General features: G+C 31.7%; 103 protein-coding genes (2 of these 103 cut by a window edge). 34 read left to right on the forward strand and 69 right to left on the reverse strand.

Annotation, left to right across the window (positions count from 1 at the left end; all coding sequences use genetic code 11):
• Together H574_RS0107685 and H574_RS0107690 are read left to right on the forward strand one after the other, a co-directional pair.
• Nucleotides 1-508: the final stretch of a putative type IX sorting system protein PorV2 gene (locus tag H574_RS0107685; protein ID WP_081653192.1), read on the forward strand. It extends 563 nt beyond the left edge of the window; 508 of the gene's 1,071 nt are visible here — the last part of the coding sequence; its start codon lies off the left edge, out of view; the stop codon is at nt 506-508.
• Between the two features lie 9 nt (nt 509-517).
• A complete protein-coding gene (locus H574_RS0107690) occupies nt 518-1,669 on the forward strand; it encodes a lipoprotein N-acyltransferase Lnb domain-containing protein (RefSeq protein WP_027880023.1) in 1,152 nt (383 codons plus the stop codon).
• A 72-nt stretch (nt 1,670-1,741) separates the two neighbouring features.
• Here the strand turns inward: H574_RS0107690 and H574_RS0107695 are convergent, their stop codons facing one another.
• The 35 genes from H574_RS0107695 to H574_RS0107870 all read right to left on the reverse strand — a co-directional run bounded on the left by H574_RS0107695 (nt 1,742) and on the right by H574_RS0107870 (nt 38,173).
• Nucleotides 1,742-3,136, reverse strand: a complete 1,395-nt coding sequence (locus H574_RS0107695) for a sugar transferase (protein ID WP_027880024.1) — start codon at nt 3,134-3,136, stop codon at nt 1,742-1,744.
• Nucleotides 3,137-3,214: 78 nt separating this feature from the next.
• Nucleotides 3,215-4,222 (reverse strand): glycosyltransferase family 4 protein, encoded by a 1,008-nt coding sequence (locus H574_RS0107700; protein ID WP_027880025.1) that lies wholly within the window; start codon nt 4,220-4,222, stop codon nt 3,215-3,217.
• Complete coding sequence (locus H574_RS0107705) at nt 4,182-5,531, reverse strand: O-antigen ligase family protein (RefSeq protein ID WP_027880026.1); 1,350 nt, start codon at nt 5,529-5,531, stop codon at nt 4,182-4,184. Before H574_RS0107705 ends, H574_RS0107700 begins: the two co-directional genes overlap by 41 nt.
• Nucleotides 5,531-6,610, reverse strand: coding sequence for a glycosyltransferase (locus tag H574_RS0107710; RefSeq protein WP_027880027.1), 1,080 nt, complete (start codon nt 6,608-6,610; stop codon nt 5,531-5,533). The genes H574_RS0107705 and H574_RS0107710 overlap by 1 nt, the downstream gene beginning before the upstream one ends.
• A 159-nt stretch (nt 6,611-6,769) precedes the next feature.
• Nucleotides 6,770-7,897 (reverse strand): glycosyltransferase, encoded by a 1,128-nt coding sequence (locus H574_RS0107715; protein WP_027880028.1) that lies wholly within the window; start codon nt 7,895-7,897, stop codon nt 6,770-6,772.
• A complete protein-coding gene (locus tag H574_RS0107720; protein WP_027880029.1) occupies nt 7,894-8,889 on the reverse strand; it encodes a glycosyltransferase family 2 protein in 996 nt (331 codons plus the stop codon). The genes H574_RS0107715 and H574_RS0107720 overlap by 4 nt, the downstream gene beginning before the upstream one ends.
• The gene (locus tag H574_RS14380; RefSeq protein ID WP_081653193.1) at nt 8,886-9,917 is read right to left on the reverse strand and encodes an exostosin domain-containing protein; all 1,032 of its coding nucleotides are present in this window, start codon (nt 9,915-9,917) and stop codon (nt 8,886-8,888) included. Before H574_RS14380 ends, H574_RS0107720 begins: the two co-directional genes overlap by 4 nt.
• Complete coding sequence (locus H574_RS0107730; protein WP_027880031.1) at nt 9,910-11,454, reverse strand: glycosyltransferase family 2 protein; 1,545 nt, start codon at nt 11,452-11,454, stop codon at nt 9,910-9,912. The genes H574_RS14380 and H574_RS0107730 overlap by 8 nt, the downstream gene beginning before the upstream one ends.
• Nucleotides 11,451-12,398, reverse strand: coding sequence for an O-fucosyltransferase family protein (locus H574_RS0107735; RefSeq protein ID WP_036227350.1), 948 nt, complete (start codon nt 12,396-12,398; stop codon nt 11,451-11,453). The genes H574_RS0107730 and H574_RS0107735 overlap by 4 nt, the downstream gene beginning before the upstream one ends.
• Nucleotides 12,399-12,403: 5 nt before the next feature.
• On the reverse strand, nt 12,404-13,552 hold the full coding sequence (locus tag H574_RS0107740) for a glycosyltransferase family 4 protein (RefSeq protein WP_027880033.1): 1,149 nt from the start codon (nt 13,550-13,552) through the stop codon (nt 12,404-12,406).
• A 3-nt stretch (nt 13,553-13,555) separates the two neighbouring features.
• Nucleotides 13,556-14,221 (reverse strand): FkbM family methyltransferase, encoded by a 666-nt coding sequence (locus H574_RS0107745; protein ID WP_027880034.1) that lies wholly within the window; start codon nt 14,219-14,221, stop codon nt 13,556-13,558.
• A gap of 9 nt (nt 14,222-14,230) precedes the next feature.
• Complete coding sequence (locus H574_RS0107750) at nt 14,231-14,851, reverse strand: sulfotransferase family protein (protein ID WP_036227352.1); 621 nt, start codon at nt 14,849-14,851, stop codon at nt 14,231-14,233.
• Between the two features lies 1 nt (nt 14,852).
• Nucleotides 14,853-16,256, reverse strand: coding sequence for a glycosyltransferase family protein (locus H574_RS0107755; RefSeq protein WP_027880036.1), 1,404 nt, complete (start codon nt 16,254-16,256; stop codon nt 14,853-14,855).
• Nucleotides 16,257-16,522: 266 nt separating this feature from the next.
• On the reverse strand, nt 16,523-17,398 hold the full coding sequence (locus H574_RS0107765; RefSeq protein ID WP_027880037.1) for an N-acetylneuraminate synthase family protein: 876 nt from the start codon (nt 17,396-17,398) through the stop codon (nt 16,523-16,525).
• A 10-nt stretch (nt 17,399-17,408) separates the two neighbouring features.
• A complete protein-coding gene (locus tag H574_RS0107770) occupies nt 17,409-18,563 on the reverse strand; it encodes an acylneuraminate cytidylyltransferase (RefSeq protein WP_027880038.1) in 1,155 nt (384 codons plus the stop codon).
• Nucleotides 18,564-18,657: 94 nt separating this feature from the next.
• Nucleotides 18,658-19,527: a hypothetical protein gene (locus H574_RS0107775; protein WP_155912616.1), complete on the reverse strand. Its 870-nt coding sequence runs from the start codon at nt 19,525-19,527 to the stop codon at nt 18,658-18,660.
• 33 nt (nt 19,528-19,560) lie between these two features.
• Complete coding sequence (locus H574_RS0107780; protein ID WP_027880040.1) at nt 19,561-21,000, reverse strand: MBOAT family O-acyltransferase; 1,440 nt, start codon at nt 20,998-21,000, stop codon at nt 19,561-19,563.
• Entirely contained in the window at nt 21,000-21,881 is an 882-nt protein-coding gene (locus H574_RS0107785) for a glycosyltransferase family 2 protein (RefSeq protein ID WP_027880041.1), read from the reverse strand. Before H574_RS0107785 ends, H574_RS0107780 begins: the two co-directional genes overlap by 1 nt.
• The gene (locus H574_RS0107790) at nt 21,882-23,030 is read right to left on the reverse strand and encodes a glycosyltransferase (protein WP_027880042.1); all 1,149 of its coding nucleotides are present in this window, start codon (nt 23,028-23,030) and stop codon (nt 21,882-21,884) included.
• 3 nt (nt 23,031-23,033) lie between these two features.
• Complete coding sequence (locus H574_RS14385) at nt 23,034-23,981, reverse strand: glycosyltransferase family 2 protein (RefSeq protein WP_027880043.1); 948 nt, start codon at nt 23,979-23,981, stop codon at nt 23,034-23,036.
• A complete protein-coding gene (locus H574_RS0107800; protein WP_155912618.1) occupies nt 23,978-25,180 on the reverse strand; it encodes a TDP-N-acetylfucosamine:lipid II N-acetylfucosaminyltransferase family protein in 1,203 nt (400 codons plus the stop codon). Before H574_RS0107800 ends, H574_RS14385 begins: the two co-directional genes overlap by 4 nt.
• A gap of 13 nt (nt 25,181-25,193) precedes the next feature.
• The gene (locus tag H574_RS0107805; RefSeq protein WP_027880045.1) at nt 25,194-26,261 is read right to left on the reverse strand and encodes a glycosyltransferase family 4 protein; all 1,068 of its coding nucleotides are present in this window, start codon (nt 26,259-26,261) and stop codon (nt 25,194-25,196) included.
• A 104-nt stretch (nt 26,262-26,365) separates the two neighbouring features.
• Nucleotides 26,366-27,163, reverse strand: a complete 798-nt coding sequence (locus H574_RS0107810; RefSeq protein ID WP_027880046.1) for a glycosyltransferase family 32 protein — start codon at nt 27,161-27,163, stop codon at nt 26,366-26,368.
• Between the two features lie 6 nt (nt 27,164-27,169).
• The gene (locus tag H574_RS14390) at nt 27,170-28,150 is read right to left on the reverse strand and encodes a glycosyltransferase family 2 protein (protein ID WP_051169852.1); all 981 of its coding nucleotides are present in this window, start codon (nt 28,148-28,150) and stop codon (nt 27,170-27,172) included.
• Between the two features lie 5 nt (nt 28,151-28,155).
• The gene (locus H574_RS0107820; RefSeq protein ID WP_027880047.1) at nt 28,156-29,091 is read right to left on the reverse strand and encodes a glycosyltransferase family 2 protein; all 936 of its coding nucleotides are present in this window, start codon (nt 29,089-29,091) and stop codon (nt 28,156-28,158) included.
• Nucleotides 29,088-30,002, reverse strand: a complete 915-nt coding sequence (locus tag H574_RS14395; protein WP_051169853.1) for a glycosyltransferase — start codon at nt 30,000-30,002, stop codon at nt 29,088-29,090. Before H574_RS14395 ends, H574_RS0107820 begins: the two co-directional genes overlap by 4 nt.
• A 142-nt stretch (nt 30,003-30,144) precedes the next feature.
• A complete protein-coding gene (locus tag H574_RS0107830) occupies nt 30,145-31,068 on the reverse strand; it encodes a GDP-L-fucose synthase family protein (protein WP_027880048.1) in 924 nt (307 codons plus the stop codon).
• Nucleotide 31,069: 1 nt separating this feature from the next.
• Nucleotides 31,070-32,185 carry a GDP-mannose 4,6-dehydratase gene (gmd, locus tag H574_RS0107835; RefSeq protein ID WP_027880049.1) on the reverse strand — a complete coding sequence of 372 codons (1,116 nt, stop codon included), beginning with the start codon at nt 32,183-32,185 and terminating at the stop codon, nt 31,070-31,072.
• 192 nt (nt 32,186-32,377) lie between these two features.
• Entirely contained in the window at nt 32,378-33,019 is a 642-nt protein-coding gene (locus tag H574_RS0107840) for a NeuD/PglB/VioB family sugar acetyltransferase (RefSeq protein ID WP_027880050.1), read from the reverse strand.
• A complete protein-coding gene (locus H574_RS0107845) occupies nt 33,016-34,095 on the reverse strand; it encodes a DegT/DnrJ/EryC1/StrS family aminotransferase (protein ID WP_027880051.1) in 1,080 nt (359 codons plus the stop codon). The genes H574_RS0107840 and H574_RS0107845 overlap by 4 nt, the downstream gene beginning before the upstream one ends.
• Before the next feature lie 3 nt (nt 34,096-34,098).
• Nucleotides 34,099-34,746 carry a sulfotransferase gene (locus tag H574_RS14065; RefSeq protein ID WP_051169854.1) on the reverse strand — a complete coding sequence of 216 codons (648 nt, stop codon included), beginning with the start codon at nt 34,744-34,746 and terminating at the stop codon, nt 34,099-34,101.
• Nucleotides 34,747-35,538 (reverse strand): sulfotransferase domain-containing protein, encoded by a 792-nt coding sequence (locus H574_RS0107855; protein WP_162138985.1) that lies wholly within the window; start codon nt 35,536-35,538, stop codon nt 34,747-34,749.
• A 43-nt stretch (nt 35,539-35,581) separates the two neighbouring features.
• Complete coding sequence (locus tag H574_RS0107860) at nt 35,582-36,814, reverse strand: ABC transporter ATP-binding protein (protein WP_027880053.1); 1,233 nt, start codon at nt 36,812-36,814, stop codon at nt 35,582-35,584.
• Between the two features lie 126 nt (nt 36,815-36,940).
• Nucleotides 36,941-37,783, reverse strand: coding sequence for an ABC transporter permease (locus H574_RS0107865; RefSeq protein ID WP_162138986.1), 843 nt, complete (start codon nt 37,781-37,783; stop codon nt 36,941-36,943).
• Between the two features lie 180 nt (nt 37,784-37,963).
• Nucleotides 37,964-38,173, reverse strand: a complete 210-nt coding sequence (locus tag H574_RS0107870) for a hypothetical protein (RefSeq protein ID WP_027880055.1) — start codon at nt 38,171-38,173, stop codon at nt 37,964-37,966.
• A gap of 838 nt (nt 38,174-39,011) precedes the next feature.
• On the opposite strand from H574_RS0107870, the gene H574_RS0107880 reads away from it, so the two are divergent.
• On the forward strand, nt 39,012-39,761 hold the full coding sequence (locus H574_RS0107880; protein ID WP_027880056.1) for a hypothetical protein: 750 nt from the start codon (nt 39,012-39,014) through the stop codon (nt 39,759-39,761).
• Nucleotides 39,762-40,223: 462 nt separating this feature from the next.
• Here the strand turns inward: H574_RS0107880 and H574_RS0107885 are convergent, their stop codons facing one another.
• Complete coding sequence (locus H574_RS0107885) at nt 40,224-42,674, reverse strand: exopolysaccharide transport family protein (protein WP_027880057.1); 2,451 nt, start codon at nt 42,672-42,674, stop codon at nt 40,224-40,226.
• A gap of 1 nt (nt 42,675) precedes the next feature.
• Complete coding sequence (locus H574_RS0107890) at nt 42,676-43,476, reverse strand: polysaccharide biosynthesis/export family protein (RefSeq protein WP_027880058.1); 801 nt, start codon at nt 43,474-43,476, stop codon at nt 42,676-42,678.
• A 510-nt stretch (nt 43,477-43,986) separates the two neighbouring features.
• On the opposite strand from H574_RS0107890, the gene H574_RS0107895 reads away from it, so the two are divergent.
• From H574_RS0107895 to H574_RS0107925, 7 genes are all read left to right on the forward strand, one after another.
• Nucleotides 43,987-45,849, forward strand: coding sequence for an ABC-F family ATP-binding cassette domain-containing protein (locus tag H574_RS0107895; protein WP_027880059.1), 1,863 nt, complete (start codon nt 43,987-43,989; stop codon nt 45,847-45,849).
• 277 nt (nt 45,850-46,126) lie between these two features.
• Nucleotides 46,127-46,900 carry an O-methyltransferase gene (locus tag H574_RS0107900; RefSeq protein ID WP_027880060.1) on the forward strand — a complete coding sequence of 258 codons (774 nt, stop codon included), beginning with the start codon at nt 46,127-46,129 and terminating at the stop codon, nt 46,898-46,900.
• Nucleotides 46,901-47,030: 130 nt separating this feature from the next.
• Nucleotides 47,031-47,606, forward strand: coding sequence for a cob(I)yrinic acid a,c-diamide adenosyltransferase (locus H574_RS0107905; RefSeq protein ID WP_027880061.1), 576 nt, complete (start codon nt 47,031-47,033; stop codon nt 47,604-47,606).
• A gap of 159 nt (nt 47,607-47,765) precedes the next feature.
• The gene (locus H574_RS0107910; RefSeq protein WP_006989959.1) at nt 47,766-47,987 is read left to right on the forward strand and encodes a DUF2795 domain-containing protein; all 222 of its coding nucleotides are present in this window, start codon (nt 47,766-47,768) and stop codon (nt 47,985-47,987) included.
• Between the two features lie 222 nt (nt 47,988-48,209).
• Complete coding sequence (gene secA, locus H574_RS0107915) at nt 48,210-51,566, forward strand: preprotein translocase subunit SecA (RefSeq protein WP_027880062.1); 3,357 nt, start codon at nt 48,210-48,212, stop codon at nt 51,564-51,566.
• Between the two features lie 90 nt (nt 51,567-51,656).
• Nucleotides 51,657-52,082, forward strand: coding sequence for a hypothetical protein (locus H574_RS0107920; protein ID WP_027880063.1), 426 nt, complete (start codon nt 51,657-51,659; stop codon nt 52,080-52,082).
• Between the two features lie 4 nt (nt 52,083-52,086).
• On the forward strand, nt 52,087-52,497 hold the full coding sequence (locus H574_RS0107925) for a hypothetical protein (RefSeq protein WP_027880064.1): 411 nt from the start codon (nt 52,087-52,089) through the stop codon (nt 52,495-52,497).
• Here H574_RS0107925 and H574_RS0107930 read toward each other — a convergent pair.
• Nucleotides 52,494-53,177 (reverse strand): peptidoglycan DD-metalloendopeptidase family protein, encoded by a 684-nt coding sequence (locus H574_RS0107930; RefSeq protein ID WP_051169855.1) that lies wholly within the window; start codon nt 53,175-53,177, stop codon nt 52,494-52,496. The two genes, H574_RS0107925 and H574_RS0107930, sit on opposite strands and share 4 nt — an antisense overlap.
• 111 nt (nt 53,178-53,288) lie before the next feature.
• Between H574_RS0107930 and H574_RS0107935 the strand changes: the two genes are divergently transcribed.
• Both H574_RS0107935 and meaB read left to right on the forward strand, forming a co-directional pair.
• The gene (locus H574_RS0107935; RefSeq protein WP_027880066.1) at nt 53,289-53,849 is read left to right on the forward strand and encodes a DUF2911 domain-containing protein; all 561 of its coding nucleotides are present in this window, start codon (nt 53,289-53,291) and stop codon (nt 53,847-53,849) included.
• Nucleotides 53,850-53,872: 23 nt separating this feature from the next.
• Complete coding sequence (gene meaB, locus H574_RS0107940) at nt 53,873-54,955, forward strand: methylmalonyl Co-A mutase-associated GTPase MeaB (RefSeq protein WP_027880067.1); 1,083 nt, start codon at nt 53,873-53,875, stop codon at nt 54,953-54,955.
• Here the strand turns inward: meaB and H574_RS0107945 are convergent.
• Nucleotides 54,952-55,890 carry an NAD-dependent epimerase/dehydratase family protein gene (locus H574_RS0107945; RefSeq protein ID WP_027880068.1) on the reverse strand — a complete coding sequence of 313 codons (939 nt, stop codon included), beginning with the start codon at nt 55,888-55,890 and terminating at the stop codon, nt 54,952-54,954. The genes meaB and H574_RS0107945 overlap by 4 nt on opposite strands.
• 98 nt (nt 55,891-55,988) lie before the next feature.
• On the opposite strand from H574_RS0107945, the gene H574_RS0107950 reads away from it, so the two are divergent.
• Genes H574_RS0107950 through H574_RS0107960 form a run of 3 tightly spaced genes read left to right on the forward strand, consistent with a single transcriptional unit; the run spans nt 55,989 to nt 58,953 of the window.
• Nucleotides 55,989-56,702, forward strand: coding sequence for a glycosyltransferase family 2 protein (locus H574_RS0107950; RefSeq protein ID WP_027880069.1), 714 nt, complete (start codon nt 55,989-55,991; stop codon nt 56,700-56,702).
• Nucleotides 56,703-57,326, forward strand: a complete 624-nt coding sequence (locus H574_RS0107955) for a lipid-A-disaccharide synthase N-terminal domain-containing protein (RefSeq protein ID WP_027880070.1) — start codon at nt 56,703-56,705, stop codon at nt 57,324-57,326.
• Nucleotides 57,319-58,953 (forward strand): ArnT family glycosyltransferase, encoded by a 1,635-nt coding sequence (locus H574_RS0107960; protein ID WP_027880071.1) that lies wholly within the window; start codon nt 57,319-57,321, stop codon nt 58,951-58,953. Before H574_RS0107955 ends, H574_RS0107960 begins: the two co-directional genes overlap by 8 nt.
• A gap of 3 nt (nt 58,954-58,956) precedes the next feature.
• On the opposite strand, the gene H574_RS0107965 is transcribed toward H574_RS0107960, so the two are convergent.
• The 6 genes from H574_RS0107965 to mnmA all read right to left on the reverse strand — a co-directional run bounded on the left by H574_RS0107965 (nt 58,957) and on the right by mnmA (nt 65,086).
• Entirely contained in the window at nt 58,957-59,529 is a 573-nt protein-coding gene (locus H574_RS0107965) for a phosphatase PAP2 family protein (RefSeq protein WP_027880072.1), read from the reverse strand.
• Nucleotides 59,530-59,533: 4 nt separating this feature from the next.
• On the reverse strand, nt 59,534-59,761 hold the full coding sequence (locus H574_RS0107970) for a hypothetical protein (RefSeq protein ID WP_027880073.1): 228 nt from the start codon (nt 59,759-59,761) through the stop codon (nt 59,534-59,536).
• Between the two features lie 18 nt (nt 59,762-59,779).
• A complete protein-coding gene (locus H574_RS0107975) occupies nt 59,780-61,162 on the reverse strand; it encodes an MATE family efflux transporter (protein WP_027880074.1) in 1,383 nt (460 codons plus the stop codon).
• A 56-nt stretch (nt 61,163-61,218) separates the two neighbouring features.
• A complete protein-coding gene (locus tag H574_RS0107980) occupies nt 61,219-62,160 on the reverse strand; it encodes an NAD(P)H-dependent flavin oxidoreductase (RefSeq protein WP_027880075.1) in 942 nt (313 codons plus the stop codon).
• 96 nt (nt 62,161-62,256) lie between these two features.
• On the reverse strand, nt 62,257-63,867 hold the full coding sequence (locus H574_RS0107985; protein WP_027880076.1) for a S8 family serine peptidase: 1,611 nt from the start codon (nt 63,865-63,867) through the stop codon (nt 62,257-62,259).
• 28 nt (nt 63,868-63,895) lie between these two features.
• A complete protein-coding gene (gene mnmA, locus H574_RS0107990) occupies nt 63,896-65,086 on the reverse strand; it encodes a tRNA 2-thiouridine(34) synthase MnmA (RefSeq protein ID WP_027880077.1) in 1,191 nt (396 codons plus the stop codon).
• 190 nt (nt 65,087-65,276) lie between these two features.
• Between mnmA and H574_RS0107995 the strand changes: the two genes are divergently transcribed.
• Nucleotides 65,277-66,677 carry a fasciclin domain-containing protein gene (locus H574_RS0107995; RefSeq protein ID WP_036227362.1) on the forward strand — a complete coding sequence of 467 codons (1,401 nt, stop codon included), beginning with the start codon at nt 65,277-65,279 and terminating at the stop codon, nt 66,675-66,677.
• 74 nt (nt 66,678-66,751) lie between these two features.
• Here the strand turns inward: H574_RS0107995 and H574_RS0108000 are convergent, their stop codons facing one another.
• The 9 genes from H574_RS0108000 to bshC all read right to left on the reverse strand — a co-directional run bounded on the left by H574_RS0108000 (nt 66,752) and on the right by bshC (nt 78,808).
• Nucleotides 66,752-67,468 carry a toxin-antitoxin system YwqK family antitoxin gene (locus H574_RS0108000; RefSeq protein ID WP_036227369.1) on the reverse strand — a complete coding sequence of 239 codons (717 nt, stop codon included), beginning with the start codon at nt 67,466-67,468 and terminating at the stop codon, nt 66,752-66,754.
• Between the two features lie 140 nt (nt 67,469-67,608).
• The gene (gene yidC / locus H574_RS0108005; RefSeq protein WP_027880080.1) at nt 67,609-69,516 is read right to left on the reverse strand and encodes a membrane protein insertase YidC; all 1,908 of its coding nucleotides are present in this window, start codon (nt 69,514-69,516) and stop codon (nt 67,609-67,611) included.
• A gap of 101 nt (nt 69,517-69,617) precedes the next feature.
• A complete protein-coding gene (locus H574_RS0108010; RefSeq protein ID WP_027880081.1) occupies nt 69,618-71,234 on the reverse strand; it encodes a CTP synthase in 1,617 nt (538 codons plus the stop codon).
• Nucleotides 71,235-71,297: 63 nt separating this feature from the next.
• Nucleotides 71,298-71,528, reverse strand: coding sequence for a DUF3820 family protein (locus tag H574_RS0108015; protein ID WP_027880082.1), 231 nt, complete (start codon nt 71,526-71,528; stop codon nt 71,298-71,300).
• The gene (locus H574_RS0108020) at nt 71,528-72,070 is read right to left on the reverse strand and encodes a DUF922 domain-containing protein (protein ID WP_036227374.1); all 543 of its coding nucleotides are present in this window, start codon (nt 72,068-72,070) and stop codon (nt 71,528-71,530) included. The genes H574_RS0108015 and H574_RS0108020 overlap by 1 nt, the downstream gene beginning before the upstream one ends.
• A 29-nt stretch (nt 72,071-72,099) precedes the next feature.
• Nucleotides 72,100-74,046, reverse strand: a complete 1,947-nt coding sequence (locus H574_RS0108025; RefSeq protein ID WP_027880084.1) for a PBP1 and LysM peptidoglycan-binding domain-containing protein — start codon at nt 74,044-74,046, stop codon at nt 72,100-72,102.
• A gap of 167 nt (nt 74,047-74,213) precedes the next feature.
• Nucleotides 74,214-75,749 (reverse strand): glutamine-hydrolyzing GMP synthase, encoded by a 1,536-nt coding sequence (gene guaA, locus H574_RS0108030; protein WP_027880085.1) that lies wholly within the window; start codon nt 75,747-75,749, stop codon nt 74,214-74,216.
• A gap of 79 nt (nt 75,750-75,828) precedes the next feature.
• On the reverse strand, nt 75,829-77,202 hold the full coding sequence (locus H574_RS0108035; protein WP_027880086.1) for a pyridoxal phosphate-dependent decarboxylase family protein: 1,374 nt from the start codon (nt 77,200-77,202) through the stop codon (nt 75,829-75,831).
• On the reverse strand, nt 77,195-78,808 hold the full coding sequence (gene bshC, locus H574_RS0108040; protein WP_027880087.1) for a bacillithiol biosynthesis cysteine-adding enzyme BshC: 1,614 nt from the start codon (nt 78,806-78,808) through the stop codon (nt 77,195-77,197). Before bshC ends, H574_RS0108035 begins: the two co-directional genes overlap by 8 nt.
• Before the next feature lie 128 nt (nt 78,809-78,936).
• Between bshC and H574_RS0108045 the strand changes: the two genes are divergently transcribed.
• Nucleotides 78,937-80,193, forward strand: a complete 1,257-nt coding sequence (locus H574_RS0108045; RefSeq protein ID WP_027880088.1) for a carboxypeptidase-like regulatory domain-containing protein — start codon at nt 78,937-78,939, stop codon at nt 80,191-80,193.
• Nucleotide 80,194: 1 nt separating this feature from the next.
• On the opposite strand, the gene rimO is transcribed toward H574_RS0108045, so the two are convergent.
• A complete protein-coding gene (gene rimO, locus H574_RS0108050; RefSeq protein ID WP_027880089.1) occupies nt 80,195-81,499 on the reverse strand; it encodes a 30S ribosomal protein S12 methylthiotransferase RimO in 1,305 nt (434 codons plus the stop codon).
• A 123-nt stretch (nt 81,500-81,622) separates the two neighbouring features.
• Here rimO and H574_RS0108055 point away from each other — a divergent pair, with 123 nt between their 5' ends.
• Nucleotides 81,623-82,708 carry a serine hydrolase domain-containing protein gene (locus H574_RS0108055; protein WP_027880090.1) on the forward strand — a complete coding sequence of 362 codons (1,086 nt, stop codon included), beginning with the start codon at nt 81,623-81,625 and terminating at the stop codon, nt 82,706-82,708.
• On the opposite strand, the gene H574_RS0108060 is transcribed toward H574_RS0108055, so the two are convergent.
• The 9 genes from H574_RS0108060 to H574_RS0108100 form a co-directional block, all read right to left on the reverse strand.
• Nucleotides 82,701-84,353 carry an amidase family protein gene (locus H574_RS0108060; protein ID WP_027880091.1) on the reverse strand — a complete coding sequence of 551 codons (1,653 nt, stop codon included), beginning with the start codon at nt 84,351-84,353 and terminating at the stop codon, nt 82,701-82,703. The genes H574_RS0108055 and H574_RS0108060 overlap by 8 nt on opposite strands.
• An 80-nt stretch (nt 84,354-84,433) precedes the next feature.
• Entirely contained in the window at nt 84,434-85,408 is a 975-nt protein-coding gene (gene ftsY / locus H574_RS0108065) for a signal recognition particle-docking protein FtsY (RefSeq protein WP_027880092.1), read from the reverse strand.
• A gap of 164 nt (nt 85,409-85,572) precedes the next feature.
• The gene (locus H574_RS14565) at nt 85,573-85,722 is read right to left on the reverse strand and encodes a DUF4295 domain-containing protein (protein WP_081653195.1); all 150 of its coding nucleotides are present in this window, start codon (nt 85,720-85,722) and stop codon (nt 85,573-85,575) included.
• A 36-nt stretch (nt 85,723-85,758) separates the two neighbouring features.
• Nucleotides 85,759-85,941, reverse strand: a complete 183-nt coding sequence (gene rpmG, locus H574_RS0108075; RefSeq protein ID WP_027880093.1) for a 50S ribosomal protein L33 — start codon at nt 85,939-85,941, stop codon at nt 85,759-85,761.
• A 30-nt stretch (nt 85,942-85,971) separates the two neighbouring features.
• A complete protein-coding gene (gene rpmB / locus H574_RS0108080; protein ID WP_027880094.1) occupies nt 85,972-86,208 on the reverse strand; it encodes a 50S ribosomal protein L28 in 237 nt (78 codons plus the stop codon).
• A gap of 80 nt (nt 86,209-86,288) precedes the next feature.
• Complete coding sequence (locus tag H574_RS0108085) at nt 86,289-87,539, reverse strand: competence/damage-inducible protein A (RefSeq protein WP_027880095.1); 1,251 nt, start codon at nt 87,537-87,539, stop codon at nt 86,289-86,291.
• Complete coding sequence (locus tag H574_RS0108090) at nt 87,539-87,880, reverse strand: hypothetical protein (RefSeq protein WP_027880096.1); 342 nt, start codon at nt 87,878-87,880, stop codon at nt 87,539-87,541. Before H574_RS0108090 ends, H574_RS0108085 begins: the two co-directional genes overlap by 1 nt.
• Complete coding sequence (locus H574_RS0108095; RefSeq protein ID WP_027880097.1) at nt 87,881-88,492, reverse strand: fumarylacetoacetate hydrolase family protein; 612 nt, start codon at nt 88,490-88,492, stop codon at nt 87,881-87,883. It lies immediately after the preceding gene.
• 165 nt (nt 88,493-88,657) lie between these two features.
• Entirely contained in the window at nt 88,658-89,434 is a 777-nt protein-coding gene (locus tag H574_RS0108100) for a 3'-5' exonuclease (RefSeq protein ID WP_027880098.1), read from the reverse strand.
• A gap of 69 nt (nt 89,435-89,503) precedes the next feature.
• Between H574_RS0108100 and H574_RS0108105 the strand changes: the two genes are divergently transcribed.
• Together H574_RS0108105 and H574_RS14400 are read left to right on the forward strand one after the other, a co-directional pair.
• Nucleotides 89,504-90,142, forward strand: coding sequence for a glutaredoxin family protein (locus H574_RS0108105; protein ID WP_027880099.1), 639 nt, complete (start codon nt 89,504-89,506; stop codon nt 90,140-90,142).
• Nucleotides 90,143-90,231: 89 nt separating this feature from the next.
• Nucleotides 90,232-91,143, forward strand: a complete 912-nt coding sequence (locus H574_RS14400; protein WP_051169857.1) for a T9SS type A sorting domain-containing protein — start codon at nt 90,232-90,234, stop codon at nt 91,141-91,143.
• A 225-nt stretch (nt 91,144-91,368) separates the two neighbouring features.
• On the opposite strand, the gene H574_RS0108120 is transcribed toward H574_RS14400, so the two are convergent.
• The 3 genes from H574_RS0108120 to recR all read right to left on the reverse strand — a co-directional run bounded on the left by H574_RS0108120 (nt 91,369) and on the right by recR (nt 94,497).
• Entirely contained in the window at nt 91,369-92,682 is a 1,314-nt protein-coding gene (locus tag H574_RS0108120) for a dihydrolipoamide acetyltransferase family protein (RefSeq protein ID WP_027880100.1), read from the reverse strand.
• Between the two features lie 92 nt (nt 92,683-92,774).
• Complete coding sequence (locus H574_RS0108125) at nt 92,775-93,872, reverse strand: glycosyltransferase family 2 protein (RefSeq protein WP_027880101.1); 1,098 nt, start codon at nt 93,870-93,872, stop codon at nt 92,775-92,777.
• 7 nt (nt 93,873-93,879) lie between these two features.
• On the reverse strand, nt 93,880-94,497 hold the full coding sequence (gene recR / locus H574_RS0108130; RefSeq protein WP_027880102.1) for a recombination mediator RecR: 618 nt from the start codon (nt 94,495-94,497) through the stop codon (nt 93,880-93,882).
• 191 nt (nt 94,498-94,688) lie between these two features.
• Here recR and H574_RS0108135 point away from each other — a divergent pair, with 191 nt between their 5' ends.
• Nucleotides 94,689-96,134, forward strand: a complete 1,446-nt coding sequence (locus H574_RS0108135; protein WP_027880103.1) for a sodium:solute symporter — start codon at nt 94,689-94,691, stop codon at nt 96,132-96,134.
• 96 nt (nt 96,135-96,230) lie between these two features.
• Nucleotides 96,231-99,494 (forward strand): VCBS repeat-containing protein, encoded by a 3,264-nt coding sequence (locus tag H574_RS0108140; protein WP_027880104.1) that lies wholly within the window; start codon nt 96,231-96,233, stop codon nt 99,492-99,494.
• 2 nt (nt 99,495-99,496) lie between these two features.
• Here H574_RS0108140 and H574_RS0108145 read toward each other — a convergent pair whose 3' ends face one another.
• Nucleotides 99,497-99,859 carry a CoA-binding protein gene (locus H574_RS0108145; RefSeq protein WP_027880105.1) on the reverse strand — a complete coding sequence of 121 codons (363 nt, stop codon included), beginning with the start codon at nt 99,857-99,859 and terminating at the stop codon, nt 99,497-99,499.
• A 107-nt stretch (nt 99,860-99,966) separates the two neighbouring features.
• On the opposite strand from H574_RS0108145, the gene H574_RS0108150 reads away from it, so the two are divergent.
• Nucleotides 99,967-102,441, forward strand: a complete 2,475-nt coding sequence (locus tag H574_RS0108150) for a TonB-dependent receptor (protein ID WP_027880106.1) — start codon at nt 99,967-99,969, stop codon at nt 102,439-102,441.
• A 356-nt stretch (nt 102,442-102,797) separates the two neighbouring features.
• On the opposite strand, the gene H574_RS0108155 is transcribed toward H574_RS0108150, so the two are convergent.
• Nucleotides 102,798-103,808, reverse strand: a complete 1,011-nt coding sequence (locus H574_RS0108155; RefSeq protein WP_027880107.1) for a 3-oxoacyl-ACP synthase III family protein — start codon at nt 103,806-103,808, stop codon at nt 102,798-102,800.
• Nucleotides 103,809-103,976: 168 nt separating this feature from the next.
• Here H574_RS0108155 and H574_RS0108160 point away from each other — a divergent pair, with 168 nt between their 5' ends.
• The 11 genes from H574_RS0108160 to H574_RS0108215 form a co-directional block, all read left to right on the forward strand.
• Nucleotides 103,977-106,379 (forward strand): alpha/beta hydrolase family protein, encoded by a 2,403-nt coding sequence (locus H574_RS0108160; RefSeq protein WP_027880108.1) that lies wholly within the window; start codon nt 103,977-103,979, stop codon nt 106,377-106,379.
• 160 nt (nt 106,380-106,539) lie between these two features.
• On the forward strand, nt 106,540-108,426 hold the full coding sequence (htpG, locus tag H574_RS0108165) for a molecular chaperone HtpG (protein ID WP_027880109.1): 1,887 nt from the start codon (nt 106,540-106,542) through the stop codon (nt 108,424-108,426).
• Nucleotides 108,427-108,527: 101 nt separating this feature from the next.
• Complete coding sequence (locus H574_RS0108175; RefSeq protein ID WP_027880110.1) at nt 108,528-108,881, forward strand: helix-turn-helix transcriptional regulator; 354 nt, start codon at nt 108,528-108,530, stop codon at nt 108,879-108,881.
• Nucleotides 108,878-109,309: a hypothetical protein gene (locus H574_RS0108180; protein ID WP_027880111.1), complete on the forward strand. Its 432-nt coding sequence runs from the start codon at nt 108,878-108,880 to the stop codon at nt 109,307-109,309. The genes H574_RS0108175 and H574_RS0108180 overlap by 4 nt, the downstream gene beginning before the upstream one ends.
• Before the next feature lie 24 nt (nt 109,310-109,333).
• Complete coding sequence (locus H574_RS14755) at nt 109,334-109,507, forward strand: hypothetical protein (RefSeq protein WP_169558271.1); 174 nt, start codon at nt 109,334-109,336, stop codon at nt 109,505-109,507.
• Nucleotides 109,508-109,607: 100 nt separating this feature from the next.
• Nucleotides 109,608-110,906, forward strand: coding sequence for an MFS transporter (locus tag H574_RS0108190; protein ID WP_027880112.1), 1,299 nt, complete (start codon nt 109,608-109,610; stop codon nt 110,904-110,906).
• Nucleotides 110,907-111,019: 113 nt separating this feature from the next.
• A complete protein-coding gene (locus H574_RS0108195) occupies nt 111,020-111,679 on the forward strand; it encodes a carboxypeptidase-like regulatory domain-containing protein (RefSeq protein ID WP_027880113.1) in 660 nt (219 codons plus the stop codon).
• Nucleotides 111,680-111,684: 5 nt separating this feature from the next.
• Nucleotides 111,685-112,686 carry a transglutaminase domain-containing protein gene (locus tag H574_RS0108200; RefSeq protein ID WP_027880114.1) on the forward strand — a complete coding sequence of 334 codons (1,002 nt, stop codon included), beginning with the start codon at nt 111,685-111,687 and terminating at the stop codon, nt 112,684-112,686.
• 42 nt (nt 112,687-112,728) lie between these two features.
• Nucleotides 112,729-113,967, forward strand: a complete 1,239-nt coding sequence (locus H574_RS0108205) for a DEAD/DEAH box helicase (RefSeq protein WP_027880115.1) — start codon at nt 112,729-112,731, stop codon at nt 113,965-113,967.
• 17 nt (nt 113,968-113,984) lie between these two features.
• A complete protein-coding gene (locus H574_RS0108210; protein ID WP_036227382.1) occupies nt 113,985-114,962 on the forward strand; it encodes a carboxypeptidase-like regulatory domain-containing protein in 978 nt (325 codons plus the stop codon).
• 129 nt (nt 114,963-115,091) lie between these two features.
• On the forward strand, nt 115,092-115,343 hold the beginning of the coding sequence (locus H574_RS0108215; protein WP_027880117.1) for a RelA/SpoT family protein. Its footprint extends 1,962 nt past the window's final position; 252 of the gene's 2,214 nt are visible here — the first part of the coding sequence; its start codon is at nt 115,092-115,094; the stop codon falls past the right edge of the window.

The raw sequence follows: 115,343 nt of genomic DNA on the forward strand, positions 1-115,343 counted from the left end.
GTTTGGTGTTATGGCAAGAGACATCACAACAACGTATAACGCATGGTCAATTAACGAAGAAGAATTTGCCAAAGTACAGAATGCTGTTGAAGGTCAAAACCAAGAATTACCAGAAACTACCGAAATTACAATACCTAAACTACAAATTGGTGTTGCAAAACTATACCGCTTTCACTACGATTATACATTAGAAGCAGAAATAGATTTAAATGTAAGATTTGAACAAAATAATGATGTTATCTCTACCTCTTTTGCTAGCATTAACCCTGCATTTGGGTTTGAGTTTGGATATATTGACATGATATATCTTCGTGGCGGAATGGGTAATTTTCAAAATGAATTACAGATAGATAATTCAGAGCAATTAACTTTCCAGCCTACATTTGGTGTTGGGTTTAAATACAACGGTATACAGGTAGATTATGCGTTTACAGATATTGGTGACCAAAGTGTAGCATTATATTCTAACGTATTTTCTTTAAAATTAGATTTTAGTATCTTTAGATAACCCTATCTTATGAAACTACTTTTACGCTTCCTTTTTCTACTTTGTGTTACAATTGCTTTTTCACAAAAAAACATCCCTAACAACACACAAATTAGTGTATTAACCATTGGTCCTGGCAATAACCTTAATGATGCGTTTGGACATAGTGGTATTAGACTAAAAACAAGTTACAGCGATATTGTATACGACTTTGGTCGTTATAATTTTGAAGACCCAAACTTTTACCTCAACTTCGCTAGAGGAAAACTGAACTACTTACAAGGTAAAGCTAATTACAATAACTTAGTTAATTTTTACAAACAACAAAACAGAAGTATTAAAGAACAAACTCTTAATCTTTCTGCTGAAGAAAAGCAAAGCGTTTATACATTTTTAGAAACTAATTACGCAAAAAATCAAGGGGCTTATTTATATGATTTTTTCTATGATAATTGTGCTACAAAAATTAGAGATGTTATAGAAAATGCTACTAACGGTAATATTGACTACCAATTACCTGATAATTACGAAGACAAAACTTTCCGCACATTAATTCAAGATCAATTGCATCCTAATACTTGGGGAAGCTTAGGAATAGATATTGCATTAGGAGCTATTATAGACCGAACCGCAACACCAAGAGAGCACATGTTTTTACCTAAAAACATACATGCATTTTACAGTGAGGCTACAATAAATAATAGACAATTAGTTAGTAATAGTAAAACAATTATTAATTCTGATACTAAATTTAAAAACGGAACTTTTTTATTAAGTCCAATTTTTGTTTTAGGTCTTATTGCTATATTAATCATCTATATAACCTTTAACGATCATAAAAAACAGCGAAGAACAAAAGGGTTAGATGCTTTTATACAGTTAATTTTAGCTGTAATAGGTATACTATTAACTTTACTATGGTTCGGTACAGATCATACCGCTACGGGTTATAACTATAACTTATTATGGGCTTTTCCTTTAAGTTTAGTAATGGTAATCCAAGCTTATAAAGCAAAACCAAAAAAATGGTTTATAGGGTATATTAAGTTTTGTGTATTAATGCTATGTTTACTAGTTGTGCATTGGATTAGTGGTGTACAACAATTTGCTCCAACTTTAATTCCGCTTTTAATTGCGCTATTCGTAAGATACATATTTCTATTGAAGTTTTTAAAGAAATAGTAGTTCTCGATAAATTTTACTCTTACCTCTAAAAATACTAGAACTTTAAACCTTCAAAATTCAAACTTAGATTTACTGTCCTCTAAAGAAAATAACAGTACTTAAGGTTTTAATGATAATATTTATATCTAACATAAAACTACGATGTTTAATATAAAACAAATCATACTGTAGTTTTAACAAACTGTCATCAACACTAGATCCGTAACGTGCTTTAACCTGAGCCCAACCTGTTAGTCCTGGTTTTACAATATGTCTAGTTTCGTAAAAAGGAATGACTTGAGACAACTCTTTAACAAAAACAGGTCGTTCTGGTCTTGGACCTATCAAACTCATATCGCCTTTTAAGATGTTTATAAATTGCGGAATTTCATCTAAGCGAGACGTACGTAAAAAACGTCCAAAAGGCGTGACACGACTATCATTTTTACTTGCCCAAACTGCTCCTGCAGATTCGGCGTTTTTCACCATACTTCTGTATTTATATATAGTAAAAGGTTTTCCGTTTTTACCTACGCGCTCTTGTGTATAAAACAGTTTACCTCTATTACCAAGTGCGTTTCCTATTAAATTTAAAGGTAAGAACAATACTCCTATAGCCAATCCTATTACAGATAAAATTATATCTAATAATCGTCTATAAGCAAGGTAAAATTTGTTTTTATTATTTCTACTAAAAGGAAAGTATTTATAAAAATCTTTACCTACAAATTGCACAGGGACACGATAAGTAATATCCTCATAAACTTGTGTGTACTCTTTGATTGGAAAACCTTTTTCTAGCAAAGACATAAGCTCTGAATATATCGTTGGCGTTATATTTTCTGAATTATAACTTGCGACAACAATTTCAGAAATTCCTTCATCTTTTATCACCTTTCTAATTTGCTTAGAGCTAAATTCTTTAACTGCAGTAAACTTAACTGCGTCTTTTTTATCACTCTCGCAATTTATATAACCTACAATAACATAATTTGGGTCTGCATTATTAAAAGCCTTAACAATACTTTTAATATTAGAGGTTTCTCCTATAAGTAATACACGCTTATAAAAACGTGGTGAAGAAATAAAGGTAATATAAGCCCAACGCCAAACAAACAATCCTAATAAAATAGCAATATAAAAATAGATAATCTGCAATCTATTATCAGGTAAAGATGGTGTAAAAAAAGGAGTTAATAAATAGAAAAGTACGGTTATAGAAGTGGTTAATATTATGGTACTTACCACAGTTTCCATTCGGCTAGATTTTTGTAAATCGTACAGCTCTAAAACTGTTCCAAAAACAGATATATAAAGTGCTAGCACAAAAATCCATGCCCAATGCTCTTTATTTACCAAAAAATAATCAAAATTAAATATAGTACTCACTAAGTACAAAGAGCCACCTATAGAAAGCAAGTCGAAAATACGTAGTAGAATTTTACGCTCGGAAATTTCAAAATGTATGCCACTTGTATTATCCATTGGCTATTGGTTGGAAGAATTTTACCAAAGATAAAAACATAAAAATTTTAAACAAGTGTATCGACAAATTTATAATTATCATTTTAAGACAGATAACCATATTTTTTGTATGGTAGACCAGTCATAACTTTCGGCTTTTACCCTAGCTTGTTTTGTAATAGATGATAGTAATAAAGAGTCTTCTTTAAGTTGTTGTATAGCACTTACAAAACCTTCAACTTGTCTTGATTTTACTAATAAACCATCTTTTTGGTGATGAATTAAAAATGACAAACCACCAACATCTGTAGAAATAACCGGTAATCCTAACGCCATAGCTTCTATAACGCTTACTGGCATATTATCAAAGTCAGTCGTATTTATAAATATATTGTAATCTTTAGATAGTAAAATCCACTCAGATTTGGTTAAACCACCAGTAAAGGTTACATCTAAGCACTTAGATTTAGCGTAAGCTTTGGTCGTCTCTAAACTGCCATCCTTTTCAGGTCCTACCATACATAAAGAGGCATTATACCCTTTTACTTTCAAAGTCTCTAAAATATCTATAGCTAAAGTAGGATTATAAATTTTAGAGAAAGAGCGTACCCAAAGTAGTTTTACCTCATCTATAACTCGAGTATTAAACTCATATTGACTAATATTAATACTATTTGGTATGACTTTGCATGTATAACCTTTAGTTTCAAAATGATGCTTTATATAATCTGAAGGTGATACATTAATGTAAGAATACTTAAATATTAGTTGACTAAGCTTAGGGTTATTTGTTAAACGGTTAGGCAAGTTTCCGCCGTGTAAAACAGGTATGTATTTCAACTTTAAAAGACGACACAACAGACTAACAGCTAAAGCAAAATAAAAATTTAAAGTACTATAAGTATCAATTAATACATAATTGGCTGTTTTACGCTGTTTAAAAACGGTTAATAACATGTCTAATAAACGTAAAAAAATATTACTTTTAGAAGACGCATAAGTCACTTTATAACCTAAATCTTCAAAATGAAGACCCAAGGTATCAATAGTAGACGCTGTATTACCTTTATGCGCTAACTTGTTTCCTATGTAAACGAGATGAGTCATCTTTAATATGTATTAAACTTAAAGCATATATAAACGCTGGTGCTGCAATACGCATTGAGGAGTGGTTAATAGTCAAGAACCAAAAGAGATAAAAAGAAAAAAATAAGACATTACTCCGATCTTTTAACCTAAAAAATAAAGGAACTAAAAGTAAAATACTAAACGCCATTACGCCAAGAATTCCATGTTCAGATATAATTCGACTCATTTCATTATGTGAGGCAGCGTGTATACCTGTTTCTTGAAAGCGCAAATCTTTGATACGTCCTACACCTACACCTACAAAAGGATGTTCTAAAAACTCTTCAAACTCAGCTAAAAATAAATCTGTACGTCCAGTTGTAATATCGTCCTTCTCCACGCCTATTGCATTTTGATTGGCATAGCGCTTTTCAATCATTCCATTAGTCTGTATGGTAGATATAATCCAAGTTACTGCTCCCAGGACCAAAAAAACCACTACAGAAGATAGCATTCTAGCTTTATTAACCTTATCCATACTTTTATATTGAATAAATATAAAAGCAACTATCATTATAATTGCTGTAAATACACCTCCACGACTAAAGGTAACTATCGCTCTAAAGGCAAAAAGTAAAATAAATAATAAATCAAGATACTTTATTAGTTTGGATTTAGAAAAATAAAAAAACCGGACAGTTATTAAAAAAAAACCTAAACCTAAAACTGTTGCCACCTGATTAGGACCAAAACCACCTGATGTTACATAATTAGACCCTGTACTATTAGCAAATTCTGAAACATTAGGATTATATGTATAAATATAAACCATAGTACTTACTAAAGGATAAATTATAAAATTTAAAACTGTACCAAGTTGATTTTTACTTAACTGAATTTTGTAACAAAACAAAGCTGCTATTCCCAAAGTTACAGGTCCACTTAAATTAAAAGCTATAGCTTTTCTTATATTGTAACTAACGTCTAAAAGATATAATGATACATATATACCTGGGATTAATAGTAAAATATAAAAGATATATGGAAACGCTTTAAAATGAAAACCTCTATAAAAAAGTCCTATTACACAAAAAACTATCACAAGGTATTTGCTAGACTCATAAAACAACCCACTACCTGTCATCCTTAAAATAACCTCAGCACCCAAAACATAGGCACAAGCTTTAATAATTTCAAATGCTTTTAAGTTAGGTTTTGCACTGATAATCCTAAAAAAGAAATAAACAACTAACCCATAAAAATAGATGTCACCAAAAGACCTGAATGAGAAAATTAACAAGCCCAAAACAACGTGTAGTCCTAATATATTTAAATACTGTTTATCCATTAATGAGGCACAAAGTTAGAATATATCCCTTTAATAGTTGAAATAACAGGCTTTTTTGAAAAATTATCTTCTATATGTTGGCGTAAAGCATTCCCAAACAATTCTTGTTTTAAAGGATTATTAATATAATAGTCTAAAGCGTGTCTTAGTGATTCTGGATCACTAGGCGGTACTAACAGTCCTGTTTGTTGATCTATGATTACTTCTTTACATTGCCCTACATTAGTAGCTATAGTAGGTAAACCTGCTAAACCATATTCAATTAAAGCTAAAGGTAAACCTTCAGATTTTGAAGATAGCACACCTATATCACAATGCTTTAAAATAGCAGAAGTGTCTGAACAACTCCCATATACAAAAACCCCATCAGACAACTTAAAATTATTGATATATTGCTTAATAGATTGAGAGTAATCATCTTCAAAATCTTTACCCACCAAATGCAAAGTCCAATTTTGGTGTTGATGACTTATTGCTTTAAAAGTATTTAACAAATTAATATGATCTTTTTGCGGTCTTAAATTAGCTAAACAAACTATTCGTTTTCCTTCTACGCCTTTTAATTGAGTCACTAACGACTGTTTATTTTCAACTGAAAAATTAGGTAAGTAACTCACAGACTTTACATATAATTTTCTCTCAGCCCAAGAAGCTAATAACTGATTAACACTAAACACATGATTAAAAAAGTAAGAGCATAATTGTAATATACGTATGGGACGTCGATATAAAAATTCACTATGCCCATAATGATCATGCCAAATAATTTTAATTTTTGGATATAACAATTTAACTAATGTAGCTGTAAAAAAAGAACTAGAATGGGCATGTATAATATCGATTTGTTCTTTTTTAATAAAGTATTTAAGCCTTATAATTGCTTTTAAATCAAATGTTCGTTTCTTGTTTAAAAACAAATAATCAACCTTTGGGTCTAAGGATGCTTTAAGTATACCTTCTTGTCTTGTACTACATAGATAAGATTTAGAAATTTCAGCCGATAAAGCATTAGCGATATTTACCGCAACACGTTCTGCGCCTCCTGCTTCCAAACTATCTATAAGTTGTAATACTTTCATTTTTCTAATTACTATTCATTACTTTAACCATACAACTTCTTACTTCTATTATCTACCAGCTACCTACTGCAAACTGCTGACTGCTGACTGCATACTTTTACCTCTTGTCTCTTGGTTCTTGATTCTTGATTCTTGATTCTTGTTTATTTCCTCTTATCCCTATACTCTATTTTCTTCAAACAAAATCAAATCCCTAATTTCCTTTTCAAATCGATCCAAAGTATATGCTTGCGACCATTCTAAAGCTTTTATTGACATCGACTTAAAATTTGCTTCAGTATAGTTATTAAACATTTTAATTGCTTGATCTAAATCTGAATCTATAAGTATACCTCGTTCTCCATGACCTAACATCGTTGATATGCAAGAAACTCGCGTAGATAAAGGAATAACTCCAAAAAACATCGCTTCCGCAACCACTTTTGGCCAACCTTCAGATTTTGACGCTAAAATTAAAAAATGGGATGTTTTATAATAGGTTTTTATAACATCTTTTGGCTGATTACCATGTAAAACGATATGAGAGTCTAATTGATGTTTTTTAATATAATTTTCTATTTCAGGTCTTAAAACGCCATCACCAAATACGTGTAATCGTACTTGTTTACCTTGCTTTAACATGTACTCAACTAACTGAACAGCAAATAAAGAACGCTTACCGTCTACTAAACTTCCTACAAACATAAACTCTAAAGTAGCACTGTAATCTCTTATGTCTAAAGGCTCTTTTTCATCTTCGGTAAAAGTAGCTGTGAAAAATGGTTTAATATTTTCAGTTTGATTAGGCCACTCACCATAAACTAAAGCAGTCATATTTTTAGTTAAAAAAGTATTAGTTAACAACCACTTTTGTAAACGGTAACTTAAGGGTTGTTTAGATTTTGGATCCCAATTACCTGCATACTTAGCGGTTTTTATTTTCTTAGGAAAAAACAACTGAACCAAACAACCTAATAAACCTATATTACCAGGACAGCGTAGATGAATATGATCTGCTTGCTGACAAGCTTTATACAATGTAAACAAAATTAAAGGCAAAGATATTAAAGACTTTAAAGCTCTTGAAAAATTAATAAAAGCTATTTCAGGAATTGCTTTATGTATAATCTGATCATGTTGATAAGCCATATCAATTGCAGACGGTTTTGCCTGATGTACAGGTGAAACAATAGTCACTTCATCTACATATTTTAACCAAATATTCATCTCTCGCACATAAGGCGCATAGCCATACCATTTTTGGTTTTGGTAAATATGAGGCACATGTGTTAGGATTAAAAAATTCATCGGTTGACTTTTGGCGGATTAAAGATAATAGAAAACCACCCAACAACACGTCCTAAGCTTTCGGTCAATGCTTTTTTTCGATGTTTAGTAGTAATGATGTTACTCATTCTTATCAATGTTAACAACAAAGACGTTGCATGAAATTTAAACTTTGCTTTTAAATTCGGGTTTTGATATTTAACACGCCATACATACCAGCCATTTCTTAATACCATTTTACCGTATTTAAATTGGTTTGGTCGTCCTGAAGCGTCATGATAATGTGCTAATCGTGCATTGGTATTAATATACAAATCGCCTTTTTTAGCTAGTCGTAAAGAGAAATCTGCATCTTCATAAAGTCCATATCCTACAAAATAATCAGAAAACTTATGCGTATTAAACACTTCTTTTTTATAACTAGACACGCCTCCCATAATCTGTTCTACTTGATAGGTTTTCCCTGAAGGTGGTAAAAAACTAACCGATCTACCATGAGAAAATGTAGGCATATAACCTGGTGTTACATCTGGTAACAAACCAAAGAGTTTTCTTAACTTAAATCGCGAGGGTTCATTACGCATGTAGCCATCAAAATAAAACTGATCTTTTTTGTCCTTACCATCTGAAGTTTCCCACCGTACCTCATTAGTAATATAACCGCCTACTGCTAATGCATTAGGACAAATAGTGTAGGTTGATAAAAGCTGTTTAAAATAATCAGGCTCTAAAACAATATCATCGTCCAAAAAACAAACCACATCTATAGCATCTCCTACTTGATTAATCCCAAAATTACGCTGTTTAGTTAATCCGCGTTGCGAATCATCTACTTTATAATATCTTAAATTTTTAAAAGGATTTTCTTCTAAAATAGTTTTGGTATCATTATTTGTAGATCCATCAATAATTAAAATATCATCTGGGTATAAACTTTGTTCGTTTACCGATTTCAACAAAGTTAGTAAAGCTTGCGGACGCATATATGTACAAACAATTAAAGAAAACCTCATAATGACCTTGCTTTAAATTGTTTATAAATGGCTTTAAAATAGGCATCACGTTTTAAATACTTTAACCATAGCTCTCTATTAGCTTGTTGTAATGCTTTAAATTCAGCTTCACTTAATGACTTATGAAAATCTAGGATTTGTTTAATAATTGGCACCTTACTTTTAGCATCAATAATCACACAATGTTTTTGCCAATCAATAATGTTTGCTAACGGTAATCTACAGTCTGTATCTAATAAAACAGGTATACGTCCTACTGCTAGAGTTTCATAAAAACGTACCGAAAAATTGCCAACACCTCTAATGCAAAAGGTATAAGCAGTATTATAAATATTGCCATAAAATGCAATACTACTGTCGTGTCTTGTGTCTTCATTATGTAATCCTGCGCGGTATTGATTTCGAAGTATAAAATTGGTATTTACTTTATCGTTTACTGCTAATGTTTGTAAATACCTTGCACGTTTAATACTTGAAGGGTAAAACGATTGTTTATCTACCAACCAACCTTTAAAACAACGCTTAAAACTATATTTTAAATGGTTAACTAACTCTTTTAACCACTTTTTAAATCCTAATTGGGCGTGTCCTACAAAACCTATATTAGGTTGTTCTGTTTTTTCTAAAGATTTAAATTCTGAATTTATAAAAGTCGAATAAGGATCATTTATAAATGAAGGTATTATAAAAGTAGTCTTAGACAATTGGCTATCAAAACCACCTAATCTAAACGTATAACTATTTTTAATATAATTAGTATACCCATAATCACCTGCAGTATAAATCCATAATGGTTTTTGATGCTGCTTGGCGAGTTGTAATAATTCTTGACTAACTTGTTGATGCTTAATAAACACCGCATAATCTATAGGAAACACAACTACATCTGCCTCATTAATGGTATCGGTAATTTGATACAAACTAAGCAGTTCTTGGTTTGGCTTAAACACCAAGTCGAACAGTAACGGAAAGACTTGACGTCGATACGTTTCTATTAAAAAATCAGTATTGGTATAGAGTTTAAGCATTAATAGATTGGGTTAGTTTTTGACTCCACTCAGCACTTTTTTGCCATTTCGTTTTAAATTGTTTTACAAACTTAAAAGGATTTTTTTCATGACTACGTTTATAGCTTTTTAGTCCTAACAATAATTGATACCCTTGTAATTGATTAGATGTAAAATAGGTACTATGAAGTAAGTAAATCGTTGGTGATGGTTTGGGTTGGATAAGATCATCTTCCCATAGCTGTTTCACTTTTGTTCTATATCCACCCATAGGTGCTTTTAAATGCGTTATTTTTATATCTGCAAAATAAATCACATCTTCTCCTAAATGGCGTAACTGCATTCCAAAATCATTGTCTTCACCATAATTAAACTCATAGCGTTTATCAAACTGTACTTGTTTAATTAACTCTGACTTGATTAAACTATTGCCTGCTCCAAAAATACTAGTTTGTGCCGTATTTAAATATGTTTGTGTTTCATGTGGTTGTAAATACACAGTCGTACCTACAGTAACACCATATTTAGTCACTGCTTCTAGTAAAGATGCTATAACGTCTGCTTCCAATCGGTTATCATCATCACCTAATAGAGTCCATTCACTTTCTACTTGAGACAATGCTATATTTCTAGCATTACATACACCGGTTTGATGAGTAAAGGTATGTTTTATATTAAAAGGCCAATCTTGTGTGGTCAAATAATCCAATTCGGATATAGAGTTTGGATCTGGGTTTTGCTCAACAATAACCACATGGTTGGGTAATTGGGTTTGTTTTGATAAGTCTACCAACACATCATACAAGTATTTTTTTCTTCCTATGGTAGGTATAATGACATCTACTGTAGTCGTTGTGTTAACTTGTTTCAAACTATCTATGGTTATCTGCTCTAATTCAAAATCAAAATGCTGTTGTTTATAAAATAAAGATTTTAAAAATGCTGCGATTGGTAATCGTTTTTCATAAACATATAAAGCTAAGGTCAAAAAATAAACCCAAACCCATTTATAATGCTGCTTTACAAACTGATATAAAATAGAAATAGAAGCTGTTTCTTGCTGATAACTTATCGATACATTTTCTTTTAGTAAATCTGGTGATGAATAACAAAATAAACCTTGCGTCATACCATGCTTAGCTAAGCTATTTAAGTAATAATCAAAAGGACTAGACTTAGGAAAAATAGACGTCACTGTATTGACTACAGATGCATGAACGCCACCAACCATACTAGACATTAACCAAGTAGGATAAGTCACCTGCTTATTAATTTTTAGATAATAAGAGCGCTCTACATAATCTATTTGCTCTGGCAAATAATGAGAACCTATATAAAAACTCGCCAGAATACGTTGATGATGAAATACTTCCGTCAAGCCTTCATAATTAATATGTGCTTCACAACTTTGGTGGCACCATAAAATAAGAGAATCTGGGTAAGCAGATGCCAAAGCAATAAACGTTTCTGTTAAAGGTTGATTTAAATACCCATCAATAACCTGAGCGTTATGTAACACTTTTACAACCCTATTATTATGATGCACAATAACTATCATAAATCAACGTAGGTAAATGGTGTTTCTCCAACAATAGCAGCATATTTAGAAAAACTACTGTTATACATGACTTCTGTTTTTAAAAAATAAACCTGACTGCTTTTACTAATCATAAAAAAGTCTATCAACGTTTTTAAATGTCCTTCTATTTGGCTATTTTTTTCAAAATTATCCATATGAAATGGCAAACCTTCTACAGCTTTTATAGAACTATTCGCAGTCACATAATTAATAAAATTAATACTATCTGAAAAAATATAAGCAGTTTTATTAGCTCTTAAGGTCTTTATGTTTTCCAATAGTTTATGTTTTAATTGCTTTTGCTCTCCTTCTGATAATATTAAAGAAGTGGTATCCTTAAAATCACCCATAATACTGGTAAACCGAGTATGAAAAGCAATAAAATTGGATGTATCTATGTCTTGTAAACGCTGATTTAAAAGATCAGAGAGTTTAAAAAGTGATGTGAAATCTGTATTCCATTGCTGCGCTAAAGCGTCTTCGTTTAAATGAGGAAAAAGAGTGCGTCCATAATCTATATTCGTATATACAAAATAACGATTCGCTTTTTTTTGTTTAATAAGTTCTATTGGATGTACATTAAAATCATTAACCACATGTACAAACTGGTCTTTAAATGGATGCCATTTAATGGCTTCTGGTTTAATAAGCCAATCTACTTGATTTGGTTCTAAAAATTGGTCTAATGCAAAAGGATTATAAAATAATATCTTAAAATCATAGTCTAATGTTTTGGCAACTTGATAAAAAGAGATGATACCTTTTAAACGATCTACCAATCCACCATGTGGAAACACACCGTCAAAACAAACTATAATCTGTTTCTGTTCTGGCTTAGAAAAAGATATAGATTTAAAGTAGCGCATCACCCATTTAAAAAAATAGAATTGTTTAACTAGGTATTTTTTTATCAGTTTACGCATGTTGATTAGCTATTAATTACAGACATATAATAATCAATATTTTGTTGTACTAAAGTCTCTATATCAAATGTAAGCTCTGTTTTTACACGTGCTGCTTTACCAATTTGCAAACATAATTCCTGATCATTAAAAAGTTTTAAAATAGTAGACACATAAGTATCTGTCTCAGTTGGATGTACTAAATAGCCATTAACACCATCATCTATTAGCTCTTGTGCCCAACCTATACTGGTATTTACTACAGGCTTTTGAAGTGCCATACTCTCAATAGTTACCATACCCAAAGTTTCTGCAAAACTAGGAAAGGTACATACATGCGCATTTTTTATATGTTCTTGTACTTCACTGTATGGTATTTTTCCTAAATAATTGACCTTTGCTTTTGCCGTTTCAGAAAATAGAGACTGCATCAATGCATAAGTAGAAGCTTTGCCTGTTTTAATATCTCCTGAGTCACCTCCAATTAAAATTAATTGTGCATCTGGTTCTTTTTCTACTAACTTATTAAATACATCGGCTAACTCTAAAACACCTTTTTTTCTAATAATTGTTCCTATGTATAAAAGTGTTTTAGGTTGAAATTGCTCAGGATGCGCATTAACAAACCGATCCAACTCCAAACCATAGTGGATAGTTTTAATTATATTACGGTTTAAACCAAAGATTTTAGCGGTTTCTTCTCCTGCATAAGTGGTTGGCGTGATATAAGCTTTGGCATTTTTTAATGCTAATTTTTCAAATACAAAATTTTTAAATTTTTGTTTTCTGTTTTCTAGCTTACAAAAATAGGCATCACTACCATGAAACCGAATGACTAACGGAACCTTAAAGCGCATAAAAGCCGTTATACCGGTCCAATCTGGTGCTTCTAAAAGATGGATTTGTTCTTGCTCAACAATGGTATTGACATAGCGGTTTACTAATGTTCTATAATGATACCAGGTTAAAAATTTAAACGCCTGTTTTTTTATTAAATGTATAGTCACACCATCGGCTTCTACAATAGAATCTTTAGATTGATGATATACAAATACAGTTACTTTCACACCTTTCTTTACCAAGCTAGTGGCTAAGTTTTTAATACTAGTCGCTATACCTGCTGCATGACTAACTTCTGGGTGTGGATATTCAGGTGTGATGTAGCCTATGTGCATAATTTATTTTCTTTCAAAGCTTAGCTCAATACATTTTGGTAAGCTGTTTACAAATCCTCCAGATGGATTAACCTCCATATACACCAAATTAAAATTATTAGATATTTTTTTTATAAAATCTAACAAAAGATGATGCTTAACATCTAAATCATGAAACTCAAAAACCATTGCTCTGATTTGGGATTGATGGGCTAATAATTCTTCTAAAAAATCATACTCACTACCTTCTATATCTAATTTAAGTACAACTGCTTTTTTATCACCAAAATACGTTTGTATGATACTAAAAATTTGCTCTGGTGTTTTCAACCATTTTGAAAGGTGTTTACACCGTTTTTTATTAGTTAAATCCAAAAAAATTAAAGTATTATATAAATAAGAGAGTTTTCTTTTATTATTTAAAAATAATCGTGTAATTCCTTTTAAGAGTAATTTCCATTTAGATACTGTGGGATCAACCATTAACAAGGATGCATTTGGATTTAAACGATAAAAATCAAATTCAAATTCTACATTAGAGGATATACCGCCACTAAACAACATATCACTTTCGATAATACTACTAGGACTTAAATAATAACCACCATCACCTATACTACCAAAACGCATTAAACCTAATTTAGATTTAAAATATTGCTCTTTTATAATGTTATAATAATCGTAATGCATTAAATAGTCTTATAGGTTTCTTTTTATAAAGCGTTTAATTCTTTTAATCCTTTTTTTAAATGCTGACTGTTTTTTATTAGCAAAAGGAAATGCTACCGATGGTTGGTTCTTATTTAAAAAGCCACATAACTTTTCCCATCCATCTCCTTCAAATAGATTAAACTCTAACATATCATTGGATCGGTTTTTAAAATAATCTTTAACACTTTTATGATGTTGATGATATAATTTTCTCCAAGCTTCTTTATCAATATTATACCAAGTATGTTCAGGATATTTTTTTTGTAGCTTTTCTAAATCAGAAATATTTAACACATGTTTCTCTCTACTATTTATCCATCCTTCAAGATCTCTTGTATTCAAAATAAACTTACTGTTAGGGTATTGTTGATCAAAAACTTTATATAAGTCTAATATAGATTCGTCATTCCAATCTAATATGACATCATAATGTTCTAGACCTTTTAAAAGCAGTGCATTATCTTTATAGTTATTAGTAATTATATTTTGAATATTACCTTCTTTACTTGAGTAATGCACACTATTGTAGCCAAGAATTTCAAAAGCTTTATGCAAGCTTGTGGTTCCTGTTTTATTAAGTCCAATACAAAATATTTTTTGCGTACTCATCTTAGTTATGCTTATTAAAGATTTCTGATATAGCTTTCCAAATATTTTTTGAGGCTTCTGTTGGTGTTGGGCCTACAATAATCTCATACCATTGCTTACCTTCTTCTACATTACTTAACTGCCCATCTAATATTTGTTGTACTAAGTTTTCTAACTCATTTTTATCAGTGCAAAACACAGCTGCTTTGTCACTTGGCATACTTCTAAAATGTACATACTTGTAGTTTTGCCCTATATCTCTTATACCTTTTTTTAATTGTGGCTGCTCATAATTATAATAAATACAGGCTTTATCATGAGCCACAAAATCAAATACTGTACTAGAACACACATTAGTTACAAATGCACTATGCTCACAGACATTATACAACATTTTAAAATCTTCAGGAGCTGGTAAGACTTGATACCATTGACTACCTACCTGCTTCCAAATAGGATCTAAGACTTCAATGATATCTGCATTTTCTTTTATAACCGCATCATAACGATTGGTGAAATCCACTGGACATTTTCTATAAATTATTCCTAAATTGTAACCTTTTGTATTTAAGCTACGTACCACATTAGCCAAATCTTCTAAATAGTACTGATCTAAAGGCGAAGTAGTTTCATCATCTCCAGAATAGCAAATATATTGCTTATTGAGATCCAGTCCATAGGTATTAAAAAAGTCCTCACGGGTTTCTTTTAAACTATGATCATAATGTGGCTCAAATTGTGGTGTTCCTGTTACAAAAACTTGCTCTGGTTTTACAAATGGATAGTATTGCAATACTTCGCGCTTCATATGCTCGCTCCACACAAAATAATAGTCAGTCTCAACGACTTGCATGGCTTTTGGAACATTATCCCACGAGTAGACAAACGCTACCGTAGGTATGCCTAAATCTTTTGCTGCTAACAAAGCACTTATAGACTGTGTTGCACGTTGTGTGGTACAGAAAATTAAATCTGGTTGATGTTCCTCCAATTGTGCTTTACAATAAGCATATTTAGGATTTTTTCGTTCTAAAGCATTAATTTTATGTCTTAATTTTTCTACACCTTTTTCTGAAGAATATAACCCAATCAAGAATTGTGTATATAAACTTTTAATAGTGTTTTTTAATCCTTTATAACTAAACGGAAATTTGTAAGTTGGATAGACATCATCATTAAACTTATCTCTAGAAACGTTTAATTCGGCACGTTTTCTTGCTCTAGAATATATTGGTGTTAACGGATCTATTTGATGATTTTCAATGGTGACTTGTTTAAAGCCTAACTCAGATTCTAAATCAAAAATAGTATTATTCCAATAGGTAATATCAAAACCCATCTCTTCACCTATAGACTTAAACTTTGTAAATGCAAAATTGCGCAATCCTACACCATCAGGAAAAAATACAAATACCTTTTTACTCATTTATGTTTTTATTCTTAGACTTCTCTTCTCTCTTTTCTATGATCTATTTTCTATTTCTTCTTACTTCAGGCCTCTTGCCTCTTGTCTCTTGTCTCTTGTCTCTTGTCTCTTGTCTCTTGTCTCTTGTCTCTTGTCTCTTGTCTCTTGTCTCTAAAATAAAAAACCACATTGTCATTGCGAGGACGCAGGACGAAGCAATCTCTTCATTTATAATTAGACATTAGTCATTAAAAGCACCTATCATCGGTCAAAAAACATCCGTCATACTAACCCTTCTGGTTTTTCAACTTATCACGCTGAACTTGCTCTATAGGTAAAATATCTTGTGTTTTATAAGTCAACGACTCATAGACAGCTTTCAAGTCTCTAGATAACTTTCTTAATCCTGCAGGTTCTAAAGATGCAGCATGATCTGTTCCCTTCCAAGTACGGTCTAAGGTGTAATGTCTTTCTATCACATTTGCGCCTAAAGTATAGGCTGCCATATCTACAGCAATTCCTAAATGATGACCTGAAAAACCAATATGTTTTACAGCATCTCCGTATTTTTCTTTAAGGATGTTAATATCTAATAAACAAACATCTTTAAACGGAACTGGATAACCAGATGTACAGTTATATAAGACTAAATCCTTTGCGCGATTATGTGTTTTAAACAATGCTACTAAATCGTCAATCTCTTCTTTAGTCGTCATACCGGTAGAGATATGTAGCTCACCCTCATAATGTTCACACAACCACGTTAACATCTTCACATTGTTATTACATGCTGACGGTATTTTGATAAACTTAGGCTGTAAACCTGCTATTTCTTTAGCAGAGGTTAAATCCCAAACCGATGTTGAATAATCTAAGCCTATCTCTTCACAATAGTCTTTCAATTCTTGGTGCTGATTTACATCAAATTCTAAAAACTCACGATGTGCACCATAAGTATCGCCATAAGAATTTACTGGGTTAGGATGTGGAGCATTGTATTGAGCTTCGGTTAACAGCTCTTTATTATGTCTTTTTTGAAACTTTACAGCATCAACATTACAAAAGATTTTAGCTACCTTAATTAATTCTTTGGCTATCTCCATATCACCTTTATGGTTACATCCAATCTCGGCAATAACATATGGTTTTTTATAATTAGTCATATATTTCCTTTTAAAATCTTTTATTATATTGTTTTATAAATTGACAAGCAGAACGTATTGCTCCGCCTCCTGATGGTTTTGGTAAAATAATATCGGCTTGATAAGTAACTTCTTTCATTGCATTGCTTGGTGCTAAAGACCAACCTACACTGCATATATTGGCTAGGTCATTAACGTCATCTCCAACATAAGCCACGTTATTTAGGCTAAAGCCTTGCTGTTTGGCTAAATGGGTTAACAATGTGTACTTATCTTTTACACCAAGATATACTTGTTCTATTTGTAGCTTTTGCATACGTTTAGCCACCAATTCAGAACGTTCACTAGTCATAATCATAACGGTAACGCCAAACTGTCTTAATATTTCCAGTCCCATACCATCACGCATATCAAATTGCTTAGTATGCTCGCCATCTTTGGTATAAGTAATGGTTCCATCAGTAAACACTCCATCAACATCTAACACCAAGTGTGTTATTTTTTCGGCTTTTTTAAGACCTTGTTGTCTAGCAATTAGAAGTTGCTCTACGACTAACCAATCATTTTCACTATCGATCTCATGCAAGCTTTCTTCAGGCATATGTACGACACCTACTTTATCACCTAAGCGATTCTGCTTGTTTTGCAACACTGCTTTAGTACAGGTATATACTGCGCCATTTTCTACTAATAGTCCTTCAAAATCTTGACGTCTTGGTCGATTGGTATAATCATAATTTTGTGGCGTTCCATCACTATTCCAAGTAAAACGATGTGTATTTACTACAGATACGGTAGAATCATATCCTACTTTTAATAAAGATAAGCTATCATTAATAGCTTTAGCAGTGGTAAAAGGTGATGTAGCTTGTAGTAAGCAAAACACATCAAAACTGTAGTCTATAGATGCTGCAAATTCCAACATCGCAAGCTCTGTAGAAGCGGTATCTGTAGCGCTTGTAGCACTACGTTTTAGCACTTTTATCTTAGACGTATAATGATATTCTTTTTCTATAAAATTAATAATCCACTCATCATCGGTATACACATAAACCGTATCTAAATCAGAATGTAAAGCAGCACCTAAAACCCATGTAAACAAGGGTCTACCTACCATTTTACGTTTATTTTTTCCGGGAATACCTTTGGAGCCTTGACGTAAAGGAATAAAGCCTATAGATTTCATAATAAGTAAGATTTCTTGTGCTTAACTAGTCGCTAAAATACATTTTTTTTCGGATGAAAGTGTTTGTATTACGTATAAAAGGGAAAACAACAGTTTATTTGTATAATTTTATGAAATCACTCAATTCTTTAGTGAAAACTTCAGCGCCTAATTTGTTTAAATGTGACTCATCTCTAAAGTATTTATAATCTTGATACTTTAACTCTTTTTGATTGTAAATCATCACATCATTTGTATCTACATCAATCTCTTTAAATCGTTTATAGAAACTAGTATTAAAAGCAACAAAATTTGGAGGAAACACATAGATAAGATGTATACCTTTAGCCTCACAAATCTGCTGTATAGACTTAAAAGCATTTAATTTAGCTTGCTCCTCTTCTACTGTATCATATGTCTTAATATCTCTTTTATAAACTAAAGTACTATCTGCGTCTAATGCATTAATCTTAGACCCATGAGAGGTCAAAACGTTTATTGGTAAAACAGGTTTTGGAGACCAAATAAAATCTTTACGTTTTACACGAGCTAAATTTAAATACTTAGATAAGGCATTTTGTTTATGATGTGAAACTAAATAATCATTGATATAAACATAATTTTTTAATGGAAATAAGCGATCATATCTAAAATTTAAAGTAGCAACGGTCTTAAATTCTGAACTATTATCAATTACCAAACATAAATATTTAGGTGGCTGATTATATTTTAATAAAGTTTTAAGTAAAAATTCTTGAAATTCAATATTACTACCTCGATATGACAAATTATATGTAGACCAACCAGTGCTATCCTCTAATTGCTTTGCTATAATGTTATTAGCGCCTCTAGAAGATCCTAAAATAATCACATCTTTATTCATCTGTCCATCCAATACATATTGTAAGCGTTGATCATCTTCTTTTTTAGGCGCATGAGCAATAAACACATAAAAAAGCTGATCTATTATTAAAAATAATAGCACAAATAGAGCAATATGTAATAAAAAACGCTTCACTTAAAACTGGAAATAAATAAACTCTTGCTCGGTTTGACTACTAAATATAAAAGTTAACACGATAAGCAACATATAAAAACTCCAGCGCAATAACCTAGACTGTTTTAAAAATATAACCTCTATGGCGTATTTCTGTCGTCTCCCAACCCATTCTATACTCATAAAAAATAAAAGTAACACCAATAAGTTAGTAGGTCGTATCGTTGGTATAGACAACAAACTAGTATTAAAAATACCTTTTAGATAACTAAAAGCATGGCCTACAGTTTCTGCTCTAAAAAATATCCAAGCTAAGACGGTTAACCCAAAGGTTGATCCTATAGATAATAATTCTTTTACATTTGGTAATCTTCGGTTTTGAGCCACAATATCTAAGTGCGTTCTATTACGTTTTGTTAATAGCAAGGGTAAAAAATACAGTGCATTTAAAAAGCCCCAAATTATAAACGTCCAATTGGCTCCATGCCAAAACCCACTAACTAAAAATATAATAAACGTGTTACGTACTTTCATCCAGGTTCCTCCTCTGCTTCCTCCTAACGGTATGTATAAATAATCCCGAAACCAAGTAGACAGACTAATATGCCAACGTCGCCAAAACTCAGCGATGTCTCTAGAGAAATACGGAAAGACAAAATTCTGTTTCAAATCAAAACCAAACAATCTTGAAGTCCCAATAGCGATATCAGAATATCCTGAAAAATCTCCATAAATCTGAAACGTAAAAAATAAAGCTCCTATTAACAAGGTACTACCGCTATGTGTGTCACTAGCATTAAAAATTTGGTTAGCATATTCGGCACAATTATCGGCAATAACAATCTTTTTAAAAAAGCCCCATAGCATTTGTCGACAACCATCAACTGCTTGTGAGTAATGAAACTGTCTTTTTTTATAAAACTGTGGTAATAAATTGGAGGCTCGCTCGATTGGTCCTGCAACCAATTGCGGAAAAAAACTAACGAAAGCTAAAAATGAAATCAAGTCATTAGTAGGCGCTAATTTCTTTTTATAAACATCTATCGTATAACTTAAGGTTTGAAACGTATAAAAACTAATCCCTACTGGTAAAATAATATCTAAAGTATTAGGTGAGATCTGCTTACCAAAAAAAGAAAAGGCTTCAATAAAATTGTCTACAAAAAAATTATAGTATTTAAAAAAACCTAAAAAGCCAAGGTTTACAATAATACTAGTCCAAAGTAAACGTTTCCTAACCACTAATCGACTTTGTTTTTGCAATTGTAGACCGATAGTGTAATCTACTAAAGAGCTAAACACTATTAAAGACAAAAAACGCCAGTCCCACCAACCGTAAAACACATAACTTGCTATAACTAATAAAGCATTTTGCAATTTTAAATGCTTTTGTGTTATAAACCAATATAGTGCAAACACTATGGGTAAAAAAATGGCAAAATCTATCGAGTTAAAATACATTAGCTATAATTAATAGATTGAAGTTCTTCCTGCTTCACTAAAGTACTTTTTTTTACAGGTTGTCTATATTTTAAAATAGACCTCAAACTAAAAAGTGTTTTAAAACATACCGAAATATAAGATTTAAAATACCCAAAATCACTAAGCGCATATTTCTTAAAGTTATGCCACAACAATCGGATTAGCTTTTTTATAGGTTTAGGATGATACACCAAATAATAACGTATACTATTGCGTAACTGATGTTTAAACCTATAATAATTACGTCTTTGCTGTTTACGTAACTTAGTATTTACCCTATGATTAACTTGTAAGTTGTAAGTATATAAAATGTCATATCCTAAATCTAAGACCTCTATAGCCAAAGCAGGTTCTTCTCCATAAATAGTCATCCATTTTGGAAAACCATTTGTTGCCTTATAAACCGATTTTTTTATTGCAAAACCACATCCTATAAAATCTGTAGTTATATAGTCTTCGCCTGTTTTAACGTGTTGTAAAGCATCTTGATCTTTGTTAAATAATCCTCGAACTTCTTGAAATGCGATTATCCCTAAATTTGGATTAGTTTTAAAATAATGCTTAACCCTTTCGATAAAATTAGTAGTTAAAGGATGGGCATCATCATCTAAACCTATCAAAATTTCACCTTTTGCTTTTGGATATAAGATAGCTCTAGCAGGAGATGCACTAACACTTGCTTTTAAAACCGTCCACTGCACCCAAGGGTAAGCACTAACTAAAGCTTCTGTTTCTGTACAACCATCAATAAGTACTAATACCTCGTGTATAGACAAATCAATCATCTCCTTTAGGCGGTCTAAAGTAATTTTTAGGTCGACTGCACGATGTTTAGTAACAATTAAAAAAGAAACATCCATCTAAGATTCGGTTAAGATTTGTTGGTATAAGTCTTGTATTTGGTCTTGCAAAATAAAACGATTACAACGTTTTTCTATCAATGCTGTATTAAAATCTTGTGCTAAATCACGTAACGCTTTGTGTTCTAAAGCTATGTTTATCAAATTCAAAATATCCGATTCATCGGTTGGGTCATCTATTAGTAGCCCATTTTTTTTATGGGTAATTACTTCTTCTGTCACACCTCCTGGATTAGATTGTATAGGGAAAGCACCCATACCCATTGCTTCTAACAAGGCGTTAGGCATCCCATCAGCCGTGCTACTTGCAATATGTATTAGACTAGCTCCCATATGACATAATAACACTGCATTATTTACAAATTGACCTCTTGGATAGACCGTCACATTTAATAGATTATAAACTGTAGATTGTTTTATATAATCCACCACAACTTGGTCTGCACTATAAACAACTATCTTTTTTTCTTTTAAAACATCTATAGGTAATTGCGCTAATGCTTTTAAAACGACCAAAGCCTGTCCTACACCATCATCATACCCCTTAATCATAATAGTATCTCGCTCATCAACGGTTAATATGTCGCCTTTTGGCAAAGCAATACCACCATTACCAGGAAACACGCCTAAAAACGGATTAGCGTAGCCTAAATCCTTAGCTATATGGTAATCACGCTCGCAATCTGTAATTAAGTAATCTACACGTTTTAAAAACCGTTCCGCCTTAGCTTTTGTTACGCCTAATATTTCATAAATAAATAGATCACTTCCCCAAGAAGAATAGACTAATGGTACATTACTTGTTTCTAATATGGGTAATATGGGTAAGCCTGCTAATTGCATCTCAAAACAATGCACAATATCGGGTTGTACTTTCTCAAACACCTTTTTAAATGCCTTAGTTGCAGAACGCTCATTAACAGTCTGAATAAGTTGATATAACTTAGGTATATGTTTTTTTATGCGCTGTCGTAACGGGTAATCCCAGCGAAACTTCCACCCGTTGAATTGTGTAGCCCATCCTATTTTTTCAGAAAATCCATTACCATCGGTAATATCAAACCAATACACCTCATGCCCAGAACTTTCTAGCTGATTCACCCACTGAAAAAAATGATGATTTGGTATGGCTACGGTTAGAATTTTCATAAACTATCTAAATAAACAAAGTTTTAAAATAAGTAATTGAGATTTTATTTTTTCCGTCAAAGATAAACTTCCATGCTGATATAAAAACCGAAGTTGCTTTTGGTATGTCTTTAACTGTTTTATTCTGATTTTAAATGAAGCTTCTTTTTTTAAAGCCGAATAAAATACCCATAGTCCCTTTTTAGTTATTAAGCACTTGTGATACTTATCATTTAAAAAATGGGTATTGTAAGCCAATTTTAAACATTGAAAGCGATAGTAAAAGATATCTAAAAGTTTTTTTGAAGTTTCTTTTTTTACTGAACTTATTTGAGTGTCATCACTGTTACCTCCTCTAATATGGGCTAAAACTTGATTTAATACCTTTAATTTTGGTTGCAACGCTAACATACGGATATGAAACTCGTTATCTTGATAACGATGAAGCGTCTCGTCAAACAACATTTTATTTAGTAAATAAGTTCTTTGCCACATAAAACTACAGGTTTGTAATTCGATGGTTTCTAAAGCATAATTTTCAAATAAGTTATCTAATTGATAATCAAATTTAGAGTCTCTAAATTGACTAAAATCTGCATTACCGTATGCATTTCTATTTATAACAGCATTAACAGAGCTAGAAAAAGACATCACTTTTTCTTTTAAAAAATCAGGTAACATAATATCATCGCTATCAAACCAATTAACATAATCACCATTGGCTTGATTAAAGCCATAATTTCGGCAGCCATTAGCACCTTTTTGTACAGAATTTGGTCTTATAAAAACTTTAAATCTAGCATCCGAGTTTCGATAATTTTCCAAAACGTCAAGTGTATTATCTGTACTACCATCGTCAACAAGTATACATTCCCAGTGGGTATAGGTTTGTGCTTTGATAGTATCCAGAGTTTTAGATACAATTGTTGATCTATTATATATGGGGATAATAATGGAGATTAACTTATTCATTTATCTTTATTTACTTGATTAATTATTTCAAGTAATTGTTCTACTTTTAATTTTACAGCTTGATCTGAGTAAAGTGATTTTAAAACGTTTTGATTTTGAAGTAGTTCATTTTCAGTGAGTATTGTTTTTAAACTAGAATTAGATAATTCTTTTAAATCATATACATGCATCCCTTTTGATTTAAAATAATGATACGCATCACTTTTAGAATTAAAAAATATTTTTGCTCCAAAATAACCCATAGTAATTATATTAGCTACTGCTTGTTGCCTTTTATGATTAAAAATTGTATATCCACAACTTAAAATTAAATCATTATACTCGTTTAAAGGTAGATAGTCTGTTATAGGGTGGAAATTATCTCCAAACAAGTCTTTGCCTCTTTTTAAAATCAGCTCTAAATAGTCTCCATTATTACCATAACTCAAGGGTACTATTACTTTTCTTTGCCCAATGTTTAATTTTGATAATTTTTCAAATACTTCCAAATGATTATTTGTTGGAGATGCTGAGTTGCCTACTAAAATGTTGTTATTCCCTATTGCGCTCTTGTCTATAAGATTTCCTAGAAGACTTTCAATGGTTCCATAAGCAAAAGGCGCATAAATAATATTTTTATTGAGCATTTTAATTTTATCCATTTCTGAGGGTAAAACTGGTGCCACTATATCTAGTTTTTGAACAACATCATAAAAATTAGTTTTATAAATTTTTTTTGAGTTTTTAAAAAGTTGATAAGCATTTTTTCTGTAGAAAAACCAATTTAAAAATTTAGAAGTAAAGCTATAATTTTTAAAAACAAAATTGTAAGTCTGCTTTTCATACACCTGATGCTTAAATGGTTTCCAGTTATTGTATAAGTCATAACCCCATAATAACCAAACTTTAACTTTATTCTCATTAAGTAGGTTTACTATTTCTTGTTTTCTAACATTTAATGCATGAAGGATAATAATATTTGATGCTGCTGTATTTAATCTTTCTGAAATTTCTAAATAATCTTCTTTTTCAATTAAAAAGAAAGGAATTACTTGTTTAGATTTTACATATTGCAATTGTTTATCTTTATGATCGGTAAACACATAATATTTTGACCTATTAGGGTAAACAGTTTCAAAAATATCTATCGCTGAATCCACAAATTTTTCATCATCAAAAAGATGAATAATTTTTATACTAGAATAATTCGTTTTATTCAAAATTATATTGTGCTTATTTTAAAAGATTAAAGTATTTTTTTTTAAAATTACTCATGCAAAAATTTTCCTTAGCATAATGTTGCGCCTTAAGACCTATTTTCATCATTTGCTCCTTATTGGTTATTAAAAAGTTAACTTTAGAGATAAAAGCTTCTATCAATTCATTTTCTATCTTTCCTTCAATTAAAAAGCCATTTTCATCAGAAACTATATGCTCATTTATACCTCCTACATCAGTACAAATAGGGATAACCTGATAAGGCATCGACTCCATCATTACCATAGGAAACCCTTCATAAACGGAGCAAATTATTAAAATATTAAGGTCTTGATACAAACTGTTTAGTTGATTTTCATCTTTAATATTACCTAAAAAAACAACACCTGCGTCTTTTATTTGATTTTGGTGTGCTTTCATCCCAGTCCCAGCCATATAAAACTCCACTTCAGGATTGTTCTTTTTTACTTGCATTGCTATGTTTAAAAAAAGTTCGGGTCTTTTTTCTTCAGACCAACGTCCTATAAACCCAATTTTTATAGGGCTAAAGGATTTTGGTTTACTGTTACTTGGCAAGACAATGCCATTAGGAATAATTTTTATTTTTCCTGCAATTGCCTCTTTTAAATGATATTGATTATAAATGGTTTCTAAATCCTGTTTTGCTTTTTTATTAATAGCTACTCGTGTATGGATTCGTGAAGCACTATTTACTAATTCAGTGACTCTTTCATCATCTTCTGCTAAAGCATGAAGTAAGTCATAAGCGTTAACTGTAGGATGTAAAAAAGGTAAAAACTGATAATAATATTTAGTATTACACCCAAAAACTTTTGTTTTAGGTCCTTTTTGAATGGCTTTTGCCAATACCTTAAAAAGCGTTTGTTTTAAATACTCGCTTTTTTTATTTAAAATAGAATTAACTTCTATAGTTTCTGACACGCTTTTAAAAGCCTCTAAAAAATGAGTTGTAGCTGAAGCATGCGTAAAAATAACAACACATGTTTTATCTTCTAACGCTTTAACTATATTTAAATGTACACGCTCTGCTCCACCAGTGTGATAATATGGAAAAAAAAACACAACATCACTCTGCTTTATTTTTTTATAATAAAGTACATAACATTTTATCAAAGCCAAAAGACCGATAAAAAATTTGATACTATGTTTAAGTTTCTTTTTAATGTTTAATATTTTAGATGATTATACAAGCGCTTAAAATAATAAGTGTTGAAATCTCTTTTTATAAATATGCGATTTAATATAATAGGTAAGGCTTTTAGATATTTCTTTTTTAATAAAAAATCAAACTCATTATATACAACCCAAGAGGCATTCCATAAATGTATAGCAACCGTATTTTCTGTCTTATACTCTAAGTAATTAGCAATATTAGCTTTATCCTTATTAGGAAACGGATAAAAATAATCTTGTGGATAAATGACTAAATCTTCTTTTAACTTAGTGACTTTATCTATGTTCAAAACAGCTTTACCATAAACCTGCTTTACTGTATTAGTAATTATTAAAGGTATAGCAATAGTATTATAATTAGTAAATGCATCAAGCTGAATGCTGTCATACCGTTTAATTAATAAACCTATTAAAGGATGATGTTTAACACAACCTATTATGCCTGCACTTATAATAGACGGTTCTTCTGCGCCAAAAAAACAGGAGTGTTTTAAAAAAGGTGCAAAACCATCTATTAACATCATGTCGGTGTCTAAGTAAATGCCGCCATACGTATATAATGCTGTTAACCTAACATAATCCGATACAAATGCCCATTTTTTTTGTGTGTATGCAGAAGCAACAAAAGAGTGCGATAAATCGGCATTATCTTCATTCCATTCAATACATTCAAAATCTGGACAAAACTGTGTCCAACTTTTAATACAGTCAATGATTAATTGAGGTTTAGGCTGCTTACCAAACCAACAATAATGTATTTTTTTTGGAATTAAAGTCGTGTTAGAAGACATCTGTGTTTAGTTAGTAATGGCGTAATTTGAAACTCTTTTTATAGCATATTTATACAGCCTGTAGCTTTGTAAATTAAAAAGGGTCATGACTTGCAATATAAGTACTACATCTATTAAAGAAAAATGATACCTTAATAAAATAGAAGATAGTCTTTTAGTAATATAGACTCTAACCTTAGGGTGTTTGTACTTAAATGCATCAAAATAAATATTCATAATTAAAGAAAAGAAAAATTTGATTAAGGTTCCATCTTCAAGTTGTATGATCTTTTCTAAATTTTGAGTATAAATAAATGCTAATGAGGTTTTATATTCGGGGATATAGGTTTCATTTAAGGTTGTTTTAGTCCCTTGATGTTGCCGATACAGAAACAATGGTACATTGACTATTTTATATTGGGTTTTGTTTAACTCAAAAAACAACCTCGAAAAAAATTCATGTTCCTGACCTCTTACAATCTGCTCATTAAAAAGCGTTTTAGTCAACAAATAATTCTTTCTAAACAGCACCGAGTTGGTAATAACTTGAAACTCCCAATGCATATAAGCCCTAAACAGGTCGGTCTTTAAATCTAATTGTAATTTACCAATATCTTTTTTTTCATGATTAATAATGGTCGCAGAACAAAACACCAAATTCACATTAGGGTCTTTAAAAAAAGACAGCCTGCTCTCCAAAAAATGAGGTAACATAATATCGTCACTATCAAACCAATTTATTAACTGTCCCTTACTAATGCTAAACCCATAATTTCTGGCAGCATTACCACCTTGTGGTAAGTGTTTTGGTCGCGTAACAAATTTAAATCTCTGGTCTTTATCAAGATAAGCCTCTACAATTGCTTTGGTGGTATCGGTACTACCATCATCTACAATAATACATTCCCAATCGGTAAAGGTTTGCGCTATAATACTATCTAAAGTCTCAGCAATAAGGTGCGCTCTATTATAAGTGGGAATGATTATGGAAACTAGTGATTTTGCCATGCCAATTAGATATAATTAGAGTTTTTTTTCTGATTTAACTCTTTACTATTAACTGATTTAGCATATACACTTTTTAAAATATCACCTAGTTTTTTATACCCTTTATAGTGTTTAATTTTTAATTTAAATAAAAACTTAAGGGACATCCGTTCTATCTTTTTTAACTCTTTAACAAACGCATTCTCAGCGTCTTCAAAATTTAAATCTGCATATTTTATCTTGTAAGCAAGCTCTTTTTCTTTAAAATATTTTTCTGAGAACAATAGATTATGGGTTTGTCTTACATGCTTTCTAATTTCTCTATCATGTTTTACAAAAGCATTAGTAGCCACACCTATTTTATAACCATGAAAAAGCACCCGTTGGCAGTAATTATTGTCTTCTCCATAATGAAAAAATAAAGGGTCGAAACCACCAATATTAAGCAGAGTCGTTTTTGGCAATAACCAAGCTGCAGCATTTACAAACGGTATATCATAAACAGGTTCTAGTTGTTTTTTTATAGCATCAAAATAAAAATATTCATGATGGTTATAGTCTACAAAAAACGAAAATGTTTTATCTAGTTTAGTTCCTTCTCCGTTTAAATGTATAGGACTTATTATACCATACTCTGGATGAGTTTTATAAACTTCTATTAAATTAGTAATTGTGTCTGGATATAAATAAGCATCTTGATTTAATAAAAACACATACTCTGCGCCCTGTTGTAACGCATGACTAATCCCTAAATTATTGGCTTGTCCAAATCCTAAGTTTTTATCTTGTGCTAAAAGAGTAATGCTTGGATAGTTTTTACTGATAAAATTAACTGTTTGATCTGTAGAGTTATTATCTACCACTACAACTTGATAAGTAGAAAAATCAATACTACCTAAACATTTATCTATCCATTGAATACCGTTATAAGTTACTACTACTATGTAAATCAATCTTTTCAAAAGTCTAATTTGTATGTAAATTCTTTAATTTTTCTAAAACTATATATAAGAGATCTAATTTTTTTCCGAAAACCTTTTGCTTCTTTAAATTTGCAAAATGAATAATTAAAAGAAGCTTTTGTGAAATCAAATAAATTAATTTTAAAAGAATATTCTAAAACTGTTTTTGAAATAAAACATTTCAATTTGTTTTGATTAAAATGTTTATTATATTTTTTTAAATAATTTACAATTTTATAATCCAACCTCATCTGTTTTGATGTAACCCTCCTAGAAATACCTCCATCATTTTTTCTGTAAACAGCAGTTACATCTTTGGTTAACTTAATTTTCCCAAAACAAGAAATTAATAAAAATAAAGTTCTATCCGCTGACAAAACATTAGTCGGAAAATCATTTTTAAAAAATTCTCTTTTAAAAAGAAAAGTTGCAGTATGAAAATGTCTTGCCTCTAATAGTTCATTAATAGAAAAAACCTTTTCAATAGGTTCTCTAAAAAGATGTTCTTTTTCTGTATTTTCATGAATGACCAAAGAATTTGAAGCAATAGCTGAAAAACTATTATTTTTTTCTAAAAAATCAATTTGTTTTTGTAGTTTTAATATATCCACCCAATAATCATCACCCTCACAAATTGCAATATATTTACCGTTACACTGCTTTAAAGCATAAACAAAGTTAGATGTAATACCTAAATTTTTAGTATGATTAAAATAGTTAACCTTAATATTTGTTTTTGTGTTATTTTTTAAAAACTCAGAAATTACTTGATGTGTTTGGTCTGTAGAGCAGTCGTTAGAAACGATTAATTCAATATCAAAATCACATTCTTGTTTAAATATACTTTGCAAAGCTTCTTCAATGTAGTCTTGATGATTGTAAGTAATCATACATACTGATACCATTGCCATAATTATTATATTATTTTTTTAATAAAAATTACCATCAATATTATATATAAAAATAAGCATAAATATAAGATAGCACACTCTTAGGTGTTTTGACTAGCCTTAAATTGATATTATAATTTATGATAATAGATAGCAACCATCTCTAGCTTAAAAATTTATCTTTATACACCGCTTGTATCCCATCTTCTAAATGGATGTGATGATGCCAGCCCAAGCTATGGATTAAAGACACATCCAATAGTTTGCGTGGCGTCCCGTCAGGTTTGTCGGTATTCCAAACAATGTCGCCTTTATAATTAACGATATCTTTAATTAATTCCGCCAATGTTTTAATAGATATATCTTCACCTGTTCCTATATTAACACTTACGTTGCCTTGATAGGTTTTCATCAAATGCAAGCTGGCTTTGGCTAAATCATCAACGTGTAAAAACTCGCGTTTTGGCGTACCTGTTCCCCAAACCTCAACCGAAGGCGCTTCTGCTAATTTAGCTTCATGAAATTTACGCAACAAAGCTGGTAATACATGCGAGTGTTTTAAATCGTAATTATCATTAGGCCCATATAAATTGGTAGGCATTACCGATATAAAATTACAGCCATACTGCCTATTATAACTTTCACATAGCTTTACTCCTGCTATTTTTGCAATAGCGTAAGGCTCGTTAGTAGGCTCTAAAGTATCGGTTAATAAATACGCTTCTTTAATAGGCTGTGGTGCAAACTTTGGATAAATACACGACGAAGCAAAAAACAATAACTTCTTTACATGATGCACATAACTTTGATGGATCACATTATTTTGTATCATCAAATTCTCATACAAAAACTGTCCGCGTAAGGTGTTATTAGATTCGATACCACCTACTTTGGCAGCTGCTAAAAACACGTACTCAGGTTGCTCAGCTTCAAAAAACTGTATGACCGCCGCTTGATTGGTCAAATCTAATTCTGACGAGCTTCGCAACACAAAATTAGTATAGCCTTTTGCTTTTAAGGCACGTAACACCGCAGAGCCTACCATACCATTATGTCCTGCAACATATATTTTTGCTCCTAACTCCATACTACTCTTCTCTTGCATTTAAGGTCTCATGTCCGCCTGCTTTTAAATACTGCTCTTTTTTAAACAGTTTTAAATCAGATTGCATCATATCATTCACTAAATCTTGTAAACTATGTTTTGGCTGCCAATTCAATTGCGCTTTACACTTACTAGCATCACCTATCAACAAATCAACCTCTGTTGGTCTATAGTAATCAGGATCTACCCTAACCACTACCGTGCCTGCTGGTAATTGATAATCTGGTTGGCTACAACTTACTACGGTACCAACTTCTTGATCACCTTCACCTTCAAATGCTAATATAATCCCCACATATCCAAACGCTAATTTTATAAAATCTCTTACCGTAGTGGTCACACCGGTGGCAATCACATAATCATCGGCTTGGTCTTGCTGTAACATCAACCACATCGCTTCTACATAGTCTTTGGCATGTCCCCAATCACGTTTTGCATCTAGGTTACCTATATACAAAACCTCTTGTAAGCCTAAGACTATTTTAGAGGTGGCTCTAGTAATCTTTCGCGTTACAAAGGTCTCACCGCGTAAAGGCGACTCGTGATTAAACAAAATCCCATTACATGCATACATATTATACGCTTCACGATAGTTTACTGTAATCCAATACCCATATAATTTAGCCACACCATAAGGGCTACGTGGGTAAAACGGCGTGGTTTCACTTTGCGGTACCGCTTGTACCAAACCGTATAACTCACTGGTAGAGGCTTGATAGATTTTTGTTTTTTCGGTCAACCCTAATAGGCGTACTGCCTCTAAAATACGTAAGGTCCCTAAACCATCAATATTAGCCGTATATTCTGGCGTATCAAAACTTACTTTTACATGAGACATCGCACCCAGATTATAAATCTCATCAGGTTGCACCTCTTGGATAACGCGGGTAATATTCATGCTATCACTTAAATCGCCATAATGTAATTTAAAACGTACATGGGCTTCATGTGGGTCTTGGTATAAATGGTCTACACGATCGGTATTTAATAAAGAGGCACGACGCTTAATACCATGCACCATATAGCCTTTATCTAATAATAACTCAGCTAAATACGCACCATCTTGTCCTGTAATTCCTGTGATTAAGGCTGTTTTCATTTTTTTTGACAAGTGTTCTTAAGTATTTCTCATATTCGTTTATGATAAAAAACAAATCTAAAATATCTTTTATAAATTTTTCTTATAAAACCTTATTAGATTATAATATTTTAATAAAATACTTATCTATCTTTCACAAACAAATATCTTCAATTTAGTAAGTAAACATACATAATGATACCTTTAACTTAACTAATATTGTTTTATTATTTTGCCGGGCACACCAACTACCGTACAGTTATCAGGGATATCTTTAGTCACGACTGTGCCTGCACCGATTATTACATAATTTCCTATTGTTACATCAGGCAATATAATACAACCAGCTCCTAAACTTGTATGATGTCCTATTTTAGTTCTTCCCAAAATTTTTGCACCAGGTGACACTTCCACAAAATTACCTACTTCACAATCATGAGTTATTATTGAATTATAATAGATTAAACAACCTATACCTATACTTACTGAATTAGATATAATTGCACCTGACAGTACTGTGGTGCCCAAACCTATTTTAACATCAAAACTACCTACATCACAATGCTTTGAAAACACATTTACTGGATGACATCCTAAGTTTACAAATTGTTGATATAATGTATCCCGATGCTTTGGTTGCCCTAATCCTAAAACAAATTGCTTATCGTTAGAGCTATTTAAATAAGTTTCAACTTGTTTAAAAGATTTTAATATAACAAACCTGTTAAAAAGTTTTTCTGTTAAACCTTCACTAACATTATCAAAAAAGACAATTTGATGATCTGCTAAACCCATGTCTACTGAGATAATCTGAAGCAGTTCTTTTGCAAATCCTTTTGCTCCAACAATTATCATAATATTTGGTCCATTATAAGTTGTACAATACGTTTTAAATCTGTCTTTGACAAACCTACATATAAAGGTAAACATAAAATACGTGAGGCAACAGATTGTGACACTTTCATATCTTTTGATGTCACATAAGGTAATGTATTTAGTGATGGGTAAAAATACCGTCTTGCATTAATTTGGTTGTTTTTTAATGCTTGTTCGACCTTTAATAAAATAGTTTCGTTTTTAAACATTACAGGAAAGTAACTATAATTCCAATGTATATCTGCTCTAAGTTTTAGAAGTTGGATTTGATAATTATTAATAAAAGCTTCTAAATAATAATCGACCACCTTTTTACGTGCATCTAAAATGGTTTTCATGTAAGGTAAAACCGCTAATCCCATTGCACCTTGTAATTCACTAATTTTAGCATTAATACCTAAACCATGAAAATCTAATGGTCCATCATGTCCAAAATTATGATGATAAAACAATGCATTAAGCAAGTCTTCATCGTTACAAAACAATGCACCACCTTCACCAGTATGAAATAACTTTGTAGAGTGAAAACTACAGGTACTAACATCGCCATAATTAAAAACAGATTGTCCTTTATACGTCACACCAAAGCAATGCGCCGCATCATAAATTACTTTTAAATTATGTTTTTTTGCAATTAACTCAATAGCATCAATAGCGCAAGGATTACCAAATACATGTGTCGCTAATATAGCTGATGTATTGGGTGTTATAGCGGCTTCAATTTTAGTTTCGTCTATAGTTAAATACTCCGGATGTATATCTACAAAAACAGGTGTACATCCTTCCCAAACAATACTACTGGTAGTAGCCACATAACTAAAAGGCGTGGTTATAATTTCACCTTTAAGATTTAAAGCTTTAATAGCGATTTGTAATGGTAGTGTACCATTAGTCATAGCTATAATATGAGAAACTCCTAAATAAGATTTAAGTTGCGTTTCTAACTCTTTAACCAAAACACCTCGGTTAGTCATCCAACCTGTATCCCAAGCACGTTTTAAAATAGTTTGATACTCTTCTAATGGCGGTAAAAATGTTTTGGTAACGTTTATCATTGATTAAATACTATTAGTTTTATTTTCCCAAGGAAATCCTTTATATATTGGTTTTTTATTTAAAAAATCAGCTAATCGTAAATAGTCTTTATCATTAGAAACATTAATAACCAACAATTTATCAGGACGACTCCTGAAATATTCAATTACAGAATACATATGATTGTTATAATAATTTAATAAAACCTTTTTATTGTATGGATCTTCTTTTGGTGTATTAAACATAAATTGATTAATCTCAAAAGCATATCCTTTATAACGGTAATTAGCTTCTTTTAAGTCTTGACTTGTTGGTATATCTTTACCTTTTGCCCATAATTTAGCATGAAATTTAGTTATGGATTCATACCATTGTTCTGGATTATCTCTTAGAGTTAAAATAAATTTTGCTTTGGTAAAGTACTGGTCTAAAAACGCATAGGTAAATGGTAATGAAAAAGGTATATCCTGAAAAGCATCTGCTGTATGACAATAATTAATTATTTCATTAAAATCTCTATTATACCATTTTTTTGCTAGTAATTCAGCTTTTGGTTGGTCTCCTAGAGAGTAGCCATAATCTTTCAACACCTTTTCAATAGTTGTTGTACCTGTTTTATTTAAACCTATACAAAATATTTTAGTTTTATTTTTAGTTTTAAAAAGTTTCATTTAACTCGTCCAACTCATTTTTTTATTAATTAAATGCTCTAAACCTTTGTTTTTTATAGAATAATGTTTTTTTAATAAGCTTTTAGATATTTCATCTATTGTTTCAGAATATTCTCGTTTATGTTTTTCGCTTAAATCCAATTGATTTAAATCAATTGGATTTAAATCTAAGAAATTAAACACTTCATTTAACACTTTATTTCTATTATTTAATAATTCTGAAGTATCAATAAATAAGAATTGGTTTTTATTAAAATATTTAAAATAATTTTCAATTTGCTCTTTATAGTAACCTCTTCTTACTATGGAAGGCTCAATAATATCCTTTTGCTCTTGTTCGCTTAGATTGATTTCAAAATTAATCCAATCATAAAAACTAGGGAATTCATTTTTAACAAAATATGTACTAAGCTTTTCTTTTGGACATTGCTTTTCATTTTCTATAAAAAAAGTTTTCAATGAAGGCTGTTCTATCATTTGCTTATACATATTCCATGCACTGTAGGCTCTTTTAATAGGATCTCGAAGTACAATAATAAATTTTAATTTAGAATTGTAATCCTTTATTTTTTTTGCTGTTTCTGGATAATATAAATATCTTGGTGTTGACTCAAAAGAAGTTTTTAAAGAAAATTTTTTATAAGGAAAGTTTAAGTGATAATCTTTAATATTTTTTGTTTTACAAGAATCAAAGAAATGTAGTTCTTTTTTTTGGGGTGATATAATTTTTGGATGTTGTGCTATATAATCATGTAATGCTGTTGTTCCAGATTTTTGGGCTCCTAAAATCATAAAACTAGGTTTAACTTTTCCTAAAATTGTCATAATTATTATCCTATTTCTTTATGTTATTAGAAAAATTTGATTGTAGTAAAAAAGGTTGCCAAACATCTACATTATGATAAACCTGAAAAGCTAAAATATTATTGATTCTATATAATGGCGTCCCTTTTATACTTTCAACAGATAAGTTAACAGAGTATACTCCTTTTGAAAGCTGTGTTTTTTCATGTAAAACAGTAAAATTGATTATAGAATCTTCAATCTTTAAATTATCCTCTTTTTCGTTTGGCTCTAATAATGCTACAGGTCTTAATTCTTTATCAAAAATAGTAATTTTAAAAATTGGAATTTCTTTTAGTCCAAGAGACTTAATTTTAAAAGCTAAAATTAAATCCTCTTTCCAATATATGTCCGAAATTTCTTTTTGTTCAATTAAGTTATTAATAATCTTAACTTCAATAATTGATAATTGTCCAGAATCAAAAATTACATTAGAATTATTATTAGAAAATCTTGTATAATATAAGTCTATAGCGCTACTTATATCTGAACCATTAAATTTTGATATCCCTTTATCCATTAACATAATCTGTGTGCATATACGAGACACCATGGGCATATTATGACTTACAAAAATTATAGCCGTGTTAGGTAAAATACGATCTATTGTTTTAAAACACTTTAACACAAAACCTAAATCCCCAACTGCCAACACTTCATCAATAATCAATACATCGGGTTCCATTTGGGCAGCTACTGCAAAACCTAAACGTACTTTCATCCCACTACTATAATGCTGTACGGGCATATCGATAAACTCTTCTAGCTCTGCAAAGTCAATAATTTCTTCCAGCTTTTGGTCTATCCCTTGTCGCGTAAAGCCTAATATAGCCCCATTATTATAAATATTTTCGCGTCCTGACAGTATAGGGTTAAAACCTGCTCCTAGTTCTATCAATGCTCCTACTCTGCCTTTAATAGTTACTTTACCCGCATCTGGATTAATTAAACCATTTAGTATTTTTAGTAAAGTAGATTTACCTGCACCGTTATGACCTATTAAGCCCAAACACTCACCACGTCGTAACTCAAAATTAATATCCTTAACCGCCCAAAACTCTTTAGGTCGTAATTCACGCTCGTTGGTGCTACCACCAATGCCAGTCATTAAATCTTTAACACCATACCATAAGCTAGTCTTTAAGTCTTTACAAAACTTTTTGCTTAAGCCTTCTACCTTTACTAAAACCTCATTATCGGTGTGTATGTTTTGTTCTGGGTTCATCAACCTTTTTTCTTTTATTTTTTTTAAGTTTCCTTAGTCATTTCGAGTGTCACACTGAGCGTAGTCGAATTGCAGCGAGAAATCACACAAGCAACTAACTACTAACTACTTATTACTCATTACTCACTACGCACTCAATCGCTCCACAATAATCGGTATTGACAACCTATAAATCGCTAACCCAATTAACAATAGCGGGACACAACAAGCAATCACAATTAAAAATTGGTAACCATAGTTAGACACTGTTCCTACCACAAAATCTCTTGTAGTTAATATAATAGGTGTTAAAGGATTATAGGTCATTAATGTTTTTAACAAGCCATCTTCTTTTGGTAAAGCATAGACCACAGGTGTGGCATACATTAAAAACTGCAAACCAAACGAAATAATTTTATTAATATCAGAGTATAATAAACCTATAGGGGTAATAAACAAGCCAATAGTAGTACCGACTATAACAGCGCCTATTACTGCAACAGGTACTAACAATAAAGTCCAACTTAAACCAACACCATAAAACAACACAAAAACAAGTAACAATAGTAGTTTAATAAACGTATTAAACAACAATTTATAGATACCAGAAACAATTAAGGCCTCTTTAGGAAAATTTATTTTAGTTAAAATACCCCTAGCACTATTAGTACTCTGCATAGGCGATTTAATAGACTCTGTAACAATAGACCAAATCAACGTACCAGAAAAAGCAAACAACGGATAAGGCATACCGGTATCAGTTAGTCTAACTGTACCACTGTTATTAAGTACAATCCAAACCAACGCAGTCGCTAAAGGGGTAAAAAACGCCCAAAATAGACCTAAATAAGACTGACGGTATTGGGCTTTAATATCGCGTTCTGCCAATTGTCTTGACAAAAAACGAGAGGCATAAATATCTTTTAAACTCGCAGAAAACAGTTTAAAAAGACTTAGGGTATTGTTTTTTTGATAAACTTTGGTTTCCAAAGGATACTCTATTTTTTATTAATTGTAAGCCAACCAACAACTAAAGTAGTTTAACCTTACAAACACAAATAAACGATTTTTTTGGTGTTTTAACGCAAAAAAACAACCTTTTATAGAAGAAAATCATAAAATAAAAAAGGGCGACTTTAAAAAGTCACCCTTTTTTAAAATGTAAAACATTTAAGCAGATTGATCCTTAATACCATTAACCGTATTAAAAACCTCTTCATAAGACAAATCCATATAGTCACAAAATAAACGTATACTAATAGGTTGATGCTTCTTTTTACCATATGCATCTCTAATAACTTTAATTAACTTCTGTGCTGAAGATTGACTCTTCCCCATTAAGAACATGACATCGTTTGTTGTTATTATAATTCTATTCATGATTATTGACACTATAGCATAGACTATAGAGAGTAACTGGTGATTAGGCAGTCCTCGCTTTTTTTTTGATTTTGTGTCTTAAAAGGAATTATAAAATTCAGCATTTTTTTCAAGCATATACAAAAAAAGTGATTTGCTTTTTCCACACAATTATCAACAATTACTCGCCCATTATCATTATTAGCCTAAACAAACATTCAAAACAGTATTATAATTCAACATGACATGTCATTGCGAGCAAAGCGAGAAATCACACAATTAACTCATCAACAAATCCACAAACCAACACAACATATCATTGCGAGAACAAAGGACGAAGCAATCCAACAATCCACAGACCGTCACTTCGAGTGATTTACGAAGCATGAGTAAATTGTATCGAGAAGCATCCCCAAGTCATATCGAAAAAGGCACAACTGAGAAATCATATATGAGTTAGCAATCTCACACAAAAACAATCAAGCAATCAAACCACAACCACCAACCAACCTCATACCAAAGCCCACTCAAAGCGCACCCAAAGGTATACCAATGTTAAAAAACCAGTAACCATAAAAAGAAGCCCAAAACATCAAAAAACGTAAAAAACGTACAAAAACAGCATTTTTAACAACGTTCAACAAAAAACAACCAGAACAGTAAAAAACAAAATGCAAGTTTCAATCCCACAGTACATTGCCATCTCAAAGCCAAAATAGAACGATGTAGGAGCTCATACATTTTACTATCAAAGCTTATTAATAATAACGTACCCAATGTAAAAAGGTACATAACATATTTAATATGTATAATTTTAATAACGTGCTAAATGAAAATAAGCACACAAAACAATTAGAAAATGGCAAAACTATCTAGCCTATTAAAAATTGAAGGAACCTTAGATGGAATGACCTTCTACAAAGGAAAAGACGGATATTTAGTCCGCACAAAAGGAGGAATCTCTAAAAGCAGAATCCAAAACGATCCCGCGTTTATTAGAACCCGAGAAAACGGAACCGAATTTGGTCACGTAGCTAAAAGTGGAAAAATATTAAGGCAAGCCTTAACACCTTTATTAGCAGATGTCAAAGACGGTAGATTAGTCAGTCGATTAACAAAAACACTATCTTTAGTTAAAAATGCAGATACAACATCCACTAGAGGAAACAGAAATGTTGGTATAGGCATAGCAACTCCTGAAGGGCAAAATGCAATTAAAGCATTCGACTTCAATCAAAATGCACAACTAGATAGCATTCTGTTAACAGACCTAACACTTGACACTGCTACAGGTGGCGTTTTAATTAGTAACCTTAACCCGTTACAACAAATTAATGCACCGTCTGGAGCCACACATGTAAGTTTTACTGCTGCAGTACTAAACCTTGATTTCCAAACAGGAGAAAAAGAATTAGTCATGAGTACCGAGATTAACAATCCATTAAATAGCACAATAGTAGATATTAATCCAATACCTGCAAGTGTACCAACAGGCACAGGACAAACCTATTTCTTATTAAAACTAGCCTTTTATCAAGAAATCAATAGTATGCAATATGCCTTAAACAATGGAGCATACAACGTCATGCAAATCTTAGAGATTCAGTAGTACAACAACTACACAGACAAAAAAAGAGGAAGCAATACTTCCTCTTTTTTTTTAATTAAAATACTAACCGTCATTGCAAGTACGATGGATAAAGCAATCTCTCACAACAACAATCAAGCAATCCAACAATCCCTTTGTCATTTCGAAGAAGGCACGACTGATAAATCACACAAGCAACTCATCAACAAATCCACAAACCAACACAACATGTCATTGCGAGAACGCAGTACGAAGCAATCCAACAATCTTCAGATCGTCACTTCGAGTGATTTATAAAGCATGAGTAAATCGTATCGAGTATCGAGAAGCATCCCTAAGTCATTTCGAAGAAGGCACGACTGAGAAATCACACAAGCAACTCAACAACAAATAAACACAAAACATCATTCAAAACGAAGCAAAGAATCTAAAATTCGAAGCATCGAGTAATCTAGCAATCTAACAATCGAATAATCTAAAAATCTACTTTCTAAAAATCCTTTTCACCCTATCCAGCAAAGACGCTTTTTTAGGTCCATTATCATGATACCCATTACCATAAGCACCATAACCGTAACCATAGCCGTATCCATAACCGTAACCGTATGTACCTTTTTGATTAAAGTAATTGTATAAGAAACTAATATTCTTCACCTCTCCTTTTTGATGTTTATCTTTAATCAGTTGTAACATATCTTTTTTAGTGTAATCCTGACGCACAACATATAAGGTAGCATCAGCGTATTCAATAAGTTCTAGCGCATCAGCAACTAACCCAACAGGAGGCGTATCTAATATAATGTAGTCATACTTAGATTTAAGCTCTTCAATAAGCGCATCCATTTTTTCACCAATCAATAACTCCGAAGGATTAGGAGGTATAGGTCCAGAGGTAATAACATCCAAATCTTCCATCATAGTCTTTTGGGTAACTTCCTCTAAAGACATCTGACCAATCAAGTAATTAACCGCACCAATGTTATTATCAATGTCAAAATCTCCAAATATTTTAGGCTTACGCAAATCTAAACCTACCAACACAGTTTTCTTACCACTAAGCGCAAATACAGAAGCTATATTAATAGAACAAAAGGTTTTACCTTCTCCGCTAATAGAAGAAGTAAGCATCACTGTTTTTGTACCTTCTACATCATGCTTTTTATACATAAACTGTAAGCTAGAACGTACAGCTCTAAATGCTTCAGCTATAGCAGATTTTGGTTTATTAAGTACAGCTAAATTATTTTCACTTTCATTTTTACCAACTACTCCTAGTAATGGGATTTTAGTTAAGTCCTTTAAATCGTTTGGACTATGCAACTTATGATCAAAAAACGTCACTAAAAAGGCAATGATTAGTATAGGGATTAAAGCGCCTAAAACAGCAAAAACATATCGTATATTTAAGTTTCTAGTCACTCTACCCTGACCCGTATCTTTAGCTGGCTCAAGCAAATTAATATCAGATACGTTAGAAGCTTTAACCAATTCTGCCTCACCGCGTTTTGCCAAGTATAAATTGTAAGTATTTTGGCTTAACAGGTACTCGCGCTCTATGGCTTGTAGTTGTTGCTGACTTTCTGGTAAAGTAGAAAACTCGCGCTCTACATTATAAATCTTATTATTTATAGATTGAATTTGATACCTGATATTAGTTTTTGCTGAAGAAATACTTTCAAACATCACTTTTTTTAAGCCATCAATTTGACGGTTTAAATCATCAAAAATGGACACATTATCTCGTACAGAATATTCTAATTTAGATTTTTCTGATGAAATTTGTATCATTTGAGAAATTAACCCTTGTATATTCCCATCACTAATACCTTCAATAACTGGCGCAGGAAAACTAGTAAAATCATCACTAGTTTCTAAATAGTTTTTCAGCAAGTCGTAAGACATTAGCTGCTTTTCGTAACTTTCCTTTTGCGTCTCATAATTAGTAATTTTACTAGATAGTTCACCCGTTTCGTTTTCTAGATTATATAGCTTATTATCACGTTTAAACTCATTTAAAGAGTCTGCCTTTTTTGTCAAATCCCCTTTTACCCTAGACAACTGTTTATCAATAAAATTAATAGTATTAACCGCATACTGATTTTTCTTTTCTAGCTGATCACGATCTAATATGTATATAGAGGTGTTTAAATAATCAACTATTTTAGCCTTATTTTTATTGGTTAACCTAATACTAAGCAAAGGTGAACGCTCTTCATTAACGACAACATAAGATCTTAAAAAGCCAGAAACTGCACTATTAAAACTAGTATATTGTATAAAATAAGTTTTACCTACAGGTATACTAAAATCTTCACGTAATTCAATACTTCCCTTTAAAAAAGGCAAATTAATATACTCGCCTATTTGATAGCGTTTTTTTAATGTTGGTTGAGTTACTGGCAAACGTTTCACTTCTTTACTCACAAAATTCTGAGTTGCAATAGTTTCTGCTTCACCAAAATCATAAGATAAATCAAAAGAAGTAGCATCAACAAACTCTACCTTAATAGGATGTCCTAAAACCTGATATGCGCTATCTAACCCAACAAATTTAAAAGGAACACTGCCGTACATATCGGTTTTATAAAAACGTCCCTGAGTCAAATAACTTAAATATAAATCTAAACTATCTACGACCTTTTCATGATGTTCTCTAGATTTTAAATTAAGAAGCACTTCTTGTACTTTACCAGAAATACCACCATAATTAAAAATTAAACTTGTATTAGAAGTAAATAACGGATTTTTATCATCTTGCACCGTAATTTTAGCGTCTAATGTATAAGGAAACTCTTCTCTTATATTTTGTTGATATACAATATAGACTCCAACAATTAAAGCCAACAAAAACCACTTCCAATAACTTAAAGCTCTAAAAACAAAAGCTTTAAAATCAAACATTTGCACATCTTGCTCTTGGACTTGATTTTCCATATTATAAATTTCTTGCTAAAAAGTAAGTACTAACTAATACCGAAAAGATACTTGCTACCGTAGTTATAGTTTGTGTTGCGGTTTGACCTGCTCCTAAAGCCTTTCGTTTTAAAGGTTTAACCATAATAATATCATTAGGCTGTATATAATAAAACTCAGATTCCATCGCAGCTATATCGGTCAAATCTATATGATGTATTTTTTGTCCATCAGGATACTGCCTAACAATTAGTACATCTTTACGATCTCCTGTTTGTGTAATATCACCTGCATTAGCAACCGCTTCAAGTATATTAACGCGTTCTCTATATAATACTTGTGTCCCTTTATTACCAATTTCACCAAGCGTGGTATATCTTAAACCTGCTAGTTTTACGGTCACAAAGATTTGCGCTGTTTCTTTAAAATACTTCTCTAGCAACAAATCCTTTACCTTATCTTCTATTTCTTCTACAGTGTATCCTAACACGTTAATCTCTCCTAATATTGGAAATTCGATATTACCATGTAAATCCACAGTAAAACCATTAAAGTAAAGACCTTGTTCAGACTGTCCAATATTACCTCCAGCATTAGTATTAGTTGGGTTAAAAATCTTTACCAATTCTTCATCTAAAGCTTTTACGTTAATACTTAAAATATCATCTATCTGCACACGGTACGGTTGTGCTAACGCTTTAATCTGTAACGAGTCATTTGCTATTGTCCCTTTGTTTTGTAAGTAAACAACGTCTTTGTTTGTGATACAAGAAGAACTAAAAAGAACTAAAACAAGCAGTAAACAAGCAATAAGTGGCTTCATATAGAGGCATTTGATAAGTGACAAATATAGTTTTTCAACCTGAAAAATAAAACTTTTACCGAACATTTCAACCGCTTAACTGTTTTACTAAAATTATAGATTAGCAATTGTAAATTAATTATTGGTAAACATCTCAAACAATCCAATAATCCAACAATCTATAAACCCAACAATCAAAATATAGTCACTTCAAGTCATAAATAAAAATAAGCAAATCGTATCGAGAAGCATCTCCAAGTCATTTCGAAGAAGGCACGACACAAGCAACTCAGCAACAAATCCACAAACCAACAAAACTTGTCATTCCGAAATGAGGCACGACTGAGAAATCTCACACGAGCAATGAGTAAAAATCTCAAATAGTCTAACAATCCAACAATCGAGCTATCGTCACTTCGAGTGATGCCGAAGCATGAGGCTATTGTATCGAGAAGCAACAAAAAACCAAATCCACAAACTTTCGCCTTTCAACTTAAAACTAATATTCCCATCTTTGCAAAAAAGAACACTTTGAATTACTTAACTGTAGAAAATATTTCTAAATCCTATGGAGAGCGTACATTGTTTAAAGCCCTCTCTTTTAGTGTACACAAGGATCAAAAAATTGCATTTGTAGCAAAAAATGGTACCGGAAAAACTTCCATTCTTAATATTCTAGCTGGTTTTGACGCTCCAGATACTGGTCAAATTATCTACCGTAAAGACATAAAAGTAGCATTTTTACCGCAAGAACCTAATCTAGATCCTAATTTAACTATAGAGCAAACTATATTTAATGCAGATAACCCTATATTAGACATTATTGCTAATTACGAAAAAGCTTTACAAAATCCAGAAGACACAGAAGCTTACCAAACAGCGTTTGAGCAAATGGAAAGGCATCAAGCTTGGGATTTTGAAACTCAATACAAGCAAATTCTTTTCTTGTTAAAACTAGACAGCTTAGACCAAAAAGTAAATAACTTATCTGGTGGACAAAAAAAACGTCTAAGCTTAGCAAACGCATTAATCAATAAACCAGATTTATTAATCCTGGATGAGCCTACCAACCATCTTGATTTAGAAATGATTGAGTGGTTAGAAGGCTTCTTTGCTAAAGAAAACATCACCTTGTTTATGGTAACGCACGACCGTTATTTTTTAGAACGTGTCTGCAACGAAATAATAGAATTAGATCACGGAGAGCTTTACACCTATAAAGGCAACTATTCTTATTACTTAGAGAAAAAAGAAGAACGTATTTTAAGAGAACAAACCGAAGTTAATAAAGCAAAACAACTCTATAAAAAAGAGCTAGGTTGGATGCGTAGACAACCCAAAGCACGTACCACCAAATCTAAATCTAGAATAGACGACTTTGCCGAAATAAAACACAAAGCACACCAACGCCGTAAAGATCATGTTGTCGAGTTAGAGATAAACATGGAGCGCTTAGGTAGTAAGATTGTAGAGTTAGTAAAACTTTCAAAATCTTTTAAAGACAAAATCATTTTAGACCAATTTAGCTACAACTTTCAAAAAGGTGAACGTGTTGGAATTATTGGTAAAAATGGAACAGGTAAATCCACATTTTTAAACATCCTTACGCAAACCGCACAACCCGATAGCGGTAAGATTATTATTGGAGAAACAGTTAAATTTGGATACTACACTCAAGCAGGAATTAATCCAAAAGAAGGACAAAAAGTAATTGATGTTGTTAGAGAATTTGGAGATTATATTCCACTAAAAAAAGGACGTCAAATTAGTGCGCAACAATTATTAGAACGTTTCTTATTTGACCGTAAAAAACAATATGATTTTGTCGAAAAACTTAGTGGTGGCGAGCGTAAACGTCTATACTTATGTACCGTTTTAATTCAAAACCCTAACTTTTTAATCTTAGACGAGCCGACTAACGATTTAGATATTGTTACACTTAATGTTTTAGAAGACTTTCTATTAGATTTTCCTGGTTGTTTAATTGTGGTCTCTCACGACCGCTATTTTATGGATAAAATTGTAGACCATCTGTTAGTCTTTAAAGGTGAAGGTGAAATTGAAGATTTCCCTGGTAATTATACAGATTACCGCATTTATGAAGACAGTAAACCACCAGAAATAGCTTCTGAAGATAAAAAGGAAAAGAAAACTTGGAAAAAAGACAGCAATAGTAATCTGTCTTATAATGAACAAAAAGAATATAAAAACTTAGAAAGTAAGATTAAATCCCTAGAGTTTGATAAAAAAGAATTAGAACAACAATTCTTAAATCCTGACTTAACACAAGACCAAATCACAGAACTCTCTAACAAAATGCAAACGATTATAGATAGTATAGAAGAAAAAGAATTACGTTGGTTGGAACTTGCAGAAAAAATGGAAAATGAGTAAAACTAGTGATTAATAACTGATAACTGATGATTAATAAATGATGACTATAAAAAATCCTTTAGTCATTTCGAGCACAGCGAGAAATCACACAAAAAGCATAAAACTAGATGTACTCAGACCAAGGAAGAGTTAGAAATTAGTAAATATCTAATAATCCAAAAATCTAATAGTCCAGTAATCTAAAAAATCGTCACTTCGAGTGATGCCGAAGCATGAGGCATTGTATCGAGAAGCTAAAGAATAAACTACTATATTTATCACGTCCAAATTACTCCTAATGAGAAAACTAATCATAGCCTATATAAAATTCTTATTACGCTCTAAAAATCAACATGGTGTCCACTCTCCTTTTGTTTATGATTTAGTGACAAAATGCTTTTATGACAATACAAAATACTCCACCTACAATCAACTAAAAACTTACCGAAAAGACTTGCTTCAAAATAAAACAACTATAGAAGTCACAGATTTAGGTGCTGGCTCTCAAGTAGATAAATCCAACATAAGAAAAGTATCAGATATTACTAAAAATGCTGGCACAACAGTTAAAAGAGCAAAACTATTTTTCAGATTATCTCGTTATTTTAAATTCAACCAAGTTTTAGAATTAGGTACATCTATGGGTATTGCTACACATGCCATGAGTTTAGGTAACCCAAAAACACAAATTACTACTATTGAAGGTTGTCCAAATATTTCAAAATTTACTAAAGACAATTTCAATAAATTAGGCTTAAATAACATTACTTCATTAACAGGAGATTTTAAAGCGGTTATTCCAACATTAACATCAAACACATATGATTTAATCTATTTTGACGGCAACCACCAAAAAGAAGCAACTATAGAGTATTTCAATATGTTATTACCTACAATTAATAACAATACCATTTTTATTTTTGATGACATTTATTGGTCAAAAGGAATGACAGAAGCTTGGGAAACAATAAAAAAACATCCGCAAGTTACAGTTACTATAGACACATTTTTTTGGGGATTTGTAAGCTTCAGAAAAGAACAAGCCAAAGAACATTTTACTATTAGAATTTAGTGTGAATAGTGAATAATGTGTAGAAGTAGCTAATAATCGAAAAATCGTGCAATCGTGCAATCGAGCAATCTAAACATCTAATCTCCTAAAAAACTTTCACTTTAAACTTTAAACTCCTAAATTTGATACTATGAAAATATATACAAAAACAGGAGACAAAGGTACAACCGCTTTATTTGGTGGTACACGCGTACCTAAACATCATATACGTATTGATAGCTACGGAACTGTCGACGAACTAAACAGCTATATTGGTTTAATAAGAGACCAAGACATAAATCAAAAATACAAAGACACCTTAATAAATATACAGGACAAACTATTTACTGTTGGCGCTATATTAGCAACAGATCCAGAAAAAGCCACTTTAAAAAATGGTAAAGAGCGCTTAAACATCCCTAAAATAAATGAAGCTGACATAAATTTTTTAGAAAAAGAAATGGATAGCATGGATGCACAATTACCACAAATGACGCATTTTGTATTGCCTGGTGGACACCAAACCGTGTCATTCTGTCACATTGCACGTACAGTTTGCAGACGTGCAGAACGCTTAGCATCAGCACTTAACGATTTAGAACCATTTCAACCAGAAACACTAACCTATCTAAACCGCCTATCTGACTATCTTTTTGTATTGGCACGAAAGTTGTCACAAGACTTACAAGCAGATGAGGTAAAGTGGATTCCTAAAAAAACAGAATAAATTTACCTTTAAAGCATTTATTAATACTGCAAAAGACCTAAAAGTCAAGTAGTTTAAATAAAAACAAACGTTCCTATTTATACTGAAAAAATAATTCACTTTTTTCTTGACTATTTGAACTAAAAATTTATTTTTGCAAAAAATTAAAACGATAAAAGAATGTATTGGACATTAGAATTAGCATCTTATTTAAGTGATGCACCTTGGCCAGCAACCAAAGACGAACTTATCGACTACGCAATCCGTACAGGTGCGCCTTTAGAAGTTGTTGAAAACTTACAATCTATTGAAGACGAAGGAGATTCTTACGATTCTATCGAAGAAATTTGGCCAGATTATCCAACTGACGAAGATTACCTCTGGAATGAGGACGAATACTAAAAATAAATCAAGCATAAAAAGTCTCAACATAGAGGCTTTTTTTGTGCTTAAAATTTAGCTTTACACAGCTAAAAACGTATATTTAAGCCCTTTTTTAAAAAGGCATAGTTCTGTATGCCCTAATTAGCACAGAACTAACATACTAAAAACCAAAAGCTAATGAAATCTTTGGCTCAGCACACTGCTGCTTCATTGTGATTTCAAATTAACACATATTAAATTATGAATTTTTTAAATTCAATACTAAAAGTATTTGTTGGTGATAAGTCTAAACAAGACGTAAAAGCCATCATGCCTATAGTTGAAAAAATCAAATCTTTTGAAAGTGCTTTAGAAGCCTTATCGCATGATCAACTTAGAGCAAAAACTGCAGAGTTTAAAGCAAAAATTGCCGAAGCACGTCAACCATTCTATTCTCAAATCGAAACATTAGAACAAGAAGCAGAAGCATCTGATGACATAGACAGAAGAGAAGATATCTATCAAGAAATTGATAAAATTAAAGACGATGCTTACGCCGCTACAGAAAATGTACTTAACAACATCCTTCCAGAAGCTTTTGCTGTTGTTAAAGAAACAGCAAAACGTTTTAAAGATAATACTTCAATTACCGTTGAAGCTAACGAATTTGACCGTTTAATTTCTGGAGAACATAACTACGTTACTCTAGAAGGAGATAAAGCAACTTGGGCAAATTCTTGGGATGCTGCAGGTAAAGAAGTAACATGGGATATGGTACATTACGATGTACAGTTAATTGGTGGTGTTGCAATGCACCAAGGTAAAATTGCCGAAATGCAAACTGGTGAAGGTAAAACGCTTGTAGCAACCTTACCTGTATACCTTAACGCTATTGCTGGCAAAGGTGTACACTTAGTAACAGTAAACGACTACTTAGCTAAACGTGATAGCGCTTGGATGGCTCCTATTTTCCAATTCCATGGATTAAGTGTAGACTGTATAGATTATCACCAACCAAATAGCGACGCACGTCGTAAAGCTTATAATGCAGATATTACTTATGGTACCAATAACGAGTTTGGTTTTGATTACTTACGTGATAATATGGCGCATGCACCTGGCGATTTAGTACAACGTCCACACCACTTCGCTATTGTAGATGAGGTAGATTCGGTTTTAATTGACGATGCACGTACACCATTAATCATTTCTGGTCCAGTACCAAAAGGTGACGAACACGAGTTTACATTATTAAAACCAAAAGTAGAAGATATTGTTAGCGTACAACGTAAATATTTAACTACGGTTTTAGCCAATGCTAAAAAACTTATCGCAGACGGAGACACTAAAGAAGGAGGTTTTCAATTACTACGCGTGTACCGTGGTATGCCAAAAAATAAAGCGTTAATTAAGTTTTTAAGTGAAGAAGGTGTAAAACAATTACTTCAAAAAACAGAAAACTACTTCATGCAAGATAATAACCGTGAGATGCCAAGAGTAGACGCGGAATTATACTATGTTATTGAAGAAAAAAATAATCAAATAGAATTAACAGACAAAGGTGTAGATTATCTTTCAGGTAAAGACAATCCAGACTTTTTTGTCATGCCCGAAATTGGTGTAGAAATTGCTAAAATAGAAAATCAAAATCTATCTAGCGAAGAAGAAGCTAATCTAAAAGAAGACTTATTCCGTGACTTTGCTGTTAAATCAGAACGTATCCACACCTTAAACCAGTTGTTAAAAGCTTACGCATTGTTTGAAAAAGACATTCAATACGTAGTCATGGACAACAAAGTAATGATTGTAGACGAGCAAACAGGTCGTATTATGGATGGTCGTCGTTATTCAGATGGTTTACACCAAGCAATCGAAGCTAAAGAAAATGTAAAGATTGAAGACGCTACGCAAACCTTTGCAACTATTACTTTACAAAACTACTTCCGTATGTATCGCAAACTAGCTGGTATGACAGGTACTGCGGTAACAGAAGCTGGAGAATTCTGGGAAATCTACAAATTAGATGTAGTTGAAATACCAACTAACAGACCCATTGCAAGAGATGACCGTGAAGATTTAGTGTATAAAACAAAACGCGAAAAATATAACGCTGTTATTGATGAGGTTACTAAGTTATCTCAAGCAGGTCGACCAGTACTTATTGGTACAACTAGTGTAGAGATTTCTGAGTTATTAGGTAAAATGCTATCCATAAGAAAAGTACCTCATAATGTACTTAACGCAAAACTTCATAAAAAAGAGGCAGATATTGTAGCTGAGGCTGGTAAACCAGGACAAGTAACCATTGCAACAAACATGGCTGGTCGTGGTACAGATATTAAATTAAGTGACGAAGTTAAAGCTGCTGGTGGATTAGCCATCATTGGTACAGAACGTCATGACTCGCGTCGTGTAGACCGACAGTTACGTGGTCGTGCCGGTAGACAAGGAGATCCAGGAAGCTCGCAATTCTATGTATCTTTAGAAGATAATTTAATGCGTTTATTTGGTAGTGAGCGTATTGCCAAGATGATGGATAGAATGGGATTACAAGAAGGTGAAGTGATTCAGCATTCTATGATTTCAAAATCTATTGAGCGTGCACAGAAAAAAGTGGAGGAAAACCAATTTGGTGTTCGTAAACGTCTTCTTGAATATGATGATGTAATGAACTCGCAACGTGAAGTAGTTTACAAACGTCGTTACCACGCATTATTTGGAGAGCGTTTACGTGTAGACTTAGCTAACATGATTTATGATACTTCTGAGTTAATTGCAGAGACCAATAAAGATGCTAACGATTTTAAAAACTTCGAGTTTGAACTAATCCGTTTCTTCTCTATGTCGTCACCAATTAGTGAAGCTGAGTTTAACAAAATGTCTGCTTTAGAGATTGCACAAAACATCTATAAAACAGCTTTTGATCACTATAAAAATAAAATGGAACGCAACGCCGAAATTGCATTCCCTGTTATAGAAAACGTATACGAAAATCAACGTGATCGCTACAAGCGTATTGTTGTTCCTTTTACGGATGGCACTAAAACGTTACAAGTTGTAACTGACTTAGAGAAAGCTTACGAAAGTAAAGGAAAACAGTTAATCACTGACTTTGAAAAGAACATTACATTAGCCATTATTGATGATGCATGGAAGACTCATTTACGTAAAATGGACGAGTTAAAACAATCGGTTCAATTAGCTGTTCACGAACAAAAAGATCCATTATTAATTTACAAGTTTGAAGCTTTTGAATTGTTTAAAAGCATGATCTCTCAAGTTAATAAAGATGTAATTTCATTCTTATTTAAAGGTGAATTACCAACAGAAACAACTAATGCTATTAGTGAAGCAAAACAAGTACGTCAAAAAGAGAATCTAAAAACTGAAAAGGAAGAAATTCCTAATTTAGACGAACGTGCTGCCCAAAATAGAGTTGCTGGTAACACACAACAACAACCACAAGTTGTTGAAACTATTGTTAGAGAGCAACCAAAAATTGGTCGAAATGACAGAGTGACTATAAAAAATGTAATGAGTGGCGAAAACAAAACCCTAAAATACAAACAAGCAGAACCATTAATTGCTAAAGGCGAATGGGTTTTGGTAAATGAATAAATAATATATATTAAATCATATTAAAAATCCCAAAGTGTAATGCTTTGGGATTTTTTTGTATTTTTATTTAACTAACTAAAATCTTTAATTATGCTAAGAAAAATATTAGCCACAATTGCTGGTATTATAGCAGCTAGCCTATCTATTTATCTTATTGAAACCTTAGGTCATACTTTGTTCCCTTATCCTGAAGGCGCTAAACCTTTGGATATGGAATGGATTAAAAACAATATAGATCTTATTCCTCGTGGCTCGATGATATCTGTTATCATTGCACATGGTATTGGGATAGCTATTGGTATGTTTATAGCAGGACTTATTGCTAAAACATCTATAATTCCTGCATATATTGTCGCTGGCTTTATGGTTGTAGCTACAATTGCTAATTGGTTTATGATTCCTTCTCCAACTTGGTTTTATATTGCAGATGGTATTAGTGTAATAGCTGGGTTTTTATTTGGCAAACCTTTAGCAAGACGTCACATTTATGGAAAAATAGAAACAATTAGATCATAAAAATATGGAGCAACAATTAAAGGTTTTTAAAATCATTCATCTAACTTTAATTGCAGGATTAATTTTGGCGTATTACTTTTTAGGTGATTTAGGAAATTTAACAGAGCTAACTTTCCCAACAGTTAACAGTAAAAATTACATTTATTTATTTATCCCAATAGCTGCATTTATAGTTAGCAATCTATTATTTAAACATTTTGTTTCTAAAATAGATGACAACCTTTCTGTACAACAAAAATTAGTTAGTTATCAAACTGCATCAATTATAAGATGGGTAATTTTAGAAGGCGCAGCTTTTTTAATTTTATTAATCTATCCAGAATTTCTTCTTTTTGGAATATTATTAATTGTTTATTTGGCTCTACTTATTCCTACAGAAGCAAGAATAAAAAGAGACTTAAATCAATTTGATTAAACCAATCCTAGTATTGGTTTTGGATCTATTGTATTTTGTTTATAAAACTCTAATTCTTTAACACTACAAACACCAGGATAATCTCCTTCTTTACCTTGTAAATCTTTTATAATTTGAAAGTGTAGATGCGGCGCATAATCTCCATTTACCTTTCCATCTCCTAATTGTGCAATAATATCTCCTTGTTTTACACTTTGACCAACTTTAATATTTTTAATTGAAGCACGCGATAAATGACCATAAAGTGTATAAAACTTATCATTTCCTAAGCTGTGCTCTAAAATTATGGTTGGTCCGTAGTCTCCAAAATTAGTATTATCATTAAAGCTATGGATTACTCCATTAAAAGCAGCAAGTATATCTGTTCCTGCAGGACACCATAAATCTAAACCCAAATGAATATTACGTTGCGCTTCTTCGGTTTGAGAAGAAAAGTAATCACTACGGTCATAAAGATTTCTATGCTCTAAATAACCACCATATGCTACTTTTTTATTAGCTTTTTTGAGATAATTATTAATATAAATCTCCCATGCTTTAGAAGAAGACACATCAAATAACTTTAAATCTTCATTCTGTTTTGACAAATCTATTGCAACATAATCATTAATTGAAATTGAATGATCAACAACAAAAATTTCTTCTTGATTTGAAGCATCTAAAATCTTATTTAAATCCATTACGCTATTCTTATTTTAGAGAATAAAGATAACATCTAAATTAATTTTTCGTTATACTTATATTCAATAAATTTGCTATACTTTTATATTCAATAAATCCTTAATTCTACAATGAATAAATTTTTAAAGTGGATAATATATGCCCTAATTGCAGTAGCTGTACTTGTTTTAGGCTATCAATTTTTTACTAAAACAGGTGTTTTTGAGCAACGTTTAAGTCCACCAAAAACAGTTGCTTTTAAAGTAGACGATTTAAATTTAGAAGTGTTTTACAATCGTCCTTCAAAACGTGATCGTGAAGTTTTTGGTGCATTAGTACCATTTAACCAAGTTTGGCGTACTGGAGCAAACGAAGCTACTACTTTTGAAACTAATCAAGATTTAACCGTACAAGGCATGTATCTACCTAAAGGAAAATACACCATTTGGACAGTCCCTATGGAGGATACTTGGAAAGTAATGTTTAATTCTAAGCAATACGAATGGGGAGTAAATGAAAAAATGGAACCTATGTGGGATCCAAATTTTGATGTTATTGAGGCTGAAGTGCCTGTCAAGGATTTAGACAAACCTGTTGAGCAATTTACGATTGCTTTTGACAACTCTACAGACGACTTAAAAATGACAATGGCTTGGGATGATGTAAAAATTGAAATTCCTTTAAATAGATAATTTCAACATAAATAAATTCACTTTTGGCTAAAAAAGAAATAAAAAAATCAGCGTTATCTGAACAAGAAGGTGTTACATCTTCTGAAATTACTAATGCCGAAGCTGTTTCTAAATTAAAAGCAAAACGCAAATCTAAAAGGGACACACAAGACTTAATTAACTCGCTTCTTGATGGAAATATTACAGCTTTAAGTCAAGCTATTACAATTATAGAAAGTAAACACACCAAACATCAAGAACAAGCACATCAAATTGTTAAAGCTTGTTTACCTCATGCTAACAAATCAGTGAGAATTGGTATTACCGGCGTACCTGGTGTAGGTAAAAGTACATTTATTGAAGCTTTTGGTAATTATCTAACTGCACAAGACAAAAAGGTTGCAGTACTAGCTGTAGACCCAAGTAGTTCTTTAACTAAAGGAAGTATTTTAGGTGATAAAACGCGTATGGAATCTTTAGTTAAAAATGAAAATGCCTACATACGTCCTTCGGCTTCAGGAGAATCGCTTGGTGGTGTTGCCAGAAAAACTAGAGAAACTATTACGCTTTGTGAAGCTGCTGGTTTTGACACTATTATTATTGAAACTGTTGGTGTAGGGCAAAGTGAAACCGCTGTACACAGCATGGTAGATTTCTTTCTACTTTTAAAATTAGCTGGTGCTGGAGATGAGCTACAAGGTATTAAACGTGGTATTATTGAAATGGCAGACGCTATTGCTATTAACAAAGCAGATGGCGATAATCTTAAAGCTGCTAAGCTAGCTAAAGTAGAATTTAACCGCGCATTACATCTTTATCCTGCAAAAGCTTCTAATTGGCAACCAAAAGTAACTTTATGTAGTGGTTTACAAAATGAAGGTATTGCCGATATCTGGAAAGTTATAGAAGAGTATTTAGAAATTACAAAATCTAATAATTACTTTAGCTCAAAGCGTAATGAGCAAAATAAATACTGGTTAATTCAAACTATTGAAGAACAATTAAAGAGTGACTTCTTTAACCATCCAACCATAAAAATAGAGTTACAAAAACAATTAACTTTAATTGAAGCTAATAAAACTACTCCTTTTGTTGCAGCTGAATATTTATTAAACTTAAAAAATTAAAAGTTAGCTTTATACCATTCTACTTGTTTTTCTACTGATTCTAGTAGCGTAGTTTTCGGGTTATAATTAAGTAGTTTTCTAGCTTTATCAATATTAGCTTTTGTACGTAATTGGTCACCTGCTCGTTTGGCTATAATATTAATTTTAATTGGCTTTCCTAAAACTTTTTCTACAGCATCAATACCATCTTGTGTAGTATGTTCTACTTCTGTTCCAAGATTAATAATTTCGCCATTTACTTTGTCTTCATTTCCTATAACGCTTACTACTCCATCAACAATATCACCTACATAAGTAAAACTTCGTAAATGCTTATCACTACCTTCATATAAAGGAAAAGCTTCACCATTTAAACCACAAGCGATTAGTTTAGTATACATTTTTTCTGGACGTTCTCTTGGTCCTATTACAGAATATAGTCTTAAAGAACAGCTTTTAAACTGCTGTTCTCTACTTTTTTGAAGCACTAATTGCTCTGCAGTCAACTTGGTTACACCGTAATGAGATGCTGGTTTTGGTGCAACATCTTCAGGAAACGTAGCCTCTAAGCCATAAATTGAAGATGTCCCGATATTTACAAGCAATTTTAAATCGTCTAATTGTAAAGCATAATCAATTAATTTTTTTGTTGCTATAACATTATTTGTAAAATAATCTTCAAAAGTAGATGTTGAGGATATACCAGGTTGTGCAGCATAATGGAAGATATAATTTATGTCTTTTGGCAGCTTATTTATATCTGTAATTTCTCTTAAATCTAACTTTAAAACTGTAATCCCTTTTTCATTTAAAGCTTTTTCATTTAATTGCTTTAATTCTAAACTATAATAATCATTAAAGTTATCTACTCCAACAACCTCATGCCCCATTTTTTGGAGTCTTTCTGCTGTATGAGAACCTATAAAACCAACTGCTCCAGTGACTAATATCTTCATAAAAAATTTTGAAATGTTTTACAAAATAACAACTTTTAAGTGAAACATAAATTGCTATTGATAAAAAATAATACTTTTGCAAGACTAAGCAAAGCATAATGAGTTACGAATTTACGATTATCGTTCCTGTTTATAACGAAGAGGATAATTTAGCTAGAGTTGAAAAAGAGCTTTTAGCTTACACAAAAATAGCTAGTAAACCCACCAAAATATTATTTGTTAACGATGGCTCTAAAGACAAAAGCCAGCAATTAATAGAAGATATTTGCACTCGTAATGATGCTTTTTTCTATATTCTTTTTAAAGAAAATAGAGGATTAAGCGCTGCGATAAAAGCTGGTTTTGATCATGCAGACACACCTTTGGTTGGTTATATAGATTCTGACTTACAAACGGCGCCATCAGACTTCAATCTGCTTTTAGAACATATTAAAGACAACGCATTAGTAACTGGTGTACGTGCCAACCGTAAGGATAGTTTTGTTAAAAATATGTCGTCTAAAATTGCTAACGGTATAAGACGTGCTTTTACAAAAGATGGTATGGATGACACTGGTTGCCCATTAAAAGTAATACGAACAGATTACGCCAAACGCATTCCTATGTTTAAAGGTCTACATCGTTTTTTACCTGCTATGATTTTGTTGCAAAACGGAACTATAAAGCAAGTACCTGTTCAGCATTTCCCTCGTATTGCAGGTCAAGCTAAATTTGGACTTTGGAATAGGCTTTTAGGTCCTTTAATGGATTGTTTTGCTTATTTATGGATGAAGAAAAAGTACATTAATTACGAAGTTGCTAAGAAAAAATAAATGAGTAAATGGTTAATATATAGTATTGGCTTTTTAGCTCAAATCCTATTTTCCTCTAGGCTAATTATACAATGGATTACTAGCGAAAAACAAAAAAAAGTCATTACACCTACTCTATTTTGGACACTTAGTTTAATAGCTTCCTTTTTACTTTTTATATATGGTTACTTACGTAATGATTTTGCAATTATGCTTGGTCAAGGTCTTACATATTATATTTATATAAGAAATCTTCAGTTACAAAATCAATGGAAAAAATATCCAATATTTATGCGTTGGATATTATTATTTATGCCTGTATTTGTAACTATTTTCTACTTTAACAATAACGAAATTGACACAGTTAAGCTTTTTAAAAATGAAGCTATTCCGTTATGGTTATTAATTTTAGGAATAGTGTCTCAAATAGTATTTACTTTAAGATTTATATACCAATGGATGTATTCTGAAAAAAACAAAGAATCTTCACTTCCTTTTGGGTTTTGGGCACTAAGCTTAGTTGGATCTTTACTTATTTTGATTTATGCTATATTTAGAAAAGATCCTGTATTATTAGTTGGTCATTTACTAGGTGCAACTATTTATGTTAGAAATCTTTTAATTTTAAAAAAGCAAGATGCCTAAACTTTTAAAAAACTATCCATTAATTTTACTATGTCTTTTTATTGCAATTATGTTATTGCCTAACTTAGACAGTATGCAGGTAACTATTATGGAAGCGCGTAATTTTATTACTGCTAGAGAAATGGTTACAGATAACAATTGGTTATTAACCACTATGAATGGTGTACCACGTTATCAAAAACCACCATTACCAACTTGGATTACTGCTTTATCTGCATTAATCTTTGGTGTTAAAAGTGTATTTGGAATGCGTTTACCTGCTATATTAATGGTTATGATTTTAGGTGTTTTTACTTATAAATTATCAAAATTCATACTTAAAAGTAGAGCACATAGTTTAATAAATGCATTAATATTAATCACATCTTTTTACGTTATAGGTATTACTATAGAAGCGCCTTGGGATATTTTTACTCACGGATTTATGATGATTGCTATTTACTATTTATTTCTACTATTTAAAAGCGAAACGGTTAATTGGAAACACCTTTTTTTAGCAAGTTTAGGTATTGCTGCTTCATTATTAAGCAAAGGTCCTGTGTCTTTTTACGCGTTATTATTACCCTTTATAATTGCTTTTAGTTTCTCTTTCAATTATAAAAACTTAAAAGCTAAAATTATTCCTTTTATAATCATATTAATTCTTGCTGTTATTTTAGGTGGTTGGTGGTATCTTTATGTAAGATTAGAAGATCCTCATACTTTTGAAGCTATAACAAGTAAAGAAACCGCTAATTGGACAAGCTACAATGTTAGACCTTTCTATTATTATTGGAGCTTTTTTACGCAAAGCGGAATTTGGACAATTCCAGCATTTATAGGATTATTGTATCCATATATGAAACGCAGAGCAATACATTACAGAGCTTATAAATTCACGTTTTTATGGACTATTTCTGCTGTAATTTTACTCTCAATAATTCCTGAAAAAAAGTCACGTTATTTAATGCCTGTCTTAATTCCGCTAGCATTAAACACAGGATTTTATATAGAGTTTTTAATTAGAAAATTTAAGTACTTAAATAATAAAAAAGAAACTTTACCTGTATACTTCAATTTTACATTAATTGCTATTATTGGTATCGTTTCCCCTTTTGGATTAGCCTATTTATTTTATGAGCAATTTCATAGTAACATTATTGCTTTTTCATTTTTTGGTCTAGTTTCTATAGTTATGTCATTTTTTATTTTAATACAACTATACAAAAAGAAAATTAAGCACGTATTCTTGTTAACAGTAGTCTTTTTTGCAAGTCTTTTTGTGTTTGGCTTACCTGTGTTTAAAACATTTACTAGCAAAAATTATAAACCAGTGTCTAGGTTATTAAAGCAAAATGAAATCAACGATATTAAAACTTATAGCTTAGGTGAAGCAACGCCTGAAACCGTTTGGCAATATGGCGAAAAGATTCCGACAATTATTAATTTGAATACTATTGAAAATCTTCCAAAGGACTCAAAATTTGGATTATTAACTTATGGTCTTTCTGAAGAAAATATTTCATTTTTAAGCTCCTATTTCAACGTTAAAAAGGTAAATCATTATGATTTAAATGAAGCTGAGCCAGATAGCAGGCAATACAGGGACAGATTAACTTTTGATTATTACGAACTAGAAAGAAAATAAAAATTACCTTAGCGTAAAGCGTTTATGTAAGTAGCTTTCAAATCTATAGAACATATAACCTGAAAATCCGCCAAAAATCATACCTGATAAAACATCTAACGGATAATGTACACCAATATATATACGGCTATAACCCATTGCTAAAGACCAAACAATTAATATATATATTAAATATTTAAATCGCTGTTTTAACATAAAACCTGAAAAAATAGCTACTGCCATACTATTACTGGCATGGCCAGAAAAGTAACCATAAGCACCGCCACACCAAGATTTAACTAGACGCATAATATCTATCAAATCTGCTTCGTGACAAGGTCTTGGTCGTTTTAAACCATATTTAAATAAGTTAGTAATCTGATCTGTAAACAGGATCATTAAAGCAATAACTACAGCGGTTAGAATAATGGATTTATCATTTCTTTTTTTATACATAAAGAAGAAAAGCACTGCATAAAAAGGAATCCAATGCAATTTATCTGTATAAAACATCCAAAATCCATCCCAAGAAGGATTACCTAGATTATTAAGGAATAAAAAAACTTGTTTATCTAATTCTAAAATTTGTTCTAACATGTAATTAGTCTTCGTATCGTGCTACTTCTCTGTCATAAAATGCAGTAGCTTCGTTGATTAAATTTTCCATTTCTAGCTCTAATTCTTTTTCATCATGTTGATCAAAATCTTCAAGCCATTCTACTTCATCGTCTTCTAAATTAATAATAAACCGAGGAAAATCGGTATGTATTACAAATATAGCGTTTGGAAAATCTGTATTGTCGCCTAATATGTATTTTGGTAGTTCCATTGTATTTGCTATTAGCTTTTAGTTGTTAGCTGAATTCAAAATTAATCTTTTTGTAAGATAATTAAACCTAATAAACAATAAAATTGCTGCACTAGTTAAGCCTGCTAATAAGCCAATCCAAATTCCAAAGCTTCCGTACGCATCTTCTTTTCCTAAAATCCAGCTTATAGGAAAACCTATTAACCAATAGGCAATAAAGGTAATTAATGTTGGTATTTTAACATCTTGCAAGCCACGTAAAGCGCCTAAAACAATAACTTGTAAACTATCACTAATTTGAAAAATAGCCGACGCAATTAGTAATTGTGATGCTATTGTGACAACTTCAGTATTATCTTTAAAATTAATAACATCATCAAAATCTACGTATAGTTTTGGCAAAGCTTCATTAAAAATCAAGAATAAAATTCCGAAAACTACCGCAAAAATAAATCCTAATAAAAATAATGAGAATGCAATACGACGTAACTCAAAATATTTTTGAAGTCCTTTTTGGTTACCTACTCTAATCATAGACGCTACACTTAATCCCATTGCAACCATAAAGGTCATAGAACTTAAATTTAAAGCAATTTGATTTGCTGCTTGCGGATTTTTACCTAACAAGCCACTTAACCAGATTGCTGCTGTAAAAATGGCAACTTCAAAAAACATTTGCATTGCACTTGGTGCACCAAGACCAATGAGTTTATTAATCATTGCTTTGTCTAAAACCAATATTTTAATATTGGTAACAAAGTGTTTTGATTTTTCTCGTCCTTTTAACAACCACCAAATATGTGCTACCATTACAAAACGAGAAATTAAAGTACCATAAGCTGCACCAACTATACCCATTTCTGGAAAACCAAACTTACCAAAGATAAGCACATAGTTAAAACCAACATTAACCACGTTAGCTACTATAGTGGCATACATTGGATATTTGGTTAAAGACAATCCATCACTAAATTGTTTAAATGCTTGAAAGACGACTAATGGTATCAAAGAAAATGCTACCAAATCTAAATACGGAATAGCTAATTCTACAACCTCAACTGGTTGCTTCATTAAATACATTAAAGGTTTGGCAAAAAACACTAACAGAAACAACAATACACCTAAAACAGTACATAAAAATAATCCGTGTTTAAAAGCAGATTTTCCTTTAGCAAAATCGTTTGCTCCATCTGCTTCGGCTACCAAAGGAGTAATGGCTGTACTAAAACCAATACCTAAAGACATAGCTATAAACATAAAACTATTACCTAAAGATACTGCTGCTAACTGCGCCGTACCTAGTTGACCAACCATAATATTGTCTATAAAACTAACAAAGGTATGTCCTAACATACCTAACATGACTGGTGCTGCTAGTTGCCAATTGTACTTAAATTCTTTTGTGTAATTGCTCAAAACCATTTTGCAAAAGTAGTGGTTTGAGAAAATTTATTTATAAGAAATCAACTTAAATTCACTTAAAAATTAGCCACTTCTTTTTTAGCCATTTCAAAGTCTTCAACCATCTCTTTTACAATCTCAGCAACTGGTTTTATGTCATGAATTAATCCTGAAATTTGTCCAATTTCAAGTTCACCTTCATCTAAATCGCCTTCAAACATTCCTTTTTTTGCTCGAGCACGACCTAATAATTCTTTAAGTTGTTCTGGTGTTGGTGCTGATTTATACAATGCTTCAACATCATTAAAAAACTTATTTTTTATTAATCTTACTGGCGCTAATTCTTTCAAAGTTAATTGCGTATCGCCTTCTTTGGCATCTACAACGACTTGTTTAAACGCTTGATGCGCACTACTTTCTGTACTCGCCACAAAACGACTACCAACTTGTACGCCATCTGCGCCTAAAACCATACATGCAAGCATGGCTTTTCCTGTTGCAATACCGCCTGCTGCCAATAAAGGAATTTTTAAATGTTCTTTAACCATTGGTATTAGCGTAAGTGTTGTTGTCTCGTCACGACCGTTATGTCCGCCAGCTTCAAAACCTTCTGCAACTACAGCATCTACACCAGCGTCTTGCGCTTTTAATGCAAATTTCACACTACTAACTACATGTACAACGATTATTCCTTTGTCTTGCAACCATTTAGTCCAAGTTTTTGGGTTTCCAGCAGAAGTAAATACAATCTTTACACCTTCTTCAACAATAATATTCATAATCTCCTCAATGTTAGGATATAACATTGGCACATTTACTCCAAAAGGTTTATCGGTTGCTTGTTTACATTTTTGAATATGTTCTCTTAGCACATCTGGATACATACTTCCTGCGCCTATTAAACCTAAAATTCCTGAATTACTTGCAGCAGAAGCTAATCGCCAACCGCTATTCCAAATCATTCCGCCTTGTACTATTGGATATTTAATATTGAATAAGTCTGTAATTCTATTTTGCATTTTTATTATTGAGTTGTTAATTTATGACCTCTCGACTGTGCGCGAGGTGAATTGGATTTTACTTCTAATTTTGTGAAAATTTAAGTTTTTTTAAACCTAATTTTTTATAATTTTTTTGGTGATACTTAATCCAGTAGCTTCAATTTTTGCTAAATAAACACCTTTAGATAGATTACTTACATTGATTTTTTTCTGTGTTGAAGACACTATTTTTTCAAGTACTTTTTTCCCTAAAATATCATATAATTTTACGTTTGCAGTATCATATTGACTAGGAATTTCAACATATAGTAAACTACTTACTGGATTAGGATATACTTTTAGTTTAGTAGTTTCATTCTGAATCTCAACCAAAGACAATCCATTGGCTAATGCTAATGATAAATCAGGAATACCATAACCTAAAAAATTATCAGGATTATTGTATTGCGAAGCAGACTCACGAACCAATTGCATAATTTGCTGATTGTTTAATGTTGGTAATGCTTGCCACAAACATACAACGCCGCCAGCTAATATTGGTGCACTAAACGATGTACCGTTAATTGTTATAAGATTATCATTAGTATTGATTACAAAACTTGCCTGACCTTGTGCTACAACGTCTGGTTTTTGTGTTGGTTGTGCGCTACTTCCTTGAGAACTAAACGACGCATAATTACCAGATGCATTGACTGCTCCAACACTTAATACGTTAGGCGAATCTGCTGGCGCACCAACAATTTGCCAAGAGGAATTACCAGAATTTCCTGCAGAATTAACCAACAACATTCCTTTTTGGGCTGCAAAATTCGCACCACGAGTTATAAACGCGGTTTGACCATCCATTTCGGCTGGTGTATAACTATAATTTGGATTGTCAAAAGTGGTATAACCAAGCGATGTATTAATCACATCTACACCTAAACTATCTGCACGTTCTGCAGCTTCAACCCAAAGCGTTTCTTCTATTGGAGTTTCTGTAGCTGCGTTTTCGGTTCTAAATAAATAATATTCTGCATCTGGAGCAGTACCAACAAATTGGTCTTGTACATAACCTGCCATATCACTTAAAACCCATGTTCCGTGAGCATTTCCTGTATACGCATACACATTTGGGTTTCTATCTACAAAATCATATCCGCCCAAAATTCCGTTATTCGTATTTAAGCGATTAAATCCTGACATGGTTGGCACATTAGGAAAACCTGAATCTAAAACAGCTACTGTCATTCCTGTTCCTGTAAAATCTGCAAGATGCAAATCGTCGCCATTAAACATTTCTATTTGGTTGGTAGCGCTTCCGTAATTAAAAACTGTTTGGTTAGTTTCGATATCAAATTTGTTTTGATTTTGAGATTGTCTTGCATTAAGATTACCATCTGCAAATTCGATATGATCAACAAAAGTTAATCCTGTTAACGCATTAATATCGGTTTCGGTTCCTAACACATGAACCACGTTTAACCATTTGGATTTAGCAAGAACTGTAATTCCTGTTTGGGCTTTTATTTGAGTTATATATCCTTCGTCTACAGGAACATCATTATAATCTACAGTAACGTTGTGTGCTGCTTTACGATCTAACGCTTTTTGAGTTAAAATTGAAATTGGATTTGCTAACGCAGTTGCACTATTTGGTTTGTCATTAAGATAAACCCAAGCGTGTTCTTGAGCAAAAACTGAATAGCTTATTAAAAAAGCAATTATAAGTAAAGTCTGCTTCATTTCAGTAACCATTTAGAGTTACTGCAATTTAAGAAATAACTCCGGAACCAACTAATTCTTCATCTAAATACCAAGCTACAAATTGACCTTCGGTAATTGCAGATTGCGCGTCTTTAAATTCGACATACAAACCAGAATCTACTTTGTGTAGAGTGGCATCTTGTAAGGGTTGTCTGTAACGTATTCTAGCTTTAACCTGCATGGTTTCACCTTCATTAATTGCTAAATCTTCTCGGATCCAGTGTAACTCGTCATTAGCTACAAATAACACATGGCGTAACAACCCTGGATGATTTTTACCTTGACCTGTGTAAATCACGTTTTCATTTACGTCGGTTTCAATCACAAAAAGTGGTTCAACGGTTCCTCCAACAGCTAATCCTTTACGTTGTCCTTTTGTAAAATAATGTGCACCTTGATGCTTACCTACCACTTTTCCATCGGTTAACGCGTAGCTTTTTTTCTGACTTAAATAGTCTAATTCTTCTAATTTATTGTTGAAGTTTGGCTGTGTTTGATTATAGATTTGATTAGATTTTTCAACTTCAACAATGACACCTTCTTTTGGTTTTAATTGTTGTTGAAGAAATTCTGGCAATCTCACTTTACCAATAAAACATAAGCCTTGCGAGTCTTTTTTATCTGCTGTAATTAAGTCTTGCTCTTTAGCAATTGCTCTAACTTCTGGTTTTAAAAGTTCGCCAACCGGGAATAATGCTTTTGCTAATTGGTCTTGAGATAATTGACATAAAAAATAAGATTGATCCTTATTATCGTCTTTACCTGCTAAAAGTTGATGAATTTCTTTTCCGTCTTTTTCAATAGTACTTTTTCTGCAATAATGACCTGTTGCTACATAATCTGCACCAAGGTCTAAAGCAATTTTCATAAAGACATCAAATTTGATTTCTCTATTACAAAGTACATCAGGATTTGGTGTACGACCTTTTTCATATTCGTTAAACATGTAGTCTACAATACGTTCTTTATACTGCTCGCTTAAATCTACAGTTTGAAAAGGAATATCTAGTTTATTTGCAACTAACATTGCATCGTTACTATCTTCTAGCCAAGGACATTCATCTGATATTGTTACAGAATCGTCATGCCAGTTTTTCATAAAAAGACCTATAACCTCATAACCTTGCTCCTTTAATAAATAAGCAGCAACACTAGAATCTACACCTCCTGAAAGTCCTACAACAACTCTTTTTTTCATCTAAAATCTTTTTTTGGATTGCAAAGATACGTCATTTTTTAAACTCATATTAAATCAATAAGACCTTATTATCACCAATTCAAACACTTAAAAAACAGCAAGTTAAAAAGTTTAACAAAATATTAGATATATTCTGTTTAAACTTTATTTAGATTTGTTAAACAAAATTTACAAACCAATAAAAATTGCTATGAAAAATTTAAAACTTTTATCGTTGTTATTATTAACAACTATCGTTTTCTGGTCATGTAGTGATGACGATGACGGAACTATTATTATTGATGAACAATCTCTAAACATTGTAGAATTAGCACAATCTAATCCTAATTTATCAAGTTTAGTTGATGCTGTTGTTGAAGCTAATCTAGCTGCAACACTTAGCGGACCAGGACCTTTTACTGTTTTAGCACCTACAGACGAAGCTTTTGCAGAATTTTTGTCTGATAACGGTTGGACTACTGTACAAGACATACCTGACGAAGCGTTAACACAAACACTACTTAACCACGTTATTTCTGGAACTGTAACATCTACAGATTTAACTGGTATGGGTAGAGGTTATACTAATACTTTAGCAGATGGTCCTTCTAACAATAAAATTAGCCTTCTGTTTGACACAAATAACGGTGTTGTTTTTAATAATGGTGCAGAAGTTACAGTTGCAGATGTAGAAGCATCTAATGGAATTGTTCATGTTGTTGATAAAGTAATTACGTTACCTACAGTTGTTGATCATGCTGTTAATAACACAAATTATTCTAATCTTGTTGCTGCTTTAGGAGCTGCAGATGGAGACTTAGTTAATGTATTATCAGGAACAGGACCTTTTACAGTCTTAGCTCCAGATGATACAGCATTTGAAACATTTTTAGATGGTACAGCTCTCGCTGATGTTGATACAGCTGTATTATCTCAAATTTTATTAAATCATGTTATTAGTGGCGCAATCACTTCTACAGATTTGGTAGCTTTAGGAGAAGGTTATTCCAATACAAACGCTTCAGGACCTAACATGAATAACTTAAGCATCTACTTTAACACTTCTAATGGTGTTATGTTTAATGGTGCGTCTACAGTAGAAACTGCAGATATTGTAGGCACAAACGGAATTATACACACAGTAGACACTGTAATTGATTTACCTACTATAGCAACATTTGCTACTACTAACCCAGCATTATCTAATCTTGTAGCTGCTTTACAATATGCAGATACAGGTATGCCAACTGTACCATACATAAACACTGTTTCTGATGCAGAAGCTGGTCCATTTACAGTATTTGCTCCTACAGATAATGCTTTTGGAAACTTATTAACCGAATTAAATGTATCTGTTTTAACAGATATACCAACATCTACTGTTGATGCTGTTCTAACTTACCACATTGTAAGTGGTAATATACAGTCTTCTATGTTAACTAGCGGAACTGTTACTACACTAGGAGGAAATATTACAGCAGATGCTACAAACTTTACTTTAACAGATGCTAATGGAAGAGTAAGTGATATAGTTACTAGCTTAGTTGACATACAAGCAGTAAATGGAGTTGTACACGTAATTGACAATAACGTTATTTTACCGCCACAATAGTTTTTAGATGATTGATGTTAAGTTGAATAAATTGAAACAAACAGTTTATTCTTAAAAAAAAACGCCTTAATTACTTAAGGCGTTTTTTTATTGTTCTTATATGGATTTTTACTGCGTCTAGTAAAATCGTTTTCTTCAATAAGCTTTCCGTCTTTGTAAGTTTTCCAGATACCATGTCTGTAATCATTTTGGTATTGTCCTTCTAATATTAAGCTTCCTTTTTCGTCATAAGATTTGTAAGCACCATGTAACATATTGTCCTTATAAGTATATTCTCTAATTAAAACACCTTCTCCAGAAAACCATTGCGATAATCCATCTAGTTTTCCGTTTTTGTAGTTTGCTTTTTCTGCCACATTTCCGTTAAGGTAATATGTTGTTCTTAAGCCTTCTAATTTCCCTTTATTATTATAAAATTCTGAAGTCATTAATTGATCACTATTTTTATGATAGTATAACCATTTACCTACATAAGTTTTTCCTCGCATTGCACCTTCACTAACCTTGTTTCCTGTAGATGTATAAAATACAACTAGAGCAATGTCTGAATCTTTTTTAAACGTACGTGTTGCTGCTAAAACAGCTTTATTCTCAAGATTTTGGTAAAATTTAAAAACACCAACTTCTTTACCATGCTCAAATTGTCCTTCGTATCTTAATACTTCTGTACCTTCAAAGTTTTTTTTCCATTTTCCGTGACGTTTACCATTACTATCAAATTGATTAAGCTGTTGTGCAAACATTACTGTTGCAGATAATGTAAATATGAAAAAAGTTAATATGTATTTCATTTTTAATATTGTTTCGCTTTCGCTGAAATTGAATTAATCTTATTAGTTGTTAACGTACTATAGTCTGTTTTTGTTATAACAAAAAAGCTGCCAAATTTAATTTATTTTTTGACAGCTTTTATTTTTTGAAATTATAAATACTATTTACGTTTCTTCTTTTGTTGCTCTTGCATTTGTTTTTGCTTTTCTGCCTGCTCCATCATTTCTTTCATCTTTCTTTGAAATTTACTTTCCTTTTTAGGCTGCGCTTTTTTTACTTGGATATTAGCATGGATTTTGTCTTCATCTAAAATAAAATTCTTGATGACTAATAAAATACCAATACTAATTAAGTTTGAAATGAAGTAGTACAAACTTAAACCAGATGCATATTGGTTAAAGAAAATAAGCATCATAATTGGTGCAAAGTAAATCATGTACTTCATCATCTTTGTCATGTCTGGCATACCTTCTTGTTGTGGCGCAGACATTTGGTTTTGCCCAGTAGTTAACTTCATGTAAAAGAAAATAGCGATTGCTGCCAAAATCGGGAATAAACTTACGTGATCACCGTATAATGGAATATTAAAAGGTAATTCTGCTATTACATCATACGATGATAAATCGTCTGCCCATAAAAACTTTTTTTGTCTTAAAGCAAATGCTGTTGGGAAAAACATAAACAAGGCGTAAAACACTGGCATTTGGATTAATGCTGGTAAACAACCTGCTAATGGACTTGCTCCTGCTTTACTTTGAAGCGCCATAGTTTCTTGTTGTGCTTTTAACTTGTTGTCTTTGTACTTCTCTCGAATAGCTTCTAATTCTGGCTTTAAAATTTTCATTTTCATTTGTGATAAATACTGTTTGTATTGCACAAAAGACATGGCTAATTTGATTAAAACCGTCATTACAATAATTGCTATACCGTAAGGTAAGAAGCTACTTAAACCACTAAATAATGGAATGAATAAAAACTTGTTAATCCAACCAAAAATTCCCCATCCAAATGGTATACTCTCTACAATATTACCTTCGTATTGTTTAAGGATTTGACTATCTGTTGGACCGTAATATAATTTTAAATTACTGTTTAAATTTGCTCCGCTTAACGGTAAATCTAATTTTGTTGCAAATTGCTTTGTGTAAATAGAATCTACTTCTTCGTCTTCTACTAGATTTTTAGATCGTAATGCAACATTATTAAAAGGTTGATCTGCTACTAGAATTGTGCTAAAAAAGTGCTGTCTGTAACTTAACCATTCTAGCTCGTCTACAGTTTCATCATCATCACTCATTTGTGATAATTTATCTACATCACCATCGTTTTGGTAAGTTAAACGTGTGTATCTGTTCTCGTAAGAGATACTTTGGTCGTGTCTGTATAATTTTTGAGACCAATCTAAAGTAATTGGGTTAGATGTATTAATATCTGTTTCTATACCTTGAGATTTGATAGTAAAATCTACCATGTACTCGTTTGGCTTAATAACGTAATTGTATTCTAAAAACTTATTTTGAGCAGTTTTTAGCTTCATAGACACAATAGTGTTGGCTCCACTTTTTGTAACTGTTGGTTGAAAGTATAAATCTTTAGTATTTAAAGTACGGTTATCTGTTGTTTGAAATTGAAGATTAAATACCGAATTACCGTCTTTTACGATGTAAATTGGCACAGAATCAAAATCTACAAATTGTTTTAATCTTACTTCTGAAAGATGTCCTCCTTTTGTATTAAATTTTAAATCTAAAACTTCGTTTTGAACATTAATTTCTTTTTCTGAAGATGTTGCTGTTGCTACAGAATAAGCAAATGCACCTATTTTAGATTGTAATGCAGCTACTTGTGCAGAATCTTTTGCTTCTGTAAAATCTGTTTCTGTTACTACTTTTGTGTCTTCTTTTTCAGCTTCGGCTTTTTTCTGAGCATCTATTTTTGCTTGCTTTTCTGCCTCTTGCGCTTTTAATTCTTCTTCAGATGGTGCATTTTGCCACATCATGAATAATAAAATTCCGAAAATTAAAATAAATCCAATAATCGAATTAATGTCTAGTTTTTTTTCTTCCATTCTGTTCTTCAGTTTAAGACCTGCCAAATTTAATAAAATCTAGCAGGTCTAAAATTTTGGTCAAATATACGACCACTTTTTATTTTAATGTCAAAGTGACACTATTTTGTGTTATGATGTTTTAAGCTAGCTTTTACAAATGCCACAAATAATGGATGTGGATTTGCAACTGTACTTTTATATTCTGGATGATACTGTACAGCAACAAACCAAGGATGGCTTGGGTTTTCGACTATTTCTACCAATTTAGTTTCTGGATTATAACCTGTAGTTTTTAATCCAGCAGCTTCAATTTTTTCTTTATAGTCGCTGTTAAACTCGTATCTATGTCTATGACGCTCTTTTATATCTTGAGATTGATACACATCGTATGCAATAGATTCTTTTTCTATGTGGCAATCCCAAGCACCAAGACGCATTGTTCCGCCCATATCTGTGATATTTTTTTGGTCTTCCATAATGTCTATTACTGGATTAGATGTTTTAGGATCCATCTCTGTTGAGTTAGCATCTTTTAATCCTAGTACGTTACGACAAAACTCTATTACAGCCATTTGCATTCCTAAACAAATTCCTAAAAACGGAATGTTATTTTCTCTTACAAATTTAATAGCGTCTATTTTTCCTTCTATACCACGTTCTCCAAAACCTGGTGCAACTAATACACCATCAAGATGAGATAATTTCATCTTAATATTGTCTTCGTTTAGATATTCTGAGTGTACAGATTCTACATTTACTTTAACTTCATTTTCTGCTCCTGCATGAATAAAAGCTTCTAAAATAGATTTGTAAGAATCTTGTAATTCTACATACTTACCTATTAATCCTATTGTTATTTCTGACTTAGGATTTTTGTGTAACTCTAAAAACTTATTCCATTTTGTTAAATCTGGCGTATCGCTTTTTAATGCTAGTTTTTTAAGCACTACTTTATCCAAACCTTGTTCTAACATCAAGTTTGGTACATCGTAAATTGTAGATGCATCTATAGATTGAATAATCGCCTCTTCACGTACATTACAGAATAATGCTAACTTACGTCTTAAATCACTTGGTAATTCGTGCTCTGTACGACATACCAATATGTCTGCTTGCACACCACTTTCCATTAAAGTCTTAACACTGTGCTGTGTTGGCTTTGTTTTAAGCTCTCCTGCTGCAGATAAAAAAGGAACTAATGTTAAATGTATTACAATTGCATTGTTTTCGCCTAAATCCCATTTTAATTGTCTTACTGCTTCTACATAAGGTAAAGACTCTATGTCACCAACAGTTCCTCCTATTTCTGTAATTACTATATCGTAGTCTCCAGAATTACCTAAAATCTGGATTCGGTGTTTAATTTCGTCTGTAATATGAGGTACTACTTGTACGGTTTTACCCAAAAATTCGCCACGACGTTCGCGTTCTATTACGTTTTGGTAAATACGACCAGTAGTTACATTATTAGCTTGGCTTGTTGGTACGTTTAAAAAACGTTCGTAGTGCCCAAGATCTAAATCGGTCTCTGCACCATCATCGGTTACATAGCATTCGCCATGCTCGTATGGGTTTAAAGTTCCTGGATCTACGTTAATGTAAGGATCTAATTTTTGAATTGTTGTCTTATAACCTTGCGCCTGAAGTAACTTGGCTAGAGATGCTGCGATTATACCTTTTCCTAATGAAGAAGTTACACCTCCGGTTACAAATATGTACTTAGTTTTAGTTGTCATGTTGCGTTGTTAACGCGGGCAAATTTACAATTTTTAGTTGAAAACTTAGGATGAATTTAGGATTTATTTTGAGTATCTTTTCTGTATCTCTCGTACCAAATATTCTAGTCCATTTACTTTTAATGTATAAACAGTTTCTAGCATTTGTCCTAATTTATTTTTTGGAAAACCTTTATTATAATACCAAACTACATAATGTTCTGGCAAGTCTATTAAATACCTATCTTTATACTTACCAAAAGGCATTTTAGTATGTGCTAATTTTATGAGAAAGTCTTTGTCTGGCTCTAGCACTAAGATTTAGATTTAAATTTTTCTAAAGTTTTTAATTGTTTGGCAACACTTTCCTGCCATTTAATTTGTGCTTCGGTATTTATAGAATGATTAGTTTCTTCATCATAAGAATTTTGCATTAAAGATAATTGCTTATTAATACTTTGATGTAATTGGTCTAACTGATTATCTATGTCTAAACTTGGCTTTAATTTAGCTATTTGTTGTCTAAATAATCTGGCATGTAACTCTGTAATATCAAAATGAAGTTGTTCATGTCTCAAAATATTATCATCTACCATTTCTTTTTTACACCACGAATGCTCTGGATAAAAATAAGCTTTAACCAGTGTTTTAAAACTATGCACCTTATTTGATGTTTTCTTTATAGAATAGCTAAAAGTAATCCCTGAAGCTGTGATAGCTACAGCATCTGTTTGATTATTTGGTGCTCCTTTAAAATCTGACCAAGTTAATTTGTAATTTTCATTCCAAGAAACTTCTTCTATAACATCGCCATGAAATAGAATAAACAAACTTAATATTGAAATAAATTTTAACATAACCAATTAACGCTAAGTTAATTAAAAAATTACTCGGTTACCTCTACTATTTTTAAATCACTGTATTTTACTAAGTAAACAGCATCATTGTAATAACCGCCAAATAACTTTTTCTTGTAAGCAAACTTATTTTCTACATACGTTGTTAAAGGGTATTGGTTTGCAGACATATATAAATCTTCTGATGTAACTAAACGTAACACTATATCCATAGTTATATCAAAGCCTCTTGTTGCATAACTATTTGGTAATTCATTATAAGTACTTTTGTAGCGTTTTGCGAAACTATTGTTTTCGTCTTCGTTAAAAGATTTTTTAATATCTGAATAGGTAAAGTTAAGATTAGATAAGTGTGTGTTTCTTACTTCTTCGTCTTCAAAAGCTTTTTTATCCATTTTTGTAGTGGTTAAGATTATATCTGTACCTGTTACAATTTTTGAATTTAAAAGACTTGAAACATTAGATACAAAACCTGGATTGTCTGTTTCTAAAAACACCACATTTTTTCCTGGTTTTAACACGTTAATTATATCTTGATCTAATACATAATACGCATCTTTTCCTGTTTTTCTTTCTGCTCTTGAAGATAAAACTGACGCTCTTGCAAACTCTCTTTTTAATTTATCACTAACCGATTTGTTTTTTTTGTCTGATATGATAATGATATGTGCTGTCGTGTCTGCTTTAAAATGATTTATTATAGCTGTTTCCATCATGTCTTCAGATGGTCTTGACTGAAAAACATTGTCTCCTAAATTTACCGTTTTTGTTAATGGTGAAACTATGGGTATTTTTTGATTGCTTAATTGTGAAGCTACTGTGTTAAAATTATCTTTCATCATTGGTCCAATGACTGCGCTAGTTTCTGAAAAATCATTTCTTCTTAAAATTGAAGCCACTTCGCTTTCTCTATTTTGTGTATCAAACACATCAACTTTTAGGTTTACTCCTAATTCTTGTAAAGAATCTAACGCTACTTTTACACCTGTATAAAAATCTAAAGACACACTTAAATATCTATCTGTTTCGATTTGTTTTTTGGTGTCGTAAATAGAATCTGTATTTACCCTATTTAAACCAAAAGGAAGCATGATTGCTATCTTTTTAGTTTCAGGATTTATATTACTTTTTGTTAAATCTACTTTTCCTGCATTTGTAGTCATGCTACTTACAACACCTTCTATTGTCGAGTTACTACCTTTAAAAGGTATTTTTAAAACCATACCTTCTTTTAGTCCTGTTTCTTCTAGTTCAGGGTTTAATTTTTCAAGGTCTTCTTGGGTTAACCCAGTTTTTAATTTAATACGATAAAAACCTTCTTTTGGCAAAACTGTATAGTAGCTATACTTTTCATCTACTTCTTTTATGGTTTCAGCTTCTTTGTTTGGTACGTTTACAACATCACCTGGTTGTAAAACATCATTCATTTCAGGATTTAAATCTTCAAGTTCTTGTACCGTAATTCCGTATTTATAAGCAATACGCCATTTTCCTTCTTTTGGTTGAACGGTATAAGTGGTTAAAGGCGATTTAGTCTCAACAACTTCTTTTACAATTTTATATTCTGGAATTTTTATACGGTCGCCTTTACGCAAATTGTTAGCATACAATTCTGGATTGTGCTTTTTAATATCTTCTTGAGTAACGTCATACTCTTTAGATAAACTGTAAAGCGTTTCTTTTCGTTTTACTTTATGAGTTTTAAACCCTAACAGCGTTTTTGTTTCTTTTGTTTTGGTTTCTGGTTCTTTAACAACTACACCTTGTTTTGGTATTATTAAAACAGAACTTACTTTTAACCCTTTTCTTGCATCAGGATTTAAGGCTAAAACAGAAGATTTTGAAACGTTGTATTGCTTTGCTATCTGCTCTAAAGTTTCTCCTGCTTGGACTTTATGGGTTTTGTAATTTTGCGCTTTCGCGGAAGCACAGCTAAAGACCATTAATAAGCCTAAAATATATAGTAGTTTTCTCATATCTAATTATACGTTGTAAAAGTGCGTTAGGGATTGAACGGTTTGTTTGAGCTCTCCCAACTTTTGTTGGGAAGCGAGTAGTGAAAGCCCGACCCTTGTGGTAACGCCATTCTTCTCGATACTATTTTCTCATACTTCGAAAATCACTCGAAGTGACGATTTTTTGTTTATTCCCACTCAATTGTTGCTGGTGGTTTACTACTAATGTCGTAAACTACTCTATTAACGCCTTTTACTTTATTTATTATATCGTTACTTGTTTTTTGTAAAAACTCGTATGGTAAATTTACCCAATCTGCAGTCATACCGTCTGTACTTTCTACAGCACGTAATGCTACACATTTTTCGTAAGTACGCTCATCGCCCATTACTCCTACACTATTTACCGGTAGCAACATAGCGCCTGCTTGCCATACTTTGTCATACAAACCTGCTTGTTTTAATCCATTGATAAAAATAGCATCTACCTCTTGTAATATACGAACTTTTTCTGCTGTTACGTCTCCTAAAATTCTGATAGCTAAACCTGGACCTGGAAATGGATGACGACCTAAAAGGTTTTTATCCATACCCATTGATGCACCAACACGTCTTACTTCGTCTTTAAACAATTCTTTTAATGGTTCTATAATTTTAAGTTTCATAAAGTCTGGTAATCCTCCAACGTTATGATGACTTTTTATTGTTGCACTTGGTCCGCCTGTTGCACTAACACTTTCTATCACATCTGGATAAATGGTACCTTGTGCTAACCATTTTACGTCTTCTATTAGATGAGCTTCGTCATCAAAAACTTCGATAAATATACGTCCTATAGCTTTACGTTTTTTCTCTGGATCACTTTCATCTTTTAAGGCATCCAAAAAGCGTGCCGAAGCATCTACACCTTTTACATTTAAGCCCATTCCTTTGTATTGTTCTAATACATCTGAAAATTCGTTTTTACGTAATAATCCATTATTTACAAAGATGCAATATAGGTTTTTACCTATTGCTTTGTGTAAAAGCATTGCTGCTACGGATGAATCTACACCACCTGATAATCCTAAAACTACTTTATCGTTGCCTAACTTTGTTTTTAAATCTTCTACAGTTTCTTCTATAAAAGCATTTGGTGTCCAATCTGGATTAACTTTTGCTATTTTTACTAAGAAATTTTCTAGCAGTAATTTTCCATCTGTTGAGTGATATACTTCTGGATGAAATTGAATAGCGTAAGTTGTTTCATTTTCTATTTTATAAGCTGCGTTTTGTACATCGTGTGTACTTGCTAAAAGCACACCATTTTCTGGCAAAATCTTGATTGTATCACTATGACTCATCCAAACTTGACTACCAATATGTATGCCTTCTAAAAAAGTTTCGTTTTCTTCAACGTAACTTAAGTTTGCTCTACCGTATTCTCTGGTATTTGATTCTGCTACTTCGCCACCAGAAAAATGTGCTAAATATTGTGCACCGTAGCATACTGCTAGCATTGGTTTTTTACCTCTTATATCTGATAAGTCAGGATGATATGCATCTTCTGATCTTACAGACATTGGGCTACCGGAAAGTATTACCGCTTTGTAGTCTTCTAAGTTGTTTGGAATCTTGTTAAATGGGTGTATTTCGGAATAGATGTTAAGTTCTCTAACTCTGCGCGCAATTAGTTGTGTGTATTGCGATCCGAAATCTAAAATAAGTACTTTGTCGTGTTGCATGCACAAAAATAATAATTGCGTTGAAAATTACTATTTATGTGATATTAAATTTCAACTTATTTTTTAACAAAACTATCAACTAAAGCATCGATTCTAATATTGCTTTTATATCTTGTTCTGTAGTATCTGGATTTATAAAGCAGAAACGTGAGACGGTTTCAAAAGTATTGCCTGTTTTCCATTTTGTAGGAGTGACTAATGCAAAACCTTTATCGTGATTTGTAAATGTCCAATTACGATAGTCTTCTGGATTCCAACCTTTTCTTCTATACAATACGCATGATAAACTTGGCTCTCTAACCAACTCTACATGATCATAATCTTCTATCATTTTACCTGCTATATTAGCTAATTCTATACCACGTTCTACAGCTTCTTTATATCTATCTGTACCGTGTGTAGCCAAACTAAACCAAAGAGGCAAACCTCTAACACGACGCGTTAATTGTATTTGATAATCTGTTGGATTGAACCCATGTGCACCTTCATCTTTAAAAATTTCTAAATATGATCCTTCTTGAGAATGTGCTTTTTTTGCTAATTCAGGTTGTTTGTAGATTACTGCTCCGCAATCATACGGAGAAAACATCCATTTATGAGGATCTATTGTGATGCTATCTGCTTGTTCAATTCCGTTAAATAAGTGTCTAACAGAATCTGCCACCAAAGCGCCTCCACCATATGCAGCATCTACATGAAACCATAACTTTTCTTTTTGACAGATATCTGCAATTGCGCTTAAATTATCAATAATACCGGCATTTGTTGTACCACCAGTTGCAACAACTGCAAATAAACGTTGACGTTGGTGCTGGGTTAAGCTGTTAATGGTACTTTGCAAAGCGTCTCCTTCTAATCTATCTTCTGTTTCTACCAGTAAAACATCTACATCCACCACTTTTGCCATAGCTTTTATTGAAGAGTGAGCGCCAATAGAGGTTATAATTAGTCCTTTTTCGTTTTTATTTTGCTCATTTAGGCTTCTCCAATATTCGCGCGCAGTTACTATTGCAGATAAATTCGCTGCAGTACCGCCACTTGTAAATACACCAAATGCTCCTTCTGGTAAACCGGTTAAGGATACAATCCATTTCATAGCTTCGTTTTCACAAAAAATACCTCCTGCACCTTCCATCCAATACGCACCATGAATGCTTGATGCTGATGTTACTAAATCAAACATTACTGCAGCTCTTGTTGGTGATGCTGGTACAAAAGCTAAATGACGCGGATGATCTATTTTTACATTAGCATGCATTAAATGTTTTTTCCACATGTTAAATGCGGTTTCGCCTCCAATTCCTTTTTCTGTAATAGTTTCTCCTACTAAAGCTTTTAAAGTTTCTGCTTTTTGAGGTTTACCGATAACATCTTCTGTTTTAGAGATTCTGTCTATTGTGTATTTCATGACGTCTAGCGTCATTTCTACTAAATCTATATCTATCTTATGCATTATCTTGTAATTGAAGAACTAAAAATTCGCTTTTTAAAGGCTCTAAATTATTAATTAATTGTGGTATTAAGCTATCTCCATACTCTAAATAAAATTGGGAAAAGTTTACGCTACGCTCTTGTAAACTTTGATTTGGAAATAGTTGATTTTGCAAATCTGTAATGCGCTGCACATGGTCTTTTAGTTTTCTTTTTTGTGCAGTAAGCAAACGTTTTTCTAAGTGCTCCAAGCCTTTTATTTGCTTACGTCTTTGCGCATCTACTGCGCCAATAAACGATTTATCGGTTTGTTCTGCCAATGCATATAAATCTTCAAACTGTTGTTTTAAATGCTTTATTTGAGGTGCAAAATCGATATCTATATTTGAAATTTCACGTACACGTTTGTTTATGAATGTATCACGCTTTAAAAATAATGAAGCATTATTAATATTCAGTTTGTCTAGTTTTTTGGCTTGCCTTTCGGTTTTTAACAGTACCGAATTACGTAATAATAACATAGGAAAAACTACATTTTTTGCCTTAAAATTTTCTTTTAATTGGAGCCAATAGGCTAATTCTCCGCCGCCACCAATGTAACATAGATTTGGCAAAATAACTTCTTGATATAATGGGCGTAAAATTACATTTGGACTAAAACGTTCTGGATGATTTTTAATTTCTTCTTTAATTTCAGGAGTTGTCCACGTAATGTTTGTGTTTAATACGCTATAAGTTTCATCTTCAAAAACAATACGTTCTCTTAGATTTTCGCCTATATAAAACAGATTAATTTCTCTTGGGTTTACTTGTATTTTATAGTTTTCAGACGTTTTTTCAATTTCTGCATTGGTCTGCATCACTTTATTAAAAGACGTTTGCTCTACAAGTTCTTTTTCTATATAAGGAACAAATAATTGCTTTAATTTTTTGTGATTGGCATCAACAATTACTAATCCATAATCTTTAAAAAGTTGATTTGCTAAAAACAAGGTTGCTTCGGCTAAATTACTGTGTTTTAAATAGGCTTTTTCAAACCATTGCTTTAGTTTATTTGCATTATTACCAAGTCCTAACTCTTGAGAGAATACCTCTAAAACATCTTGCAAACCTTCTGTAGATAATTCGCCAACTGCACCTGATGCCTTTTTATTCCATCTTATTTTTTTTCCGTTGAAATTAAAATAGTTAATTTCTTCAAAATCATGATCTTCGGTCGCCATCCAATAAACAGGAACAAAATTATACTCTGGATAGGTTGCTTTTAAATTTTTAGTAAGATTTATGGTTGAAATAATTTTATATAAAAAATATAAAGGTCCTGTAAACAAGTTAAGTTGATGACCTGTAGTTACCGTAAACGTGTTGTCTTTACGCAGTGCTTCAATATTGTTTAAAGTTTGTAACGACGCATCAAAAGATTGATATTGATCTATTAAAGTCTCTGCAAGTACCTTTCTATTTTCTAAAGGAAATGACGCTTTCTTTTCTTCTATTTGAAACTTAAAATTTTTAAGATTAGGAAAACGATTATAAAATGGTTTTAACTCTTCTTTTTCTGAGAGATAATCGGTTATTAAAGTAGAAAAATATCCTGTGTCTTTAAATGGAATACAGTCTGTTGGCATAAGTAAAAAATTCTACTACAAATATAACACACAAAGGACTATTACTTGTCTTAAAATTAACATAAATCCTTATAATTCATGTTGCTTTTTTACGTATATTTATAGATAGCACTTTAAATAAAAATATTATGAAAAAGATTGAATTTAACACCTCAAAAGCTCTATTTTTATTACTTGCTACGTTCTTTTTTTCGGTAAGTTATTCTCAAAATTTAATGGAGTATAAAGGTGTTGTTTTAGACCAAAACAACAAAAAAGAATTAGCTCTAGCAGATGTATCGCTTACAAACAGTAATATTAGTACTATTACTAATAAAGAAGGAGAATTTTCTATCAAAGTTCCAAAAAACCAACTAAATGAAAGTTTAATAATTTCATTTTTAGGTTATAAACAGCAAAAAGTAAAGCTATCTGAAATAGATAATGATAATGCTAAAATATACCTAGCGCCAGCAGCAACCATATTAGCTTCTGTTGATATTGTTAGACCTAAAGACGCTTATGATTTAGTAAAAAAAACACTATCCTTAAAAGGTGAAAATTATTTAACAGAGAACGCGTATATGACAGGTTTTTATCGCGAATCGATAAAAAAGAGAAACCGAAATGCTTCTCTAGCAGAAGCTATTGTAAGCATAGAAAAACAACCTTACACTAATTATAAATCTGATAAAATAACCTTAATAAAGTCCAGAAAGCAGACCAACTACAACAGATTAGATACTCTTGCTTTAAAGTTACAAGGTGGACCATTTGGATCTTTATACGCAGATATGATCAAATACCCAGATTATGTTTTTAATAATGAAACTATAAAATACTATGATTTTAGTTTTGAACAATCAACTGAAAAAAATGGCAGAATGGTTTACGTTGTTAACTTTAAACAAAACTCTAATTATACCATGCCGCTTTACTATGGGAAACTATATATAGATTCTCAAACTTACGCACTTACAAGTGCTGATTACAACTTAAATGTTGAAAACAAAGCTAAAGCATCTTCATTTTTTGTAAAGAAAAAACCTAATAGAGTCGAGATAACTCCTACAGAAGCTAATTACAAAGTAACTTACAGAGTTAAAAACGGAAAGTGGTATTACAGTTACAGCAATATGTTGTTAACTTTTATAGTAGATTGGAAGGGTAAACTTTTTAATAGCAAATACACATTAAATAGTGAAATGGCTATTACAGATTGGAATTTAGATAACAATACTATAAGCTCTAATGAAAATAAAAGATTAAGACCATCTAGTATCCTTCAAGATGAAGTTTCTGGTTTTACTGACCCAGAATTTTGGGGCGAATATAATATTATTGAACCCGAAAAATCTATTGAAAGCGCCATTAGAAAAATTAGTAGGAACTTAGACAAGTCTTAAACTATTCTACAACTTGTGCATACAAGTCAAAATCTTCTGCTTCTACAACTTTAACATTATAAAAGTCACCAGTTTTAAGGTAAGTTGTAGTTGCGTCGATTAGCACTTCGTTATCCACATCTGGACTATCAAACTCGGTACGACCAACAAAGTAATTACCTTCTTTACGGTCTATAACCACTTTAAAGGTTTGTCCTATTTTTTCTTGGTTTAATTCCCAAGAAATTTGCGACTGTATTTCCATAATTTGATTTGCACGATCTTGCTTTACATCTTCTGGCACATCATCTTCTAGATTATACGCGTGTGTATTTTCTTCGTGAGAATAAGTAAAACAACCTAAACGCTCAAAGCGCATATCTGTTACCCATTGTTTTAAAGTTTCAAAATCTTCTTCTGTTTCACCTGGATAACCAACTATTAAAGTGGTACGTATAGTCATTTCTGGCACTGCAGCTCTAAATTCTTTTAACAACTTAGTCGTTTTTTCTTGTGTTGTACCACGACGCATGCTTTTTAAAATCTTATCAGAAATATGCTGTAAAGGAATATCTAAATAGTTACAAATTTTTGGCTCGCGATTCATAACATCTAAAACATCCATCGGGAAACCAGTTGGGAATGCATAGTGTAATCTTATCCATTCTATACCTTCAACTTTCACAAGGTTTTCAAGTAATTCGGCAAGATTTCTTTTCTTATATAAATCTAATCCGTAATAGGTTAAATCTTGAGCAATTAAAATTAATTCTTTAACTCCATTTGCTGCTAACTTTTCAGCTTCAACTACTAAATCTTCAATTGGTGTAGACTTGTGTTTACCACGCATTAAAGGTATTGCGCAAAAACTGCAAGGTCTATCACAACCTTCAGCAATTTTTAAATAGGCGTAGTTTTTTGGTGTTGTTGTTAAACGTTCGCCAATTAATTCGTGCTTATAATCTGCACCTAAAGCTTTTAGTAAACCAGGCAATTCTGTAGTCCCAAAATATTGATCAACATTAGGAATTTCTTTCTCCAAATCAGGTTTATAACGCTCACTTAAACAACCAGTTACAAATACTTTATCAACTTCACCATCTTCCTTTTTCTGCATATAATGCAAAATAGTATTTACACTTTCTTCTTTGGCGTTGTTAATAAATCCGCAGGTATTAATAACCACAACGTTACCTTCTTGCTCATGTACAACTTCTTTTCCATTTGCTTTAAGCTGTCCCATTAACACTTCACTATCGTACACATTTTTACTGCAACCTAAAGTAACAACGTTTATTTTATTCTTTTTAAGCGATTTAGTTCTCATACCTTAATTTTGGATGGCAAAGATACGTAATGATTTACGATTTTTAAGTGTCGAAATAATATTAAAAATCAGACATTAAACCTTTTTTATATACTTTAGTCTAAAGTTGAAAACCAAACTGTTATGAAAAAACTGCTTTTTCTATTTTCATTTTCTTTTTTAATATTGAATTGCAGCAGTAATGACAATAATGAAATTGATGAAACACCAACTACCAATGAAGAGAGTTTATATTTTCCACCTATAAATTCAGACACTTGGGAAACTAAAACTTTAGCTGAAGCAGGTTGGAATGAAAGCCAACTTCAACCTTTATTAGATTTTTTAGATGAAAAAAACACAAAAGGTTTTATCATGCTTCACAACGGTAAAATAGTGGTAGAATCTTATATGAATGGTCATAACGCCAATAGTATTTGGTATTGGGCAAGCGCAGGTAAAACATTAACCGCAACTATTGCAGGTATTGCTCAAGACGAAGGTTTTTTAAATATTGAAAATAAAGTTTCTGATTATATTGGTACAGGTTGGACAAGCGCTACATTAAACAAAGAAAACCTAATTACTTGCAAACATCTGTTATCAATGACTTCTGGTTTGGACGATGAAACTGGAGATGATGTTTCTCCTGAAAATCTTCAATATTTAGCAGATGCTGATACACGTTGGGCTTATCACAATGTGTATGTAAAAATGCAAGATGTTGTTGCACAAGCTACTGGACAAGATTGGGACACCTATTTTAATGAAAAATTACGTGATAAAATAGGAATGACTGGTAGTTGGATAAATTTAAATGCGTTAAGTGTGTATTGGAGTAACACACGAAGCATGGCTAGATTTGGTCTAATGACGTTAGCTAACGGTAAATGGGAAGACCAACAAATTATTAGTGAAAGCTATACCAACCAAGCCACTAACACATCTCAAAACATTAATTTAGCTTATGGATATTTATGGTGGTTAAATGGCAAATCAAGCTTTCACTTACCTACAACACAAGTTGAATTTACAGGTGAATTAATACCAAATGCACCAGCAGATATGTATGCAGGTTTAGGTAAAAACGATCAAAAAATTTACGTTGTACCTAGCAAAAACATAGTAGTCATAAGAATGGGAGAAGTTGCTAACCCTGACAATTCTTCTTTTGGTTTATCTGGTTTTGATAACGACCTTTGGCAAAAAATTAATGCGGTAATTAATTAAGTTCTTTTGGAGACTGACGATACTTTGTTTTGTTTTCAAAAGCAAAACCTATTTGCAATAACTGATTTTCTGTTAGAGGTTTTCCTATAAAAGTTATTCCTTTAGGCGCTCCATTTTCTTCATATCCCATAGGAACTGTTAAAGCTGGATACTCTGCTACAGCAGCATGTGCAGCATGATAATTATTAATTGACAAAACCACATCTACATTACTTGCTTCCATTGGTTTGTCAAAAAATAGTTTACCATTGGCTTTTAATTTTTCTTTAATTGCCTCCAACTCATTAACCGAAGCTTTATCTGCAACTACACCTTCAAATAACTTCTGTCCGTAAGGCATAATATTTAATGAATCTTTTTTATTGAAATCGATAATATCATATATAGTTTTAAAACCTAAAGATGCATCAGCGTATGTATTAAAATATTCTAGTAAGTCTTTTTGCATATCTAAATTAAGTAGTCTGATAAAGACTGGTAATTCAACGTTATTCATTTCAATTTCTACAACTTCAAAACCAATAGTTTTTAAATCGTTTACAGCTCTTAAGTATAAAGAATCTTTCATAAGAGATTTAATTGCTCCTAAACGTTTTCCTTCTAAAGAAATATTATTTAATTCATCATAATTTATAATACTTGAAACCGTTTCAATAGATTTTCTATCAGCATCATCAAAACCAACTAAAGCTTCTAAGAGAATAGCATTGTCTATTACATTTTTAGACATTGGTCCTGCTGTATCTAATGTGGAAGAAATAGGTACAATACCACTTCTACTCACCAATCCAATAGTAGGCTTTAAACCTACAACCGAATTTTGGCTTGCTGGCGATAAAATAGATCCTGCAGTTTCACTACCAACAGCTGCAACACAAAAATTAGCTGCTACCGCTACACCACTACCAGAACTTGATCCACCTGTGTCGATAACTCTTCTTCCGTATGGATTTAATGTTTGTCCACCAATTGCACTATATCCGCTAGGACAATCTCCGCAGAAAAAGTATGCCCATTCGCTTAAATTAGCTTTACCTAAAATTAACGCACCTTTTTCTTTTAATCGTTTAACAATAGAAGCATCATCGGTTTTATTATTTTTTAAAGCAACAGCGCCTGCAGTAGTTACCATATCTGAGGTATTGATATTATCTTTTAGAAGAATTGGCATACCGTAAACAGACATCAATAAATCACGTACGTTAACATCCATATTTTTAAAAGATTCATCTCTATTTTTAGCTTCCATTATCACATTAGGATTGACAGCTATTACTGAATTTAATGCCAAATCATTTTCTCTGTCAAATTTTCTAATTCGATATAAATAGAATTTTGTAAGACTTTCATAAGTTAGTTTGCCATCAATAATATACTGCTGAAGCGTTGGTATATCTTGGTCTAAAATTAATGGCTTTAATTGTTCATAATTTTCTTCTGAAAAATCTTCTAATTGCGAATTTAATTGCTCCCAAATTGAAGTATTAGATATGTATTTTGAATCTAAAACTTTAAACTCTCTAAAGTCTTTTGTAGAAATAGAACTTATTTCATTTTTAACCTCGTCTTCTTTTACAGTTTTATTATTTTCTTTACAACTATTAAATAAGAAAAGAAATACAATTAGGAATTTAGCTAGTTTCATGATTTTGTTTTCAATAAAAATACAAAAAAAGCCTCTTTAAATAAGAGGCTTTTTTTGTATTAATTTATGTTGAAAAATTTCTATTTAAAGAAAGAATCTACAAATTCATATTTATTAAACACTTGTAAATCTTCTATACCTTCTCCAACACCTATATATTTTACTGGTATTTGAAATTGGTCACTTATACCAATAACTACACCACCTTTTGCTGTACCATCTAACTTGGTCACAGCTAGACTTGTTACTTCTGTAGCTGCTGTAAATTGTTTTGCTTGTTCAAAAGCGTTTTGACCAGTACTACCATCTAAAACCAGTAATACATCGTGTGGCGCGTCACCAACTACTTTCTGCATGACACGTTTTACTTTAGTTAACTCGTTCATTAAGTTAATTTTGTTGTGTAAACGACCAGCAGTATCAATAATTATAACATCTGCATCTTGAGAGACACCAGATTGTAAAGCATCAAAAGCCACACTTGCAGGATCAGATCCCATTTCTTGTCTTACCATCGGTACATCTACTCTATCTGCCCAAACTTGTAATTGATCTATCGCTGCTGCTCTAAAGGTATCTGCTGCACCAAGAACAACTTTAAGTCCTTTCTTTTTAAACTGATAAGCTAATTTACCAATAGTTGTTGTTTTACCAACACCATTTACACCAACTACCATCAATACATATGGAGTCTTTTGTCCGTTTGATTGTGCTGGCAAATTTGGTATTGTATATTCTGTTTCTTCTCCAGAATTGGTTTCGGATAGTAATCCTGCAATTTCTTCACGTAGGATTCGGTTCAATTCGTCTGTACCTAAATACTTGTCTTTAGCTACACGCTCTTCAATACGCTCTATAACTTTTAATGTCGTATTAACACCAACATCACTAGTCACTAAAACTTCTTCTAGGTTATCTAAAACATCATCATCTACTTTAGATTTTCCTGCAACTGCTTTACTTAGCTTACCTAAGAAGCTTGTACTAGACTTTTCTAGTCCTTTGTCTAGTGTTTCTTTTTTTTCTGAAGAAAATATTCTTTTAAAAAAACTCATATAGTTTTAATATTTGTTTGTTAGCGATGCAATTACAATAATAGAGCCAAATAGTTTTACTGCTAAATTGTCATAATTACAGTGTAAAGAAACGCAATATTTTAAAATAAAAAAAGCCACCTTCGGGCAGAAAGTAGCTTAATAGGATTGCGAAAGCGCAATTCTTATTTTTTTAACCAGTCGTTTACTAAGTCTGGCGCCATAATAGACTCTACGAACATGTAAGCTCCTGTTTTAGGAGATTTTACCATCTTTATAGCTTTTGATAATCTTTTTGATCCTGTCTGTAACGATGCTACTGATTTCTTTGCCATCTTTTATCTTTTTTAAATTCTTTGCAGTAAAGAATGTTACTTAATTTCTTTATGAACTGTCATACGCTTTAAGATTGGGTTAAATTTCTTTAACTCCATTCTGTCTGGCGTGTTCTTTTTATTTTTTGTTGTAATATAACGAGATGTTCCTGGTTTACCAGACTCTTTGTGCTCTGTGCACTCTAATATTACTTGTACTCTGTTACCTTTCTTTGCCATAATTACTATTATTTACCTATTAGGCTAATATTATTTTACAAATCCGTTAGCTCTTGCCTTTTTTAATGCAGCAGAGATACCGATTTTATTAATTGTTTTTAACGCTGATGTAGATATTTTTAAAGTTATCCACTTATCTTCTTCAGGAATATAAAAACGTTTTTTAATTAAATTAGCTCCAAATGTACGCTTTGTCTTATTCATTGCGTGAGACACGTTGTTTCCAACCATTGCCTTCTTTCCTGTAAGTTCACAAACTCTTGACATTACTATATAACTTTAAAAGTGTTATTAAAAATCGAGGTGCAAATATACTAATTATTTACTATTTGACAATAGCTAAATAATTAATTTTCAAAAATTTCTTTTTGAAGTAGTTCTAAAACCTTATTTACGGTTTTATTTATTACACGCTCACGATGGTTACCCATATTAAATTGAAAGGCTTTTGCGCCTTCTTTAGTGGCAAATCCAATAAAAACTGTTCCTACTTCTGCATCAGAATCGCCTTTTGTTGGTCCGGCATTACCTGTTGTTGATATCCCAATATCTGCATTCAGCTTTTCTCTTACATTAATAGCCATAGCTTTTGCAACAGCTTCACTTACAACAGAATGTTTTTCTATAATAGCTTGATCTACACCTAAAACATCTACTTTACTTTGTGTAGCATAAGTGACTAATCCGCCTTTAAAATATGCCGATGTGCCAGAATGTTGTGTAAAGGTTTGGGTTAATTTTCCGCCTGTACAACTTTCGGCAATTGCCAATGTCTGGTTAGTTTTTACTAATTGATTAGCAATAATTTGTTCTATACTATTATTATTGTCTTCAAAACCAACAAAAATATCTTTTATTAATGGTAAGATATTTTCAACTTGCGTTTGGATGTCTTTATTTAAAACATCTTCATCGTTGCCTTTACCAGACAATCTTAAACGCACACGTCCTAAACTAGGCAAATATGCTAGTTTAATATGTTTTGGTAATTGGTCTTCTATATGTTCTATACGTTGTGCAATTGCGCTTTCTCCTAAACCATAGGTTAAAATGGTTTTGTGTAAAATAAATGGTCTTTTGTATTTGTGCGCTAATTTAGGCAGTACTTCATCTTCTACTAGCGCTTTCATCTCATAAGGCACACCTGGTAGAGATATAAAAACTTTATCTCCTTTTTCCATCCACATTCCAGGCGCTGTACCATACTTATTCATTAGCACTTTACTTTTTGAAGGTACTAATGCTTGTTTTCGATTTAAATCTGAAATTGGTGTGGTAATATATTTTTCAAAAAGTTGCTCTACGTGTGCTAATACTAAATCGTTTTGCACCAAAGTATCATTAAAATACTCGGCTAAAGTATGTTTTGTAATATCATCTTTAGTTGGCCCTAATCCGCCTGTAATAATAATGATATCGGCATTTTCCTCTGCTTCTTTAAAAGCTTTTATTAGGTGTTCTTTTTCATCTTGAATAGACGTTATTTGATATACAGATACTCCTATTGAATTTAACGCTTTACCTATAAAAGCTGAATTTGTGTCTATAATTTGACCAATGAGAATCTCGTCTCCAATGGTTATTATTTCGGCCTGCATTATAAATTAAAATCTTCTTTAATTTCTTTAACTGCGTTATCTATTGCTGTAAGCACAATAGTTAATTTACTTGAAATATCTTTATCGGTTTGTTCAAATTTACCCCAATCTTGCACTTCGATTAAATCGTTAAGTACGCCAAGCTCAAACATATCTACAGTTGGTTTCATTTTATGAGCTGTTTGGTAAGATAGTTTGTAGTTTTTATTTTCTACCGCGGTTTTTAAAACAGCTGCATCTTCTGGGACTTCTTCTAAAAATGTTTGTGCTAATGCCATGATAAAATCTTGGTCATTATCTGCTAGCTCTTTTATTCTTTCTAATTTATAATGCTGTTCCATTTATTTAACTTTAATCGAAAACATTTCTTTGTCTTCTATATATCCTTTTAGTGCGTCATCAACAACAACTTTGCCAACTCCTGCAGGCGTACCCGTAAAGATAATGTCTCCTATTTTTAATGTAAAATATTTAGACACATATTCGATAATCTCGTCAATTTTATAGAGCATGTGACTAGTGTTACCTTTTTGTACGGTAATTTCATTTTTTTGCAGACTGAAATTCAAGTTGTTAATATCTGAAATTTCTGACTTATCTATCCAGTTACCAATTACTGCTGCACCATCAAAAGATTTTGCTTTTTCCCATGGTAATCCTTTTTCTTTTAGCTTTTGTTGTAAATCTCTTGCAGTAAAATCTATACCTAATCCAACTTTATCATAATACTTGTGGGCAAATTTTTTATCAATGTGTTTACCTACACGATTTATTTTTACCAATACTTCAACTTCGTAGTGTACATCTTCTGAAAAATCTGGTATAAAAAACGGTTGTTTTTTCAATAATATAGCTGTATCTGGTTTGATAAAGACTACTGGTTCTGTTGGACGCTCGTTTTGTAATTCTTCTATATGTTTGGTGTAATTACGACCTATGCAGATTAGTTTCATATTTAGATTAACTAGATTTTTAGATTACTAGATTGTTGGATTTTTAGATCTTCTTATGATTACTTAAACTGATATATTTCTGTTTAAAATTAGGTCTCGACTGCGCTCGACCTGACAACTGACAACTGTTTATTGTTAATTGTTTATTGTTTATTGTTTATTGATCTAACCCAACTTATTATTAAACGCTCTTAGCTTAATTGCGGTTAGCACTTTTTTAGTGTACAACGGAAAATCGGCATTTAACAACCATCCAAAATAACCTGGTTCGGTTTCTAAAACATCGGTTACTAATTTTCCTTTATGTTTACCAAAACTAAATACTTCTTGTCCTTCTTTATTAAACGCAATAAAACCAGCAAAATCTGCAAAACGCTTACGCGAACTAAACTCGGCTAAAAACTTCGCATTGTTTTCTAAATCTTCATAACGTTCTACTTGTGCTTCTAATACTTCATAAGTTGCTAACGTATCTGCTGCTGCTGTATGAGCATTTTCTAAAGTTTTATCGCAGTAAAATTTGTACGCTGCGCTAAGTGTACGTTGTTCCATTTTATGAAAAATAGTCTGTACATCTATCGCAAGACGAGATTTCATATCAAAATCCATATCGGCACGCAACATTTCTTCGGCTAACAACGGAATATCAAAACGGTTAGAGTTAAAACCTGCTAAATCTGCATCTTTAAACATGTTGTTAATCTCTGATGCTAATTGCTTAAACGTTGGCTCGTTTGCTACTTTATCGTCAGTTATACCATGTATTGCAGAGACTTCTGCTGGTATTGGCATTTCGGGATTAACTAGCCAAGTTTTGCTTTCTTTATTTCCGTTTGGATAGACTTTTAAAATTGAAATTTCGACAATTCTATCGGTTGTAATATTAATTCCGGTAGTTTCTAAATCGAAAAAACAAAGTGGTTTTGTTAAATTTAAAGGCATGAATTTTGCTTTGATTTATGCAAATATAAATGTAATCTGTTACTTTTACTTTGTAAAGCTTTTTAAATAATGAAAAACTATATACTTCTTTTACTTTTAACCCTTTTTACTATTGGCACTATTGCACAAAATGATCATAAACACGTTAAACTTATTGAAAAAATTAAAGGCAAACGCTATGAATTATATATAGAAAATACAGACTCTATCTCTTATGATATTTTTTTAAAAGTAGATACCGAAGATTTTAGACGCAGTAGCGAAAGACCTATTTTAAAAACCATACCACCAAAGTCCAAACAACGCGTGCTAACTATGGTTATTTTAAACGGAAAAGAAGGTAAATACACATACACGTTAGTGATTAACGAAGTCGCTTACGCCTTACAATTTGATAAAGATTTTGAGCTGTTAGATACTAAATTAAATGAAGCACTAACATCTAAAACCGTTGAAATTTATACCCAAAACGATTGCAGCATTTGCCCTGATGCCAAGCGTATTTTAACCAAAAACAAAATTGGCTACCAAGAGTATAATATTGATCAAGACACAACACATTACAACAAACTAATTAAAGAATTTAAAGCCTTAAAACCCAATAGCTCTGTTAACCACATTCCTATTTTAAAAGTGAATGATAAAGTGTATAACCAAATTGAAAGTTTGGAAGGTTTTATTGAAGCTTTGCGAGATGGGTTTAATTAAACCTTTGGTCAATTGAATTTTTGTTCTAACTTCGTTTAACAATCTTTAGCAAACATTAAAACCAAATATTAAACTTTAAAAATTAACAAATGAAACAATTTTACACTTTTTTGAATTTAGCAGCTTTAATGCTTATTATTCCTTCACTTTCTAATGCTCAAACCACTTTATACTTCAATGATTTTGAAGGAACTGATTTTGATACATACCAACTATACAATGCATCTGGGAATTCAGTCAACTTTATGACTGTAGCAGCAGATTATATAACTAGAGCTATACCTTCTAGCTTACCTCTGGGAAACGCCACTTCAGGGTTTTCTGGAAATGTGATAGCATTAGAGGATTACGATGGAGCTGGTTTTTCAGCAGAGGATCATTATATCCAAACAAATCCAATAGATATTACTGGAGCTAGTGGTTTAGCTTTTGAATTTCGTCTAGCTGCACCCAGAGGAAACGATGGAAATAGGTATGAAACTAATGATATATTGCAAGTACAAATATCTATTGACGGTGGAGCATATCAAACGATAATAAGTTGTGGTGGTGGAACAGATACCCGTTTTTATTACGATTCAAGTTTAGATGGCATTAACATTGATGCTAATGATATATTAGTTGACCAAAATTCTCAAATAATTTCAACCTCAATTCCAAATACAGGAAATTCTATGTCTGTTAGAATTCTTTTTAATTCCTTAGGCTCTCAAGAGGAAATGCTTTTTGATGATATAAAAGTTAGCGCTTCAAATGTATTAGGATTAAATGATTTTAATTATGATACTAAAATTAAAATATTTCCAAACCCATCAAAAGAAATTATTCAAATTTCAAATTTAAATTCAAAAGAACCATATACCATTTTTGGAATTCTTGGAAATGAAATTAAAAAAGGAATTATTGCTGACAATGAACAAATTGATATTAGCAATTTTACAAATGGAATGTATTTCTTGAAATTTAAAAATGGAAATACAATTAAATTTATAAAAGAATAAAAAAACGTTTGCTAACAATGACTATAAGTAATTGCTTGTTTTCTCCTACTTCTGAAAATCCTCGCGGATTTTCAAATTGGTGTGTATTTGCTAAGTTAAGCGCTAACCCACGCAACTACTTGTAGCCGAGACCATTAAACGAAATTTAAAAGCATGATATAAAAAAGCACAACCTAAAAGTTGTGCTTTTTTATATCATTGAGATACCTGCCTGCGCAGGTATTTTTAAATCTCTCTATTAATATCCCAAGCTTCTAAATAATTTTTAACTGCTTGTACAAATTGTCCGCCAAGCGCACCATTTACCACACGATGGTCGTAACTATGCGATAAGAACATCTTGTAACGTATACCTATAAAGTCGCCTTCTGGTGTTTCTATAACTGCTGGTACTTTACGTATAGCGCCTAAAGCTAAAATACCTACTTGTGGTTGGTTAATTATTGGTGTACCCATAACGCTACCAAAGGTACCAACGTTAGTTACAGTGTATGTTCCGCCTTGTATATCGTCTGGTTTTAACTTATTTTCTCTTGCTCTTCCAGCTAAATCATTAACTTGTTTTGCCATACCAACTAAGTTTAATTGGTCTGCATTTTTTATAACTGGTACAATTAAATTACCATCTGGTAAAGCTGCTGCCATACCAAGGTTAATGTTTTTCTTTTTAATAATTGTATCACCTTGAACAGAGATATTCATCATCGGGAAATCGCGTAACGCTTTTGCTACCGCTTCCATAAAAATTGGTGTAAACGTTAAGTTTTCTCCTTCGCGTTTAGCAAAGTCGTTTTTAACTTTTTTACGCCAGTTCCAGATGTTAGTCACATCGGCTTCTATAAAACTTTGTACGTGAGCACTTGTTTGTACCGATTCTACCATGTGATGTGCAATTAATTTGCCCATTCTGGTCATCTCAATAATCTCATCACCACCATTTACGCTAACTGGTGCAGCAGTTTTTGGTGCTGCTTTTGGCGCTTCTGTTTTTTGTGGTGTTGCTGGCGCAGCTTGTGTTGTTGCTGGTTTGCTACCTCTATTATCTAGGTAAGCCATCATGTCGTTTTTAGTAACACGACCATCTTTACCTGTTCCTGGAATAGCGTCTAACTCAGATTGACTTATTCCTTCGGTTTTAGCCATATTTTTAACTAATGGTGAGTAAAAACGATCTCCGTTAGATGTAATTGGCTCTGCAGTTTCTTTAGCAACCTCAACTGTTTTTGCAACTTCTTGAGCCGCTTCTGGTTCTGGTGTGCTTTCTTGTTTTGGTGCAGCAGCAGTTTCTGGTGCGTCACCATCGGTTTCTATAATTGCAATGGTTTGTCCAACGTTTACAACATCGTCTACGTTAAACAGTTTTTCTACTAAAACACCATCTACTTCACTTGGTACTTCGCTATCTACTTTGTCTGTTGCAATCTCTAAGACTGCTTCATCTGCTTCAATAGTATCGCCAACTTCTTTAAGCCAAGAGGTAATTGTTGCTTCTGCAACACTTTCTCCCATTTTTGGTAATTTTAGTTCAAATCTTGCCATATTAATAATTGAAATGTAGTTTTATTGTTTTGTTTTGCAAAATTAATAAAAAATAACCTAATTTACTGTTTATTATTTATCAATTTGAATTTTTAAAAATGAATAACTTCTCCTCTATTTTTTGAAGAATTACTTCCGAGTATAAAATTAGAGTTTTTTGGGATAATTTTAAATGATATGTTTCTGTTTTTTTCTGAAGTCGACATACATGTTATTATCTGCTTGAAACTTAAATAATTTGCATCTAAAACAACTTGTGTATTGGCTTCAAAAACTTCTGTTTTTGTTTGAACTCTGAATGGTTTTTTAAAAATTTCTGCCAATTTTGGATAATTTTTATCGCTAATTAACACATATCTATCTACAGGCATTTTTTCTACGGAAGTGTTATCTTTAAAGAGTTTTGCCAATTTTATACCCAAATTAACTATAGTCTTGGTTAGTACACTGCTTTTAAAGTGCTTTTGATAAAATATCTGCATAGCACCGTAAAAACGCTTAGCATAAATACGGTCTTTTAACGTACTTTCTCCTTTAAAATGTATGGCTTGTATTGGTCCGTAATACATATTATCGTAACCTGCTTTAGTGACTTTATATGACAAATCTATATCTTCTCCGTACATAAAATAGTCTTCATCAAAACCTTGTACTTGCTTATATACACTTGTTTTTACCATCATAAATGCACCAACAAGAATTGGTACAATACCCGTAGAATTTTCTTCAACGTCTGTTACATAATAGCTTTTGGTAAAGCCTAACATTTTTTTAATTGCCACTTTTGGTGTTGGAATGTGACGTTTACTTTCTGGTAAAAATGAACCAGTTCCATCAATTAATCGACATGCAAATAATCCTAAGTCGTTTTTAATTTCGGAAAATTCAAATAACTCTGTAAAACAATCTTCTGGCACAACGGTATCTGGATTTAAAATACACAGATACTCGCCTTTTGCATGTTGTACGCCAATATTATTTCCTTTGGAAAAGCCTAGATTTTCACTGTTTTCAATGAGTTTTACCTTCGGAAAATTTTGCTTTACCATTGTACAACTTTCATCTGAAGAGTTGTTGTCTACAACAATAATTTCGGCATCTAAATTTTGGATTGCTGCTTCTACACTTTGCAGACAAAGCTCTAAAAAATAACGCACGTTATAGTTAAGTATGATGATGGATAACTTCAAAAAAAGCCTATAATTTTAATGAATTTTCAAAAGGAATTCGGTTTAAAATACTTCTCCCAAGGGTTATTTCGTCTGCATATTCAAGCTCGTCACCAACCGAAATACCTCGTGCAATGGTAGAAGTTTCTACTTCAAACTCTTTAATTTGTTTGTAAATATAGAAGTTTGTGGTGTCGCCTTCCATAGTTGGGCTTAGTGCAAAAATAAGCTCTTTTACGCTTCCGCTTTTTACTTTTTCTACTAAACTAGAAATGTTTAAATCATGTGGACCAACACCATCCATTGGCGATATTTTTCCGCCTAAAACATGATACAACCCTTTGTGAGATGCTGTATTTTCTATTGCCATAACATCTCTAATATCTTCGACTACGCAAATTACATCTGTTTTACGCATTGGATTTGCGCAAATATCACATAGCTCTGTATCACTAATATTGTGACAAGATTTACACAACTTTAAATCGTCAACCATTTGGTTTAACGCTTTACTTAAACCATGGGTATTTTCTTTAGGTTGACGCAATAAATGTAGTGCCAAACGCAATGCGGTACGCTTACCTATACCAGGTAATTGCGAGATTTCGTTAACTGCGTTTTCTAATAATTTTGAAGAAAATTCCATAGTTGCGAATTTACGACATTGCAAGATATTATTTTACATTTTTGGATAAATTAATAGTTAGACACGAATTTCATGAATTGACACTTTTTCTTTAAGTAAAGCGTAAAACCACTTGTTACTTACTACTAACTAATTACCACTAACTGAAGTCAAAACTTATTTCGTATTTTGGCAATCAGAAAATTTAATTTATGACATCTACTCAAATCATTTTATTAATCGCTACCTATTTTGGTGTACTTATTTTAATTTCTTATTTCACCGGAAAAAAGTCTGGAAACGATGCTTTTTTTAAAGGCAATAAACAATCACCTTGGTATGTTGTAGCTTTTGGAATGATTGGTGCTTCTTTATCTGGTGTAACTTTTATATCTGTCCCTGGTTGGATTGAAGCCTCAAAATTTAGCTACATGCAAGTGGTTTTTGGATATATGTTAGGCTATTTGGTGATTGGCACGATATTACTTCCGCTGTATTATAAAATGAATTTAACTTCTATTTACACCTATTTAGAAGGACGTTTTGGTAATTATGCATACAAAACTGGCTCTTCGTTTTTTTTGATATCTCGTATAGTAGGTGCAAGTTTTAGACTGTATTTAGTAGCTAATGTTTTACAACTTATTTTGTTTGATGATTTAGGTATTCAGTTTTGGCAAACAGTAAGTATTACAGTTGCTTTAATTTGGTTATATACTTTTAAATCTGGTATAAAAACAATTGTCTGGACAGATACCTTACAAACACTTTTTATGCTTATTGCTGTTGGTGTCGCTATCTATTTTGTAAGTTCTGAAATGGATTTAGGCGGACAAAGTATTTTTGCTTTTGTTAATGATAACGAGCTTAGTAAAATATTTTTCTTTGAGAATATTAAATCTGGCGATTATTTTTGGAAACAGTTTATTTCTGGTGCATTTATAGCTATTGTTATGACTGGATTAGATCAAGATATGATGCAAAAAAATCTAACTTGCAGATCTTTAAAAGATGCACAAAAAAACATGTTCTGGTTTACGTTAGTTCTAACTGTAGTTAACTTTGTATTTTTAAGTTTAGGACTACTACTTACTGTTTACGCACAGCAAAACGGAATTGACGCACATAAAGATGACTTGTTCCCTATTCTTGCTAAAAATCATTTAGGTTTTAGTGTTTTTGTGTTTTTCTTACTAGGATTAATTGCTGCTGCTTACAGCAGTGCAGATAGTGCTTTAACTTCTTTAACAACATCTTTTAGTATTGACATTTTAGACATCGAAAAAAAGCACGACAAAAACAAGCAAGTAAAAATAAGAAAGCGTATACATGTTTTAATTTCATTATTATTAATATTAGTTATTATAGCTTTTAAATACATTATTAAAGACGAAAGTGTAATCTCTAAACTGTTTGTCTTTGCCGGATACACTTATGGTCCTTTACTTGGGCTTTATGCTTTTGGTTTATTTACAAAATGGAATGTTAAGGATAAATTTATACCAATAATCGCCATTCTATCTCCTATTCTATCTTACATTATTAGTGTAAATAGCTTAAAATGGCTTGGATTTGAGTTTGGCTTTTTCATTTTAATACTTAATGGCTTTTTGACGTTTTTAGGTTTAATGCTTATTCTTAAAAAGAAGAATAATTAACATTTTATTAAACAAAACACAGTTGTTTTAGTTGTTTTTAGAATAATTTGTTAAGTTTGTGTTAATAATTTAACATAAATTAACAGATTTTTAGCTTTGAAAAGATATATCTCAGTATTTATAGTGATTATTACATTATTCTCTTGTAATAAAAAAACAGATCAGAACAAACAAAACATCACAGCAGAAACATATTTATTAGAGAGATTACAACCAGAAAACACAGGTATTACCTTTAAAAATATTATTTCTGAAAACACCGATCACAGCATTATTAATTACATTTATTTTTATAACGGTAGCGGTGTAGGTGCTGGAGACATTAATAATGACGGATTGGTTGATCTATATTTTGCTTCTAACCAAAACAGAAATAAACTGTATTTAAATAAAGGCAACTTTAAATTTGAAGACATCTCTGAAAGCGCTAATATTAACAGTAATTCTAGCTGGAATACTGGTGTTACTATGGTAGATATTAATAATGATGGGTTTTTAGATATCTACTTATGTTCAGTTTCTGGATTATTAGATTTTACTGGTCGTAATGAATTATTTATTAATAACGGTGATGGAACTTTTACAGAAAAAGCTGAAGAATATGGATTAGATTTTACAGGTTATTCTACTCAAGCGTATTTTTTTGATTATGACAAAGACTTAGACTTAGACGTTTATATAGTTAATCACGCAATACACACATCAATTTCCCATGGTCCAGCAAGTATAAGATCTAATCGTACACCGTTAGTTGGAGATGTTTTATTAAGAAATGACAACGGTAAGTATGTAGATGTTAGCGAAGACGCTAATATATATGGTGGTGCTAACAGTTACGGATTAAGCGCATCTCTTGCAGATTTTAACAATGACGGTTGGGATGATCTATATGTTTGTAACGATTTTCATGAAGATGATTATTATTACATCAACCAAAAGGATGGTACTTTTAAAGAATCTTTAAAATCGGCTTTTACTGCTACAAGCAGATTTTCTATGGGTAGTGATGCTGCAGATATAAATGCAGATGGACTTCAAGATATAATAACATTAGATATGCTACCTAAAGACGAAAAGGTAATTAAAGAAACTGAAGGTGACGAAGCTATGCTTAATAAACAAAGTCAGCTTAAAAGACTAGGGTATTCAAATCAGTATTCCAGAAATATGCTTCAAATAAACAACCAAAATGGTGCTTATTTTTACGATGCAGCAATTGTTAATAATATAGAAAATACAGATTGGAGTTGGGGACCATTAATTGCAGACTTTAACAATGATAGTCATCAAGATATATTTATTGCAAACGGAATCTTAAGAAGACCTAACGGATTAGATTTTAGAAAATATGTAGCTAATGCTTTTAAAAGCAGATCAAGAAGCGATGGCTTAGAATGGCTTTTTAAATCTATAAATGAAATGCCAAGAGGTGAAGTTGCAAATGAAATTTACCAAGGAGATTCTGAAAAATTAACCATCAAAACAGGTCAATGGATAGACAAAACACCATCACTTTCTAACGGTGCAATATATGCAGATTTAGATAACGACGGTGATCTAGATATTATTACAAACAACTTAAACGACTATCCATACATATACAAAAACAACACAGACCAATCAAAAAACTCTGTAAGCTTAGATTTAAAATTTTTAAAAGGAAATAAAGAAGCTATTGGTAGCAAAGCAATTGTATACACTAATAAAACAAGACAATTAAAACAACTATTTAAATCTAGAGGATTTCTTTCTTCAACAGAAAAAAAACTTCATTTTGGTTTAAACGAAGAAAATAAAGTCGACTCTTTAGTAATAATTTGGCCAGACTTAAAAGTTCAAACTATTGAAAACCCTGAAATAAACACGGTTTTAAACATAAATTATTCTCCTAACCGCAATACATCACAAAATTATTACTTAAAAGGAAAAACCGAAAACACAGTCTTTAATAACAAAGACATAATTAACTATAAACATGAAGAAGATAATTTTAATGACTTTTTCAACCAAAAATTAATCCCTTATAAAGTATCAACAGTAGGACCTGCAGTAGCTGTTGCAGACGTAGACAATAACAAATATGAAGATATTTTTATAGGAGGCGCTTCAGGAAAATCTTCAAAATTATATTTAAATAATGGATATAAACTAACCCCTAAAAACCATAACGTCTTTGAAGAAGATATTTATTGCGAAGACAACTCTGCATCTTTATTTGACGCTGACGGAGATGGCGATTTAGATTTATATGTAGGTTCTGGAATTAATACTAATAGAATAAAAAAATACGAAAACGACAGACTTTACATAAACGAAAACAATACATTTAAGAAATCTACTAACTTTCCAGACAATTATTTAAACACATCTACTGTTGTTACCTACGACTATGATAATGATGGTGATATAGATATTTTTATAGGCAATCTATCTAACCCAGATGTATTTGGAGAATCTACTGAATCTTACATACTTATTAATGACGGAAAAGGTAATTTTAAAAAAGATCTAAACTTTAAATTATCTTCTAAAGTTACAGATGCCATTTGGGAAGATTTCAATAACGATGGTATTAAAGATTTAATCGTTACTTGTCAATGGGATACTCCTAAAATTTATTTAAATAATAACGGTTCTCTAGATTTAATAAAAATTCCAGAAAATCTAAACGGCTTATGGCAAACTGCTATAACTTACGATTATGACCATGACGGAGATAAAGATATTCTTTTGGGCAATTGGGGATTAAACACAAGGTTTAATGCAACAAAAGATAAACCATTACATATGTATTTTGGTGATTTTGACAATAACAATATTAAAGAAACTATAATAGCTTACAATATTGACGGACAATATTACCCTTTAAATACTAAAGACGAATTAGCTTCGCAAATGAATGTAATAAGCAAACGATTTGTACAACATAGTGATTTTTCTTTAAAAACAGTAGAGGAAGTATTAACACCAAAATCTGTAAAAAGCGCTCAACTGTTTTATGTTGATAATTTAAAATCTGGTATTTTACAAAACAATAATGGCTCTTTTGATCAATTTGTCCCTTTCCCTGTTCAATTACAGTTATCACCAATAAGTTCTTTCGAAAATATTTCTATAGACACCAAAGAACAAATACTAATTGGAGGTAATAACTTAAATGTAACTACCTATCATGGACAATACAACTCGCTTCAAGGTTATACTTTTTATTCCTTAGATAACATAACACCTGTATCTAATTTAGGTATTAAACCTTTTAAAAAACAAGTGAAATCTTTTGAGAAAATAAAAACTAAAAACAACAAATACCTTTTAACAATCTCAAACAATGACAAGGTAGACTGTTACGCGGTTAAGTAAATTTAATACTGATTAATAGACAACAAAACTAACGTACAAGCAACCTCATAAGCAATATTGTTTTTATCTAAAACTTTATAAAATTCAGGGTTTTCAGTTCCTGGATTAAAAATCACACGATTAGGATTTAAACTTACTATGTAATCATAATACTCTTTTTGCCTGGTTGGATTTAAATATAATGTTACAGTATCTAAATCTGTATACATTTTTAAATCTGTATCAATTTTAACACCAGCCACTTCTCCTTCTCTTAATCCAAACGCTACAGTTGGTATATTATTAGCTACCAATTTGTTAATAGCTGTATTAGAATAACGCACTGGATTTAATGACGCTCCTAGCACTAAAGTTTTTTTATTCATAAATGTTAAATATTCTTAAAATTAAATTTTATCCGTAACAATACAAGTAAAATTTAGTCTTAATAGCATAAACAATTTCATCAATCAAATAATCATTACAACCAAAAATGAAAAAACTATTCTCCATTGTTATGCTATTGGTAGCCTTTAGTATACATGCCCAAGACAAAACTTTACCCAAAATCGGAACTATTACTGGTAAAGTATTAGACGTAAATTTACAACAACCCTTACCATATGTAAATGTCGTTATAAAAGATGTAAATCAAAATATTATAACTGGCGGAATTACAAGTGAAGACGGAAGCTTTAATGTTAATCAAATACCATTAGGCAAAAGCATAGTAAGTATTGAATTTTTAGGTTATAAAACCGAAAGTAAAACTATCGAAATTACTAACAGCAATAAAAACATCAACCTAGGTACTATTAATTTAAGTGAATCTGCTGAAAGCTTAGAAGAAGTAACCGTTGTTGCAGAAACCTCAACCATTCAACAAAAAATAGATAGAAAAGTCATTACCATTGGTAAAGATTTACAAACCGCTGGTGCTAATGCTAGCGATATTATGAATAATATTCCTTCGGTTAACGTAGACCAACAAACAGGAAATATTAGCTTACGCGGAAACGAAAACGTACGTGTTATGGTAGATGGTAAATTATCTAACGTACCAATTGCTCAATTATTAAAACAAATACCATCTACAGCAATTAAAAGTATCGAGTTAATTACTAATCCTTCGGCAAAATATAACCCAGAAGGAATGAGCGGAATTATTAACATTAAACTTCATAAAAACACCAAATTAGGTTTTAATGGTAATTTAAACATTGGTCTTACTAATGAGGTTTATGCAAAATTTAATAGCTCTATAGACTTAAATTATCGTAACGGAAAATTCAACTTTTACGGTAGTTACGGTAATAACATTGGTAAATATGATAATTTTGGATATATCGACCAATCTAACGACAACTCTAGACAAGATTTTCAATTTTTCAACAATAATAAATCTCATTTATTTAAAGTTGGTGTAGATTATTATTTAAACGATAACAACACATTATCTTTCTTTACCAATCAAAATATTTTTGAAGGCAATGGTGTTGGTACTACCAATTTAAGTTTTCCTGACCAAAATCTATATCAAAGACAAATTTTTGGTAGTGACTCAGAGAATAATTCAGGTCAATACAACTTTGTCTACAAACATCTTTTTAAAGACGAAAACGAAACTTTAGATATTGAAGTAGATTACAACGATTTTACTAATACAGAAGTAGCAGATTTTAACTACATCAATTTTAGTTTTCCGCCAGATTACAATGATTTTGTTGATACAGAAAGAGATCAAACCACAATAAACGTAGATTATGTAAAACCAATAAACGAAGACTCTAAATTAGAAATTGGTGCAGAAGCAAGACTTTTTAATACCGATTTAGGGTACAGATCTACTGGTCAAACATTTTCTAGCACAGGTACAATTATACCTACACCAAGCACAGCGTTTGATTATAAAAGAGATATTTTTTCTGCTTACATAACTTTCGGAAAAACTATTAACGAAAAATGGAGCTATCAAGTTGGTGCACGTGCAGAGCAAGTAAAAGTAGAAGCTGAAGCTTTAAACATGTTTACAGATGAGACAACACAAGTGTTACCTTTTACAAATGAATATTTTCAAATATATCCATCTGCATTTTTAACTTATGCTGCTTCAGATAAAAACTCATATCAATTTAGCCTAAGCAGACGTGTTGACAGACCAGGATTACAACAAGTTAACCCAATTAGAGAATGGAGCACACCAAGAGTTTCATCTTTTGGAAATACTGAATTACAACCTCAATTCACCAACTCTGCAGAAGCAAACTATACAAGACAGTTAAAAAAAGGAAGCATTACTGCTGGCGTGTTTTACAGAATAATTGAAGATAACATAAATAGATTTGTAGCAATTGACAGAACAAATATTTCTGCCGGTAACTCTATTTTATCTTATGATAATTTTGATAATACATCTGCGTACGGTATAGAACTTTCTAGCAACTATAGACCAACAAAATGGTGGAACTTTAACGCGAGTTTTGATTTATATTCTCAGTCTCAAACTGGTATTACAGAATTTATTGATGCTAACGATTTAAGTACAGCAACAGTTGATGATATTGAAACACGTAAAACTGAAGTCGAGAATTTAGTTTGGAACTTTAGAATGTTTAACAACTTTAAAGCCACTAAAAACCTAAGCTTGTCTTTATTTGCTATGTATCGTGGTGAAGAACAAGGCGTTCAGTTTTTAAGAAAACCTATGTATTTTGTTAACACTGGTATACGCTACTCTTTTATGGAAAACAATAGAGCTACTCTTAGCATTAATTACAATGACATATTTAATACAATGAGGTTTGAGTTTGATACCGACACACCTTATCCTTCCACTGGACAATTTAATTGGGAAAGTAACACTTGGAACGTTGCACTATCTTATAGATTTGGTGGTGGAAAATACCGAGCATTACAACGTAAACAACGTGATGACAACGAATCGTCTGGTGGTGGCGGATTTATGTAAAATCTTCTAGAAGTTTAGCAGTTTACTTAATAGTTGATGGTTAGTGTTAAGGTAAATTTGCTAAATAAAGGAAAACCCAAAGCCTGATCGACTTTGGGTTTTCTATTTTAAAAAAAAGATTTTTTAAGATATTTTTTTGTTTAACACATCTTCATTGTTAAATAATCGTTAAACATTGATAATCAATGTAATAAAAACAAGAGTTAAGCGTCATGTAATAAACAAAGCAAACCAAAAGTTTTATATTTATTTGAATTAGTCCTCAACCTATAAAACATAAGTTTAGTTAGTTAAGTTTAGTTATAAAAAAATCCGAAACGTATGTTTCGGATTTTTCAGTCATAAAATTATTTTAACTACCATTTAATAATAGCGCTTCCCCAAGTAAATCCGCTTCCAAAAGCAGCTAAAACAACAGTATCGCCTTCATTAATTTTTCCTTCTTCCCAAGCTTCACATAAAGCTAAAGGTATAGAAGCTGCAGTTGTGTTACCATAACGCATAATGTTATTAAACACTTTATCATCTGTCAAGCCAAATTTCTTTTGTATAAATTGAGCTATTCTCAAATTAGCTTGATGCGGAATTAACATATCTATATTTTCCTTTTGAAGATTATTTTTTATCAAGCCTTCCATAATAACTTCGCTAAAACGTACAACTGCATTTTTAAATACAAATTGACCATTCATATGCGGAAAATAACTGTCGTCATTCTCATCATTATCTGCAATAATATCTGTTACCCAGCGTGTTCCCATACCTGGTGCTTTTACCACTAATTCTTCTGCATGTTCACCTTGACTATGTAAATGTGTAGATAATATTCCTTTACTATTATCTTCTTCTCTACTCACTACAACTGCGCCAGCACCATCACCAAAAATAACAGAAACTCCTCTTCCTCTTGTCGTTTTATCTAATCCGTGAGAATGTAACTCGCTACCAATAACAAGTATGTTTTTATACATACCCGTTTTTATAAAATTATCTGCAACAGATAATGCATAAATAAATCCAGAACATTGATTACGTACATCTAATGCTCCAACAGTTTTTATATCTAAAGCATGTTGTACTTGCACACCTGGACCAGGAAAATACATATCAGGACTTAAAGTTGCAAAAATGATAAAATCTATATCGTCTTTATTTAAACCAGAGCGTTCTATAGCTTGTTTTGCTGCTTTTACACCCATTGTAGCTGTAGTATCATCGCTACCTTCTACGACCCAACGTCGCTCTTTAATACCTGTGCGCTCTGTTATCCACTCGTCGCTAGTATCCATTATTTTGGACAAATCCTGGTTAGTTACCACATTATCTGGCACATACTTACCAATTCCTATAATTTTTGAATTGTACATATACTTAATATTTATGGTACAAATTTAAAGTATTTCAAGAAATTATAATTAAAATAACCTATAATTAACCATTTTTACCAATAAGTCTTTCACACAAGTTTAACAAATCGTTTTAAGTCATAAATTTCATTTTTAGGTATCTTGAAGTCCTAATTAATTTCAAATAAAATGGCAAAATCATTAATTAAACTACTACTTATTTTTGTGTGTCTAAACGGATATGCACAACAAAACTTAACGTATCAAAAACCTTCTAAAGAAATTTTAGAACTAGCAGATGCAAATCTTGCTCCTGGTGTACAAATAGATAGCAAAGGAGAGCACATGGTACTGTTATATCGTAACCAATATAAATCTATTGAAGAACTCTCTGAAACCGAACTAAGATTAGCTGGTTTAAGAATTAATCCTGTTACTAACATTGGTAGTCGTACCAATTACTATACAAATTTAAAAGTTAAACAAGTTAAAGACAAAGAGGCTAAACAAGTTAAAGGCTTACCAGACAATGCGCGTTTATCTAATTTTAGTTGGTCTCCTGACGAAAGTCTTATAGCTTGCTTAAATACAACACCTAAAGGAGTTGAAGTTTGGATTGTAAATATAGAAAACGCTAATGCATATAAAATTTCTAACGCCAATGTTAACGCTAATATGAGAAGTACAATTAATTGGTTTAAAGATAATAAACATCTTCTTGTAAAAATGCTTCCAAACGACCGAAAAGAACTTATAAATACTGCTACAGCTGTACCTTCTGGTCCAACAGTTTCTGTTAGTGATGGAGCAAAAGCTCAAAACAGAACTTATCAAGATCTACTAAAAACACCTAATGACGAATTTAACTTTGAACAATTAGCACGTTCCGAAATTAAAAAACTATCCATAAATGGAGAGATTACAGATTTTTTAGATGCAGATATGTATCGAGGTATAAGTTTTTCTCCTGATGGAAATTATATAATGGTTACAAAAATTAAACGTCCATTCTCTTATTTAGTAACTTATTCTAGATTTCCAAGCGAAAGCAACATATACGATGTTAACGGTAAATTTGTAAAAACAGTAAACAATGTTCCGTTAGACGAAGTAAGACCAAAAGGTTTTATGGCTACAAGAACAGGGAAACGCAGTATGCAATGGAGAAGCGACAAACCCGCTACAATAGTTTGGGCAGAAGCATTGGATAAAGGTGATCCTGAAGTAAAAGTAGACTATAGAGATGTAGTGTATCAATTAGATGCGCCTTTTAATGGTCAACCAAAAGAAATACTTAAAACAAAACAACGCTTTTCTGGTATTAGATGGGGTAATGATAATATTGCTATTGCTTTTGATTATTGGTGGAACACCAGGAACTTAAAAACTTACTTATTTAATCCTAGTACAGCTGAAGCTAAAATAATTTCTGATAGAAATTATCAAGATGTATACAGTGATCCAGGAGATTTTGTGTCTTCAAAAAACAAATATGGTAGCTACACATTAACCATTAACGGAGACAATCTTTATCTAATGGGCGATGGTTATTCTAAAGAAGGACAATTTCCTTTTATAGACGAGTACAATATTAAGACTGGTAAAACAAAACGCTTATATAAATCTAAATACACAGATAAACTAGAAAGTTTAAACTTTGCAATTGATATGAAAAAAGGAGACATCCTTGTTCGTATAGAATCTAAAACAGATTACCCTAATTATTACATTAGAAATATTAAAAAGAATAAACTTACAGCAATTACAGATTTTGATAATCCTTTTAAAAGTTTAGAAAGCGTAGATAAGCGCGTTATTAATTATAAGCGTAATGATGGCTTAGATTTAGAAGGTACATTATACCTGCCATTAGATTACAAAGAAGGAGAAAAATACCCAATGATTTTATGGGCTTATCCAAGAGAGTATAAAGATAAAGCAAGTGCATCCCAAAGTACAGCAAATCCTAACGAGTTTGTTTACCCATATTGGGGATCACCTATTTATTGGGTTACTAAAGGTTATGTTGTATTAGACGATGCTGCTTTCCCAATTGTTGGAGAAGGCAACAAAGAACCAAACGACACATTTATAACACAACTTGTAGCTAACGCAAAAGCTGCAATAGATGCTGTAGATAATCTTGGTTATATAGACCCTAACAAAGTTGCTGTTGGCGGACATAGTTATGGTGCATTTATGACAGCAAATTTACTATCTCATTCTAACCTTTTTGCTGCAGGAATTGCAAGAAGTGGTGCTTATAACAGAACATTAACGCCTTTTGGTTTTCAAAGTGAAGAGCGTAGCTATTGGGAAGCGCCAGAAATATACAACACAATGTCTCCTTTTATGAATGCCGATAAAATGAAAACACCATTATTACTAATTCATGGTGTTGCAGATAATAATTCTGGTACCTATCCTTTACAAAGCGAACGTTACTTTAATGCCTTAAAAGGATTAGGCGCGCCTGTAAGATTAGTAATGTTACCTAAAGAAAGTCATGGTTATAGAGCTAAAGAATCTATTATGCACATGCTTTGGGAACAAGACCAATGGTTAGAAAAACATGTAAAAAACAAAAAATAACATTACAACATCATTACAAAAAACCGTTTAATTAAATTAAACGGTTTTTTTATGTCATATTGTCACACAACCTTAATTGGCATTTTTGTTGTCTAATGCAACACGTATAATTAATAATATTTTTTCGCTTTCGCGGAAACTAAACATAAAACAAAATATTATGGCAAAAGGAAATATTAACGTTTCGGTAGAAAACATTTTCCCTTTAATTAAAAAATTCTTGTACAGCGATCACGAAATCTTTTTACGTGAGCTTATTAGTAACGCAACAGATGCTACGTTAAAATTAAAACATTTAACAAGCATTGGTGAAGCTAAAACCGAATATGGTAATCCTATTATCGAAGTAAAAATTGATAAAGAAGGAAAAAAATTACACATCATTGATCAAGGTTTAGGTATGACTGCCCAAGAGGTAGAAAAATACATTAACCAAGTTGCTTTTTCTGGTGCTGAAGAGTTTTTAGACAAATACAAAGACAGCGCTAAGGATAGCGGAATTATTGGTCACTTCGGACTAGGTTTTTACTCTGCTTTTATGGTGGCAGATAAAGTTGAAATTATCACAAAATCTTTTAAAGACGAGCCTGCTGCACATTGGATTTGCGATGGTAGTCCAGAATTCACTTTAGAAGAAGCCGATAAAACTGAAAGAGGTACAGAGATTATTCTTCATATTTCTGAAGGTGAAGAAGAATTTTTAGAAGACAGTAAAATTAGAGAGCTTTTAGTGAAGTATAACAAGTTTATGCCAATACCAATTAAATTTGGTACTAAAACTGAAACTTTACCAAAACCTGAAGACGCTAAAGAAGACGATCCTGCTCCTACAAAAGAAGTAGATAACATTATAAACAACCCAAATCCTGCTTGGACCAAACAACCAACCGAGTTAGAAGAAGACGACTATAAAAACTTCTATCGAGAGTTGTATCCAATGCAGTTTGAAGAGCCTCTTTTCAACATTCATCTTAATGTAGATTATCCATTTAACTTAACAGGAATCTTATATTTCCCTAAGTTATCTAACGATATGCAAATACAAAAGGATAAAATTCAACTATATCAAAATCAAGTATTTGTAACAGATAATGTAGAAGGTATTGTACCAGAATTTTTAACCATGCTACGTGGTGTTATAGATAGTCCAGACATTCCTTTAAACGTGTCTCGTTCTTACTTACAAGCAGATGGCGCAGTTAAAAAAATTAGCTCTTACATTACACGTAAAGTTGCCGATAAATTAAAGTCGTTATTTAATAGTAACCGTGAAGATTTTGAAGCAAAATGGAATGACATTAAAATTGTTATTGAATACGGAATGCTGTCTGAAGAAAAATTCTTCGAAAAAGCAGAAGCTTTTGCCTTATACCCAACTGTAGACGGTAAATACTACACTTACGACGAGCTTTACAATGCAATAAAAGCAAAACAAACCGATAAAGACGATAAGTTAATTATCCTTTACGCAAGTAATCAAGATGAGCAACACAGTTACATTGAAGCTGCTAAGGACAAAGGTTACGAAGTCTTATTATTAGACAGTCCTATTGTTTCGCATTTAATGCAAAAATTAGAAGGTTCTAAAGAAAATATCTCATTTGCTCGTGTAGATGCAGATCATATTGATAAGTTAATTCAGAAAGAAGAAAACACAATTTCTAAATTAGACGAAGACCAACAAAAACAGTTGGACGAGTTGTTGAAAGAAGTGATTCCTTCAGAAAAATTTATGGTGCAATTAGAAGCTATGGATAGCAACGCAACACCATTTATGATCACTCAACCAGAATTTATGCGTCGTATGAAAGAGATGCAACAAACTGGTGGTGGCGGTATGTTTGGTATGGGCAATATGCCAGAAATGTATAATTTAATTGTAAACACTAATCACAATTTAATTAGCGATATTTTAAATACCGAAACAAAAGAGGATAAAGAACGCTTAATAAATCAAAGTTTAGATTTAGCACGTTTATCGCAAGGACTATTAAAAGGAAAAGAACTTAGCGACTTTATAAAACGTAGCTACGATATGATAAAATAATTATTTCTGCTTTTTCAGAAGATTTTAAACCACTTCTTAATTGAAGTGGTTTTTTTATTTTTAAAAAATAAATACATTTTATTAAAATGTATTTAAAAAATATGTATATTAGCAACATGTATAGCAAAGAACTCACAAAAGGAACACTTAAACCTATCATTTTAAAGCTTTTAAGCCAAAGCGATAAAATGTACGGTTACGAGATTACACAAAAGGTAAAAGACATTACCAAGGGAAAAATAGATATTTCTGAAGGCGCATTATATCCTATTTTACACAAATTAGAAAAGGATGATGTACTAACTACAGAAAAGGTATTTATTGGCAAACGTGTAAGAAAATATTATTCGGTAACTAATAGCGGTAAACAAGTTATTGCCGAGCAAACCAATCAAATCAATGATTTTATAAACACATTATCATTAATTTTTAATCCTAAACCAACATTAAAATGATACTTACAGAACAACAAATTAACTATATAGATAAAAATTTACAGTTGTATGGATTAAAAAACCAAACACTTAAAGAAGATATTTTAGACCATATCTGTACGTATATTGAAAATACAGAAGAAACCAACTTTGATATTGCCTATCAAAATGCAATTAATCAATTTGGTGGTTATCTAAATATCAATCAATTACAAAAAGAAACCAATGCACAATTATATTTTAAATCGGCTAAAAACCGAACTAAGTTTTTGTTTATCATTGGGTTTATTACAGCGGTTTTAATTTCGGTAGGAAGTATTTTCAAAATTATGCATTTTCCGTTTGCGGGCATCATTATGGTATCGGGCTTTGCTGTTCTAATTTTCATCACATTACCTTTATTTTTCTACACAAAATATAAAGACACTATTTTAAAATATCAATCTTAATATTAATTATAAATCAATCAAAAAATGAAAAAATCAGTTTATGTTTTAGGCTTTATCGCCTTGTTTATTTTAAGTACAGGACTTATGTTTAAAAGTATGCATTGGCCTTTTGCTGGTATCATTACCGTAGTTGGATTTGTCCTTTTCAACTTTATGTTCTTACCAACACTTTTTTATAGATTATATAAAAGCAATTAAAATAAAAGCCACTTTAAAACAAGTGGCTTTTTCATTTAGGAAATTTCTAACATAATATCATTTAAAATAATGTAATTTAGAGGACAAACCAACCTATTTCATGTTAGAAAAACTCTACAAGTTTTTAAATAACGAAAAAGAAAAACGAACCTGTAAAGATATTACTGAGGACGCTTGCAAACACGTCCCAAAAAATTACTTCATTATTTTACTAAGTAATGTATTTACCAAGCTTGGTGATACACTTAGTAATCCTAAAACTGTACTTACTTGGTTAATGAGTTATGTTAACGCTCCTGTTTTTTTAATAAGCCTAATTGTACCTATTAGAGAATCTGGATCTATGGTACCGCAAATATTTATTGCTTCTTATATTAACAAACATTCTACAAGAAAATGGTTTTGGGTTATTGGTGCATTAATCCAGTTTTTAGCAATTGCTTCTATTGGAATTATCGTATTAAATTTTAAAAATGAAACTGCTGGATATTTAATTATACTTGCAGTAATTATTTTTAGTTTGGCTAGAAGTTTAAGCTCTTTAACTTCTAAAGATATTGTTGGAAAAACCATACCCAAAACACGAAGAGGACGACTAAAAGGTTACACTGTTTCTGTTTCCGGCGTTTTAGTTCTAGCTGCTGGTTTGCTTATTATGTACAAATCCAAAAGCAATGCAACCATAGATTTTTACAGTTATTTAATCTTTTTTGCGTCTCTAACTTGGTTAATTTCTGCTATTATTTATTCTAGAATTAAAGAATTTCCTAATGATGTAGACGAAGATTCTAAAGACAACTCTAATTTTATATCAAAACTAAAACTTTTAAAAACAGACACTAATTTTAGAAATTTTGTGATTGCTAGATCACTACTTCTCTGCTCTGCTTTAACTGCTCCGTATTACGTAATTTTAGCACAAAAGTACATTGGTAAAGAAAGTTATTTATTAGGCTTATTTATTATCGCAAAAGGTGTTGCATCAATAATCAGCTCGCCTTTTTGGGGAAAATTAGCCGATAAATCAAGTAAAAATGTAATGGCTATTGCTGTTTTAATTGCTTCAGTTTTAGGAATAATGATATTTATAATTATTAGTTATTTTGAAACGATTAGAACAATAAACTGGATTTATCCTCTATCCTTTTTTATTTTAGGTATTGCACATGGCGGCGTTAGATTAGGCAGAAAAACATATATTGTAGATATGGCTAAAGGCAACCAAAGAACAGATTATGTTTCGGTTAGTAATACAATAATTGGCTTAATTTTATTGGTAACTGGCGGATTAAGTGCACTTGTGTCTTTACTTTCTATAGAAATTGTGATTCTAATTCTATCTATTTTTGGGTTAATTGGTGCTTACAGAAGTTACTTACTTCCTAACGTAGAAAAATAAACCGCTAAACAAAAACTCTTGTTTACTAAACAAAACGTACGGTTTACTCAATATTCATTTTAAAAAGCGTGTTATAAAAGTAAGTTTGATGTATAACATTAAAACTTATTATTATGAACAATGCCATTAAACTAAACATCAAATCTCCTTGTAATGAAAATTTCAACCAATTTAAACCAACTGCAAAAGGCGGATTTTGCGCTACGTGCACCAAAGAAGTTATTGATTTTTCTAAAATGAATTCTCAAGAAATTATTAACTATTTTAACACTAAAAACACAGCAAATACTTGCGGAAGATTTAAAAGCGAACAATTAACCACATATCAAATTCCTGTAAGACGAAGTAAATTAAGCTGGTTAACTGGTATTGGATTAGCGTGTTTATCTTTTTTCACATTTGGAACAGCTAACGCTCAAGTAAAAACTACTGAAAACAAAACGATTGAAAGCACTTCTGCAAAAGACAACTTAACCATAAAAGGTACAATTTCAGACCAAGATGGTTTACCACTTCCGTCTGCAACTATTTTACTTGAAGGTACTTCTATTGGGACAACAACAGACTTTGATGGTAATTTTGAGTTTCCTCAACCATTAAAAAAAGGTGATATTTTACAAATAAGCTACGTTGGGTACGAGCCTAAAAAAGTGGTAATAGACGGAAAACCCAAAGCCCAAATTATTCAATTAAATATCAATATGGATGTTGGTTCTGTAATAATGATGGGAAAAGTATCTTCTAAAAAATTATACAAATCTAAAAAGGATTAATAGCTATGCGAAATGTACTTACTATCATTTCTGTTTTAATCTTAAATTTAGCTTTTGCGCAAGTTTCAGATTTTAAATCTATAGATTTTACTGTTGCAGATAATGTTGCAAAACTCAACAATGATAAAAACTTAGATAATTTACCACTACTTGCGCATAAGCTAACTTATAAATTAGATACAGATGTAGAAAAATTTAGAGCCATCTACACATGGGTTTGCACCAATATTAAAGGCGATTTAACTGTTAGCGATAAAGTGTTACACAAAAGAAAAAAATATAAAAATGATAGTTTAAGCTTCACACAATGGAATAACGATTACTTAAAAAAAGCGTTTAAAAAACTATTTAAACACAAAAAAACAATGTGCACAGGTTACGCTTATTTAATAAAGCAACTTTGTTTTTTTGTAAATATTGATTGCGAAATTATTAATGGCTACGGTAGAAGTTTTGATACAAATGTTGAAAGTTTAGAGCTTGTAAACCATTCTTGGAATGCAGTAAAACTAGACAACAAATGGTATTTGTGTGATGCCACTTGGTCTAGCGGTTATTTTTTAGGTAATATTTTTATTGAAGACTATAATGATGGATATTTTTTAACCGAGCCTACATTATTTGCAAAAAACCACATTCCAAAAGATAAAAAATGGCTCCTTAACAACACTTTAATTGATAGTGAATACTCAGCTTCTCCGCTAGTTTATAGTGAAACTTTTAAACACAAAACACTTCCTATTAGTCCTCAAAACATGCATGTAGAATTAAAAAAAGGAGAGCATCTAAATTTCAGTTTTAAAACTTTAGAATCTATTGATATTGTTAAAGTTTCGTTAGTGCAGTTTGTTGGAATTAATCCTGTAGACTTTGAAATAAACAACCTAAAAGAAGACAACGGAATGGTTTCATTTTCAACCACATTTAAGCACAAAGGGTTTTACGATGTACATTTAGCTATTGGTGATGATGTTGTTGCAACCTATACTGTAAAGGTCACTAAATAATCGTAAATAATTTAGCTACCTTTGTACAAATAAATTAGCTAAATGTCATTTAAAGACTTACAATTAAACAAACCTTTACGTCGTGCTGTTGCAGAAGCTGGTTACGACAACCCAACTTTGGTGCAAGAAAAAGCAATACCTGCTATTTTAGATAAAAAAGACGTTGTTGTTTCTGCGCAAACAGGTACTGGTAAAACAGCTGCATTTGCATTACCAATTTTACAATTACTTTTTGATCAACAAGACGCACCAAAACGCGGTAAAAAAATTAAAGCGCTTATTGTAAGTCCTACACGCGAATTAGCTGTACAAATCGCAAAAAACTTCGAAACCTACTCTACTTATACCAACCTAAGAACAACTGTGGTTTTTGGTGGCACATCGGTAGAGCCTCAAAAAGATATACTAAAAAAAGGCGTAGATATTTTAATTGCTACACCAGGTAGATTGTTAGATTTACATAAGCAAACAGCTTTACATTTAGATCAAGTTGAAGTATTGGTTTTAGATGAAGCCGATTTAATGCTAGACATGGGATTTATTGATGATGTAAGAAAAATTGAACGCCTATGTCCTACCGAAAAACAAACACTTTTATTTTCAGCAACAATACCTCATAAAGTTGAAGATTTAGCAAAAACCATTTTAAATAATCCAGAACGTATACTTGTTGCACCTAACGCTTCAACTTCAAAAAAGTTAGAACAATTATTATACTACGTACCAAAACGCAACAAAATAGAACTGTGTTTACACTTACTGCGTAACACTATAAAAGGACACATTATCATATTTAGACGTACCAAATTTGGTGTTAGTAAATTAGAACAAACGCTACTAAAAAACGGTTATAAAGTAGATAGTATACATGGTGACAAAAGTCAAAGTGCAAGACAGGAAGCGCTAAATAAATTCACTAAAAAAGAAGTTAACATTTTAATAGCTACAGATGTTGCTGCACGTGGTATAGATATAGACAGTTTGGATGCAGTAATCAATTTTGATTTACCAAATATACCAGAAACATATGTACATAGAATTGGTCGTACAGCACGTGCTGGACAAACTGGTGTAGCTTATTCATTTTGTAGTGCAGACGAAAAATCTTATATTAAAACCATCCAACAATTAATTAGTTTACAACTTGACGTTATAGATGATCATCCATATCCTTTAGACCCAAAAGCAAAACCTATAGTGCATACGTCTAATAAAAAAAGTAAGCACAAAAAAGGACGAAAAGGAAAAGGTAGTAAACAAAAGAAAAAACGCTGGTATTAAAATAGAATTCTTTTTAGATGAAATACTTATCATTTTTAATTGGCATAATTTCAATACAATTAGGCTTTAGCCAAACCTTTGTAAAAGACAGTTTAAACAATCAACCTGTATCTTTTGCAACCATAGATTTTGGTAATGGTTACGGAACATTTGCAGACGAAGAAGGCAAATTTTATTACAGCGAAAAACTTTATAAAGGTATTGACACTTTAATAATTTCGGCTTTAGGATATAAGAAGAAAAAAATTGCTACTAACAAACTAACAGATACCATTAAATTGCCTCACGAGGCGTCAATGTTAGAAGAAGTTATAGTTACAGCGAAACCCAAAGGAAAATTTAAAATAATAACTATAAAACCTAATGGTCACGAAGATTATTTTAAATGCTGGTTACCAACAATAGAAAGTGAAATTGCTGTATATTTCCCAAATAATTCGCCAAACACAAAACGAATTTCAAAACTTTTACTTCCTATAAAAACTGAAGCAAAAAATTGGGACAAACGCCATAAAGACAAACACGAAAAAAGACCATTTTCAACCCTTTTTAGAGTTCATTTTTATGAAAATAATGAAGGTTTGCCAGGCGATGTTTTAACTTATGAAAAGATTTTATTCATAGCCAATCAAGATACAAATCCTATTTTTGAATTAGACGTTACCGGAAGCAACATAATAATTCCCAAAAATGGTATTTTCGTATCTATCCAAGTATTAGGATATACCGATAAAGACGGAAAATTATTACCCAACAAAAAATATAAAGAAGTCGAAACAAAACGAGGTATTGTTAGAGTTTCTACAACATTTAGACCTTTATTACCATTTACAGACAAGATTGCTAGCAAACAAACCTTTGTAAAACGAATCTTTCATAATAACGGAAAATGGGTGTTATTCGACTTAAAAAACATTAATAATTCTAACCTTTTAAAAGCTGGTTTAAACAACTACGGAATGGGATTAGAAGTAGAAGTTTATAAAGAAAAATAAAACTTCAATTTTTTAACTTGGATAAAGCTATTTAGTTTCAATTAAAATTACACGATTACAGCTTGTACATTAACAATTTTGTAGTATTTTTAATATTCATTCATTATAATAATATAAGGCTATAGTTATATGACAGAGGTTGATATTGAAAAAGAAAATGCAGCAATTGCCAAAGCCTACAAAGAGCTTTTAAAAGTTAGCTACCGCACACTTTCTAAAGAAGACAAACAACTAATTAGAAAAGCTTTTAATGTTGCTGTAGAAGCACATAGCGATCAACGCCGTAAAAGTGGAGAAGCTTACATCTTTCATCCTATTGCTGTTGCAAAAATTGTAGCGCAAGAAATTGGTCTTGACGCTACTTCTATCGCTGCAGCTTTA

Origin of the sequence: Mesoflavibacter zeaxanthinifaciens DSM 18436 (assembly GCF_000422365.1) — a bacterium.
Classification (GTDB): domain Bacteria; phylum Bacteroidota; class Bacteroidia; order Flavobacteriales; family Flavobacteriaceae; genus Mesoflavibacter; species Mesoflavibacter zeaxanthinifaciens.

Excerpts from the sequence above, each read along its gene's own strand:
- H574_RS0108090 (WP_027880096.1), bottom strand. The coding sequence starts at position 87,880 with ATGGAACAGCATTATAAATTAGAAAGAATAAAAGAGCTAGCAGATAAT.
- H574_RS14395 (WP_051169853.1), bottom strand. The coding sequence starts at position 30,002 with ATGGCAATGGTATCAGTATGTATGATTACTTACAATCATCAAGACTAC.
- H574_RS14400 (WP_051169857.1), top strand. The coding sequence starts at position 90,232 with ATGAAACAATTTTACACTTTTTTGAATTTAGCAGCTTTAATGCTTATT.
- H574_RS0107745 (WP_027880034.1), bottom strand. The coding sequence starts at position 14,221 with ATGCATTACGATTATTATAACATTATAAAAGAGCAATATTTTAAATCT.
- guaA (WP_027880085.1), bottom strand. The coding sequence starts at position 75,749 with ATGCAACACGACAAAGTACTTATTTTAGATTTCGGATCGCAATACACA.
- H574_RS0107860 (WP_027880053.1), bottom strand. The coding sequence starts at position 36,814 with ATGAACCCAGAACAAAACATACACACCGATAATGAGGTTTTAGTAAAG.
- H574_RS0107855 (WP_162138985.1), bottom strand. The coding sequence starts at position 35,538 with ATGATTTTAGGAGCCCAAAAATCTGGAACAACAGCATTACATGATTAT.
- H574_RS0107845 (WP_027880051.1), bottom strand. The coding sequence starts at position 34,095 with ATGATAAACGTTACCAAAACATTTTTACCGCCATTAGAAGAGTATCAA.
- H574_RS0107705 (WP_027880026.1), bottom strand. The coding sequence starts at position 5,531 with ATGGATAAACAGTATTTAAATATATTAGGACTACACGTTGTTTTGGGC.
- H574_RS0107690 (WP_027880023.1), top strand. The coding sequence starts at position 518 with ATGAAACTACTTTTACGCTTCCTTTTTCTACTTTGTGTTACAATTGCT.
- H574_RS0108155 (WP_027880107.1), bottom strand. The coding sequence starts at position 103,808 with ATGTACAATTCAAAAATTATAGGAATTGGTAAGTATGTGCCAGATAAT.
- H574_RS14380 (WP_081653193.1), bottom strand. The coding sequence starts at position 9,917 with ATGCTTAAACTCTATACCAATACTGATTTTTTAATAGAAACGTATCGA.
- H574_RS0107905 (WP_027880061.1), top strand. The coding sequence starts at position 47,031 with ATGAAAATATATACAAAAACAGGAGACAAAGGTACAACCGCTTTATTT.
- H574_RS0108180 (WP_027880111.1), top strand. The coding sequence starts at position 108,878 with ATGATACTTACAGAACAACAAATTAACTATATAGATAAAAATTTACAG.
- H574_RS0107735 (WP_036227350.1), bottom strand. The coding sequence starts at position 12,398 with ATGCGTAAACTGATAAAAAAATACCTAGTTAAACAATTCTATTTTTTT.
- secA (WP_027880062.1), top strand. The coding sequence starts at position 48,210 with ATGAATTTTTTAAATTCAATACTAAAAGTATTTGTTGGTGATAAGTCT.
- H574_RS0107910 (WP_006989959.1), top strand. The coding sequence starts at position 47,766 with ATGTATTGGACATTAGAATTAGCATCTTATTTAAGTGATGCACCTTGG.
- gmd (WP_027880049.1), bottom strand. The coding sequence starts at position 32,185 with ATGAAAACAGCCTTAATCACAGGAATTACAGGACAAGATGGTGCGTAT.
- H574_RS0107955 (WP_027880070.1), top strand. The coding sequence starts at position 56,703 with ATGAGTAAATGGTTAATATATAGTATTGGCTTTTTAGCTCAAATCCTA.
- H574_RS0107890 (WP_027880058.1), bottom strand. The coding sequence starts at position 43,476 with ATGAAGCCACTTATTGCTTGTTTACTGCTTGTTTTAGTTCTTTTTAGT.
- H574_RS0107785 (WP_027880041.1), bottom strand. The coding sequence starts at position 21,881 with ATGGATGTTTCTTTTTTAATTGTTACTAAACATCGTGCAGTCGACCTA.
- H574_RS0107920 (WP_027880063.1), top strand. The coding sequence starts at position 51,657 with ATGCTAAGAAAAATATTAGCCACAATTGCTGGTATTATAGCAGCTAGC.
- H574_RS0107750 (WP_036227352.1), bottom strand. The coding sequence starts at position 14,851 with ATGAGTACGCAAAAAATATTTTGTATTGGACTTAATAAAACAGGAACC.
- H574_RS0108085 (WP_027880095.1), bottom strand. The coding sequence starts at position 87,539 with ATGCAGGCCGAAATAATAACCATTGGAGACGAGATTCTCATTGGTCAA.
- H574_RS0108055 (WP_027880090.1), top strand. The coding sequence starts at position 81,623 with ATGAAAAAACTGCTTTTTCTATTTTCATTTTCTTTTTTAATATTGAAT.
- htpG (WP_027880109.1), top strand. The coding sequence starts at position 106,540 with ATGGCAAAAGGAAATATTAACGTTTCGGTAGAAAACATTTTCCCTTTA.
- H574_RS0107980 (WP_027880075.1), bottom strand. The coding sequence starts at position 62,160 with ATGCAAAATAGAATTACAGACTTATTCAATATTAAATATCCAATAGTA.
- H574_RS0108105 (WP_027880099.1), top strand. The coding sequence starts at position 89,504 with ATGAAAAACTATATACTTCTTTTACTTTTAACCCTTTTTACTATTGGC.
- H574_RS0107930 (WP_051169855.1), bottom strand. The coding sequence starts at position 53,177 with ATGGATTTAAATAAGATTTTAGATGCTTCAAATCAAGAAGAAATTTTT.
- H574_RS0107995 (WP_036227362.1), top strand. The coding sequence starts at position 65,277 with ATGAAAAATTTAAAACTTTTATCGTTGTTATTATTAACAACTATCGTT.
- H574_RS14065 (WP_051169854.1), bottom strand. The coding sequence starts at position 34,746 with ATGAAACTTTTTAAAACTAAAAATAAAACTAAAATATTTTGTATAGGT.
- H574_RS0107950 (WP_027880069.1), top strand. The coding sequence starts at position 55,989 with ATGAGTTACGAATTTACGATTATCGTTCCTGTTTATAACGAAGAGGAT.
- mnmA (WP_027880077.1), bottom strand. The coding sequence starts at position 65,086 with ATGAAAAAAAGAGTTGTTGTAGGACTTTCAGGAGGTGTAGATTCTAGT.
- H574_RS0108175 (WP_027880110.1), top strand. The coding sequence starts at position 108,528 with ATGTATATTAGCAACATGTATAGCAAAGAACTCACAAAAGGAACACTT.
- H574_RS0108060 (WP_027880091.1), bottom strand. The coding sequence starts at position 84,353 with ATGAAACTAGCTAAATTCCTAATTGTATTTCTTTTCTTATTTAATAGT.
- H574_RS0108145 (WP_027880105.1), bottom strand. The coding sequence starts at position 99,859 with ATGAATAAAAAAACTTTAGTGCTAGGAGCGTCATTAAATCCAGTGCGT.
- H574_RS0107715 (WP_027880028.1), bottom strand. The coding sequence starts at position 7,897 with ATGAATTTTTTAATCCTAACACATGTGCCTCATATTTACCAAAACCAA.
- H574_RS14390 (WP_051169852.1), bottom strand. The coding sequence starts at position 28,150 with ATGGCAAAATCACTAGTTTCCATAATCATTCCCACTTATAATAGAGCG.
- H574_RS0107790 (WP_027880042.1), bottom strand. The coding sequence starts at position 23,030 with ATGAAAATTCTAACCGTAGCCATACCAAATCATCATTTTTTTCAGTGG.
- H574_RS14385 (WP_027880043.1), bottom strand. The coding sequence starts at position 23,981 with ATGAATAAGTTAATCTCCATTATTATCCCCATATATAATAGATCAACA.
- H574_RS0107970 (WP_027880073.1), bottom strand. The coding sequence starts at position 59,761 with ATGGAACTACCAAAATACATATTAGGCGACAATACAGATTTTCCAAAC.
- H574_RS0107810 (WP_027880046.1), bottom strand. The coding sequence starts at position 27,163 with ATGTCTTCTAACACGACTTTAATTCCAAAAAAAATACATTATTGTTGG.
- yidC (WP_027880080.1), bottom strand. The coding sequence starts at position 69,516 with ATGGAAGAAAAAAAACTAGACATTAATTCGATTATTGGATTTATTTTA.
- H574_RS0107900 (WP_027880060.1), top strand. The coding sequence starts at position 46,127 with ATGAGAAAACTAATCATAGCCTATATAAAATTCTTATTACGCTCTAAA.
- rpmG (WP_027880093.1), bottom strand. The coding sequence starts at position 85,941 with ATGGCAAAGAAAGGTAACAGAGTACAAGTAATATTAGAGTGCACAGAG.
- rimO (WP_027880089.1), bottom strand. The coding sequence starts at position 81,499 with ATGAGAACTAAATCGCTTAAAAAGAATAAAATAAACGTTGTTACTTTA.
- H574_RS0107740 (WP_027880033.1), bottom strand. The coding sequence starts at position 13,552 with ATGCACATAGGCTACATCACACCTGAATATCCACACCCAGAAGTTAGT.
- H574_RS0108160 (WP_027880108.1), top strand. The coding sequence starts at position 103,977 with ATGGCAAAATCATTAATTAAACTACTACTTATTTTTGTGTGTCTAAAC.
- H574_RS0107780 (WP_027880040.1), bottom strand. The coding sequence starts at position 21,000 with ATGTATTTTAACTCGATAGATTTTGCCATTTTTTTACCCATAGTGTTT.
- H574_RS0107710 (WP_027880027.1), bottom strand. The coding sequence starts at position 6,610 with ATGAAAGTATTACAACTTATAGATAGTTTGGAAGCAGGAGGCGCAGAA.
- H574_RS0107935 (WP_027880066.1), top strand. The coding sequence starts at position 53,289 with ATGAATAAATTTTTAAAGTGGATAATATATGCCCTAATTGCAGTAGCT.
- H574_RS0107885 (WP_027880057.1), bottom strand. The coding sequence starts at position 42,674 with ATGGAAAATCAAGTCCAAGAGCAAGATGTGCAAATGTTTGATTTTAAA.
- H574_RS0107985 (WP_027880076.1), bottom strand. The coding sequence starts at position 63,867 with ATGAAGCAGACTTTACTTATAATTGCTTTTTTAATAAGCTATTCAGTT.
- H574_RS0107770 (WP_027880038.1), bottom strand. The coding sequence starts at position 18,563 with ATGAAATCTATAGGCTTTATTCCTTTACGTCAAGGCTCCAAAGGTATT.
- H574_RS0107975 (WP_027880074.1), bottom strand. The coding sequence starts at position 61,162 with ATGGTTTTGAGCAATTACACAAAAGAATTTAAGTACAATTGGCAACTA.
- H574_RS0108100 (WP_027880098.1), bottom strand. The coding sequence starts at position 89,434 with ATGCCTTTAAATTTAACAAAACCACTTTGTTTTTTCGATTTAGAAACT.
- H574_RS0108045 (WP_027880088.1), top strand. The coding sequence starts at position 78,937 with ATGAAAAAGATTGAATTTAACACCTCAAAAGCTCTATTTTTATTACTT.
- bshC (WP_027880087.1), bottom strand. The coding sequence starts at position 78,808 with ATGCCAACAGACTGTATTCCATTTAAAGACACAGGATATTTTTCTACT.
- H574_RS0107755 (WP_027880036.1), bottom strand. The coding sequence starts at position 16,256 with ATGAGTAAAAAGGTATTTGTATTTTTTCCTGATGGTGTAGGATTGCGC.
- H574_RS14565 (WP_081653195.1), bottom strand. The coding sequence starts at position 85,722 with ATGGCAAAGAAATCAGTAGCATCGTTACAGACAGGATCAAAAAGATTA.
- H574_RS0107925 (WP_027880064.1), top strand. The coding sequence starts at position 52,087 with ATGGAGCAACAATTAAAGGTTTTTAAAATCATTCATCTAACTTTAATT.
- H574_RS0107700 (WP_027880025.1), bottom strand. The coding sequence starts at position 4,222 with ATGACTCATCTCGTTTACATAGGAAACAAGTTAGCGCATAAAGGTAAT.
- H574_RS0108150 (WP_027880106.1), top strand. The coding sequence starts at position 99,967 with ATGAAAAAACTATTCTCCATTGTTATGCTATTGGTAGCCTTTAGTATA.
- H574_RS0107965 (WP_027880072.1), bottom strand. The coding sequence starts at position 59,529 with ATGTTAGAACAAATTTTAGAATTAGATAAACAAGTTTTTTTATTCCTT.
- H574_RS0108025 (WP_027880084.1), bottom strand. The coding sequence starts at position 74,046 with ATGAGAAAACTACTATATATTTTAGGCTTATTAATGGTCTTTAGCTGT.
- H574_RS0107830 (WP_027880048.1), bottom strand. The coding sequence starts at position 31,068 with ATGGAGTTAGGAGCAAAAATATATGTTGCAGGACATAATGGTATGGTA.
- H574_RS0108035 (WP_027880086.1), bottom strand. The coding sequence starts at position 77,202 with ATGCATAAGATAGATATAGATTTAGTAGAAATGACGCTAGACGTCATG.
- H574_RS0108135 (WP_027880103.1), top strand. The coding sequence starts at position 94,689 with ATGACATCTACTCAAATCATTTTATTAATCGCTACCTATTTTGGTGTA.
- H574_RS0107945 (WP_027880068.1), bottom strand. The coding sequence starts at position 55,890 with ATGAAGATATTAGTCACTGGAGCAGTTGGTTTTATAGGTTCTCATACA.
- H574_RS0108095 (WP_027880097.1), bottom strand. The coding sequence starts at position 88,492 with ATGAAACTAATCTGCATAGGTCGTAATTACACCAAACATATAGAAGAA.
- H574_RS0107880 (WP_027880056.1), top strand. The coding sequence starts at position 39,012 with ATGGCAAAACTATCTAGCCTATTAAAAATTGAAGGAACCTTAGATGGA.
- H574_RS0108210 (WP_036227382.1), top strand. The coding sequence starts at position 113,985 with ATGAAATACTTATCATTTTTAATTGGCATAATTTCAATACAATTAGGC.
- H574_RS0107730 (WP_027880031.1), bottom strand. The coding sequence starts at position 11,454 with ATGATAGTTATTGTGCATCATAATAATAGGGTTGTAAAAGTGTTACAT.
- ftsY (WP_027880092.1), bottom strand. The coding sequence starts at position 85,408 with ATGAGTTTTTTTAAAAGAATATTTTCTTCAGAAAAAAAAGAAACACTA.
- H574_RS0107765 (WP_027880037.1), bottom strand. The coding sequence starts at position 17,398 with ATGACTAATTATAAAAAACCATATGTTATTGCCGAGATTGGATGTAAC.
- H574_RS0108120 (WP_027880100.1), bottom strand. The coding sequence starts at position 92,682 with ATGGCAAGATTTGAACTAAAATTACCAAAAATGGGAGAAAGTGTTGCA.
- H574_RS0108020 (WP_036227374.1), bottom strand. The coding sequence starts at position 72,070 with ATGTTAAAATTTATTTCAATATTAAGTTTGTTTATTCTATTTCATGGC.
- H574_RS0107840 (WP_027880050.1), bottom strand. The coding sequence starts at position 33,019 with ATGATAATTGTTGGAGCAAAAGGATTTGCAAAAGAACTGCTTCAGATT.
- H574_RS0108190 (WP_027880112.1), top strand. The coding sequence starts at position 109,608 with ATGTTAGAAAAACTCTACAAGTTTTTAAATAACGAAAAAGAAAAACGA.
- recR (WP_027880102.1), bottom strand. The coding sequence starts at position 94,497 with ATGGAATTTTCTTCAAAATTATTAGAAAACGCAGTTAACGAAATCTCG.
- H574_RS0107695 (WP_027880024.1), bottom strand. The coding sequence starts at position 3,136 with ATGGATAATACAAGTGGCATACATTTTGAAATTTCCGAGCGTAAAATT.
- H574_RS0108010 (WP_027880081.1), bottom strand. The coding sequence starts at position 71,234 with ATGACAACTAAAACTAAGTACATATTTGTAACCGGAGGTGTAACTTCT.
- H574_RS0108200 (WP_027880114.1), top strand. The coding sequence starts at position 111,685 with ATGCGAAATGTACTTACTATCATTTCTGTTTTAATCTTAAATTTAGCT.
- H574_RS0107870 (WP_027880055.1), bottom strand. The coding sequence starts at position 38,173 with ATGAATAGAATTATAATAACAACAAACGATGTCATGTTCTTAATGGGG.
- H574_RS14755 (WP_169558271.1), top strand. The coding sequence starts at position 109,334 with ATGAAAAAATCAGTTTATGTTTTAGGCTTTATCGCCTTGTTTATTTTA.
- H574_RS0108000 (WP_036227369.1), bottom strand. The coding sequence starts at position 67,468 with ATGAAATACATATTAACTTTTTTCATATTTACATTATCTGCAACAGTA.
- H574_RS0107960 (WP_027880071.1), top strand. The coding sequence starts at position 57,319 with ATGCCTAAACTTTTAAAAAACTATCCATTAATTTTACTATGTCTTTTT.
- H574_RS0107720 (WP_027880029.1), bottom strand. The coding sequence starts at position 8,889 with ATGAGGTTTTCTTTAATTGTTTGTACATATATGCGTCCGCAAGCTTTA.
- H574_RS0108205 (WP_027880115.1), top strand. The coding sequence starts at position 112,729 with ATGTCATTTAAAGACTTACAATTAAACAAACCTTTACGTCGTGCTGTT.
- H574_RS0108195 (WP_027880113.1), top strand. The coding sequence starts at position 111,020 with ATGAACAATGCCATTAAACTAAACATCAAATCTCCTTGTAATGAAAAT.
- rpmB (WP_027880094.1), bottom strand. The coding sequence starts at position 86,208 with ATGTCAAGAGTTTGTGAACTTACAGGAAAGAAGGCAATGGTTGGAAAC.